Raw genomic sequence first — 114927 nt, forward strand, 5'->3', positions numbered from 1 at the left:
TCGGTGAACATGCGCATGGAGTGCTTGGAGGGGACCTGGGCGACGTAGACGATCTCGTCCCCGTCGAGCAGCGCCATGTTCGCGGTCTCGCCGGTCTCCTCGACCAGCCGGGCGAGGTACGGACGGGCCCAGGTGCCCAGCAGGCGCGACGCGGACTCGCCGAGGCGGATCAGCCGGGGGCCGAGGGAGTACCGTCGGTTGGGCTGCTGGCGGACGTAACCGCAGGCCACGAGGGTGCGCATCAGCCGGTGGATGGTCGGCAGGGGCAGGCCGCTGGCGGCGGAGAGCTCACTGAGGCCGACTTCGCCCCCGGCATCGGCCATGCGTTCGAGCAGATCGAAGGCGCGCTCAAGGGACTGGACGCCACCGCTGGCGGCGGTGGGCTTGGCGGAAGCGTCGGTGGTGCTGGCGCTGGACGTCGGCACGGCGCGGTCCTTTCGGTACTGGCAGGCAAGGGAGCAGCCTACCGGTCGGCCGGCATCGGCCCTAGGGCCGGGCGATGCCGTCCTCGCCGGTCAGAGGCGGTTTGTCCGGGTGGCGGACCTCTCCGGGACGTTACCTTCCCGTTCCCGGTGGCGATAGCTACATTCTGGATAGTGAAATTCTAATTCCATCCTGTGGAAACATCCAATTGCGGTGCGCGGCGATCAGTGGTCCGTCCGGATGCTCTTGACTGGCCCCGGATCGCCGGGAAGACTCCGTCAACAGAACGTTGAATTTCGCTCTGTGGAAGTAGATGGGGAGGTTCCGGTGGCCGACGTGGCTGTGGAACTGGTACTGCGCTCGACGCGCGTCATCACCCCCGGGGGGACGCGCGCCGCCTCGGTGGCCGTCGCCGGCGGGAAGATCACGGCGGTGCTCGCCCACGACGCCGAGGTGCCGGCCGGAGCGCGGCTGGAGGACTTCGGCGACGACGTCCTGCTCCCCGGCCTGGTCGACACCCACGTCCACGTGAACGACCCGGGCCGCACCGAGTGGGAGGGCTTCTGGACGGCCACCCGCGCCGCCGCGGCCGGAGGCATCACCACGATCCTCGACATGCCCCTCAACTCCCTGCCGCCGACCACCACGGTCGACCACCTCCGGGTCAAGCAGGAGGTCGCCCGCACCAAGGCGCACGTGGACGTCGGCTTCTGGGGCGGTGCGCTGCCGGACAACGTCAAGGACCTGCGCCCCCTGCACGACGCCGGCGTCTACGGCTTCAAGTGCTTCCTGTCGCCGTCCGGCGTGGAGGAGTTCCCGCAGCTCGACCAGGAGCGGCTGGCCACCTCCCTCGCCGAGATCACCGGCTTCGGCGGCCTGCTGATCGTGCACGCCGAGGACCCGCACCACCTGGAGTCCGCGCCGCAGAACCCGGGCCCCAAGTACGCCGACTTCCTGGCCTCCCGCCCCAAGGACGCCGAGAACACCGCGATCCAGAACCTGATCGACCAGGCCCGGCGGCTGAACGCCCGCGTCCACGTCCTGCACCTGTCGTCCTCCGACGCGCTGCCGCTGATCGCCGCCGCCAAGGCCGAGGGCGTGCGGATCACCGTCGAGTCCTGCCCGCACTTCCTCACCCTGACCGCCGAGGAAGTCCCGGACGGCGCCACCGAGTTCAAGTGCTGCCCGCCCATCCGCGAGGCCGCGAACCAGGACCTCCTGTGGGACGCGCTCGCCGACGGCACCATCGACTGCGTCGTCTCCGACCACTCGCCCTCCACCGCGGACCTCAAGACCGGCGACTTCGCCACCGCGTGGGGCGGCATCTCCTCCCTCCAGCTGGGGCTCCCCGCGATCTGGACCGAGGCCAGGCGGCGCGGCCGCACCCTCGAAGACGTCGTCCGCTGGATGTCCGCCGCACCGGCCGCGCTGGCCGGACTGGGCGCCAAGGGCGCGATCGAGGCCGGCCGCGATGCCGACTTCGCCGTCCTCGCCCCCGATGAGACCTTCACCGTGGACCCCGCCGAGCTGCACCACCGCAACCAGGTCACGGCGTACGCGGGCAAGACCCTGTACGGCGTCGTGAAGTCCACCTGGCTGCGCGGTACCCGGATCGCCGACCACGGCACCCCGACCGAGCCCACCGGCCGACTCCTTGAAAGGCAGAACTGACAGTGGCGATCGAATCCTTCACCGGCAACGCGAACCCGTACGGAGGCGGCGACCCGTACGCCGACTACCGCACCGCCGAGTTCCCGTTCACCCAGTACGCGAACCTCGCCGACCGTCAGCTCGGAGCCGGTGTCATCGCCGCCAACGACGAGTTCTTCGCCCAGCGCGAGAACCTGCTGATCTCCGAGGCCGCGCACTTCGACCCCGAGGACTTCGGCCACAAGGGCAAGGTCATGGACGGCTGGGAGACCCGCCGCCGGCGCGGCGTCAGCGCCACGCAGCCCTGGCCGACCGCCGATGACCACGACTGGGCCCTCGTGCGCCTGGGCGCCCCCGGCGTCATCCGCGGCATCGTCGTCGACACCGCCCACTTCCGCGGCAACATGCCGCAGGCCGTCTCCATCGAGGGCGCCTCGGTCGAGGGCGCCCCGACTCCCGGGGAACTCCTCGGCGACGACGTGAAGTGGACGACCCTCGTCCAGCGCACCCCCGTCGGCGGCCACGCGGCCAACGGCTTCGAGGTCACCGCCGAGCAGCGGTTCACGCACCTGCGGGTCAACCAGCACCCCGACGGCGGCATCGCCCGCCTGCGGGTCTACGGCGAGGTGCTGCCCGACCCGAAGTGGCTCGCCGCGCTCGGCTCGTTCGACGTGGTCGCGCTGGAGAACGGCGGCGCCGTCCAGGACGCGTCCAACCGCTTCTACTCCCCGCCGACCAACACCATCAACCCGGGCCGCTCCCGCAAGATGGACGACGGCTGGGAGACCGCGCGCCGCCGCGACAACGGCAACGACTGGATCCGCTACCAGCTCGTCGCCGAGTCGGCGGTCCGCGCCGTCGAGATCGACACCGCGTACCTCAAGGGCAACTCGGCCGGCTGGGCCTCGCTGTCCGTCAAGACCGGCGAGGACGGCGAGTGGCGGGAGTTCCTGCCGCGGACCCGCCTGCAGCCCGACACCAACCACCGCTTCGTACTGGACGCCCCGGCGGTCGGCACGCACGTACGGATCGACATCTTCCCGGACGGCGGCTTCTCCCGCCTGCGGCTGTTCGGCTCGCTGACGGAGACCGGCGCGGCCGCGCTCGCCGCCCGCCACCAGGAGCTGGGCGGCTGACGCCACCCCTCCCGCCGAGTGCCCCGGGGGCCGACACCCCCGGGGCACTCGCGCGTCCGGGGCCGCCGGCCCCGCCGGCACCGCCGGTCCGGCCGCCCGCCGCTCCGGTCGTCCCGCCGGCCCCGCCGCCCCGCCGCTCCGGTCGTCCCGCCGGCCCCGCCGCCCCGTTACGCGGCGTGGCCGCCGTCCACCGAGAACTCGGCGCCGGTGACGTAGCCGGCCTCCGCCCCCGCGAGGAACGACACCATCGCCGCCACCTCCTCCGGGCGGCCGAAGCGGCCGAGCGCCGTCAGCGCGCTCTGCGGGCCCGCGTAGGGGCCGTCGGCCGGGTTCATGTCGGTGTCCACCGGGCCCGGGTGGACCAGGTTGGCGGTGATCCCGCGCTCGCCGAGCTCCCGGGCGAGGGCCTTGGTCAGGCCGCTCAGCGCGGCCTTGCTCATCGCGTACAGCGTGCCGCCGGGGCCGGGGACCCGCTGGGTCATACAGCTGCCGACGGTGATGATCCGCCCGCCCGGGCCCATCCGGCCGGCGGCGGCTTGGGCGGCGAGGAACGCGCCGCGGACGTTGACCGCCAGCACCCGGTCCACGTCGTGCAGTTCGAGCCCGTCCAGGGGGCCGAGCACGCCGGTTCCGGCGTTGTTGACCAGGACGTCGAGGCGGCCGAGCCCGCGTACGGTCCCCTCCACCGCCGCGACGGCGTCCGCCGGGACGCCCGCGTCGGCCCGTACGGCCAGGGCGCGGCGGCCGAGGGCCTCGACCTCGCCGACGACTTCGGCCGCTGCCCGGGCGTCGCTGACGTAGGTGATCGCGACGTCCGCCCCGTCCCGCGCGAGGCGAAGGGCCGTCGCGGCCCCGATGCCGCGGCTGCCGCCGGTGATGAGTGCCACGTTGTTCATGGTGTTTCCTCCCCTTGTCGACTCATTTATCGTTGCGAGTTCAATGAAAGCGGGGCGGGGAAGGAGGCGCTGGCCGGAATCCGACATGGCGTTCGCGCGCCTCACCGATGAGTTCCGGGCAGGCGGGGAGTCTGAACCGGTGCAGGACGACACGGAGCGACTTGGATCGAGGAGCGCAGAGCCATGGGCAAGCTGACCGTCACCACCTTCGTCACGCTCGACGGAGTGATGCAGGCCCCCGGCGGGCCCGAGGAGGACCCCAGCGGCGGCTTCGAGTACGGCGGCTGGCAGGCGCCGTACGGGGACGAGGAGACGGGCGAGTTCATCGTCGAGGTCTTCGGCCGGGCGGAGGCGTTCCTGCTGGGGCGCCGGACGTACGAGATCTTCGCGGGGTACTGGCCGCAGCACGACGACCCGGCCAACCCGGTCGCGAGCAGGCTGAACCGGCTGCCGAAGTACGTGGCGACGGCGTCCCTGAAGGAACCGGCCGCGTGGGAGGCGACGACGTTCGTCGACGGGGAGCAGCTACAGGCGGAGATCGTCCGGATCAAGGACGCGATGGCGGGGGAGCTCCAGGTCTGGGGCAGCGGCGCGCTGGCGCAGTGGCTGCTGGCGCGGGACCTGGTGGAGGAGCTGAACCTGCTGGTGTACCCGGTGTTCCTGGGGGCGGGACGCAAGCTCTTCCCGACCGGCGGCCTGCCCACGGCCTGCGAGGTACTGACCTCGCGCACCACGGCGTCGGGCACCTCGATCCACACCTACCGCCCGTCGGGCCGCGCCACGTTCGGCACGGTCACCGACTAGCGGCGGGGCCGGAAGGCCCGGCCCCCGCCCGGCGTCCGGCGCCGGAAAGGGGTCGTCCGGGCAAGATCGGGTCCGGTAGCTTGGCCGCGCACGCGTGCGAGCCGCCGGAGTCTCCACTGCCGCCCCGCACCGATGGAGATCCCCGTGAGCTCAGCCGCCCTCGCCGTGCCCACCGCTGCGCCCCGCAGGGCGTGGGCCGCGGATCTGCCCGTCCTCGCCGTCGCCGTCGTCTGGGGCGGCAGCTACCTCGCCGCCAAGGGCATCACGACCGCCCACACCGTCATCGCCGTGCTCGTACTGCGGTTCGGGGTCGTGCTGCCGGTGCTGGCCGGCGCCGGGTGGCGGCGGCTGCGGGCGCTGAGCCCCCGGCAGCTGCGCGGCGGCGCCCTGCTCGGCCTGGTCCTCGGCGCGATCTTCATCCTGGAGACGTACGGCGTCGTCCACACCTCCGCCACCAACGCCGGGCTGATCATCAGCCTGACCATGATCTTCACCCCCCTCGCCGAGGCGGCCCTCCGCCGCACCCGGCCCTCCGCCGCCTTCCTCGGAGCCGCCGCCGTCTCCGTCGCCGGAGTCGTGCTCCTCACCCAGGGCGGCGGGTTCACCGCCCCCGGCGCCGGCGACCTGCTCATCCTCGGCGCCGCCCTCGCCCGTACCCTCAACGTGCTGCTGACCGCGCGGATCGAGGCCGTCCAGGACGCCGACTCCCTCTCCCTCACCACCGTCCAGCTCGGCGGCGCGCTCGCGGTGTTCGCCGTACTGGCCGCCCTGCCCGGCACCGGCGAGAACCCCTGGTCCGTCGCGGTCGGGTTCGGCCCCGCCGAATGGGCCGGGCTCGCCTTCCTCGCCGTCTTCTGCACCCTCTTCGCCTTCTTCGTGCAGATGTGGGCCGTCCGCCGCACCTCGCCCTCCCGCGTCAGCCTCCTCCTCGGCACCGAACCCCTCTGGGCGGCCGCCGCCGGCATCGCGATCGGCGGCGAACACCTCGGCCCCGCGGGCCTCGCGGGCGCCGCCCTGGTGCTCGCCGGAACGGCCTGGGGCCGCCGCGCGGCCACCCCCTCCTGACAGTCCGGCCCCTCGCGACTGTCCGGCCCCTCCTGACAGTCCGGCCCCTCCTGATTGTCCGGAAGTGGCCGCGTGCCGGTGTGAACCCCGGTCGTACTGTGGGCCAATGCCTGTAGTGGACATCAGCACGAACGCCGAGGACTTCCACGCCGACCCGTACTCCTTCTACGCGCGCCTGCGCGCCGCGGGCCCCGTCCACCTCATCGCCGCCCCGTCCCCGGAGTACGAGCCGAGCTGGCTCGTCGTCGGCCACGAGGAGGCCCGCGCCGCCCTGAACCACCCCGGCCTGTCGAAGGACTGGCGCAACTCGGACTGGTTCCTGTCCGCCCTCGCCACCCCCGCCAACGCGAACATGCTGGAGTCCGACCCGCCCCAGCACACCCGGCTGCGCCGCCTGGTCGCCCGCGAGTTCACCGCCCGCCGCGTCGAGTCGCTGCGCCCCCGCGTCGAGCAGATCACCCACGAGCTGCTCGACGCGATGGCCGCCCGCCCGGAGCGCACCGCCGACCTGATCGAGGCCCTCGCGTTCCCGCTGCCGATGACCGTCATCTGCGAGCTCCTCGGCGTCCCCGACCTCGACCGCGAGCGCTTCCGGCATTGGTCGAGCGAGGTGGTGGCGCCGACCGGCTCGGCCCCCGACAACACCCCGCACCGCGAGCTCGGCGCCTACCTCGGCGAGCTCGTCGAGGCCAAGGCCAAGAGCCCGGGCGAGGACCTCCTCAGCGCCCTGATCCGTACCCGCGACGAGGACGGCGACTCGCTCTCGCCCGACGAGCTGATCGGGATGGCCTTCCTGCTGCTGATCGCGGGCCACGAGACCACCGTCAACCTCATCTCCAACGGCGTCCGCGCCCTGCTCGCGCACCCGGAACAGCTCGCCGACCTGCGCGCCGACTACGACGGTCTGCTCGGCGGGGCCGTCGAGGAGATGCTCCGCTACGACGGCCCGGTGCAGAACGCGACCTTCCGCTACGCCCGCGTGGACGTGGAGATCGGCGGCGCCGCCATCCCGGCCGGCGCCACCGTCCTGGTCTCCCTGGCCGCCGCCGACCGCGACCCCGCACGGTTCGCGGAGCCCGACCGGTTCGACATCCGGCGCGCCGCGCAGGGCCACCTCGCCTTCGGGCACGGCCTGCACTTCTGCATCGGCGCCCCGCTGGCCCGGATGGAGGGCCACATCGCGGTCCGGGCCCTGCTGGAACGTTTCCCCGACCTGGCCGAGAACCCCGACGGCCCGCCGCTCTGGCTCCCGGGCAGTCTGATGCGGGGCGTGAGCCGCCTCCCGGTGCGCTGGTAGCCCACCCGGATGCCACCCCGAGCAGCGACGGGACCAACGCCCGGACCGACCGGATCAGCGCCCGGACCGACCGGATCAGCCGCCCGGCAGGTCCGGCAGGTCCGGGAGCTCCGTCAGCCGCACCCGGCGCCCCTCCCGCCGCGACAGCTCGCACGCCTCGGCCACGCGCAGCGCCGCCAGGGCCTCCCGGCCGTCGCACGGGTTGACGCCCTCGCCGCGCACCAGCCGTACGAAGGCCGCCAGCTCCGCCTCGTAGGCGGGGGCGAACCTCTCCAGGAACCCCGTCCACGGCTTGCTCGCCGGGGGCGGGCCCTGCGGCTCCGTCGAGGCGATCGGCGTACGGTCGTCCAGCCCGGCGGAGACCTGGTCCAGCTCCCCGGCCAGCTCCATCCGTACGTCGTACCCGGCGCCATTGCACCGCGTACCGGTACTGGTCACCAGCGTTCCGTCGTCCAGCAGCAGCAAGGCCGCGCCGGTGTCGATGTCGCCCGTCTCCCGGAACCGCACCGCACCGGCGTCCGACCCGGCCGCGTACACCTCGGTCACCTCGTGCCCGGTCACCCAGCGGACCATGTCGAAGTCGTGCACCAGGCAGTCCCGGAACAGCCCCCCGGACGTCCTCAGGTACTCGGCCGGCGGCGGCGCCGGATCGGCCGTCATCGTCCGTACGGTGTGCAGCCGCCCCAGCGCACCCGAGCGGACCAGCTCCCGCGCCGTCCGGTAGCCCGCGTCGAAGCGCCGCATGAAGCCCACCTGGAGCACCCCGCCGCGGGCGCTCACCTCGCGCAGCACGGCCAGGCTCCGGCCCAGGTCCGTGGCCAGCGGCTTCTCGCAGAACACCGGCAGCCCGCCCCGTACCGCCCGGACGACCAGCTCGGCGTGCCCCTCGGTGGCGCAGGAGACGACCACCGCGTCCACGCCCCAGGTGAAGACCTGCTCCACGGACGGCGCGGCCGTGGCCCCGAGCCGGTCCGCGAGCCGCGCCGCCCGCGCCGGGTCGGCGTCGGCGAGCAGCAGCGAGCCGGCGTCCTGATTGCGGGCCAGTGCCGCCGTGTGGAACGAGCCGATCCGGCCGGTTCCGATGAGCCCGATGCGCATGCACTCAACCTGGCCCCGTCCGGGGGGCCTGTCAATCGGCCCGGCCGCGCCGCGCCCGCCGCGTCGCCCCCGATGAGCTCCTACGGTCCCCTGTGGCGGATACTGGGCGGCTGGAACCGGAATGACCGCTTTGACATCAGTGACACGTACAACGAGGGAAGGGCACGGCGACGTGGCTAGGGTTCGGACAGGGGTGCGCGTCGTCGGCGTCGTGCTCGCGGCGGTACTGGGAGCCTCCCTCGCGGGATGCAGCAGTACGGGCGGCAAGCGTGCCGAGGAGCGGGCGAAGGCCGCCGAGGCGGGCCGGCCCGCCGTGTCCACCCCACGCTGGACCTTCGCGATGGTCACGCACGCGGGTGACGGGGACACCTTCTGGGACATCGTGCAGAAGGGCGCCAAGGAAGCCGCGGCGAAGGACAACATCAACTTCGTCTACGCCCACGACGACCAGGCGCAGCAGCAGGCCCAGTTCGTCCAGAACGCCATCGACCAGAAGGTCGACGGCATCATCGTGAGCCTCGCCAAGCCCGAGGCCCTCAAGGACGTCATCGCCAAGGCCGTCAAGGCCGGCATCCCGGTGGTCACCGTCAACTCCGGATCCGCCCAGTCCGCCGAGTACGGCGCGCTCACCCACATCGGCCAGGACGAGGAGATCGCCGGCGAGGCGGTCGGCACCGAGCTGACCAAGCGGGGCAAGAAGAGGGCCGTCTGCGTCCTGCACGAGCAGGGCAACGTCGGGCACGAGCAGCGCTGCGCCGGGGCGAAGAAGACCTTCGGCGGAACCATGGAGAACCTGTACGTCGAGGGCACCAACATGCCCTCGGTCCAGGCGGCCATCCAGGCGAAGCTCCAGGCCGACCCCTCCGTCGACTCGATCGTCACCCTCGGCGCCCCGTTCGCCCCCACCGCCGTCAAGGCGAAGGACGCGGCGGGCAGCAAGGCCGAGGTGGACACCTTCGACCTCAACGAGTCCGTGGCCCGCGACCTGAAGTCCGGCGCCCTCGGTTTCGCCGTCGACCAGCAGCCGTACCTCCAGGGCTACGAGGCGATCGACCTGCTCTGGCTCTACCGCTACAACCTGAACTCCCTCGGCGGCGGCCGCCCGGTGCTCACCGGACCGCAGATCGTCACGGCCGCCGAGGCCGCCAAGCTGGAGGAGTTCATCAAGCGGGGCAGCCGATGAGCAAGTCCGCCCCCGCCCCCGCGGACGAGCGGCTCGCCCCGACCTCGCTGACGCGCCGCCTGCTCGGCCGCCCCGAGCTGGGCGCCGTCGTCGGCGCGGCCGCCGTGTTCGTCTTCTTCTCCTTCGCCGCGCCCAGCTTCCTGCAAGCCTCCAGCCTCAGCACGATCCTCTACTCGGCCTCCACCATCGGGATCATGGCGGTCCCGGTCGCGCTGCTGATGATCGGCGGCGAGTTCGACCTCTCCGCCGGTGTCATGGTCACCACCTCGGCGCTGATCAGCTCGATGTTCAGCTACCAGATGACCGCCAACGTCTGGGTCGGCGTCCTGGTGTCTCTGCTGGTCACCCTGGCCATCGGGTTCTTCAACGGGTTCATGCTGACCCGCACCAAGCTGCCCAGCTTCATCATCACGCTCGGCACCTTCCTGATGCTGACCGGCCTGAACCTCGGCTTCACCAAGCTGATCAGCGGCTCGGTCTCCACCAAGACCATCGCCGACATGGAGGGCTTCGCCTCCGCGCGGGCCCTGTTCGCCTCGCAGTGGAACATCGGCTCGGTCACCCTCAAGGTGACCATCCTGTGGTGGTTCGCCCTGGTCGCCGTCGCCACCTGGATCCTGCTGCGCACCCGCGCCGGCAACTGGATCTTCGCCGTGGGCGGCGGCGCGGACGCGGCCCGCGCGACCGGCGTCCCGGTCGTGAAGACCCGTATCGGCCTCTACATGGGCGTCGCCCTGTGCGCCTGGATCTCCGGGCAGCACATCCTGTTCTCGTTCGACGTCGTCCAGTCCGGCGAGGGCGTCGGCAACGAGTTCCTCTACATCATCGCGGCCGTCATCGGCGGCTGCCTGATGACCGGCGGCTACGGCTCCGCCATCGGCTCGGCCGTGGGCGCCTTCATCTTCGGCATGACCAGCAACGGCATCGTCTACGCCCAGTGGAACCCGGACTGGTTCAAATTCTTCCTCGGCGCGATGCTGCTGCTCGCCACGCTGCTCAACGCCTGGGTACGCAAGCGGGCGGAGGCCAAGTGAGCGCTCTCGTGAAGCTGACCGACGTCAGCAAGTACTACGGCAACATCCGCGCCCTCCAGGGCGTCTCCCTGGAGGTCTCGGCGGGCGAGATCACCTGCGTCCTCGGCGACAACGGCGCCGGCAAGTCCACCCTCATCAAGATCATCGCGGGTCTGCACCGGCACGACGCCGGAACCTTCGAGATCGAGGGCGAGGAGACCGTGCTCGCCAACCCGCGGGCCGCCCTCGACCACGGCATCGCCACCGTCTACCAGGACCTCGCGGTCGTCCCGCTGATGCCGGTCTGGCGCAACTTCTTCCTCGGCTCCGAGCCCACCAAGGGCCGCGGCCCCCTGCGCCGCCTCGACACCGCGTTCATGCGCGAGACCACCCGCACCGAGCTGCTCCGCATGGGCATCGACCTGCGCGACGTGGACCAGCCCATCGGCACCCTGTCCGGCGGCGAGCGGCAGTGCGTGGCCATCGCCCGCGCGGTCTACTTCGGCGCGAAGGTCCTCGTCCTCGACGAGCCCACCGCCGCCCTCGGCGTCAAGCAGTCCGGCGTCGTCCTCAAGTACGTCGCCGCCGCGCGCGACGCCGGCCTCGGGGTGGTCCTGATCACCCACAACCCGCACCACGCCTACCTGGTCGGGGACCGCTTCGTGCTGCTCAAACGGGGCACGATGGCGGGCAGCCACACCCGCGACTCGATCACGCTGGACGAGCTGACCCGCCAGATGGCGGGCGGCTCCGAGCTGGACGAACTGAGCCACGAACTGGAGCGAGTGGCAGAATCAGGTCCTGACAGCCCTTCCGGCTCCGCCTCCGACACCACCGCACCCTGAGGGACGACACGACTCGATGAGCACGTACCGGGACTTCACGCTCGCCCACCGGGGGGCGGCGCGGGGCACCGTCCTGCGGACCATCGGGACCCGTGAGCGCCGGTCGCACCTGACCGCCCCGCGCGTCCCGACCGTCGGCATCGACATCGGCGGCACCAAGGTGATGGCCGGCGTCGTCGACGCCGACGGCATCATCCTGGAGAAGATCCGCGCGGAGACCCCCGACAAGTCGAAGAGCGCCAAGGTGGTCGAGGACACCATCGTGGAGCTGGTGCTGGACCTCTCCGACCGGCACGACGTCCACGCCGTGGGCATCGGCGCCGCCGGCTGGGTCGACGCCGACCGCTCCCGGGTGCTGTTCGCCCCGCACCTGGCCTGGCGCGACGAGCCGCTGCGCGACGCCCTCCAGTCCCGGCTCGCCGTCCCGGTCATGGTGGACAACGATGCCAACACGGCCGCCTGGGCCGAGTGGCGCTTCGGCGCCGGGCGCGGCGAGGACCACCTCGTCATGATCACGCTGGGCACCGGCATCGGCGGGGCCATCCTCGAAGGCGGCCAGGTCAAGCGCGGCCGCTACGGGGTGGCCGGCGAGTTCGGCCACATGCAGGTCGTCCCCGGCGGGCACCGCTGCCCCTGCGGCAACCGCGGCTGCTGGGAGCAGTACAGCTCCGGCAACGCCCTGGTCCGCGAGGCCCGCGAGCTCGCCGCCGCCGACTCCCCGGTCGCGTACAACATCATCGCCCGGGTTGGCGGCAACGTCGCGGAGATCACCGGGCCGCTCATCACCGAGCTGGCCCGCGAGGGCGACGCGATGTGCGTCGAGCTCCTCCAGGACATCGGGCAGTGGCTCGGCGTGGGCATCGCCAACCTCGCCGCCGCCCTCGACCCCTCCTGCTTCGTCATCGGCGGCGGCGTCAGCGCCGCCGACGACCTGCTGATCGGCCCCGCCCGGGACGCCTTCCGGCGCCACCTGACCGGCCGCGGCTACCGTCCCGAGGCCCGGATCGCCAAGGCCCAGCTCGGCCCCGAGGCCGGTATGGTCGGCGCCGCGGACCTCGCCAGGCTCGTCGCCCGCCGGTTCCGGCGCGCCACGCGCCGGCGCGTCGAGCGGTACGAGAGGTACGAGCGCTACGCGCGGCTGGGCCGGCGCGACCCCGGCGCCGCGGACTCCAAGGCGGCGGATCCGAAGGCCGTCGACCCCATGGCCGTGGAGCCGAGGGCCGTGGAGCCGAGCGACGGGGACACGCCGTGAACCCGCCCCTGCTGCCCCGCCAGGCCGCCGCCCCCGACGAGGGCGGCGGGGGCGGGGGCGGCGGTGGCGCGCCGCAGCCCCCCGCCGAGGACCGCGGGCACGTGGTCCGGCGCCGCTGGATAACCGCGATCATCATCCTGCTGCTCGTCGGGGTCCCGGCGGGCTACCTCCTGGTCTCCGCGCAGCAGAGCCGCGAGAGCGGCCGCGACAAGGCCGCCAAGGTCGGCGCGGTGCACGTGCGCCCGGCCTGGCCGTCCACGGTGCAGCGCAGCATCTACGAGGTCCCGATCCCGGACAAGGCCTGGCGGGTCGGGTACCTGGAGACCAACAACTGGCACACCAGCCGGCTGTACACCGAGTTCACGGTCACCGCGCGGGACCTGGAGGCGTTCCTCGCCGAGGTCGGCACCAGCCGCGACGCCCTGACGCCCGGCCCCCCGGGCGACACGATCTCCGGGCACGACGCGAGGGCCGCGGGCTGGACGTGGAAACCGGGCACCACCCTGTCCGGGGTCACCCTCGAACAGCCCGACCCGCGCCCCACCCGGGACATCGCGGTCGACTTCAGCGGGCCCAACCCCAGGGTGTACGTGGTCTCCACCGCGACCCCGTAGCTCCGGTGGGTCCGGCGGGTCCGGCGGGTCCGGCGGGCGGGGTGGGCCCGGCGGCTCGGTGGGTGTCCCGCGGGGTGCGGGGGGTGCCGTAGGCGCTGGGGCCCCGCGGCGGCCCCGCCGCCCATTAGCCTGGGATCATGAAGCTCACCAAGCGGCTGCACTCCTGCGTCCAGCTGGAGAAGGACGGGCGCGTGCTCGTCATCGACCCGGGCGCCTTCAGCGAATCCGACGCGGGCCTGGGGGCGGACGCCCTGCTCGTCACGCACGAGCACCCCGACCACTACGACGAGGGCCGGCTGCGCGCCGCCCTCGACGCGAACCCGGCCGCCGCCCTGTGGACCCTGCGCAGCGTCGCCGAGAAGCTGGCCCCGGCCTACCCCGGCCGCGTCCACACCGTCGGACACGGCGACGCCTTCACCGCCGCCGGGTTCGAGGTCCAGGTGCACGGCGAGCTGCACGCCGTGATCCACCCGGACATCCCCCGCGTCACCAACGTCGGCTACCTCGTGGAGGGTTCGCTCTTCCACCCGGGCGACGCGCTGACCGTGCCCGAGGCCCCCGTGGACACCCTGATGGTCCCGGTGCACGCGCCCTGGAACAAGGTCGCCGAGGTGATCGACTACCTGCGCGAGGTCAAGCCGCGCCGGGCGATCGACATCCACGACGCCTACCTCTCGGAGATCGCCCGGCCGATCTACGACAACGTCCTCGGCGCCCTGGGCGGCACCGACCACGGGCGGCTCGCCGCGGGGGGCACCGCCGACCTGTGACGGGCGGCGCCGGGCGGTACCGGCCGGCTGTCAGTGCCGGGCGGTAGGTTGGTGGACATGCGTATCGCCACGTTCAACGTCAACTCGATCACCGCCCGGCTGCCGCGCCTGCTGGCCTGGCTGGAGAGCTCCGGCACGGATGTCGTGTGCATCCAGGAGACCAAGTGCTCGGCGGAGCAGTTCCCGCACGAGCAGCTGCGCGAGCTGGGCTACGAGGCGGCCGTCAACGCCACCGGGCGGTGGAACGGCGTGGCGCTGATCTCCAAGGTCGGCTTGGAGGACGTGGTGACGGGCCTGCCCGGCGGGCCCGACTACGAGGGCGTCCAGGAGCCCCGCGCGATCTCCGCCACCTGCGGCGGGGTGCGCCTGTGGTCGGTGTACGTACCGAACGGCCGCGAGGTCGAGCACGACCACTACGGGTACAAGCTGGAGTGGTTCCGCGCGCTGGCCGTCGCCGTCGCGGAAGACGCGGCGGGTCCGCGCCCGTTCGCGGTGCTCGGCGACTACAACGTGGCCCCGACCGACGAGGACGTCTTCGATCCGGCCGTCTTCGAGGGCCTGACGCACGTCACCCCCGCCGAGCGCGCCGCCCTGGAGGCGCTGCGGGCCGCCGGCCTCTCGGATGTGGTGCCGCGCCCGCTCAAGTACGACCGCCCGTACACGTACTGGGACTACCGCCAGCTCGCCTTCCCCAAGAACCGGGGCATGCGCATCGACCTGGTGTACGGGAACGACGCCTTCGCCAAGGCCGTCTCCGACGCCTATGTGGACCGTGAGGAGCGCAAGGGCAAGGGCGCCTCGGACCACGCGCCGGTCGTCGTGGACCTCAACCTGGAGCGGTAGGGCCGTCGCGGCGCACCAGGAGAGCGCTCGTGGCGCACCCGCCGCAGCCGCGCCCGACCCCCGCCGCGCACCGGGATCGGGCCCGGCCGGTTTCAGGCGCGTCCTGTGGCCAGCGGCGGATCCTGGTGCGAGGCTGGGCGGTATGAACATCCCCTTCCTGGACCACTGGCTGAACCGGCGCCAACCGGAACGGGGTGCGGGGCTCGCCGCAGCCCTCGTCGTTGATCCCGAGGGCATCAACGAGTTGTTCTCGGAGTGCGAGCTGCTGCGCTCGCAAGCGCGTGCGGCCGGGCTCGAACTCGACGGGAGCCCGGACTCGTTGGAAGCCCTGGACCAGCTGATGCCGCGCTGGCGGCGGGACCCCGAGGCCGTGCCCTGGCTGGGCAACGACGCCGGCTTCTATCTCGGGACGGTGATCATCCGGACCATCCCGGGCACCGCCTGGCAGGTGTGGCCGAACGGCCAGCCGGTGATCCGGCTGGCCTCGGGGCGCGAGCTGAACGTCGTCGAATCGGGGCTGTCCTGGGCGATGACCGGCTCCCCGGAGCTGTCCCAGGCCTATGCGGAGGCTTCCGAGGGATAGGTCCCTCCCCAGACCCATGTGCTCTTTATGTGGCATTTAGGCGTGTCGCCGCGAAGTCCCGTTCCGCGGCTGGATAGTTTGCGCTGACCTCGGCACTCCGACACGTGGACAGGGCAGCGCATGGCCGTCGATCCTTTGATCGAGCTGCGGGACGTCAACAAGCACTACGGGACGTTGCACGTCCTCCAGGACATCAACCTCACCGTCGGCCGCGGGGAGGTGGTGGTGATCATCGGCCCCTCCGGCTCCGGGAAATCCACCCTCTGCCGGACCATCAACCGCCTGGAGACCGTCGAGTCGGGCACGATCCTCCTCGACGGCAAACCGCTGCCCGACGAGGGCAAGGACCTGGCCGGGCTGCGCGCCGAGGTCGGCATGGTCTTCCAGTCCTTCAACCTCTTCGCGCACAAGACCGTCCTCGCCAACGTCTCCCTCGCCCAGATCAAGGTCCGGAAACGCAAGAAGGACGAGGCCGACAAGCGCTCCCGGCAGCTGCTGGAGCGCGTGGGCCTCGCCGACCAGGCCGACAAGTACCCCGCCCAGCTCTCCGGCGGCCAGCAGCAGCGCGTCGCCATCGCCCGGGCCCTGGCCATGAGCCCCAAGGCGCTGCTCTTCGACGAGCCCACCTCCGCGCTCGACCCCGAGATGATCAACGAGGTGCTGGAGGTCATGCAGCAGCTCGCCCAGGAGGGCATGACCATGGTGGTGGTCACCCACGAGATGGGCTTCGCCCGGTCCGCCGCCAACCGCGTCGTGTTCATGGCCGACGGGAAGATCGTCGAGGACCGCACCCCGGAGGCCTTCTTCACCGCCCCCGAGAGCGAGCGGGCCAAGGACTTCCTCTCCAAGATCCTCAAGCACTGAGGGACGGCCCGATGAAGCGCTTCCTCCGCCTCTGCCTCATCACCCTCCTCGCCCTCGTGCTGCTCGGCGCCGCCGCCGGCTGCGGCCGCTCCGGCAGCCCCCCGGTCAAGGGGCCACAGCCCGAGGACCTGCCCGTGTACAAGGTGGCCACCGGCTTCAGCCTGCCCGGGTCCCCGACCTGGGAGCGGGCCAAGCGGCGCGGCCACCTCGTGGTCGGCGTCAAGGAGGACCAGCCGTACATGGGGGAGAAGGACCCCGCGAGCGGCCGCTACTCCGGGTTCGACATCGAGATCGCCAAGATGATGTCGGCCTCGCTCGGCTTCGACCCCAAGACGATCGAGTTCAAGACGATCGCCTCCGCCAACCGCGAGACCGCCCTCCAGAACGGCCAGATCGACTACTACGTCGGCACCTACACGATCAACGACAACCGCAAGAAGCAGGTCGGCTTCGCCGGCCCCTACTTCATGGCCGGCCAGTCGCTCCTGGTGCGCAAGGACGAGAAGGACATCAAGGGCCCCGAGGACCTCGCCGGCAAGAAGGTCTGCTCGGCCGCCGGCTCCACCCCGTACCAGCGCCTCCAGAAGGAGTACCCCCAGGCCGTCCTCGTCGCCTACGACACGTACTCGGCCTGCGTCGACAACCTGCTGACCTACCAGGTCGACGCCGTCTCCACCGACGACTCCATCCTCCTCGGCTACGCCGCCAAGGTCCCCGACGAGCTCAAGGTCGTCGGCAAGCCCTTCTCCGAGGAGCCCTACGGCATCGGCGTACCGCGCTCCGACAACGCCCTGCGCCTCGCCCTCGACGACGCCCTGGAGGCCAACGAGAAGAACGGCAACTGGAAGAAGGCCTACGAGGCCACCCTCGGCCTGTCCGGCCAGCCCGCCCCGCCGCCGCCCGCCATCGACCGCTACCCGGCGGGCTGAGGGGAGACCGCAGCACCATGAAAGTGCTCACCGACAACTTCGCGCTCTACGGGGAGGGCTTCCTCGGAACCGTGCAGCTCACCGTCTACGCCTCGCTGCTCGCCCTGGTCCTCGGCTTCCTGATGGCCTCGTTCCGGGTCGCGCCCGTCGGCTCCTTCCGCGTCTTCGGCACGGTCTGGGTCACCGTGCTGCGCAACACCCCGCTGACCCTGCTCTTCTTCGCCGTCCTGCTGGGCCTGCCGCGCTTCGGCCTGGTCCTGCCCTTCCAGGTGTTCGCCGTCCTCGCGCTCGGCTGCTACACCTCCGCCTTCATCTGCGAGGTGCTGCGCTCGGGCATCAACACCGTCCCCACGGGCCAGGGCGAGGCGGCCCGCAGCCTCGGCATGAGCTTCGGACAGACCCTCGGCGGCGTCGTCCTCCCGCAGGCCTTCCGCTCGGTGATCCCGCCGATCGGCTCCACCCTGATCGCGCTCGCCAAGAACTCGGCGATCGCCGGGGCCTTCAGCGTGAACGAGCTGCTGGGCACCTACAAGACCCTGAACGAGCTGGGCTACAGCATCGTCTGGACCTTCGTCTGGATCGCCGTCGGCTACCTGATCATCACCCTGTCCATCAGCCTGCTCTTCCATGTGCTGGAGAAGCGCTACGGAGTCGCCCGATGACCGCGCACGCGCTGCACGGGGACACCCGGTCCACCGCCCTCTACGACTACCCCGGCCCCAAGACCCGGCGCCGGCACTTCTACTACGGGATCCTGTCGACGGCGCTGATCCTGCTGCTGCTCGGCTGGCTCCTCTACCTTCTGTTCGACACCGAGCAGTTCACCGCCGCCAAGTGGAGCCCCTTCACGTACGAGGGCATCCAGAAGCTGCTGCTGCGGGGGCTGGGCAACACCCTCAAGGCCTTCGCGTACGCCTCGGTGTTCTCGCTGCTGCTCGGCGCGATCCTCGCCGCCGGCAGGCTGTCGGTGCACCGGCCGCTGCGCTGGCTGGCCACGCTGTGCGTGGAGTTCTTCCGGGCCATGCCGGTACTGGTGATGATCTTCTTCATCTTCGTCGCGCTGAAGGTCCAGCCCCTGCCCGCGCTGGTCGCCGGGCTGACCCTCTACAACGGCTCGGTGCTCGCGGAGGTCTTCCGTACGGGGATCAACGCCGTGGACCGCGGGCAGCGCGAGGCGGCGTACGCGCTCGGCATGCGCAAGACCCAGGTGACGACGTACGTCCTCGCGCCCCAGGCACTGCGGGCGATGCTGCCCACGATCATCAGCCAGCTGGTGGTGGCGCTGAAGGACACCTCGCTCGGCTACCTGATCACCTACGAGGAGTTCCTGCACGCGGGGAAGCTGATCGCCTCGAACCTCGACTACGACCTGCCCTTCATCCCCGTCGTGATGATCATCTCGCCGATCTACATCGGGATGTGCATGCTGCTGTCCTGGTTCGCCAACTGGGTGGCGAGGTACGAGCGGCACAGCCTGAAGACCGAGGCGGTCACGGTCGCCCCGGCGGGAGAGGAGACCGTGCTGCCCGGCCGATAGCGGGCCGGCTCCACGGAGCCGACCCGCCCCGGCGAGCGGCCGCGGATCACTGCTCGCGCAGCGGCACCGAGACGTACGAGGGATCGGTGCGCGGCGAGGAGAAGGTCAGCTGCGCGCCGGTGGGGTTGTGCTCGATGTAGAGGGGATCGACGGTGTCGACGACGAGGGCGAGGCGGTGGCCGGCGGGTACGTCGTAGGCGGTGGAGACGAGGTCGAGGTCCACGCCGAAGGCCTGCCCCGGGGCCTTGCCGTGGAAGGTGTACGGGGCGTTGCTGACGAGCTTGCCGAGGCCGAGCGGGCCGACGTCGTAGAGGTACGCGACGAAGGTGCCGTCCCCCTTGGTGGGCGTGACGGTGGTGTGCAGCCGTACCGTGCCCCGGACCCGGCGGGGTACGTCGTAGCGCTCCGACTGCCAGACGGCGGCGAAGGCGCGGGGGAGGAGCGGCACGGAGGCGATCGGCGGGGCCTTGGCGAACTGGTCCAGGATGCTGGAGAGGAAGACGACGCCGCCGTCGGCGCCCGAGTCGACGTTCGCGAACAGGTGCTCGCTGTCGGAGAGCGGGATCCGCTCGGTGCCTCCCGCGCCGACGGACTTCCAGTCGGCGTACCCTTCGTAGCCGCCCGTGCTGCGGGACTTGATCTGCACCGGGGACTCGGAGTCGACGCCGTTGCGCTCGCCCTTGAGGTAGCGGTCGAACCAGCGGTGGGCGTTGGTCCAGGTGTCGTTGGGCAGGCCGAACAGCCCGGTGGCCTCGGCGGTGGCGTGGTCGCCGGGGCGGAACTCCAGGCGCTTGGGGCCGGTCAGCTCCTCGAAGAACGCCGCGTACTGGTTGGGCGGGAAGACGGTGTCCCCCCAGGCGTTGCCCAGCATCAGCGCGGCGCCGTTGGCGTTGATCCGGTCCACCTGCTCGGCGGCCGAGCGCTTCTTCCCCCACTCGATCATCTGCTGCTCACGGTCGAGGCGGGAGCCGAGGAAGTCGCCGAGGATCGACCGGAGCTCCGGGCCGGGCCGGCCGGTGAGGTACCCGGTGGCGCCGAGCACCCCGGCGGCCTGGCGGTGCTGGGTGCGGCCGGAGTAGATGGACTCGATGAGGTCGGCCCAGCCGCTGAGCGCGACGACGGCCTTGATGCGGGGATCGTGCGCGGAGGCCAGCAGGCTGATCCCGGCGCCGTACGACACCCCGCCGACGCCGATCCGGGCGGCGTCGGCGGGGGTGGTGGCGAGGGCCCAGTCGATGACGGCGGACACGTCGGCGACGTCCGGCGGCCCGGCGACCTCGATCTCGCCGCCGGAGAGCCAGAAGCCCCGGGAGGTGTAACTGACCACGACGTAGCCGGAGTCGGCGAGCTTCTTCGCCTGGGCGACGTACTCGACCTGCGGCAGCCCCCAGCTGGTGGGGAGCACGATCAGCGGATACGTCACCCCGGCCCGCGCACCGGCCGGCGTGAAGACGTTGCCCTTGAGCGTGACCCCGCCGGACCCCGGAATGTCATAGAACCGGACCCCGGAAGCCGAGGCGCCCCCTTCCACCACTCCCGCCACTCCCACCGCGGTCGCCGCCTGGGCCTGATGGGGGGCCAGCCCCAGACCGGCAACCGCGAACACGACCGCCAAGGCAGCCGCGGCTCTGGTGTTACGGACCATCAATCGCTCCCCACGTGCACCGACGCCAAAGTTCCCCGACGGTAACGGGAGTGCCTTACCGCAGGTAACCCATCGCGAAGTTACGTGCTGGTAACAATTGGCCGAGAGTGACGCTCCTCCCGGGGCGAAGGGCGAAGGGGAAAGTGAAGCGGCGGGCCGCCTTCCCTGGGTGGGGGAGGCGGCCCGCCGTCGTGTGGGTGGGGCGGTCAGCCGTTCTGGGGGGTGGCGGAGAGGGCGCTCTTGGCCTTCCATTCGTCCCAGGACAGGTTCCACTCGCCGTAGCCGTTGCCGATGTCGGCCTTGCCCTTCGAGCCGTTGCCGGTGACCTCGACCACGTCACCGACCTGGGCCGAGGCGAAGAGGGCCTTCGCGTCGGCGTCGCTCATCCCGACGCAGCCGGAGCTGGTGTTGGCGTTGCCGAAGTGGTCGGTGTTCCACGGCGCGGCGTGGATGTACATGCCCGACCAGGTGAGCCGCATCGAGTAGTCGACCATCTTGTCGTAGGAGTCGCCCAGGCCCACCGTCTGGGAGTCCATCCGGATGGTGCCCTCCTTGGTCATCAGGACCATCTTCCCGGACCAGGAGGCCTTCTTGCCGCCGGGCGTGCCCGCCGAGACCGGGATGGACTTCACGGCCTGTCCGTCCTCGGTCACCGTCAGCTTGTGCGCGTCCAGGTCGACCGTGAGCCGGCGGTCCTTGCCGATCTTGAACTCGGTGTTGTAGTCCTTGACGAAGTAGCCGCCGCCCTGGCCCGAGTCCACGCCGTTGAGGTTCATCGCGACCTTCACCTCGGTGCCGGACTTCCAGTACTCCTTCGGCCGCCAGTCCACGCGGTCGTTGCCCGTGTAGTCCTTGAACCAGCCCCAGGAGCCCTCGGTGTTGTTCGAGGTGGTCACCTTCAGGTGCTTCTCCACCTCGGCCTTGTTCTTCACCGGGTTGTCGAACACGATCGAGACCGGCTGGGCTATGCCCACCACCGCGGTGGCCTTGCCCGGGTTGATCGTGACCTTGTTCACCTTGTCCGCGGCCGCCGTCTTGAACTGGGCGTTCGCGCTCTGGCTGTCGGTGTTCTGCGCCTCGACCTTGTAGTCCGTGCCCGGAGCGGCATTGCGCTCGGAGGTCCACGACGTGCCGTCGTCGGACATCTTGCCCGGCAGTTCGCCGCCCTTGCCGTCCGTCACCTTCACCAGCGCCAGCTTGCCCTCGCCGAGGGAGACCTTGACCGGCTCGCCGGGCTTGGCCTGGTCGCCCGTGAGGTTCACGGAGATCGCCATGTCCTGCTTCTTCTTCGACCCCGGCTTGCCGTCACTGCCCGAGGCTCCCGACCCGGAGCCGCCGCATGCGGTCAGCGCGGCGGCCAGGAGTGCGGTCCCCGCCAGCATGGCGTGGCGACTGCGTGCGTAACGGCGTGTGCGGCTCAACGAAACCCCTCCAAGTAATGATCGCTCGCAAGAGGAGATGCGAACGGCATGACTGTAGGTTGCCCAATCTGCCGAGAAGATCTGATTTTCGGTTGTGACGTGGACCGCAGCGAAACGGTCATCGTCCGGTCACAATCGCCGCCGCGGCGCCGTCACGGACCGCCGCGAAAGTCCCTGTACGTCCCCGCCCGGACGTACGGGAGAGGCCGCCCGCCCTGCGTGCGCACCGCTCGTCACCGCCCCCACCTGCACCAGGAGCGGGCGCGGGCGGTGCGCTCCCGCTCCGTCCCCGAATACCGGGCATTCCCGTCCCGGCAGGGCCGGGTGAGTTTTCTCCCGTACCCCTCGCGGGCCGAGGTAAAGGACTTCTGGCGCTCGGAAAGGGCCGGATGGCACTACCCGGCACTACCCGGCACTAACCCGGCGGCGAGATATCGGGTGCCGCCCTCGCCTTCTGCCGTCATTTCCCGGCACCCGCAAATATCTCGTCCACCTCCCCGAGGGGCCCGTCGCCGACTGGTCCGACGCGTACGACCTGCGCGGGGTAACCTCCACCCTCGACCCCGATGATCGGCCGTTCGGCTGCTGCGCTGGAAGCCCGGCACCGGCGGGCAGGTCCTCGAAACGCTCGGTGAATGGGAGATCCCGGTGGACGGCTGCACCAACACGGCGCTGTACAAGGCCTTCCAGGCCTTCCCGGGCCGCCGGTGAAACCGCACGCCGACACCCGTACGCCCGGCCCCGCCCCCGAAACCGGCGCGCCGCCCACGGTGCCCGGCCAGACCGCCGCGCCGCGGGAGCGGGCCGCCGCCGCGTCCGGGCAGGGCTCGGTGCTGCGCAGCGGCGCGCTCATGGCGGCCGGCTCGATCGTCTCCCGCGCCACCGGCTTCGTCCGCTCCGCCGTCGTCGTCGCCGCCCTCGGCACCGGGCTGACGGGCGACGGCTACGCCGTCGCCAACACCGTCCCCAACATCCTGTACATGCTCCTCATAGGCGGCGCGCTCAACGCCGTCTTCGTGCCCGAGCTGGTCCGGGCCGCCAAGGAGCACAAGGACGGCGGCGCCGCGTACACCGACCGGCTGCTGACCGCCTGCACCGCCGCGCTCCTGCTGCTCACCGCCGTCGCCGTCGTCGCGGCGCCGCTGATCGTCTCCGCGTACACCGGCTACACCGGGGCGCAGGCGAGCACCACCGTCGCCCTGGCCCGGTTCTGCCTCCCGCAGATCCTCTTCTACGGGCTGTTCACCCTGCTCGGGCAGGTGCTGAACGCCCGCGGCCGGTTCGGCGCGATGATGTGGACCCCGATCCTCAACAACCTCGTGATCATCGGCGTCTTCGGGCTGTTCCTGTACGTGTCGCACGGCTCCGAGGGCGGCCTCACCGCCGACGAGACCCGCCTCCTCGGCCTCGGCACCACCGCCGGGATCGTCCTCCAGGCCCTCGCCCTGATCCCCTCGCTGCGCGCCGCCGGCTTCCGCTGGCGCCCCCGCCTCGACTGGCGCGGCAGCGGCCTGGCCCGCCCGCTGCGCAACGCGGGCTGGCTGGTCATGCTCGTCCTCACCAACCAGATCGGCTACTGGGTGGTGACCCGGCTCTCCACCACCGTCGGCCGGCACGCCGAGGCGGCGGGTCTGGCCGGGGGCGCCGGATACACCGCCTACAGCAACGCCTACCAGCTGTGGATCGTCCCCCAGGGCATCATCACCGTCTCCCTGGTGACCGCCCTGACGCCCCGGATGAGCTCCGCCGCCACCGACGGCGACCTCGGCGCCGTCCGCCGCGACGTGTCGTACGCGCTGCGCTCCAGCGCCGCCCTCGTGGTCCCGGCCACGGTGGTCCTCGCGGCCCTCGCCCCCTGGGTGATGGGCGCGGTCTTCGGGTACGGGCGCACCACCGCCGCCGACATCGAGGTGATGGCCGGCATGCTGATGGCCTTCGCCCCCGGCCTGATCGCCTTCTCCGGCCAGTACGTCCTCTCGCGCGGCTTCTACGCGCTCTCCGACACCCGGACCCCGTTCTTCCTGAACCTGGTCATCGCCGGCCTGTGGTCCGCGCTCTCGGTCGCCGCGTACCTCCTGCTCCCGCTGCGCTGGGCGGTCACCGGGATGGCCGGCGCGTACTCCGTCGCGCTCTTCGCGGGCCTGGCCGTCACCGCGCACACCCTCTCCCGGCGGCTCGGCCCGCGCGCGGGCAGCCGTACCGGACGGCGGGCCACGGCCGTCCGCACCCACCTGCGGCTGCTGCTCGCCTGCCTCCCGGCGGGCGCCGCCGGATATGCGGCCGCCCGCGCCGCCGACCGGTTCGGGGACTTCGCCGCCGTCGGAGCGGGAACCGCGGCGATCGCCGCGGTCGTCGTCCTTCTCGCCGGACCGCTGCGCCTGGCCGAGATCACCGACCTGCTGGACTCCCTGCGGCGCAAAACCGGCCGTTGACCCGATGCACATCACCGAATCACCTTGGATACCGACCGGATGTCACGCGTACTGCTGATCGAGGACGACCCTTCCATCCGCGAGGGGGTAGGGCTCGGCCTGCGCCGCCGCGGCCACGAGGTCAGCGCCGCCGAGACCGGGGAGAGCGGCCTCGCCCTGATGGCGAGCTTCCGCCCCGAGCTGGTGCTGCTCGACCTCATGCTGCCCGGGATCAACGGCGTGCAGGTCTGCCGCCGCATCCGCGAGACCAGCCAGGTCCCGATCATCATGCTGACCGCGCGCGGCGACGACTTCGACATCGTCGTCGGCCTGGAGGCGGGCGCCGACGACTACATCGTCAAACCCGCCCGCACCGAGGTCATCGAGGCCCGCGTCAAGGCGGTGCTGCGCCGCCTGAGCACCCCGGCGGGCAGCCGGCCCGAGGTGGAGTTCCACGGCGAGCTCGCCATCGACCGCGCCGGGCTGACCGTCGCCAAGAGGGGCGAGCGCGTCCCCCTCGCCCCCAGCGAGATCAAGCTGCTGCTGCACCTGTCCGCCTCGCCCGAGCACGTCTTCTCCCGCCAGCAGCTCCTGGAGTACGTCTGGGACCACAGCTACCACGCCGACGCCCGGCTCGTGGACGCCTGCGTACGCCGCCTGCGCACCAAGATCGAGAACCCCGCAGGCAGTCCCCGCTACATACAGACCGTGCGGGGCTTCGGCTACCGCTTCGGCCCGCTGTGAGGCGGATCGCGCCGCTCGGGCTGCGCACCCGGCTGATCGCGGCGTTCCTGCTGGTCGCCGCGATCAGCGCGGCGACCAGCGCCGCCCTGACCTACCGCGAGGCCCGTACCGCGATCCTCAAGCAGAGCCAGGACACCGCCGTCTCCTCCATGCGCGACCTGGTCGGCCGGCTGTCCCTGCCGCTGCCGCCGCAGCCCGACCAGCTCAAGAGCGCCTGCGCCGACCTCGCCCGCAGCAGCCAGCCGCACTCCTGGATGGTCTACGCCGAGTACGCCGGCAACACCGTCTCCTCGGCCGAGTCCCCGAACTCCACCGTCATCACCGACGAACTGCGCGCCGAGGCCCGGATCCGGCCGGGCGGCGCCGTCCAGCGGGTCCGCAAGGGCAAGGAGGTCTACCTGACCTTCGCCATGCCGGCCACCTTCAAACACAACGACCGCACCCAGTCGAGCGGCCTCGTCTTCTACGGCGTCATGCCCCTGGCCACCGAGCAGACCACCGTCCAGGCCATGGTCGTCGCCGCCCGCGACGGCGCCCTCCCGGCCCTCGGCATCGCCGTCATCCCCGCCCTGCTCGCCGCCCGCAGCGTCCTCAAGCCCGTCCGCCGGCTGCGCCACGCCGCGCTCAGCCTCGGCCGCGGCAAGCTGGACACCCGGATCGAGGTCAAGGGCTCCGACGAACTCGCCGACCTCGCACGCACCTTCAACGGGACCGCCTCGGCGCTGGAGGGCTCGGTCGAGGAGCTGCGCCAGGCCGAGGCCCGGGCCCGCCGCTTCGCCGCGGACGTCTCCCACGAACTGCGCACCCCGCTCGCCGGCATGCTCGCCGTCACCGAGGTGCTCGACGAGGAGGCCGTCCACCTCGACTCCGACACCGCCGCCGCGCTGCGCCTGATCACCGCCGAGACCGGCAAGCTCGCCGCCCTCGTCGAGGACCTGATGGAGATATCCCGCTTCGACGCCCGCGCCGCCGAACTCCACGCCGACGAGGTCGACGTCGCCGAGTTCGTCCGCAAGACCCTGGAACGCCGGCACTGGCAGGACCGGGTCGCCACCGAACTGCCCGCCGGGCTGCGGGCCCGGCTCGACCCGCGCCGCTTCGACGTGGTCCTCGCCAACCTGGTCGGCAACGCCCTGCGGCACGGCGGCGCGGACGTGCACGTCAGCGCCGCCGAGGAGCAGCGGCCGGACGGCGCCCGGCTCGTGGTGCGGGTGGCCGACAACGGCCCCGGCATCGAGCCCGAGGTGCTCCCGCACATCTTCGACCGCTTCTACAAGGCCGACGCCGCCCGTACCCGCTCCGCGGGCAGCGGTCTCGGCCTCGCCATCACCCTGGAGAACGTCCGGCTGCACGGAGGCGCCGTCCGGGCGGCCAACCGGGACGGCGGCGGCGCCCTGTTCACCGTCGAGATGCCCCTGGAGGCCGCCGTATGACCGCCACGGACCGGCGCCGGCGGCGCCGCCGGGCGAGCGCCGCCCCGGCCGCCCTGCTGGCGGGCTTCCTGCTCGCCGGGTGCGCGGACGCCACCGGCATCCCCGGCACCGACGTGTTCGAGGTCGGGGCCCCCGCGCGGATCAAGGGCGAGGGCGGGACCATGCTGCTCTACCTCGTCGACCGGGAGGGGCGGCTGACCCCCGTCCTGCGGCCCGGCCCGTTCCCGGCCGATTCCGGTTCCGGCCCGGGCTCCGGCTCCAAGCAGCCCCTCTACGACACCCCGACCGGGTTCGTGCTGAGGGCGCTCCTGCAAGGGCCGAACGGCGCGGAGCTCGCTGCCTCGCTCCACACCGAACTGCCCCTGGCCTTCGTCCCGGTGCGCGACCCCGAGCGCAAGGACGGCCTCCTGACCGTCACGCTGCCCTTCCCGGTCACGGCGCTCAGCGAGGCCGCCCGCGGCCAGATCGTGTGCACCGTCGCGCACGCCGAACCGCTCGACGTGGACGCGCGGGTCGTCCTCGCGGGCCAGAGCAACAGCATCGTGCCCGCGCAGGAGTGCCCGGTCCCCGCCGGCTGACACGCTCTTGTGCGGCGCCGCCCCACCCGACACGGTGGACCCGTGGACGTCTTCGACCCCCGGATCTACGCCGCCGGCATCCCGTACGACACCTACCGGCTGCTGCGCGAGCGGCGCCCCGTCGCCTGGCAGGAGGAGCCGGAGGTCCTCGGCTGGCCCGCCGGGCCCGGCTTCTGGGCCGTCACCCGGCACGCCGACGTCGTCCGGGTGCTGCGCGACCACACCACGTACTCCTCCTGGCTCGGCGCCACCCAGATCCGCGACCCCGACCCGGCCGACCTGCCCTTCCTGCGCCGCACCATGCTCAACCAGGACCCCCCGGGCCACGGGCGGCTGCGCCGGCTGATCTCCCGCGCCTTCACCCCGGCCCGCGTCGACGCCTTCGCCGGCCGGGTGCGCGAGCGGGCCCGTACGCTCCTCGCCGACGCCCGCGCCAAGGCCGAGGACGGCGCCACCGACCTGGTCGCCGCCGTCACCGACGAGTACGCGCTGCTCAACCTGACCGACCTGCTGGGCGTCCCGGCCGCCGACCGGGGCCTGCTGCTGGAGTGGACCGTACGGGTCATCGGCTACCAGGACCCCGAGGACGCGCCCGCGCCCCCGCTCGGCCCCGACGGCACACCGCTGAACCCGCGCTCCCCGGCGCTGCTGGGCGAGATGTTCTCGTACGCCCGGGAACTGGCCGCCCACAAGCGGACCCACCCCGGCGACGACGTGATGACCGCCCTCGCCGAGGCCGGACTGGACCCGGCCGAGCTGGAGATGTTCTTCTTCCTGCTCACCGTCGCGGGCAACGACACCGTACGCGGCGCCGCCCCGGGCGGCCTGCTCGCGCTGGCCCGGGACCCGGACGCCTACCGGCTGCTCGCCGGGGGCCGGGCGGCGATGCACACCGCCGTGGACGAACTCCTGCGCGTCCACCCGCCGGTGCTGAGCTTCCGCCGTACCGCCGCCGTCGACACCGAACTCGCCGGGCAGCCGGTCCGCGCCGGGGACAAGGTGGTGGTCTTCCACGCCTCCGCCAACCACGACGAGCGCGCCTTCACCGACCCCGGCCGCCTCGACCTCCGCCGCGCGCCCAACCCGCACGTCTCCTTCGGCGACGGCCCGCACGTCTGCCTCGGGGCCCACTTCGCCCGGCTCCAGCTGCGCGTGCTCTACGAGGAGTGGCGCGCGGCCATGCCCGCCCCCGAACTCGCAGGTCCGCCCAGGCGGTTGGTGTCGAACTTCATCAACGGGATCACGCGGCTGCCGCTACGGGTGTCCGGGCCTGCCGGGTGACGTCCGCCAGCAGGTCGACCACGTCCGGGCCGTAGGCGTCGGAGTTGTTCACCTTCAGCACCACGCAGAAGGAGCCCTTGCCGTAGCGGCGCGCCAACTCCTCGTGGTGGCGCGCCAGATAGCGGGCGCCCGCCTGGTTGCTGATCGCGGTCTGCCCCGAGATCAGGAACACCGGCCGGGTCCCGGGCGCCGTCGTCAGCCGGGCCAGCAGCACGTGGTCCACCTGGCCCTTGTGCCAGCGGTACGCCTCGCCGCCGACCTGGATCGACCCCCGGTCCCGGCCGGCCTCGGTGGTCAGGTCGACGCGGACCCCCGGCAGCATGGAGGCCAGGTGGGCGGCCGTCCGCGCGTTGGACGCCGGGCCGCCGACGCAGAACTCGGCGCGCTCGCCGAAACCCTGGCGGACCCCGTCGTGCGAGACGATCTGCAGGTTCGCCCCGCAGTCCTTGATCAGGGCCGATATCTCCAGCAGCGCGAACGCGTCGTTGCGGTGCACCGACCCCTCCGTACCGCCCATTTGCCGGTTGACCACGAACAGGCAGTCCGAGCCCGTCGGCAGTCCGAAGAACGCCTGCTTGCGGCGCAGAGTACGGCGCCACAGGAAGGTCCGGGCGAACCAGCCGAACCCGCCGCTGATGGCGGTGGCCACCACCCCGAGCACGATGTTGCGCACGTCGTCGTTCATGCGGCGGATGGTAGCCGTCCCCGTGTGTTCCTGACGTGGGGGGTGCGGTGAAGTTACAGTGCGGGACCTGGCTCTGACCGGCCGTCGACTGGGAGGTTCGGGATGCGTCGTCCCGCCGTACGTCCATTAGCGCTCGTCGCCCTCGCGGGAGCGCTCGTCTCCACCGGGGCCGCCGCCTCGCCCACCACCGCCGCCGCGCCGCCCAAGGTGCCCGTCGCCGCCGGGTACGGCGGGGCCGTCGCCAGCGTCGACGCCGACGCCTCGGCCGTGGGCATCGCCGTCCTGCGCTCCGGCGGCAACGCGGTGGACGCGGCCGTCGCCACCGCCGCGGCCCTCGGGGTCACCGAGCCCTACTCGGCGGGCGTCGGCGGGGGCGGCTACCTCGTCTACTACGACGCCAAGTCCCGCCGGGTGCACACCATCGACGGGCGCGAGACCGCCCCGGCCTCGGCCACCGCCACCCTGTTCCAGGAGAACGGCGTCCCCATCCCCTTCGAGGAGGGCCAGACCAGCGGCCGCTCCGTCGGCGTACCCGGCACCCCCGCCACCTGGACCAGCGCCCTCGACGCCTGGGGCAGCCGGCCGCTGCGCCAACTGCTGAAGCCCGCCGAGGAACTGGCGCGCGACGGGTTCACGGTGGACGCCACCTTCCGGTCCCAGACCGAGCTCAACCAGGCCCGCTTCAAGGACTTCCCGGACACCGCGAAGCTGTTCCTGCCCGGCGGGGCCCTGCCGGTGGTGGGGTCCACCTTCAAGAACCCCGACCTGGCCGCCACGTACGCCGAACTCGGCCGCAAGGGCACCGGCGCGCTCTACCGGGGCCCGATCGCCGAGGACATCGTCCGCGCCGTCCGCAGGCCCCCGGTGGACCCGGCCTCGCCGCGCAAGGTGCGCTCCGGCGACCTGACCACCCGCGACCTGCGCGCGTACGAGACCAAGCGGCAGGCCCCGACGCAGGTGAGCTACCGCGGCCTGGACGTCTACAGCATGGCGCCCTCGTCCTCCGGCGGCACCACCGTCGGGGAGGCACTGAACATCCTGGAGGGCACCGACCTCGGCTCGCTCTCCGAGGCGCAGTACCTGCACCGCTTCATCGAGGCCTCGCGGATCTCCTTCGCCGACCGCGGCCGCTGGGTCGGGGACCCGGCCGCCGTGGACGTGCCGACCCGCCAGCTCCTCTCCCAGCGGTACGCCGACTCGCGCGCCTGCCTCATCTCGCCCGACCGGGCGCTGACCAGCCCGCTGGCCCCCGGAGACCCGCGCCGGCCGCAGCCCTGCGCCACCACCGGCCGGGCCGCCCCGACCACGTACGAGGGGGAGAACACCACCCACCTGACGGTCGCCGACCGCTGGGGCAACGTGGTCTCCTACACCCTGACCATCGAGTCCACCGGCGGCAGCGCGATCACCGTGCCGGGGCGCGGTTTCCTGCTGAACAACGAGCTGACCGACTTCTCCTTCGCGCCGGCCGTCCCCGGGGTCCCGGACCCGAACCTGCCCGGCCCCGGCAAGCGGCCGCGCTCGTCCATGTCCCCGACGATCGTGCTGGACGACGGGCGCCCGGTGCTCGCGGTGGGCTCCCCGGGCGGTGCCACCATCATCACCACCGTGCTCCAGACCCTGATCGGGCACCTGGACCGGGGGCTGCCGCTCGTCGACGCCATCGCGGCGCCGCGCGCCAGCCAGCGCAACCAGACCACCACCGAGCTGGAGCCGGGCCTGTGGAACAGCCCGGTCCGGGCCGAGCTGGAGGCGCTCGGGCAGGGCTTCCGGCAGAACCCGGAGATCGGCGCCGCGACCGGCGTCCAGCGGCTGCCGGACGGCCGCTGGCTGGCCGCGGCGGAGACCAGCCGGCGGGGCGGCGGCTCCGCGATGGTGGTCCACCCGTACGGCAAGCCGTAGGGATCAGAGCGCGGTCAGGATCCTCGGGCCGTCGGCGGTGATCGCCACCGTGTGCTCCGCGTGGGCGGCGCGGCTGCCGTCGACGGTGCGCAGGGTCCAGCCGTCCTCGTCGCAGCGGTAGTCGTCCGTACCGCCCGCGATCACCATCGGCTCGATCGCGAGGACCATGCCGGGGCGCAGCTTCATGCCGCGCCCCGGCGGGCCCTCGTTGGGCACGCCCGGGTCCTCGTGCATGCTGCGGCCGATGCCGTGGCCGCCGAAGCCGTCCGGAATGCCGTAGCCGGCGGCGCGGCAGACGGTGCCGACGGCGTGGGCGATGTCCCCGATCCGGTTGCCGGGCACGGCGGCGGCGATCCCGGCCGCGAGGGCCGCCTCAGCGGTCTCGATGAGCCGCAGGTCGGCGGGGCGGGCCCGGCCGACGGTGAAGCTGACGGCCGCGTCACCGACCCAGCCGTTCAGCTCGGCCCCGAAGTCGGCGCTGACGAGGTCGCCGTCGCGCAGCCGGTAGGGGGTCGGGACGCCGTGCACGATCGCGTCGTTGACGGAGACGCAGAGGACGGCGGGGAAGGGCACGGGCGCGAACCGCGGCCGGTACCCGAGGAAGGGCGAGGTCGCGCCGGCCTCGCGGAGCACCGCGTGGGCCGCCTCGTCAAGCTCCTGGAGGGAGGTCCCGACCCGGGCGGCCTCCCGGACCGCCGCCAGTGCGTGGGCCACCACCCGGCCGGGGGCGCGCATCTCGTCGATTGCCTGATCGGTCTTGAGTTTCACCATGCCAATAACTATACCGGTATAACTTTAACGGGATAGTTATTGGGGGTGGGGTAGGGTGGGGACATGGTCCGTACCCCCCTCACCCCCGAAGAGCGCGAGCGCGGCGAGCGGCTCGGCGCGCTGCTGCGCGAGGCGCGTGCCGGCCGCAGCATGGTCGAGGTCGCGGCGAGCGCCGGGCTGTCCTCCGAGACCCTGCGCAAGATCGAGACGGGCCGCGCGCCCACCCCCGCCTTCTTCACCGTCGCCGCCCTCGCGGAGGCGCTCGGCCTCTCGCTCGATGACGTGATGCGGCGCTGCGCCTTCGTGCCCGTCTGAGCGCGGGCGGCGGGCGGCGGGCGCGGGGCGGGTGCGCGCGGGGCGCGGGGCCATGCCCGCCGGGGGAGGCCGGGCGGCGCGGCACCCCCTAGGGTCGGGGGATGACGCTTGAGGAGCTCGGCAAGGCGCGGTACGTCAGTCTCACCACCTTCCGCAAGGACGGCACGCCGGTGGCCACCCCGGTGTGGGCGGTGACGGACGGCGAGGAGCTGTACGTGTGGACGCGCAGCGATTCGTGGAAGGTGAAGCGGATCCGCAACAACGGGCGGGTCACCGTCACCGCGTGCGACGTGCGGGGGCGGGTGGTGGAAGGCGCGCCGGTGCTGGAGGGTGCGGCGCGACTGCTGGACGAGGACGGGCTGGGGCGGGTGCGCCGGCTGCTCTCCCGCAAGTACCGCTGGCAGTTCTGGTTGGTGGACGTGCCCGCCGCGGTCTTCCGGCGGGGCGCCCGGCCGCACACCGGGATCGCCGTCAAGCTTTGAGACTCCCGTAGCCCGCCCGTAACACGAATGCGATGCAATGCGGTCATGGAGACCGCGACTTCGCTGGCGATCGCTCAACTCTCTCAGTACCTGCGGGCGTTGACGGGGAGACTGGATCCCGGGGCGGGCTGGTACGGGGAGTTCCTGCGGCGGGACCCGGCCGGGATGCGGGCCTGCCTCGACGGGACGGCGATGCCGCCGTGGGACGTCGTGGAGTCGCTGCTCGGGGACGCGGGCGCGGACGACCGGGAGGCGCGGTACGCGGCCCTGCTGCGGGCGGCGGCCGTCACCGCGTGGGACGCGCGGCCGGGCGGGGCGCGGGAGCTGCGGACCCTGCTCGCGGCGGCGGTCGCCGAGCGGGCGAGGTCCGAGGCCGCCCTGCGGGACCTGACGGCCCGCCTCGCGGCGGCGCCGGGGCCGCCGGAGGCGGAGTCCCTCGGCCGGGAGCTCGCCTGGATCCACGACGACGCCGCCAGGGCCGCTGCCCGCTGCGAAGACCTCACCCACCGCCTCACGGAAGCCCCCTTACGGGCCCCGGCCCCCGCCGCCCCTCCCGCACCGGCCCCCACGGCCCCCGCCGCCCCGGCGCCGGGCAACCCGACCCCCGCGGGCCCTCGGGTACCGGGCCCCAGGCGCCCCGCCGGTGCGGTGCCGGTGCCAGGGCGCCCCAATCCCGGCCGTCAGCGGCGCGCCGGGTCGGAATCCACCGCCGGTGCGGACGCCGCGTGGCCGGAGGCCGAGGTGCAGGGCGACGGGGCGCCGCCCCAGCCGGTGGGCGACGAGGTCGCGGCGCCGGTGGGGCGGGCCGAGGGACGGTGGCTGCGGGGTGGCCGGCGGGCCGGGGGCGCCCGGTACGCCGGGGCGGCGGTTCCGCAGACCCGGGCGTTCACCCCGCCGCCGGGCTCCGCGCCGCGGCCCCCGCGCGGCGCCCGCTTCGCCCCGCCCGAGGACACGGCGCCGGAACCAACCCTCCCCGCCCCGCGCGGCGCCCGCTTCGGCCCCCCGGCGCCTTCGCCCTCCTACGTCACCCCTGCCCCGAGCCCCCGCCCCGCGCCCCCGGCCGAAAACGGCCCCGGGGCCGGGGAGTTCGCGGCTCACGGTGGGCCGGTCCAGGCGGGTTCCGGGGGCGTCGGGGGCGCCGATGGTGGCGGGGTTCGGGGGCTGGTGGCCGGGTTGGTGGGGTTGCGGGCGGAAGGGCGCAGCGGGGAGGCGCACGCGGTGTTGTGCGAGGCCGCCGCCGGGCCCGCCGGGTCGTTGCCCGGGCTCGCCGTCGAGCTGGGGCGGGCCGGGCTCGCGGCCGACTGGGCCACGCTGCTGTGGGAGGCGGCCTCGCTGCCGCCCGAGCGGCTCGCCGCCGCGGCCGCGGCCCTCGGTGACGCCGGCCGGCACGCCGACTGCGACGCGCTCCTGCGCCAGGGCGCCGCCCGCCCCACCGCCGACATCGCCGACGCCGCCCAGGCCCTCGCCACCGCCGGCCGCACCCGCGAGGCCGACACCCTGCTCGGTGCCTTCGTCCGCGTGCGCACCGCGGAGGAGGCCGCCGTGCTGGCCCGCCGCGCCCCGCAGTGGTTCGCCCCTCGCCTGCTGCGCGCCGCCCGCGCGGTCTCCGCCTCCCGCCACCGCGATCTCGCGCACGCCCTCCGCGCGGCCGGAATCGCCACGGCGTAAACCGCCCGCCTCGTGATCGCAAACGATCGCTGGGCGACGTAACGTGATCGACTACTCCAACCGCGCACGGCGCTCTTGCCCCACGGGATGACGAGGCCTACGTTCTACTCCCTACGCACTCCGTCTACGTGCGTAGAACCGGCGTTCCCGTCGCGAGGAGCAGCTCATGGCCCAAGTCGTCCGCGCCGCACTGGTCCAGGCCACCTGGACCGGAGACACCGAGTCGATGATCGCCAAACACGAGGAACACGCCCGCCGGGCCGCCGCCCAGGGCGCGAAGATCATCGGGTTCCAGGAGGTGTTCAACGCCCCCTACTTCTGCCAGGTCCAGGAACCCGAGCACTACCGCTGGGCCGAGCCCGTCCCCGACGGCCCCACCGTCCAGCGCATGCGGGACCTCGCCCGCGAGACCGGCATGGTGATCGTCGTACCGGTCTTCGAGCGGGAGTCCGAGGGCTTCTACTACAACACCGCCGCCGTCATCGACGCCGACGGCAGCTACCTCGGCAAGTACCGCAAGCACCACATCCCGCAGGTCAAGGGCTTCTGGGAGAAGTACTACTTCCGCCCGGGCAACCTCGGCTGGCCCGTCTTCGACACCGCCGTCGGCCGGATCGGCGTCTACATCTGCTACGACCGCCACTTCCCCGAGGGCTGGCGCCAACTGGGCCTTGCCGGAGCGCAGTTGGTCTTCAACCCCTCCGCCACCCACCGCGGCCTCTCCGCGCACCTGTGGCAGCTGGAACAGCCAGCCTCCGCCGTCGCCAACGAGTACTTCGTCGCCGCGATCAACCGGGTCGGCCAGGAGGAGTACGGAGACAACGACTTCTACGGCACCAGCTACTTCGTCGACCCGCGCGGCAAGTTCGTCGGGGAGGTCGCGAGCGACAAGGAGGAGGAACTCCTCGTCCGCGACCTCGACTTCGACCTGATCAGGGAGGTCCGCGAGCAGTGGGCCTTCTACCGCGACCGCCGTCCCGACGCCTACGGAGGACTCGTACAGCCGTGACCAACCCGATCCCCCTGCACAGCCGGCACCGCTCCGTCATGCCCGACTGGCTCGCGCTGTACTACGACAGCCCGCTCGAACTCACCCACGGCGAGGGCCGCCACGTCTGGGACGCCGAGGGCAACCGCTACCTCGACTTCTTCGGCGGCATCCTCACCACGATGACCGCCCACGCCCTCCCCGAGGTCACCAAGGCCGTCGCCGAGCAGGCCGGGCGGCTCATCCACTCCTCCACCCTGTACCTCAACCGCCCGATGATCGAACTGGCCGAGCGGGTCGCCGCCCTCTCCGGCATCCCCGACGCCCGGGTCTTCTTCACCACCTCCGGCACCGAGGCCAACGACACCGCCCTGCTGCTCGCGACGACGTACCGCCGCTCCAACCAGATCCTGGCGATGCGCAACAGCTACCACGGCCGGTCCTTCTCCACCGTCTCGATCACCGGCAACCGCGGCTGGTCCCCGACGAGCCTCTCGCCGCTCCAGACCTACTACGTCCACGGCGCCGTCCGCACCCGCGGCCCCTTCGCGGAACTCGGTGACGCCGCGTTCACCGCGGCCGCCGTCGCCGACCTCGAAGACGTACTGGGCCAGGCCCGCGGCGGAGTCGCCGCCCTCATCGCCGAGCCGGTCCAGGGCGTCGGCGGCTTCACCTCCCCGCCCGACGGCCTCTACGGGGCGTTCCGCGAGGTCCTGGACCGCCACGGCATCCTCTGGATCAGCGACGAGGTGCAGACCGGCTGGGGCCGTACCGGAGAACACTTCTGGGGCTGGCAGGCCCACGCCCAGAACGGCCCGCCGGACATCCTCACCTTCGCCAAGGGCATCGGCAACGGCATGTCCATCGGCGGTGTCGTGGCCCGCGCCGAGGTGATGAACTGCGTCGACTCCAACTCCATCTCCACCTTCGGCGGCTCCCCGGTCACCATGGCCGCCGGCGTCGCCAACCTCGGGTACCTGCTGGAACACGACCTCCAGGGCAACGCCCGCCGCGTCGGCGGCCTCCTCCTGGAACGGCTGCGCGCCATCGCCGCCACCGTGCCCGCCGTACGGGAGGTCCGCGGCCGGGGCCTGATGGCCGGGCTGGAGCTGACCCGGCCCGGCACCGACCAGGCCGACCCGGACGCGGCCGCCGCCGTCCTGGAGGCCGCCCGCGCCGGCGGCCTGCTGCTCGGCAAGGGCGGCGGGTACAACACCAGCGTGCTGCGCATCGCGCCGCCGCTCTCCCTCACCGTCGCCGAGGCGGAAGAGGGCGCCGAGATCCTCGCCGAGGCCCTGCACAGCCTCAACTAGCCACGGGGAGACGCACATGACCCATCGCACCCTCATCCGCGGCGGCCTCGTCATCACGGCCGCCGACGAGCTCCACGCCGACGTACTGATCGAGGACGGCCGCGTCGCCGCCCTCGCGGCCCACGGCTCGGCGGCCGCCGAGGCCTGGACGGCCGACCGTACGATCGACGCGAGCGGGAAGTACGTCATCCCCGGCGGGGTCGACGCGCACACCCACATGGAGCTGCCCTTCGGCGGTACCGCCGCCTCCGACACCTTCGAGACCGGCACCCGGGCCGCCGCCTGGGGCGGCACCACCACCATCGTCGACTTCGCGGTGCAGAGCAGGGGCCAGGCCCTGCGCCAGGGACTCGACACCTGGTACGAGAAGGCCGACGGCAACTGCGCCGTCGACTACGCCTTCCACATGATCCTCTCGGACGTCAACGAGGGGACCCTGAAGGAGATGGACCACCTGGTGGGGGAGGGGGTCACCTCCTTCAAGCTGTTCATGGCCTACCCGGGCGTCTTCTACAGCGACGACGGGCAGATCCTGCGCGCCATGCAGCGGGCCTCCGGAAACGGCGGGCTGATCATGATGCACGCCGAGAACGGCATCGCGATCGACGTCCTCGTCGAACAGGCCCTGGCCCGCGGCGAGACCGACCCCCGCCACCACGGCGAGGTCCGCAAGGTCCTCCTCGAAGCCGAGGCCACCCACCGGGCGATCCAGCTCGCCCGGGTGGCCGGCTCCCCGCTCTACGTCGTCCACGTCTCGGCGGAGGAGGCCCTCGCCGAGCTGGCCGCCGCCCGCGACAAGGGCCTGCCGGTCTTCGGCGAGACCTGTCCGCAGTACCTGTTCCTGTCCACCGACAACCTCGCCGAACCCGACTTCCAGGGCGCCAAGTACGTCTGCTCCACCCCGCTGCGCCCGCGCGAGCACCAGGCGGCCCTGTGGCGGGGCCTGCGGACCAACGACCTCCAGGTGGTCTCCACCGACCACTGCCCGTTCTGCTTCAGCGGCCAGAAGGAGCTCGGCCGCGGCGACTTCTCGAAGATCCCCAACGGCCTGCCCGGGGTGGAGAACCGGATGGACCTCCTCCACCAGGCCGTCCTGGACGGGCACATCAGCCGCCGCCGCTGGATCGAGATCGCCTGCGCGAGCCCGGCCCGGATGTTCGGCCTCTACCCCCAGAAGGGCACCATCGCGCCGGGCGCCGACGCCGACATCGTCCTCTACGATCCGCACGCCGAGCAGGTCATCTCCGCCGAGACCCACCACATGAACGTGGACTACTCGGCGTACGAGGGCAAGCGGATCACCGGACGCGTCGACACGGTCCTCTCGCGCGGCGAAATCGTCATCGACGGGCGCGAGTACACCGGCCGAGCCGGTCACGGCGTCTTCGTCCCCCGCTCCACCTGCCAGTACCTGTAAGCCGCAAGCCCGCACGCAGCAGCAAGGAGCCATGCATGGACTTCGGCCTCGTCCTGCAAACCGACCCGCCCGCGTCCCAGGTCGTCAGCCTCATGAAGCGCGGCGAGCGCAACGGCTTCCGCTACGGCTGGACATTCGACTCGGCGGTCCTGTGGCAGGAGCCGTTCGTCATCTACAGCCAGATCCTGGCCAACACCGAGCGCATGCACATCGGTCCGATGGTCACCAACCCGGGCACCCGCACCTGGGAGGTCACCGCCTCCACCTTCGCCACCCTCAACGACATGTACGGCAACCGCACCGTCTGCGGGATCGGCCGCGGCGACTCGGCGATGCGGGTCGCCGGGCGCGCGCCGAATACGCTTGCCCGCCTCGGCGAGGCCATCGACGTCATCCGCGACCTCGCGGAGGGACGCGAGGCCGAGGTCGACGGCAAACCGCTGCGGATTCCGTGGATCCGTGACGGGAAGCTGCCCGTCTGGATGGCGGCGTACGGCCCCAAGGCCCTCGCGCTCGCCGGACGGAAGGCCGACGGGTTCATCCTGCAACTCGCCGACCCGTACCTCACCGAGTGGATGATCAAGTCGGTCCGCCAGGCCGCCGTGGACGCCGGCCGCGACCCGGACGCGATCACCATCTGCGTGGCGGCCCCCGCGTACGTGAGCGAGGATGTGGCCCACGCCCGCGACCAGTGCCGCTGGTTCGGCGGGATGGTCGGCAACCACGTGGCCGACCTCGTCTCCCGCTACGGCGAGCACTCCGGCATGGTCCCCGAGGAGCTCACCGAGTACGTCAAGGCCCGCCAGGGCTACGACTACAGCCACCACGGCCGCACCGGGAACCCCTCCGCCGACTTCGTCCCCGACGAGATCGTCGACCGCTTCTGCCTCCTGGGCCCGGCCGAGGCACACATCGAGAAGCTCCGCGCCCTGCGGGATCTCGGCGTCGACCAGTTCGCGGTGTACGACATGCACGACGCCCGGGAAGCGACCATCGACGCGTACGGCGCCGACGTCATCCCGTCGTTCAGCTGACTCTCGCGAGTGGTGCGGGGCCCACCAGCAGGTCGACCCCGCACTCCGTGGCCGACGACTTCCGCCAGGTCCGAATCCCGCTCCCGCGGCCGACGAATGCCGCTGGCGGTCCGGGCGGCGGGCCGGGGCTGGATGACGCCGTCTAGGCTTGGGGGGTTCGCAGTCGTTATCGGGGGAGGCAGCACGCATGGGTGACGGCACCGACAGCGGCAAGGTCTTGGACATCAAGACGGCCGACATCAAGTTGACGGCGCCGGTCTTCCATACGCAGGGCAAGAACCTGAGCACGGCGCTCACCACGCTCGTCACCACGCTGGACGGGCTGGGATCACCCTGGGGTGATGACGAGCAGGGCAAGGCCTTCGGTGACGCCTACCGCCCCCAGCAGAAGGCCATCGAGAAGGCAGCCGGCATCCTCGTTCTCGGTCTGGTCAGCATCCACGAGGCGATGGCCGACATGGCGGACGGGCACGTCGACAACGACGACTTGATCGCCGGGATGTTCACGAAGGTTCGGGCCGAGTCCGGCGAAGGCCACGACAAGGGCGCCAAGTGAGCATCGAGGACGAGGCCAAGGATCTGCTGCTCACGCTGGGCCTGTGGTGGCCGGATGCCAATTCCGGCACCCTGCGGCACGCCGCCGATGCCTGGCGGACCTTCGCCGACGCCGTGGACGATGTACGTACGCCCGTCAACAACGCGGCCTCCTCGCTGATCACCAACAACTCGGGTGAGGCGATCGAGGCGTTCGGGACCTTCTGGGGACGGTACGCCAAGGGCAACGACGCGGGCTGGCTCAGCGACCTCGCCAAGGCGTCCCGCAAGATGGCCGAGGCGCTGGACAAGTTCGCCAGGGCCGTCGACGACGCCATCAACAAGCTCTGGACGCAGATCGGCATCGATGCCGCGATCATCGTGGGTGGCATCGCGCTGGCCTTCGTGACCGCGGGTGCTGCCGCGGGTGCTGCCGCGCTGGCCACCGAGGCCCTCATCGAATTCGGCGCCACGATGGGCATCGCCGTCACCACCGCGGTCGCCGAAATCGCGGCCGGCACGCTGGTCGCGGCTGCCTTCGGCAGCATGGAAGCGGTCACCATCGACCTCGCGGTCGCCCAGCCCTTGAAGATCGCCACGGGCGTGCAGACGGGCTTCAGCCTCGACGAGATCAATGCCGCGGCCAAGGACGGCATGCTCTACGGCGGGGCGTTCGGTGCCGCCGGTGGTGTGGCGAAGGCAGGCATCGAGGGGAGCCTGTTCAGGACCGAAGTGCCGCTGATGCTGCGGCCGCCGTCGCTCCGCCCCGACCTGGTCGAACTCGGTCCGGCGGCCCGGCAGTGCAAGAGCACTCCGTGCGTCGGCGAGCCGATCGACGTGGCGACCGGCGCCATGCTGATGACGCAGACCGACCTGACCCTTCCCGCCGGCCTCCCCCTGATCTTCGAACGCACCCATCTCTCCTCGTACCGCGGGGGAGTGTGCTTCGGTCCCACCTGGGTCTCCACCCTGGACGAGTGCCTCCAGATCGACGGGGAAGGGGTGGTGTTCGCCGCCTCCGACGGCATGCGCCTCGTCTACCCCGTGCCACGGCCCGGCGAGTCCGTCCTGCCCGCGAAGGGGGCCGCTTGGCCCCTCGAATGGGACGGCAAGCCCGAGGGCGTCATGACCATCACCGACCCCGTCTCCGGGGTCGTCCGCACCTTCAGCACCCCCCTGTCCTCCGGCACCTCCGGTGTCTTCCACCTCCCCCTGGACAGCTGGCACGACCGCAACGGCGCCCGCATCGACATCGAGCGCACGGTCGACGGCATACCGGCCGCGCTACGCCACTCCGGCGGCTACTACCTGGCCGTGGACACCGCAGGCCCGCGCATCACCGCCCTGCGCCTGCTCGACCAGGCACCTTCGCGGTACGAGCCGTCGCAGCCCGACGACGCCGGTGCCGGTACGGTCGTCATGAGGTACGGATACGACGAGGCGGGCAACCTCACCGAGGTCGTCAACTCCAGCGGCGAGCCCCTGCGCTTCACCTACGACGCCGAGGGGCGGGTCACCTCCTGGACCGACCGCAACGGCACCTCGTTCACTTACTTCTACGACACCCGCGGCCGTGTCGAGCGCACCGAAGGCAGCGACGGCTTCCTCTCCGGCAGCCTCGCCTACGACGACCAGGCACGCACCACCACCTACACCGACTCCCTCGGCCGACGGTCCACACACCAGTACAACGCCGAGGGCATGGTCGTCGAGGAGACCGACCCGCTCGGCCACACCACCCGGACACAGTGGACTGCGAGGGGCGACAGGCCCGTCTCGGTCACCGACCCGCTGGGCCGCACCACGCGCTACACCTACGACGAGGCCGAGCACCTCACCGCGGTCACCCTGCCGGACCAGTCCATCGCCCGGGCCACGTACAACACGCTCGGCCGGCCGACCGAGGTCATCGAGCCGGGCGGGGCCACCTGGCGGCACACCTATGACGAGCGCGGCAATTCGCTCACCACAACGGATCCCCTCGGGGCCGAAACGCGCTACACATACGACGAGTCGGGCCATCTCGTCACTGTCACCGACGCCCTGGGCCATAGCCGCAGGGTCACGTCGGACGCAGCCGGTCTGCCGGTCGCCGTCACGGACGAACTCGGACACACCACGGCGGCGCGCCGCGACACCTTCGGCCGGGTCGTCGAAATGACCGACCCCCTGGGTCAGACCACCCGCATGGGCTGGACAATCGAAGGCAAGCCGAAGTGGCGTACGTATGCGGACGGCAGCCGCGAGTCCTGGACCTGGGACGGAGAGGGCAACCCGCTCACCCACACCGACCCCGCCGGCAACATCACCCGTCATACCGCCACGCACTTCGGCGTCCCCGCCACCCGCACAGACCCTGACGGCACGACGTACGCCTTCTCCTACGACACCGAACTCCGGCTGACCGGAGTTACCAACCCGCAGGGACTAATCTGGTCGTACACCTACGACGAGGCGGGCCGACTGGTCACGGAAACCGACTTCAACGGTCGGACACTGGCGTACGCGCACGACGTGTCGGACGGCCTGACGTCCCGCACCAACGGCGCGGGCGAAACCCTGCGCTTCACCAGGGACGCACTCGGCCGCGTCATCGAGCAGCGCACCGACACGGGCGACACCACTACGTACGCCTATGGCGCATCAGGCGATCTGACCCACACGGCCAATGCGGACGCGGAAGTCGCCATCGAGCGGGACGCGCTGGGCCGTACGCTCACGGAGACCGTCAACGGACGCACGACCACCTACGCGTACGACCCCCTGGGCCGAGTCATCCGGCGCACCACCCCGTCCGGGCTGAGCTCGACCTGGAGCTACGACGCGGCAGGCCGTCCTGCCGGACTCGGAGCCGATGCGGGCTCACTGACCTTCGCGTACGACGCCTCGGGCCGCGAGGTCGAGCGGCGTCTCGGCGACGGCGCCAGGCTCACCCAGTCCTGGGACATCAATCACCGCCTCACCGAGCAAACGCTTTCGGGCCGTTCGAGCGACTCGGACAGTCTCCTCCAACACCGCACCTATGCCTACCGCGAGGACGGCTATCTCACAGAGATCCGTGAACTGAATTCGGGGACCAGGCGGTTCGAACTCGACCAGGCCGGCCGTGTGACGAGCATCCGAGCGCACGGCTGGACCGAGAGCTACGCCTACGACACCGCGGGCAACCTCACCTCAGCCAGTGCCCCGGCGCACGAAGCACCCGGCGACCGCGAATTCACCGGCACGCTCATCCACAGTGCCGACCGCACGGCGTATGAACACGATGCACAGGGCCGTCTGATCCGCAAGACCCGCAAACTCCTCAACGGCCGGCGGCTGGTCTGGACGTATGTCTGGAACGCGGAAGACCGCCTGGCCGAGGCCGTGACATCGGACGGCGACCACTGGCATTACGCGTACGACCCGCTGGGCCGCCGAATATCCAAGCACCGTCTGGCGGCGGACGGTTCTGTGGTCGACCGCACGGAATTCAGCTGGGACGATGTCCGACTGGCGGAACGCCGGGCGCCCGATGGCCAGGTCACCACCTGGGACTACGCCCCCGGTACCCATCGCCCGCTCACGCAGACCGACCACAAGCCGCTGGTCCGGGAGCAAGGCACATCGCTGCTGGCCAATCTGGCCCAGGACACGACGACCGACTACAGCACCCGCTTCTACGCGGTCATCACGGACGCCCTCGGCACGCCGACCGAGCTGGTCGCGTCCGGCGGGGAACTGGCCTGGCAGCGTCGCACCACCCTGTGGGGCACCGACTTCCCCGCTCCGACGGACACGACGTCAGCGGACTGCCCCATCCGTTTTCCCGGCCAGTACGCAGACTCGGAAACCGGCCTGCACTACAACTTCTTCCGCTACTACGACCCGGAATCGGCCCGATACATCAGTGCGGACCCACTCGGGCTGGAGCCGGCGCCCAACCACCACGCCTACGTTGTCAACGCCTTGGGCTGGACGGACCCGCTGGGGCTCGCGGCCCGCGGGCCGAAGGACCCGCTGGACCTCGGCCAGGGGTATCGAGGGCGATTGGATACGTGGAAGGAAGGGACGAAGGGCACCGATTTCGAGATCCATGTCTATGACAAGTCCGGCCGCGAGGTGGGCATTTTCGGCAGTGACGGCTGGTTCAACAAGCACAACACCATCGGCGCGGACGTGGAAGTGCCGCCAAGCGTCGAGAATGCTCTGAAGGGGCGAGCCGTCGATACCATGCGGCGGGCCGGAAGGATCGGCCCCAGGGGGACCGAGGACATCTCCGGAGACAAATGGCAGCGCCCTCGACTTGCAGCGGAAGGTTGTAAATGAAATTTGTCAAAGCGGACTGGGATGCGGAGATGCACGGGTTCGACCTGGATCCGAGCGTCTATCTCGCCGAGCTTCAGAAGATGCGAGACGAGTTGCCGGCCGGGGCCTGGGCCTTCGCGTCCGACGCGGAGCACTACAGCATGCGCAGTAGCCGTTGCGTAAAGGATCTCGAACTGGCGGCGATCTCCGTTCCGACGGACAAGCGCGGGGTCCTGACTCTCGAATTTTCCGCCAATCAGTGGAAGCATGAATCAGGTCTTCTGATCCGGTACTCCGGGGTCTCGCACTTCTCGATCGACTACGATCAGTCGATTGACTGGATGCAGGCCGATACGGTGCTGCTCGACGAGATCCTTCCGCGCCAGGATGGTTGTCTCCATGAAATCGCTCTGACGGATGCATCGATCACTGTGCATTGCCGGGATCTTGAAGCCGTGTGGGGCGGCGCGTGAACGGTCCTGCCTCGGAGTTTCAAGCGTCGGTGTAGTCGCGGATCTCCGTGTCGCGCGCTGACGCGTTCACCGGCGGTCCACCCCGCGTGCGGCGGGCCGTCGGGCATCGGCGGTGGGGTTTGTCAGACGGGCGTGCTTTGCTGGGGGCATGATCGATGAATTTCTGGCCCGTGACCTGTCCGCCGTGGAAGAAGCCGTGCGCAAGGCGGCCGCGGTCGAGATCATGCCGAGATTCCGCCAGCTCGCCGACCACGAGGTGGACGAGAAGAGCGGCCCGCACGACCTGGTGACCGTCGCCGACCGCAAGGCCGAGGAACACCTCACCGCCGCGCTCACCCGGCTGCTGCCCGGCTCGGCGGTGGTCGGCGAGGAAGCCGTGCACGCGGACCCGGCCGTGTACGGGGCGCTGCGCGGAGACGCCCCGGTGTGGATCGTCGACCCGGTCGACGGCACCCGCCAGTTCGTCGCGGGCGACCCGAACTTCTGCACCCTGGTGGCGCTGGCCCAGCGGGGCGAGATCCTCGCCTCCTGGACCTTCGCCCCCGCGCTGGAGGAGCTGGCGACCGCCGTGCGCGGGCAGGGCGCGTACGTCAACGGCGAGCGGATACGCAGCGGTTCGCCGGAGCCGGGCGCCGCGCTGCGCGTGGCGATCGCCCACCCGCTGTACACCAGCGAGGCGGACAAGCGGACCCTGTCCCGCCTGGACGTTCCCGGGGTCGCTCCCCGCCCCTGCGGCTCGGCCGGCCTGGAGTACCTGAAGGTGGCGCGCGGCGAGATGGACGGCCTCGCCTTCACCTGGCCCTCGGCGTGGGACCACGCGGCCGGACTGCTCCTGGTCGGCGAGGCGGGCGGCGCGCAGAGCACCGTCGGCGGAGTGCCGTTCCGCGTGGACCGGGACAACGAGCTGCCGTTCGCGGTGGGCCGGGACGAGGCGACGGCGGTGCGGATCCGCGAACTGCTGCGCGGCGCGTAGCCGGACGTGGGCGCCGGGCCCCGGGCCCCGGGCCCATATCCTGGACACGATGCCGCTGCCGGACGAAGGAGTCGCAAGGTGCCGTCGATTCTCGATGCGGTCGTGGTGGGGGCGGGGCCCAATGGGCTGACGGCCGCGGTCGAACTGGCCCGACGGGGCTTCTCGGTGGCCGTGTTCGAGGCGGCCGACACCGTCGGCGGCGGGGCACGGACCGAGGAACTCACCCTCCCCGGCTTCCGGCACGACCCCTGCTCCGCGGTGCACCCGCTGGGCGCCGGCTCCCCGGTCTTCGCCACCATGCCGCTGGGGCGGTACGGGCTGGAGTGGCTGCACGCGCCGCTGCCCATGGCCCATCCCTTCGACGACGGCACCGCCGCCGTGCTCTCCCGCTCCGTCGCCGAGACGGCCGCCTCGTTCGGGCCGCGCGACGCGGGGGCCTACCGGCGGCTGGTGGCCCCGTACCTCGGCAAGTGGGACACCCTGGCCCGGGATTTCATGTCGCTGCCGTCCACCGCGCTGCCCCGGGACCCCGTCACGCTCGCCCGCTTCGGGCTCACCGGACTGCCGCCCTCCACCTGGCTGCTGCGCCGCTTCCACGAGGACCGGGCGAGGGCGCTGTTCGCCGGGCTCGTCGCGCACGTCATCGCCCCGCTCGGCGGCATCGCCACCGGCGCGGTCGGCCTGGTCTTCGCGCTCGCCGCGCACGCGAACGGCTGGCCCATGCCGCGCGGCGGCTCCCAGTCCATCTCCGACGCCCTCACCGGCTACCTGCGCGACCTCGGCGGGAGCGTCCACACCGGCTTCGAGGTCAAACGCCTCGACGACCTCCCGCCGGCCCGGGCGTACGTCTTCGACACCTCGCCGACCGCGCTGGCCCGGATCGCCCGGCTGGGGCGCGCCTACGACGGATACCGGTACGGGGCCGGAGTATTCAAGATCGACTACGCCCTGTCGGGCCCCGTCCCGTGGACCGCCGAGGCACCGCGCCGCGCCGGCACCGTCCAGATCGGGCCGCGCTCCGCCGACATCGACGCCGCCCTGCAACTGGCCTCCGGCGGGCGGGCCCCCCGCAACCCCTTCCTGATCACCGCGCAGCCCAGCCTGGTCGACCCCAGCCGGGCGCCCGAGGGCAAGCACGTGTTCTGGGCCTACGGGCACGTCCCGGCCGGCTGGGACGGCGACCTCACCGACGCCGTCGAGCGGCAGCTGGAGCGCTTCGCCCCCGGCTTCCGCGACCTGGTGCTCGCCCGCGCCACGGCCGGACCGCCGCAGCTGGCCGCCCGCAACCCCAACTACATCGGCGGGGACATCGCCTGCGGCGCCGCCTCGGGCCTCCAACTGCTGCTGAGGCCCAAGATCAGCCTGTTCCCGTACGCGACGGCCCACCCGGCGGTGTTCCTCTGCTCCTCGGCCACCCCGCCCGGCCCGGGCGTGCACGGCATGTCGGGCCACAACGCCGCGAAGGCCGTGTGGCGGCACCTGCGCGAGCGGTAGCCGCTTGCCCCGGACGGGCGATGCGCGCTCCCGGCATCGGGGAGACGATGGGGAGAGGGGCAACGGAAGGCGGTCACCATGCTGGGAGCGAGCAGGGCGTTCGGCAGCTACTCGGTGGACAGCATCGGGGCGGCGAAGGAGTTCTACGGGCAGACGCTCGGGCTGGACGTCGCCGTCGACGAGACGATGGGCATCCTGGCGGTGCACCTCGCCGGGGGCCATGACGTGATGCTCTATCCCAAGGACGACCACCAACCCGCGGGGTTCACCGTCCTCAACTTCACCGTCGACGACATCGACGAGGCCGTCGACGCCCTCGCCGCGCGCGGCGTGTCGTTCGAGGTCTACGACGGCTTCGACCAGGACGCGAAGGGCATCGCCCGCGACGCCCGGACCGGCCCTTCCATCGCCTGGTTCAAGGACCCGGCGGGCAACATCCTGTCCGTACTCCACGACGGCCCGGCGTAGCGGCGGGCCCGCGCGGCCGGAGCGGCCCGCGCGGCCGTCGGGACGCCCTACAGGTTCACGCGCTCCGCGAAGGCCTCGTACGCCGCCTCGTCGAAGAGGACGAAGCGGACCTCCTCCACGGCCGTGGCCGCCGCGCGGACCGTCTCGACCGCGATCCGGGCGCCGTCGTCCATCGGCCAGCCGTAGACGCCCGTGGAGATCGCCGGGAAGGCCACCGTACGGGCGCCCAGCTCGTCCGCCACCCGCAGCGACTCGCGGTAGCAGGAGGCGAGGAGCGCCGAGCGGTCCTCCTCGCGGGACCAGACGGGGCCCACCGTGTGGATGACCCACCGCGCCGGGAGCAGGCCCGCCGTGGTGGCGACCGCCCGGCCCGTCGCCAGGCCCTTGCCGTAGTGGGAGGCGCGCAGCGCCCGACAGGCCTGGAGGATCTCCGGCCCGCCGCGCCGGTGGATGGCGCCGTCCACACCGCCGCCCCCGAGCAGGGAGGAGTTCGCCGCGTTGACGACCGCGTCGGCCTCCTCGCCGGTGATGTCGCCCAGGACGAGTGCGATGCGGGTCATCGGGGGGTTCCCTTCGGGAGCGGTCAGGCACAGCGGGCCTCGCCCACGCTACTGCGCACGCCCCGCCGCCCCAAGGGCCGCCGCCGGACGCAGCGCCGTGCGCGGACGCCTCGGTTAGGGTGAATCGGAAGGAAGTCGGGCCCCCCGGGGTGAGGTCGGTGCGTTGGACACTTACCAGTCGACGAGCGAGGTGCCGGACCAGCCGGCGGCGGCTGTCGGGTACGCGGGCGTGCTCCGCGAACTGCTCCCGATCGCCCTGTGGCGGGAGGACGCAGACGGCCGCGTCGTCGAGTGGTCGCTGGCCGCCCAGGACCTCCTCGGGTACCGCCCCGAGGACATCATCGGCCGCCTCGGCGCCGCCGTACTCGTCCCCGACCCCAACCGCGAGCTCGCCCAGGACCTGACCCGGCGCGTCCAGGCGGGGGAGACCGTCGTCGGCACCCTCCCGGTCCGCCACCGCGACGGGCACCGGGTGGCGATGGAGATGTGGATCGTCCCCGCCGTCGACCCGCGGGGGCGCACGGGAGCCATGCTCATCGCCGTGGAGACCTCCGAGGTCCTCCACATGCGCGACTCCCTCGCCGCCCTCCAGAGCCTGTTCACCCAGTCGCCCATCGGCCTCGCCACCCTCGGCCCGGACCTGCGCTTCCTGCGGGTCAACGACGCCCTCGCCCGGATGAACGGCGTCTCCGCCGCCGACCACCTCGGCAAACGCCTCACCGAGGTGGTGCCCGGCGTCAACGCCGACGCGCTGGAGGCCACGATGCGCCAGGTCCTGGACCGGGGCACCGCCGTCGTCGACGTCCGCCGCACCGGCCGCACCCCCGCCGACCCCGACCACGACCGGACCTGGTCCTGCTCGTACGCCCCGCTGCTCGACGGGGCGGGCCGCCGGCTCGGCCTGATCGCCTCCCTCATCGACATCACCGAGGGCCAGCGGGCGCAGGCCGAGGCCGACCGGGCCCAGCGCCGCTTCGCGCTGCTGGCCGAGGCGGGCACCCGGATCGGGACCACCCTGGACCTGCGCCAGACCGCCGAGGAGATCGTGCACGTACTGGTGCCGCAGCTCGCGGACTCGGCCGACGTCCAGCTGCTGGAGGCGGTGCTCGATCCCGACGACAGCCTCGGGGCCGCCGCGGGCTCCGGCCGGGGCGTGCTGCGCCGGCTCGCCGCGGTGTTCCCCGACCCGTACGCGCCCACCGCGAGGCTGGTCCCCGGACAGACCTTCCAGATCCCGCTGGGCACCGTCTACGAGCGGGTCATCGCCGACGGGCACCCCATGAACCTGTACGTCGCCGACATCCCGGCGCTGATCACCGACCCGCGGGCCGAGGCCCTGCGCGGCTACCTCGCCACCCTCGGATCGGCCCGGATGGTGCCGCTCGTGGCGCGCGGCCGGGTGCTCGGCGCGGTCGCCGTGACCCGGCTGCGCGAGCGGGAGCCCTTCGACGGGCAGGACTGCGTCCTCATCGACGAGCTGGTGGCCCGCGCCGCCCTCAACATCGACAACGCCCGCCTCTACACCACCCAGCGGGCGGCGGCCCTCACCCTCCAGCGCAGCCTCACCAACAACGCCCTGCCGCAGGTCACCGGGCTCGAACTGACCGGCCGCTACCTGCCCGCCAGCGACCACGACGTCGGTGGCGACTGGTTCGACGTGATCCGGCTGCCCAGCGGCCGGACCGGCCTGGTCATCGGCGACGTCATGGGCCACGGCGTGCACGCGGCGGCCGTCATGGGCCAGCTCCGCACGGCGGTACGGACCCTCGCCCGCCAGGACGTGCCGCCCGCGCGGATGCTGAGCTCCCTCGACGCCGTGGTCGCGGACCTCGGCGAGGACGAGATGGCGACCTGCGTGTACGCCGTCCACGACCCGGAGTCCGGCGGCTGCGTGATCGCCCGGGCCGGCCATCCGCCGCCCGCCGTGGTCACGGCCGACGGGGAGGTCAGCTTCCTCGACGGCCCCCAGGGGACCCCGCTCGGCACGGGCGGCCACGACTTCCGCACCGAGGAGGTGCGGCTGCCGCCCGGAAGCCTGCTCGTCCTCTACACCGACGGGCTGATCGAGACCCGCCACCGGGACCTCGACGAGGGCATGGAGCAGCTCGCGGCGGCCCTGGTGGACGCCCGACAGCCCCTGGAGGCCCTGTGCGACGGGATCCTGGAGCTGCTGCTGCCGGGCGCCCCGCAGGACGACGTGGCCGTGCTGCTGGCCCGTACGGTGGCCCCGGCGCCGACGGCCGCCCCGTGAGCCGCGCCGCCGCCCCGTGAGCCGCGCCGCTGCCCGGTGAGCCGGGCCGCCGCCTCGTGAGCCCGCCGCAGCCCCCGTGAGCCCGCTGCCGGGCCGGGCGTACGGGCCCGCGGTCACCAGGCCAGGTCCTCCAGCGCGTCCAGGTCCAGCGCCGCCGACGCGGGGTCCGCGCCCCCGGTCAGCGGGACCTCGGCCCAGATGACCTTGCCGCGCTCCGTGTACCGGGTGCCCCACCGGTCCGCGTACTGCGCGACGAGGAACAGCCCGCGCCCGCCCTCGTCGGTGGTGGCCGCGTACCGCAGGTGCGGGGAGGTGCTGCTGCCGTCGGAGACCTCGCAGATCAGGCTGCGGTCGCGCAGCAGGCGCACCCGCACCGGCTGGTTCCCGTACCGGATCGCGTTGGTGACGAGCTCGCTGAGGATGAGCTCGGTGGTGAAGGCGATCTCCTCCAGCCCCCACGCGACGAGCTGCGCCGAGCCCGCGTTGCGCACCCGCGAGACCGCCGAGGGATCGCCCGGTACCTCCCACTCCGCGATCCGGTCGGGCTCCAGCCGCCGGGTGTCGGCGACCAGCAGGGCGATGTCGTCGCTCGGCGCGGGGAACAGCAGCGCGGCCAGGACGTCCGCGCACGCCTGCTCGGGGCTGCGGCCGGGCTGCGCCAGCGCCTCCCGCAGCAGCGCCTGACCGGTGTCGAAGTCCCGGTCGCGGTCCTCCAGCAGGCCGTCCGTGAACAGCGCGAGCCGGCTCCCCTCCGCCAGCCACAGCTCGGCCGTCTCGAACGGCATGCCGCCCACCCCCAGCGGCAGCCCGGCGGGCAGCTCCGGGAAGTCGACCCGCCCGTCGGGGTGGACCACGGCGGGCCCCGGATGCCCGGCGCTGGCCAGGGTGCAGCGCCCGGAGACCGGGTCGTAGACCGCGTACAGGCAGGTGGCGCCGGTGACACCGGAGCGTTCCCCGCCGCCCTCCTGGCCGCCGGAGCCGGTCTCGATCTGGTCGATCCGGTCGATCAGCTCGTCCAGGTGGCCCAGCAGCTCGTCCGGCGGCAGGTCCAGCGTGGAGAAGTTGTGCACCGCCGTGCGCAGCCGGCCCATCGTGGCCGCCGCGTGCACCCCGTGGCCCACGACGTCCCCGACGACCAGCGCCACCCGGGCTCCCGGCAGCGGGATCACGTCGAACCAGTCCCCGCCCACCCCGGCCTTCGCCGGCAGGTACCGGAACGCCACGTCCACGGCGCTCAGGTCGGGCAGCACCCGCGGCAGCAGGCTCCGCTGGAGCGCGACGGCCGTGGCGTGCTCGCGCGTGTAGCGCCGGGCGTTGTCGATGGAGACGGCGGCGCGGGCCCCCAGCTCCTCGGCGAAGGACAGGTCCTCCTCGTCGAAGGCCTCCGGGGTGTCCGCCCGCCAGAAGTTCGCCATCCCGAGGACCACCCCGCGCGCCTGGAGCGGTACGGAGATCAGCGAGTGCAGCCCGTACTCCAGGGCGATCCGGGTGCCCTCGTGGTCCTGGGCCCGCCAGCCGAAGGCCCCGTTCAGATCGGCCGCGAGCACCGCCCGCCCGGCGTCCAGCGCCGCCGCCATCGGCGCGGTCGGCACCACGAACCGGATGATGTCGCCGACCGGCTGGAGCGGCTGGTCGGTGCGGATCCCGCTCATCGCGGCCCGGCGCATCTGCGTGTACGCGCCGCCCGCGGCCGAGGGTTCCTCGCCGTGCAGCACCGGCTCCAGCAGCTCCACGGTCACGAAGTCCGCGAACCGCGGCACCGCCACCTCCGACAGCTCCTCGGCGGTGCGCACCACGTCCAGGGTCGTCCCGATGCTCACCCCGGCCTCGTACAGCAGCTGGAGCCGGCCCCGGGCCACCTCGGCGCGGCCGGAGAGCGAGGCGAGTTCGGTGGTGTCGCGCAGGGTCATCACGGTGCCCGGGGGCATGCCCGCGTACGGCTTGGTGGGGCGTACGTTCACGGCCAGCAGCCGGTCACCCGCCAGGTGCACCTCGTCCGTCGCGACCCGCCCGGACCCCAGCAGCGCGGTCGTGCGCGGGTCGAGACCCAGGTCGCCCACGCTCCGTCCCTCGGCGTCGGGCGGCAGGGCCAGCAGCCGCCGCGCCTCGTCGTTGGCCAGGATGAGCCGGCGGTCGGAGTCGATGATGAGCACGCCCTCGCGCACGGCGTGCAGAACCGCCTCGTGGTGCTCGTTCCTCCGGGTCATCTCGGCCTCGCCCAGACCCCGGGTCTGGCGCCGCAGCCGCCGGCTGACGAGCGCGGCGCCCCCGGTGCCGAGCACCAGCGCGCCTGCGGCGGCCCCGAGCAGCAGCGGGAGCTGCTTGCCGACCACGGTGGAGACGTTCTCGATCTCGATGCCCGTGCCGACCAGACCGACGACGGCGCCGCTCGCGTTGCGCACGGGGGCCACGGCGCGGACCGCGTCGCTCGGCGTGCCCTTGAAGACCTCGGTGAAGGTCTGCCCGTGCACGGCCCGGGACAGGTCGCCGGTGGCGCGCCGGCCGATCAGCTGGGGCCTGGAGTCGGTGTAGCGGATCCCGTCGGTGCTCATGACGGAGATGAAGTCCACGCCGGAGGCCCGGCGGGCGGAGTCGGCGAGCGGCTGGAGCTCGGTGGTGGGATTCGGCGCCTTCAGCGCCTGCGGGAGACCGGGCGCGTGCGCGAAGGCCTCGGCGGCGGCGAGCGAGCGGTCGCGGGCGTCGCGCTCGCTGTCGTACCGCGCCTGGTAGACGAGGGCCAGGGTGGCCGCGGCGATCAGCAGGACCACGATGACGGCCTGAAGGACGAACACCTGACCGGCGACGCTGCGCAGCGCGCGTGACAGGCGCGCGGGCAGGACCGCCGCCGGGTGCCCGGCCGACTGCGGGGGCGGTGTCACCGGTGATCCCCTGGGTCGGCCAAAACGTCCTGTCATGAGCCATTTCTAACACTGTCGGGGAAGTGAGGGGACGGCGTGCCGATCAGGCAGGGTTCGCCCTGGTGGCAGACGCCGGGGTGGCGGTGGCCGCCGCGCGGTACGCGCGCGGGCCGAGGCCGACGTACGCGGTGAAATGCTGGCGGAAGGTTACCTCGCTCGCGAACCCGGCCCGCCGGGCCACCTCCGGGACCGGGTGGTCGGTGCGCTCCAGGAGCCGGCGGGCCGCGTCGAGGCGGTGGTTCAGCAGCCACCGGTGCGGGGTGGTGCCGGTGGCCGCCGCGAAGTGCCGGGCGAAGCTGCGCGGGGACATCCCGGCCCAGCCGGCCAGGGTGGCCACGTCCAGCGGCTCGTGCAGCCGCAGCAGCGCCCGCTCCCGGACCGCGGCCAGCGCCTCCGCGGTCCGGTCGGCCGCCGGGGTGGGCCGGTCCAGGTACTGGGCGTGGTCGCCGGTGCGGAAGGGGCCCGTCACCATCGAGCGGGCGATCGCGGCGGCGGCCTCCGCGCCGTGGGCCTCGCGGACCAGGTGCAGGCAGAGGTCGATCCCGGACGCCACCCCGGCGGAGGTCCACAGCCCGTCGTCCGCCACGTACAGCGGGGCGTCCTCCACCAGCACCCCCGGGTGGCGGGCGGCCAGCAGCGGGGCCAGCGACCAGTGCGTCACCGCCCGGCGGCCCTCCAGCAGCCCGGCCTCGGCCAGGATGAACGCGCCCGCGCACAGCGCGGCCACCGGCACGCCCCGGGCGTGCGCCTCCCGCAGCGCGGCGAGGACCGGCTCCGGCGTCGGCGCCGAGGGCTCGGCCAGCGCCGGTACGACGACCAGGTCGGCCCCGGCGAGCCAGTCGAGCCCCCGGTCCGGCGCCAGCGTCAGCCCGCCGGGCAGCTCGATCGGCCCGGCGTCCAGGGCGCAGCGGCGCAGCTCGAAGGGCGGGACCCCGAGTCCGCGGCGGTCGGACCCCCACACCTCGGTGATGACGGCCAGGTCGAAGCTGCGGATCCCGGGCTGGACGACGATCGCGACGCGGTGCATGAGCCCAGTGTGCGCGCTCCGCCGCCGATCCTGCCAGCCTGGCAGGATCCCATCGATCCGGGACCGCAGGGCCGCTGTCGCGTGCACCCTCCCGCCGGACAGCATGGAGCCATGAACGACACCGAGTTCCACCTCGCCGACAACGCCGCCCTGCTGGTCATCGACGTCCAGAAGGGCTTCGACGACGCCCCGTTCTGGGGGCCCCGCAACAACCCCGCTGCCGAGGCCAACATCGCCGCCCTGATGGACGCGTGGGAGGCGACGGGCCGCCCGCTGGTCCTCGTACGGCACACCTCCGTGAGCCCCGGCTCCGTACTGGCGGCCGGCCACCCCGGCCACGCGTTCAAGGACTTCGTCGAGGAGCGGGGCGGGCGGGCGGCCCTGCGGGTCGACAAGACCGTGAACTCCTCCTTCTACGGGACGCCCGACCTCGCCGAATGGCTCACCGCCCAGGGCGTGGGCCAGCTGGTGGTGGCCGGGATCCAGACCAACATGTGCGTCGAGACCACCGCCCGGATGGCCGGGAACCTGGGCTACGACGTCCTCGTCCCGCTCGACGCCACGCACACCTTCGACCTGAGCGCCGGCCCCCAGGGCCCGGCCCTCACCGCGGAGCAGCTGGCCACCGCCACGGCCGTCAACCTCCAGGGCGGCGGCTTCGCCCGCGTGACCACCACGGAGGCCCTGCTGGCCGCGGCCCCCGCCCCCGCGACCGCCTGACCCCCTCCGGGCGCTCCCGGCCGGCGCTAGACTTGATGTCGGAAAACCGCCAGCCTCCACGCCGGCCGGCCGGGATCCTGGAGCCATGTACACCGACACCGACCGTTGCGTACGGGCCGTGCGGTCGAAGGACGCCCGCTTCGACGGATGGTTCTTCACCGCCGTGCGGACCACCGGGATCTACTGCCGGCCCAGCTGCCCCGCGGTGCCGCCCAAGGTCGAGAACATGACCTTCCTCCCCAGCGCCGCCGCCTGCCAGCAGGCCGGGTTCCGCGCCTGCAAGCGGTGCCGGCCCGACACCTCCCCGGGATCCCCCGAGTGGAACGCCCGGGCCGACGCCGTCGCCCGCGCCATGCGGCTCATCCAGGACGGCGTCGTGGACCGCGAGGGCGTCCCCGGCCTCGCGGCCCGCCTCGGCTACTCCGCCCGCCAGGTGGAACGGCAGCTGGGCGCCGAGCTCGGGGCCGGGCCCCTCGCCCTGGCCCGGGCGCAGCGCGCGCAGACCGCCCGGCTGCTCATCGAGACCTCCGCGCTCCCCATGGGCGACATCGCCTTCGCCGCCGGGTTCTCCTCCATCCGCACCTTCAACGACACCGTCCGCGAGGTGTTCGCCCTGGCGCCCGGCGAGCTGCGCCGGCGCGCCGAGAAGGCGCACCCCCACCAGCGGCCCCAGGTGCCCGGGACCATCGCGCTGCGGCTGCCCTACCGGGCCCCGCTCAACCCCGACAACCTCTTCGGGCACCTCGCCGCGACCGCCGTCCCCGGCGTCGAGGAGTGGCGGGCCGGGGCGTACCGCCGGACCCTGCGGCTCCCGTACGGCACCGGCGTCGTCGCGCTCACCCCGCGGCCCGACCACATCGGCTGCCAGCTGGCCCTGACCGACCTGCGCGACCTGACGATCGCCATCAGCCGCTGCCGCTGGATGCTCGACCTCGACGCCGACCCGGAGGCCGTGGACGACCAGCTGCGCTCCGACCCGCTGCTCGCCCCGCTCGTCGACAAGGCCCCCGGCCGCCGGGTTCCCCGTACGGTCGACGCGGCGGAGTTCGCCGTACGCGCCGTCCTCGGCCAGCAGGTGTCCACCGCCGCCGCGCGGACCCACGCCGCCAGGCTGGTCACCGCGTACGGCGAGCCGGTGACCGACCCCGACCCCGAGGGCGGGCTGACCCACCTGTTCCCCTCGTCGCAGGCGCTCGCCGCGCTGGACCCGCAGTCCCTGGCCCTGCCGCGCAGCCGCCGCACCACGCTCACCACCCTGGTCTCGGCGCTCGCCGACGGATCGCTGCCGCTGGGCATCGACAGCGACTGGGAGGACGCCCGCGCCCGGCTGAACGCCCTGCCCGGGTTCGGGCCGTGGACCACCGAGGTCATCGCGATGCGCGCGCTCGGCGACCCGGACGCGTTCCTCGCGTCCGACCTGGGCGTCCGCAAGGCCGCGAAGGAGCTCGGACTGCCCTCCACCCCGGCCGCGCTGACGGCCCGGGCGGCGCACTGGCGGCCCTGGCGCGCCTACGCCGTGCAGTACCTGTGGGCCACCGACGGCCACCCCATCAACCGCCTGCCCGTCTGAGGAGTACGACCCGTCATGAACAGCAAGCAGCACACCGTCGTCGACAGCCCCTACGGCCCGCTCACCCTGGTCGCCTCGGACGGCGTCCTCAGCGGCCTCTACATGACCGGCCAGCGCCACCGTCCCGCCGAGGAGTCCTTCGGCGAGCGCGTCGCGGCCGGCGAGGAGCCGTTCCCGGCCGTGGTGGCGCAGCTGACCGCGTACTTCGCCGGCGAACTCACCGAGTTCACCGTCCCCGTCCGGCTGGAGGGCACGGAGTTCCAGCGCAGCGTGTGGGAGCAGCTGGTGCGCATCCCGTACGGCGAGACCTGGTCGTACGGGGAACTCGCCGCCCGGCTCGGCAAGCCGAACGCCTCGCGCGCGGTGGGCCTGGCCAACGGGAAGAACCCGGTCGGCATCATCGTCCCCTGCCACCGCGTGATCGGCGCCTCGGGCGGCATGACCGGCTACGGCGGCGGGGTCGACCGCAAGGTCCGGCTGCTGGACTTCGAGGCCGGGAGCCGCGCGTAACGGAGGCCGGCCCGGCCTGGACCGGGTCTGGGCCCGGCCTGGACCGGCCTCAGACCACCATCAGCGGGACCAGCAGGGCGAACGCCGCGCCGGCCTCCACCGCGTACCCGTAGAGCGAGGGGTGCTGGACCGGCGCGGCGAGCAGGACCAGGCTCTGCTGTGCGGTGGCGGCCTTCACCCACTCCTCGTCGGCGCCGAGGTTGCCCTCGTACCAGCCCTCGCAGGAGCCGGGGCCGGTGACGGCCAGGAAGTCGTCCTCGCGGCGGTAGAGGGCCCGCCAGCCGGGGGCCGGGACCGACCAGCCGTCGAAGTCGGTGAACTGGGCCCAGCCGCCGTCGCGGATGGCGGTGTCGAAGAGCCAGACCGGCATGCCCTCCGGGGTGACTTCACCGCCGGCCTGTTCCTCGGTGGTGAAGTGGACCATGGGCAGGGCGTCGGGCCCGTCGGCGGTGCTCGGCCAGGCGTACATGGTGATCATGTGCTGATTCTGTCCTGCTCTCGATGGGTGCCGTACGGCCGGTGGCCCCAGGGCCTGTCTTTCGGATCAGGCCCTACGTGGCCGCCGGACGCCGGCCGTTCTCCAGTTCCGCGGTTCCCTCGCCGGAGGTGAGGACCCGGTACGCCTCTTCGGCGCGCAGACCGAGCGCCCCCGGGAGGTAGGCGGTGAGCTCGGCGGGCTCGACCATCCGCCAGGAGAGCAGCTCCTCGTCCTGGAGCGTGATCGCGGCGAGCCGCGCCTCGTCCAGTACGCCCCCGTCGTAGACGTAGGCGACCAGCGGCGGGCGGGCGCTGCCGAGCACCCAGTCGACGGCGAGGAGCCGCCCGAGCGGCAGGTCGAGGCCGATCTCCTCGGCGCTCTCGCGGCGGGCCGCCGCACGCGGGGACTCGCCCAGGTCGGACTCGATCGTGCCGCCCGGCAGGGCCCAGCCCTCGCGGTAGTTGGGCTCGACCAGCAGGACCCGGCCGGCGGCGTCGAGGTAGAGCGCGGCGGCGCCGGCCAGTACCCGGGGCAGGCTCGCGATGTACGTGGCGTAGTCATCCGTGGTGGTCACCCGGCAACCCTACCCAGGCGCCCGCACCGCAAGGACTACGGCTCCGGGGTACCCGCGTCGTCGTCCCCCCGGCCCGCCCGGCCCGGTCCGGCGACGCGGCGCAGCCGGTGGTGGCGGGCCGGGCCCTGCTCGGTGAGGGCGTCGCCGACCATCGCCCTGACCGCGTCGCGCATGCCGTGCAGGGGGTGGTGGCGGGCGGGGCCCGCGCCGGGGTCCTGGCGCAGCTCTGTGACCAGGGCCCAGCACAGCAGCAGCATGACGAGGACGAAGGGCAGCGCGACCAGGATGGTGGCGGTCTGCAGGGACTTCAGGCCGCCCGCGACGAGGAGGACGGCGGCGACCGCCGCCATCAGGATGCCCCAGGTGACGACGAGCCAGGTGGGCGGGTTCAGGGAGCCGCGGCTGGTGAGCGAGCCCATCACCAGCGAGGCCGAGTCGGCGCTGGTGACGAAGTAGGTCATGACCAGGACCATCGCGACGTACGAGGTGAGCGTGCCCAGCGGGAGCGCGTCGAGCATCGCGAAGAGGGAGGCCTCGGCCCCGTCCTTGACCTTCACGGCGAGGTCCGCGGCGCCGGTGGAGTCGAGGCGGATCGCGGTGCCGCCCATGACGCAGAACCAGACGGCGGTGGCACCGCTGGGGACCAGCAGGACGCCGATCAGGAACTCGCGGATGGTGCGGCCGCGGGAGATGCGGGCGATGAAGGTGCCGACGAAGGGGGCCCAGGAGAGCCACCAGGCCCAGTAGAAGATCGTCCACGCGCCGAGCCAGGCGCTGTCGGTGAACGCCCCGGTACGGGTGGCCATGGGCAGCAGTTCGTGGAGGTAGCTGCCGACGCTCGCGGGGATCACGTCGAGGACGTAGACGGTCGGGCCGAGGACGAACACGAAGAGCATCAGCGCGGCGGCGAGCACGAGGTTGATGGTGCTGAGCCATTTGACGCCCTTGTGGAGGCCGGAGAAGGCCGAGACCACGAAGGCGGCGGACAGCGAGGCGATGATGACGAGCTGGACCGCGGTGGAGTTCTGGGTCCCGGCGGTGAGGCTGAGCCCCTCGGCGACCTGGAGCGCGCCGAGGCCGAGGCTGGTGGCGGTGCCGAAGACGGTGGCGAAGACGGCGAGCAGGTCCACGGCCCTGCCGGGCCAGCCGTCGGCCCGCTCCTGGCCCATCAGCGGGACGAAGGCGGAGCTGAGCCGGTTGCCGCGGCCCTTGCGGAAGGTCGCGTAGGCGAGGGCGAGGCCGGCGATGCCGTAGATCGCCCAGGGGGTGAGGGTCCAGTGGAAGAAGGAGTAGTCGAGGGCCGCCTGGGCGGCGGCCCCGGTGCCGGGGGCGGCGCCCGAGGAGGGCGGCGGGTTCAGGTAGTGGGTCAGGGGCTCGCCGACCCCGTAGAACATCAGGCCGATGCCCATGCCGGCGCTGAACATCATCGCGATCCACGCGAGGTTGGTGAACTCCGGCTCGGAGTCGTCGGCGCCGAGCCGGATGCGGCCGAAGCGGCTGATGGCGAGGACGACGCACATGACGAGGAACACGTCGGCGGCGATCACGAACAGCCAGGCGAAATTGGCGAGCACCCACGCGAGGGCGGCGGCGGACGCGGTGTCGAAGGAGTCCTTGCCGAGCGCCGCCCAGGCGACGACGGCGAGCACGGCGATCACTCCGATGGCGACGAGGCTGAGGTCGGGGGTGCCGTCCGCGCCGCCCGGGCTGCTCCCACCTGGGGGTTCCGGAGGTGACTGGGCCAGTGATTCCGTACTCATGCGGCCACACTATGCAGGCGTATATCCGTATTTAGGGATATGGCGCGCCGGGTGTGGCCCAGGCCACGCATGGGCATAGGAGGATCCTCCGGATACGCTCATGGGGGCGCGACTGCACTGTTCGATAGCAAGGGATCAGCAAGGTGACGAACGGAGCAGTAACTGAGACCGCGCGCGTGCTCATCGCCGCGGACAAATTCAAGGGCTCGCTCACGGCCGTTCAGGTCGCGGAGCGGGTGACGGCCGGGCTCCGCCGGGCCGTACCGGGCGTGGAGGTCGAGACCCTCCCCGTCGCGGACGGCGGGGACGGTACGGTCGCGGCCGCCGTCGCGGCCGGCTTCGAACGCCGGGAGGTACGGGTCACCGGGCCGCTCGGCGACGAGGTGACGGCGGCGTTCGCGCTGCGCGACGGCACCGCGGTGGTCGAGATGGCGGAGGCCTCCGGGCTCCAGCTGCTGCCGGCGGGTGTCTTCGCCCCGCTGACGGCGACCACGTACGGCTCCGGCGAGGTGCTGAAGGCCGCGCTGGACGCGGGCGCCCGCTCGATCGTGTTCGGCGTGGGCGGCAGCGCCACCACCGACGGCGGCGCGGGCATGCTGGCCGCGCTGGGAGCGGTGTTCCTGGACGGGAACGGCGAGCCGGTCGGTCCGGGCGGCGGCGCGCTGGCCGAGCTGGCCTCGGCGGACCTCTCCGGGGTCGACCCGCGCTTCGCGGAGGTCGAGTTCGTCCTGGCGAGCGACGTGGACAACCCGCTGACCGGCCCGAAGGGCGCCCCGGCGGTCTACGGACCGCAGAAGGGGGCCTCGCCGCAGGACGTGGCGACGCTGGACGCGGCGCTGGCGCACTTCGCGGTGGTCCTGGCGAAGGCGATCGGCCCGAAGGCCGCCGAGCTGGCGGCCTCCCCGGGCGCGGGCGGCGCGGGCGGCATCGGCTACGGTGCGCTGCTGCTCGGCGCGTCGTTCCGCCCCGGCATCGAGCTGATGCTGGACGTACTGGGCTTCGCGCCGGCCCTGGAGCGGGCCACGCTGGTGATCACCGGTGAGGGCTCGCTGGACGAGCAGACCCTGCACGGCAAGGCCCCGGCGGGCGTCGCGGCCGCGGCCCGCGCGGCGGGCAAGGAGGTCGTGGCGGTCTGCGGCCGCCTCCTGCTGGAGCCCGAGGCGCTCCGGGCGGCCGGGATCCGGCGGGCGTACCCGCTGACGGAGATCGAGCCGGACCCGGCGAAGTGCATCGCCAACGCGGGCCCGCTGCTGGAGCGGGTCGCGGCCGCCATCGCCGCCGACACCCTCTGACCCTCCCGGCCCGGAGGCCCGGCACCCACCAGGGCGCCGGGCCTCCGCCGTCTCCCGGCCCTGCCGGGCTTCCCGGGCCTTGCCGTACCCAGGCCCTGCCGGGCTCGCCGGGCCTTGCCGTCCCACGGTCCTGCCGGGCTCGCCGGGCCTTGCCGTCCCACGGTCCTGCCGGGCTCGCCGGGTCCTGCCGCCCCCGGTCCTGCCGGGCTTCCCGGGCCCTGCCGTCCCACGGCCCTGCCGGTCTCCCCGGGCCCTGCCGTCCCCCGGTCCTGCCGGGCTCGCCGGGTCCTGCCGTCCCCGGGCCCTGCTGGGCTTCCCGGGCTCCGCGGGCGCCCGCGGGCCCCACGAACGCGGAGGGGCCCGCGCGGTACGCGTAAGGGGCCCCGGTTTGCGGAAGGCCCCGGTAGGCGGACGGGACCGCGCGGCACGCGGAAGCCCCCGGTTTGCGGAAGCCCCGATTCGCGTAGGGGGCCGCGGTACGCGGAAGGGCCCCCGGTGCCTTGGCGGCATCGGGGGCCCTTCGTGGTGCGCGTGGCCCCGGCTAGGGGATCTGCGTCGCGCGCGCCTCGCGGCGGTTGTGACGGAACGTGTTCGCCCGACGGGTCGTCGCGAACAGCGGGATCGTCGCCGCCAGAGCGATCTGCAGCGCGCAGCCCGTCTGGAGCAACAGCTGGCCGCCCGGCGCGTCGAACGCCCAGGCCGCGAGCAGGCCCATGGCACCCACGATCCAGCTCAGCATCGCCACCGCGAGGACACCCCGCGGCTTCGGGTACTCGACCCGGCTCACCATGAGCCACGCCACACCGATGATCGCCAGCAGCGTCGGGATGAACTTCAGCTCCAGCAGCACGATCGAGACGACCGTCAGCGCGCCGAAGGGGCTCGGCATGCCCTGGAACATGCCGTCCTTCATCGTCACGCAGCTGAATCTGGCGAGGCGCAGGACGACCGCCAGCAGCACCACGATGGCCGCCAGCGCGGACATCTTCTGGTGCGCGTCATCGGCGACCATGCCGTAGACCAGCACGAAGTACGCCGGCGCCAGCCCGAAGCTGATCAGGTCGGACAGGTTGTCCAGCTCCGCGCCCATCGGCGAGCTGCGCAGCTTCCGGGCGACGATGCCGTCGAAGAGGTCGAAGACCGCCGCGAGGAGCATCAGTATCACCGCGGTCGCCGCGCTGTGCCGGGCCATGCCCGACTCGCCGCTGCCGGTGAGGTGCGGAATGAGGATTCCGGTGGTGGTGAAGTACACCGCCATGAATCCGCACGTGGCGTTACCGAGGGTGAGCGTGTCCGCTATCGACAGCCGCAGGGACAGCGGCATGTCGTCCTCGGGGGACTCCTCCTCGGCGGGCTCGGGAACCCAGCCCTGCGACGGGGTCGAGGGCGTCGAGGGGGTTTCAGGGTCAGTCACGGTCAATTCGGGTCACCCCCGCGGTGGTGGCCTGTCCGACCTCGACCGCGACTTCGACGCCCTCGGGGAGGTAGATGTCGACGCGGGAGCCGAAGCGGATCAGACCGATGCGTTCGCCCTGCTCCACCTTGGTGCCGGCCGGCAGGTACGGGACGATGCGTCGCGCGACGGCGCCGGCGATCTGCACCATCTCGATGTCGCCGAGCTCGGTGTCGAAGTGCCAGACGACGCGCTCGTTGTTCTCGCTCTCCTTGTTGAACGCCGGGACGAACCCGCCGGGGATGTGCTCCACGGACGTCACCGTGCCGGCCAGCGGCGCGCGGTTGACGTGGACGTTCAGAGGGCTCATGAAGATCGCGACGCGGGTACGCCCGTCCTTCCACGGCATGATGCTCTGCACCACACCGTCGGCGGGCGAGATGACACGGCCCTGGGTGATCTCACGCTCGGGGTCGCGGAAGAACCACAGCATGCCCGCCGCGAGAGCGGTGGCGGGCACGGCCGCGGCGGCCCAGCGTCCGGACTTGCGGGCCCGGGTGAGGCTGAGCGCCGCGGTGGCGACGGTCGGCAGGAGCCACGGCGATGCTCCGCGTGCGAGACGTCCGTTCAGGAAGCCGACGCGAGGTGCAGAGGTTTGGCTGTGGGGCATGGATGACCTTCGTAGCGGGTGATTGCCGCGCCGCAAACGGGGGGACGGGACGGCGGCTTTCCTGGAATGCTATCGGTTGCGCGCAACAACTGGGCAAGCCAGAAGCCGAGTCGATGGCCGTCGGCCAGTGACTGGCAGTGACTCTTTTGCGACGAACCCCAGAAGGATTCGCCGCAAAAGGTACATTCAGCCCTGGAGTCGGTACTCCTCGAGCAGGCGTCGCCCGATGATCATTTTCTGGATCTCGGCGGTACCTTCACCGATCAGGAGCATGGGGGCTTCCCGGTAGAGGCGCTCGATCTCGTACTCCTTCGAGAAGCCGTAGCCACCGTGGATACGGAAGGCGTCCTCCACCACCTCCTTGCAGTACTCGGAGGCGAGGTACTTCGCCATCCCTGCTTCGAGGTCGTTTCGTTCCCCAGAGTCCTTTTTGCGTGCTGCATTGACCATCATCGCATGGGCGGCTTCGACCTTGGTAGCCATCTCGGCCAGCTTGAACTGGATTGCCTGGTGCTCGGCGATCGCCTTGCCGAAAGTGTGACGTTGCTGGGCATAAGAGACACCCAGCTCGAAAGCACGCTGAGCGACGCCACAGCCACGCGCGGCCACGTTCACGCGGCCGACCTCGACCCCGTCCATCATTTGGTAAAACCCTCGGCCCGTCTGGCCTCCGAGCACGCGATTGGCCGGAATGCGCAGTCCGTCCATGATGAGCTCGGTCGTGTCGACGCCCTTGTAGCCCATCTTGTCGATCTTGCCCGGAATGGTCAGGCCCGGACGGACCTCACCGAAGCCCGGCTCCTTCTCGATGAGGAAGGTCGTCATCGACTTGTGGGGCGCCGTGCCCTCGGGGTGTCCTTCGTCACTCCGGACCAGAACGGCCACCAGGGTCGACGATCCGCCGTTCGTGAGCCACATCTTCTGGCCGTTCAGGACGTACTCGTCGCCGTCCTTCACCGCCTTGGACGTGATGGCCGACACGTCCGAGCCCAGCGCCGGCTCGGACATCGAGAACGCGCCGCGCACCTCGCCCAGCGCCATCCGGGGGAGGAAGTGGTCCTTCTGCTCCTGCGTGCCGTGCTGCTTGAGCATGTACGCCACGATGAAGTGGGTGTTGATGATGCCCGAGACGGACATCCAGCCACGCGCTATCTCCTCGACACACAGCGCGTAGGTGAGCAACGACTCACCCAGGCCGCCGTACTCCTCGGGAATCATCAGCCCGAACAGGCCGAGTTCCTTGAGGCCGTCGACGATCTGCTGCGGGTACTCGTCACGGTGTTCGAGTTCCGTCGCGACCGGGATGATCTCCTTGTCGACGAACTCCCGGACGGTCTTCAGGATCTCCCGCTGGACGTCGGTGAGCCCGGCGGTCTGGGCGAGTCGGGCCATGGCTACTTCCCCTGTTCCTTCAGCTGCGGGCGGCCGGGCTGTTCGCCGCCGCGCTCCTTGATGTACGTCTCGGTCGGGACCATCACCTTGCGCCGGAAGACGCAGACGAGGGTGCCGTCCTGCTTGTAGCCCTTGGTCTCCACGTAGACGATGCCGCGGTCGTTCTTCGACTTCGACGGGGTCTTGTCGAGGACCGTGGTCTCGCCGTAGATCGTGTCGCCGTGGAAGGTGGGCGCCACGTGCCGCAGGGACTCGATCTCCAGGTTGGCGATGGCCTTCCCGGAGACGTCCGGCACCGACATGCCGAGCAGCAGGGAATAGATGTAATTGCCCACGACCACGTTCTTGCCGAAGTCGGTCGTGTTCTCGGCGTAGTTGCTGTCCATGTGGAGCGGGTGGTGGTTCATGGTCAGCAGACAGAAGAGGTGGTCGTCGTACTCCGTGACCGTCTTCCCGGGCCAGTGCTTGTAGACCGCGCCGACCTCGAACTCTTCGTACGTGCGTCCGAACTGCATGGTCCTAGGCCTCCGGGATCTCGAACTTGGTGGTGCGCCGCATCCCGGCCGCGCGGCCCTTGCCCGCGATGACCAGGGCCATCTTGCGGCTGGCCTCGTCGATCATCTCGTCGCCGAGCATCGCCGAGCCCTTCTTGCCGCCGGCCTCGGAGGTGCACCAGTCGTAGGCGTCGAGGATCAGCTCGGCGTGGTCGTAGTCCTCCTGGGAGGGCGAGAAGACCTCGTTCGCCGCGTCGACCTGGCCCGGGTGCAGCACCCACTTGCCGTCGAAGCCCAGCGCCGCCGCCCGGCCGGCCACCTCGCGGTACGCGTCCACGTCGCGGATCTGCAGGAAGGGGCCGTCGATCGCCTGGAGGTCGTGCGTGCGGGCCGCCATCAGGATCCGCATCAGGATGTAGTGGTAGGCGTCCGCCGGGTAGCCGGGCGGCTGCATGCCCACGACCAGGGACTTCATGTTGATGGAGGCCATGAAGTCGGCCGGCCCGAAGATGATGGTCTCCAGCCGCGGCGAGGCGGCGGCGATCGCGTCGACGTTGACCAGGCCCTTGGCGTTCTCGATCTGCGCCTCGATGCCGATCTTGCCGACCTCGAAGCCCATGGTCTTCTCGATCTGGGTCAGCAGCAGGTCCAGCGCCACGACCTGCTGGGCGTCCTGGACCTTCGGCAGCATGATGCAGTCGAGGTTCTGGCCGGCGCCCTCGACGACCGTGATGACGTCCCGGTACGTCCAGTGCGTGGTCCAGTCGTTGACGCGCACGACCCGGGTCTTGCCCGTCCAGTCGCCGTTGTTCAGCGCGTCCACGATCGTGTGGCGGGCGCCTTCCTTGGCGAGCGGGGCGCAGGCGTCCTCCAGGTCGAGGAAGACCTGGTCGGCCGGCAGGCCCTGGGCCTTCTCCAGGAACCGCGGGTTCGAGCCGGGAACCGCGAGGCAGGAGCGGCGCGGCCGCAGCCGGTTGACCGGGGACGAGGGCGTGGTCATGCGGGGACCTCCAGAGGGTCGAGCTTGTTCGCTTTCCGGATCTCGTCGACGATACGGCCGATGATCTCCGTGATACCGAAGTCCTTGGGTGTGAAGACGGCCGCGACTCCGGCCGCCTTGAGCGCGATGGCGTCGGCATTCGGAATGATGCCGCCGAGGACGACGGGTATGTCACCCGCCCCCGCCGCGCGGAGGCGTTCCAGCACGTCCGGGACGAGCGCGCTGTGCGACCCGGACAGGATGGACAGTCCCACGCAGTGGACGTCCTCGGCCAGCGCCGCCGTCGAGATCTCCTCGGGCGTCAGCCGGATGCCCTGGTAGACCACCTCGAAGCCGGCGTCACGGGCCCGCACGGCGATCTGTTCGGCGCCGTTGGAATGCCCGTCCAGGCCGGGCTTGCCGACCAGCAGCCGCAGCCGCCCGGAGCCCAGGTCCTCGGCGGTACGGGAGACCTTCGCGCGGACCAGGGCCATCGGCGTGCCCTCCTCGGCGGTGACGGCCACCGGGGCGGAGGAGACCCCGGTCGGGGCGCGGAACTCGCCGAACACCTCGCGCAGGGCGCTCGACCACTCGCCGGTGGTGACACCGGCCCGGGCGCACTCCAGGGTGGCCTCCATCAGGTTCTCGGTCCCGGCCGCGGCCTCCTTCAGCCGGTCCAGGGCCTGCATCACCGTCGGGAAGACGAACGGGTCCCCGTCCCCCTGCCGGTCCGAGGACTCCTGGCGCTCGGCGCGCCAGCGGCCGATGCGCTCCACGGTCAGCGCCTCGACGGCCGCGTCGACCGTCATGATGGCGCCGTCCAGGTCGGCGGTGAGGGGGTTCTCCTCGGTCTGCTGGTAGCAGTTGACGCCGACGATCTTGTCCTCGCCGGCCTCGATCCGGGCGCGCCGCTCGGCGTGCGAGGAGACCAGCTGGGACTTGAGGTACCCGGACTCGACGGCGGCCATCGCGCCGCCCATCTCCTGGATCCGGTCGATCTCGGCCAGGCAGTCGGCGACCAGGGAGTCGACTTTGGCCTCGATGACGTGGGATCCGGCGAAGATGTCCTCGTACTCCAGCAGGTCGCTCTCGTGCGCCAGGACCTGCTGGATGCGCAGCGACCACTGCTGGTCCCAGGGCCGGGGCAGGCCCAGCGCCTCGTTCCAGGCCGGCAGCTGAACGGCGCGGGCGCGGGCGTCCTTGGAGAGGGTGACCGCCAGCATCTCCAGGACGATGCGCTGGACGTTGTTCTCCGGCTGCGCCTCGGTCAGGCCGAGCGAGTTGACCTGGACGCCGTACCGGAAGCGGCGCTGCTTGTCGTTCTCGATGCCGTAGCGCTCGCGGGTGACCTTGTCCCAGATGCGGCCGAAGGCGCGCATCTTGCACATCTCCTCGATGAAGCGGACGCCCGCGTTCACGAAGAACGAGATGCGGGCGACCACTTCGCCGAAGCGCTCCTCGGGCACCTGCCCCGAGTCGCGCACCGAGTCGAGCACGGCGATCGCGGTCGACATCGCGTACGAGATCTCCTGGACCGGGGTGGCCCCGGCCTCCTGGAGGTGGTACGAGCAGATGTTGATCGGGTTCCACTTCGGGATGTGGTTGACCGTGTACGCGATCATGTCCGTCGTCAGGCGGAGCGAGGGCCCGGGCGGGAAGACGTGCGTCCCGCGCGAGAGGTACTCCTTGACGATGTCGTTCTGCGTGGTGCCCTGGAGCTGGGCGATGTCCGCGCCCTGCTCCTCGGCTGCCACCTGGTAGAGCGCCAGCAGCCACATGGCGGTGGCGTTGATCGTCATCGAGGTGTTCATCTGCTCCAGGGGGATGTCCTGGAACAGCCGCCGCATGTCGCCCAGATGGGAGACCGGGACCCCGACCCGGCCGACCTCGCCGCGGGCGAGGATGTGGTCGGGGTCGTAGCCGGTCTGCGTCGGCAGGTCGAACGCGACCGACAGGCCGGTCTGGCCCTTGGCGAGGTTGCGGCGGTACAGCTCGTTGGACGCCTCGGCCGTGGAGTGGCCGGCGTACGTCCGCATGAGCCACGGACGGTCTTTCTGGCGCTCTGTCATCTCAGGCTGTCCCTTTGGCCCTTGAACGATCTCAGACGTTGCGGAAGCGGTTGATCGCGTCGAGGTGCGTCGCGCGCATCTCGTGGTCGCGCACGCCCAGGCCCTCCTCGGGCGCCAGCGCCAGGACGCCGACCTTGCCCTGGTGGAGGTTGCGGTGGACGTCGTACGCGGCCTGGCCGGTCTCCTCCAGGGAGTAGACCTTCGAGAGGGTGGGGTGGATCTTGCCCTTCGAGATCAGGCGGTTGGCCTCCCAGGCCTCGCGGTAGTTCGCGAAGTGCGAGCCGATGATCCGCTTGAGCGACATCCACAGGTAGCGGTTGTCGTACTCGTGCATGTAGCCCGAGGTCGAGGCGCAGGTGGTGATGGTGCCGCCCTTGCGGGTGACGTAGACGCTCGCGCCGAAGGTCTCGCGGCCGGGGTGCTCGAAGACGATGTCGATGTCCTCGCCGCCGGTCAGCTCGCGGATGCGCTTGCCGAAGCGCTTCCACTCCTTGGGGTCCTGGGTGTGTTCGTCCTTCCAGAACGTGTAGCCCTCGGCATTGCGGTCGATGATCGAGGTCGCGCCCATCTTCCGGCAGATCTCCGCCTTCTGCTCGCTGGAGACGACACAGATCGGGTTGGCGCCGCCGGCCAGGGCGAACTGGGTGGCGTACGAGCCGAGGCCGCCGCTGGCGCCCCAGATCAGGACGTTGTCGCCCTGCTTCATGCCGGCGCCGTTGCGGGAGACCAGCTGGCGGTAGGCGGTGGAGTTGACCAGGCCGGGGGAGGCGGCCTCCTCCCAGCTGAGGTGGTCGGGCTTGGGCATCAGCTGGTTCGACTTGACGAGGGCGATCTCCGCCAGGCCGCCGAAGTTGGTCTCGAAGCCCCAGATGCGCTGCTCGGGGTCGAGCATCGTGTCGTTGTGGCCGTCGGAGGACTCCAGCTCGACCGAGAGGCAGTGGGCGACGACCTCGTCGCCCGGCTTCCAGGAGTTGACGCCGGGGCCGGTGCGCAGCACGACGCCCGCGAGGTCGGAGCCGATGACGTGGTACGGGAGGTCGTGGCGCTTGCTGAGGTCGCTCAGCTTGCCGTAACGCTCCAGGAAGCTGAAGGTCGACACCGGCTCGAAGATCGACGTCCAGACCGAGTTGTAGTTGACCGAGGAGGCCATGACGGCCACCAGGGCCTCGCCCGGGCCGAGTTCGGGGACCGGGACCTGGTCGAGGTGCAGGGACTTGCGGGGGTCCTTCTCGCGGGTGGTGAGCCCCGCGAACATCTCCGCCTCGTCCTTGTGCACGGTGATCGCGCGGTAGGAGTCGGGGAGCGGCAGGGCCGCGAAGTCGTCGGTGGTGGCGGCCTGCGACTGGATCGCGTCCAGGATGTCCTTCACGGTGTGCCTCCGGCGAGCGCTGAGGGTGCGCTGAGGGATACGCGAGTGCGTTCGGATCTGGTGTGGTGCTGCGAGGTGCCGTCGGATCGGCGGAGCGTGGAGCGGGCGACGCCTGTGGTGGGGCGCGTGCCCAGGCCTGGTGACGCAGGCATCCGGGGCGCGTCCCACCACCGGGTAGGGCGGGGGTCGCGGGGACGTCCGGACACATTCAACGTATGGCACCCCGTGTCACTCAGCAAGGCACCGCGTGCCAAAACTTTCTCTCATTTGCCGATTGACCTGCGCAGATGAGCGATGATCGATCAGAGTTACCGATGAGTAGGGGCAAGTCGGACAAACGAAAGCGGCCGCCCCCTGGACGGGAGCGGCCGCTGTGACGTGCGTGACTACTGCTTGTTCCTCAGTGCTTCCTCGATGGTCCGCATGACCTCGTCCAGCGGGGCGTCCGTACGGGCCACCGCCACCAGTACCTCGCCCCGCGTACGGACCTCCGCCGGCGCGGCCGGGGCCGCCGCCGCGTTCTGGGTGCGGCCCGCGCCGATCCCCGAGCCGAAGGTCTTGCGCACGATCGAGAAGGCGTGGTCCAGCTCCGCCTCCACGTCCCCCTGGCCGCCCGCCCGCAGCCAGCGCCGCAGCACGTGGTTGTGCGCCGTGACGACCGCGGAGGCGGCCACCTCGGCCAGCAGCGGATCGTCGTTGCCGTCGTGGTGGTCCTGCTCGTCGAAGTGGGCCAGCAGGTAGCGGGTGAACAGCCGCTCGTACCGGGCCACCGAGGCGATCTCCCGCTCCCGCAGCGCCGGCACCTCGCGGGTGAGCCGGTAGCGCTCCACCGACACCGCCGGCGAGGCGGCGTACATCTTCATGACTTCCTTGATCCCGCGGCACACCGTGTCGAGCGGGTGCTCGTGCGCCGGGGCCACGTCCAGCACCGCCTCGGCGCGGGTCAGGGTGTCGTCGTGATCGGGGAAGATCGCCTCTTCCTTGGAGCGGAAGTGCCGGAAGAAGGTCCGGCGGGCGACCCCGGCGGTCGCGGCGATCTCGTCGACCGTCGTCGCCTCGTACCCCTTGGTCGCGAACAGCTCCATCGCGGCCGCGGCGAGCTCGCGGCGCATCTTGAGCCGCTGTGCGGCCGCCTTGGTGCCGGCCGGGCTCTCCTGGGAGTCGGAAGCCGTGGCGGCGCGGGGCGAGGACTTGGCGGGCTGGGACATAGAGCGAAAGTACTTCATTCGCGCCGGGGAGCGCGCCTGAGGGGGGCGGGACAGGGGTGGATGCGGGGGAGGGCCGGCACTGGGCACACAGTGCTCGTCGGGAGGGCCCGTCCGCCGTGAGGGTCCGGCGGACCCGAGCAGCCCTCCCCACGCATCCGGCTCGGTCGCCTCTGGGGCGGGGCGCGGCTTACCGGCGGGCGTACTCACGGAATCCGCGGCCGGTCTTCCGGCCCAGGCAGCCCGCCGCCACCAGGTGCTCCAGCAGCGCCGACGGGGCCAGGCCCGGGTCGCGGAACTCCTGGTGCAGGACCTTCTCGATGGCCAGCGACACGTCCAGGCCGACCACGTCGAGGAGCTCGAAGGGACCCATCGGGTAGCCGCCGCCCAGCTTCATCGCGGCGTCGATCTCGTCGATCCCCGCGTAGTGCTGCTCGACCATCTTGATCGCGTTGTTCAGGTACGGGAACAGCAGCGCGTTCACGATGAAGCCCGCCCGGTCCCCGCAGTCCACCGGGTGCTTGCGCACCTTCACACAGACCTCGCGGACCGTGGCGTGCACGTCGTCGGCCGTCAGGACCGTACGGACCACCTCGACCAGCTTCATGGCCGGCGCCGGGTTGAAGAAGTGCATGCCGATCACGTCGTGCGGGCGCGAGGTCGCCCGGGCGACGGCGATCACCGGCAGCGAGGAGGTGGTCGTGGCCAGCACCGCGCCCGGCTTGCAGACCTTGTCCAGGCCCGCGAACAGCTCCTGCTTGACCGCCAGGTCCTCGGCGACGGCCTCCACGGCCAGGTCCACGTCGGCGAACGCGTCGAGCGAGCCCGCCGGGGTGATCAGGCCGAGGGTGTGTGCCGCGGCCTCCTCGGTCAGCCGGCCCTTGGACACCGCACGGCCCAAGGACTTGCCGATCGCGGCCTTCGCGGCATCGGCCTTCTCCTGGCTGCGGGCAGCCAGCACGACCGGGTAGCCGGCCTGCGCGAAGACCTGGGCGATACCGCTCGCCATCGTGCCGGAGCCGGCGACGCCGACCGAGGAGACCGGGCGGCTCGCGCCCAGCAGGGTCCCGTCCAGCGGGGTCTGGAGGTCGCGGACGACCACCGTGCTGCCCGGGGCCTCGTACGTGTAGAACCCGCGCCCGGACTTCTGCCCGGTCAGGCCGGCCTCGGCGAGGTGGCCGAGGATCGGGGCCGGGGCGTGCAGCCGGTCGCCGGAGGAGGCGTACATGGCCTCCAGGACGGTACGGGCCGTGTCCACGCCGATCAGGTCGAGCAGCGCGAGCGGGCCCATCGGCAGACCGCAGCCGAGCCGCATCGCCGCGTCGATGTCCTCGCGGGAGGCGTACTTCGACTCGTACATCGCGGCGGCCTGGTTCAGGTAGCCGAAGAGCAGGCCGTCGGCGACGAAACCGGGCCGGTCGCCGACCGCGACGGGCTCCTTGCCGAGCTCGCGGGCCAGCTCGGTGACCGCCTCGACGGCCGGCGGCGCGGTCAGGACGCTGGAGACGATCTCGACCAGCTTCATCGCCGGGGCCGGGTTGAAGAAGTGCAGGCCCAGCACCCGCTCGGGGTGCTGCGACTCGGCGGCCATACGGGTCACCGAGAGGGCGTTGGTACCGGTGGCCAGGATGGTGTCGGGCCGGACGATCGCGTCGAGTTCGCGGAACAGCCGCTGCTTGATCTCGTAGTTCTCCGGGACGACCTCGATCACGAGGTCGGCGTCGGCCGCGGCGCTCAGCTCGGTGAAGGTGCGGAAGCGGGCGAGCACGCCCTCCCGCTCCTGCTCGGTCAGGCGCTCCCTGGTGACGGAGCGGGCCGTGGCGGCCGCGAGGGCGGCGGTGGCGCGGCGGGTGGCGGTGTCGCTGATGTCGATGCCGATGACCTCGCGGCCGGCTCGGGCGAGGACCTCGGCGATGCCGGTGCCCATCGTGCCGAGGCCGACGACGGCGATGGTCTGGAGGGTGGACTGACTGGACGGACGGTCCATCGCGGGACTCCAGTGAATGAGGGTGACGACTGGGGGAGGCGCGCGGCTGCACGGCACGCGGCCTGAGATTCCGCACAAAATGCCCGAAAAAAGGGGGCGGAGAACGGCGGACCCTGTCCCGGGGATCGCGCCGAGCGCATGAAGACCGGTACCTGGATGGATCGCTGGTACCGAACCGAACCGACTGGTACGGGGTGGCTGCGTCACCAGGCCGGCCCCGTACGTGTTGAAGCGAGCGTAACCCGCGGGTAACTGGCGCGCCAGGGCGCGGAGATGTGACCTGTACCGCCCAAATGTACCGATCATCGATCATCGATCATCAGCCCTCGGATCGTCAACGGGAGCGCGTCACCCATCTCGGAGAATCCGGCGTGGCGCCGGCGCCGTCGCCCTAGGGTGGCCGCGTGAACGACGTGCTGGAGCGCCTGCGGACCGAATCCGGACAGTCGACGGAGTACGAGGAACTGCTCACGGCGGACCCGGACGCCCTGGCCGCCTCGCTGACCTCGGCCGGGCGGCCGCTGTGGGCCCGCGAACTCGCCGCGTACCGGCTGGGGCTGGCCGGGGACCGGCGGGCCTTCGAGCCGCTGGTGCTGCTGCTGAACCACCGGGACGCGCCGCGCTGCGCCGCCGCCGCGGCGGCCCTGGCCGTGCTCGACGACCCCCGCACCGCCCGCGCGGCGGCCGCCCTCGCGACGAACGGCCTGCGCACCGCCTACGCCCTGCACCCGGTCCGGCTGCTCAGCGCCCTGCGCGCACCGGAGTCGGCGCCGGCCCTCATCGCCACCCTGTCGCGGCTGCTGGCCCCGAACGACCCGTACTGGCGCGTCGCCCTGGCCTGCGTCGAGGGCCTCGGCGCCCTCGCCGACCCCCGCGCCCGCGAGGTCCTCGTCCGCGCCCAGTCCCACCCCCGGCTGGCGGTGGCGGCGACGGACGCCCTGCGCGGGCTGTCCCGGCCTCAGGCCTGATCCGGCCCCGGCGCCGAACCCGGCCCCGGCTCCGGCCGCGCCGGGACGATCGCGAAGGCCTCGACCTCCACCTGCCGGGCCTGGGCGGCGGCGTCGCCCGCGCCCGCCACCTCACCCTTCTCGTCGAGGGCGCACTGCCCCGATCCTCGCCCGGAGTCCGTCAGCCGCGGAACCCCAGCAGGCCGTGGAGGGCCGCGCCGCCCGCCGAGGCCGGGACCGCCCGGGTCAGCGCCGCCGGCTTCGGGGCCGGCTGGGCGGCGCAGGTGGCGTCCGCGGCCTTCCCGGTGCGCAGGTACGCCGACACCTTCTCGTCCAGGCACTTGTTGCCCGCCAGCGAGATCCCGTGGTTGCCGCCGCCCTCCTCGACCACCAGCGCCGCGCCCTTCAGCTTCTCCTTCATCGTCAGCGCGCCCCCGAACGGCGTCGCCGCGTCCTGCGTCGCCTGGAGCAGCAGGGCGGGCGGGAGGTCGGCGTTGGTCACGTCCGGCGCCGCCAGCGGCTCCGTCGGCCAGAACGCGCACGGCGCGTTGTACCAGGCGTTGTTCCAGGTCATGAAGGGCGCCTTGGCGTGCGTCGCCCACATGTCCGCGCGCCAGGTGTTCCAGTCCTTCGGCCAGGCCGAGTCCCGGCACTGCACCGCCGAGTACACGCTGTAGCTGTTGCCCGCCGAGGGCTCCACCGCCCCGAACCGCTCGTACGCCGCCACCAGCGGCTTCGGGTCGTTCTCCACCGCGTACGCCGAGAAGGCCTCCGCCAGGTTCGGCCAGTAGCCGTTGTAGTAGCCGCCCGGCATGTACGTGTCCTCCAGCTCGGACGGGCCCACCTTGCCCCCGGCCGGGCTCTCGCGCAGCGCCTCGCGCATCGCGTACCAGAGGTTCTCCACCCGCGCCGGGTCGGTGCCGAGGCGGTACTTCTCGTCGTACTGGGCCACCCAGGCCAGGAACGCCTTGTGGCGGGCGTCGAAGGCCTGGTCCTGGGCGAGGTTGTCCTCGTACCAGACCCCGCTCGGGTCCACCACGGAGTCCAGGACGAGCCGGTGCACCCGGGCCGGGTGGAGCCGGGCGTACACGGCGCCCAGATAGGTCCCGTACGAGTAGCCGAAGTAGCTGATCTTCGGCGCGCCCAGCGCGGTGCGCAGCGCCTCCAGGTCCCGGGCGGCGGAGACCGTGCCGATGTACGGGAGGACGTCCGCGTGCTTGCTCCGGCAGGACTCGGTGAAGGCCTTGACCCGGTCCAGGTTGGCCTCCTCGGTCCGCGGGTCACGCGGCACGGAATCCGGCCGTACGGGGGCGAAGTGGTTCGCGCCGCAGTTCAGGACGGGCTCGCTCTTGCCGACGCCCCGCGGGTCGAAGCCGATCACGTCGAACTGGGCGGCGACGTCCTTCGGCAGCGTCGCGGCGACGTACCCGGCGAGGCCGCGCCCGCTGCCGCCGGGGCCGCCGGGGTTGACCAGCAGTGGCCCTTGCGAGGTGGCGGCGGTGTGCGGGACGCGGGTCAGGGCGAGGGTGATCTGCCGCCCGCCCGGCCGGTCGTGGTCGAGCGGGACCTTGAGGGAGGCGCACTGGAGGGTGGGGTAGCGGGGCGTCGAGCAGCCCGTCCAGCTGACCGAGGCGGCCTTCGCGCCCGGCGGGGCGGCGGCGGCCGTGACGCTGGCGGGGCTCGCCAGGGTCGCGGCGACGGTGGCGACGGAGACCGACACGAGGACGGCGGCGCGCTTGGTGACGGGGCGGTTCGTGGAGCGGAGCATGAGGGCCTCCCAGCCGAGGGTTCTGGGCGGAATCGTCCCGGAACCGGCGCCGCGAAGGCGGGATTGTGCCTCCTATTGGCCCGATGTGATGACCCGTCTCCCGCCGGCCGCGCTCACAGGAGGGTGAGCTGGGTCGGTCCGGCGGGCGCGGCCCCGGCCGGGCGCTCGGGGACGAGGGCCCGGCGGGAGGCGCCGCGCCGGGACGGCCCGATGCCGAATTCGGCCGCGAGTTCGTGGACTTGGCGGGTGATCTGCCGCTGGTACCAGGTGGGCGCGTAGGAGCCGCCCGCGTACATCCGCTCGTACCGCTCCACCAGGTGCGGGTGGTGGCTGCCCAGCCAGGCCGTGAACCACTCCCGCGCCCCGGGCCGCAGATGGAGTACCAGGGGTGTCACGGAGGTCGCGCCGGACTCCGCGACCGCCCGGACGGTGGTCCGCAGCTGCTCCGGCGCGTCCCCGAGGAAGGGGATGACGGGGGCCATCAGCACCCCGCACTCGATCCCGGCGTCGGTGAGGGTCCGTACCGCGTTCAGCCGGCTCGCGGGGGAGGGCGCACCGGGCTCCACGGTCCGCCACAGGGCGGTGTCGGTGAAGCCGACGGAGACCGAGACGCCGATGTCGGTGACCTCGGCGGCCTGCCGCAGGAGGGGGAGGTCGCGCAGGATCAGCGTGCCCTTGGTGAGGATGGAGAAGGGGTTGGCGCGGTCGCGCAGCGCCTCGATGATCCCGGGCATCAGCCGGTAGCGGCCCTCGGCGCGCTGGTAGCAGTCGACGTTGGTGCCCATGGCGATGTGCGCGCCGCTCCAGCGGGGCGCGCCGAGCTCCTTGCGCAGCAGCTCGGGGGCGTTGGTCTTGACGACGATCTGGGAGTCGAAGCCGATGCCGGTGTCGAGGTCGAGGTAGCCGTGCGTCTTGCGGGCGAAGCAGTACACGCAGGCGTGGCTGCACCCCCGGTACGGGTTCACCGTCCATTCGAACGGCATCCGCGAGGCGCCGGGCACCCGGTTCAAGGCGGAGCGGGCCCGGACCTCGTGGAAGGTGATGCCGCGGAACTCGGGAGTGTCGAAGGTGCGGGTGACGACGGACCCGGCCCCGAAGAGCGCTCCCGTCCTCTCCTCGGTCCCGTCGGTCAGATTGTCCCAGCGCATGAGCGCCTCCCTCGGTAGCTCCGACCGAGAATAGAACAAACGTTCCCATGATCGTGCGGCGGTCGTCGCACGCCGCGTCAGGTCCCGCGCGTGACCCGGATTTGGGCGCCCGCCCCGGAGGTGGTTGGCTTGCGGCCGACGAGCGAGAACAACTGCTGGAGGAACAGCCATGGCGCAGGTCGAGGCCACCACGGAGCGGATCATCGCGGCCGACGCGGAGACGGTGTTCGACGCGCTCGCGGACTACGCCGGGACCCGGGGGAAGCTGCTCCCCGAGCACTTCAGCGAGTACGAGGTGCGCGAGGGCGGCGACGGCGAGGGCACCCTCGTCCACTGGAAGCTCCAGGCCACCAGCAAGCGCGTCCGCGACTGCCTTCTGGAGGTCACCGAGCCCACCGACGGCCAGCTGGTGGAGAAGGACCGCAACTCCTCGATGGTCACCACCTGGGTCGTCACCCCGGCCGGCGAGGGCAAGTCCAAGGCCGTGGTCACCACCGTGTGGAACGGCGCCGGCGGCATCGGAGGCTTCTTCGAGCGCACCTTCGCGCCCAAGGGCCTCGGCCGGATCTACGACACGCTGCTGGCCAACCTGGCCACCGAAGTCGAGGCCTGACCGAGCCCGCCCCGGCCCCGCCCGGCGGCCGCCCCGGCGCCGGGCGGTGACGGTACGGGGCCGGCTCACCGGATCGGGTGGACTTCCCGGCCGGGCCGCCGGGCCGCCGGGCCGTCGGACGGCGTGGGCCCGCGACGTCCGCCCGGGCAGGACCTAGGGTGGGGATCTGCGTGGACGGCACCCGTCCGTGTCGTCCGCGCCGCGCGCAGCCGACCGCCTGGGGGCCCGATGAAGATCCTCATCTCCGCCGACATGGAAGGCGCCACGGGCGTCACCTGGCCCGAGGACGTGATCCCCGGAGCCTCCCAGTGGGAGCGCTGCCGGGGCCTGTTCACCTCCGACGTGAACGCCGCCGTCCTCGGCTTCTTCGACGGCGGCGCCGACGAGGTCCTCATCAACGAAGCGCACTGGACCATGCGCAACCTGCTGCTGGAGAAGCTGGACGCGCGGGCGGAACTGCTCACCGGCCGCCACAAGACCCTCTCCATGGTCGAGGGCGTCCAGCACGGTGACGTCGACGGCGTCGCCTTCGTCGGCTACCACACCGGCGCCGGCGCCGAGGGAGTCCTCGCCCACACCTACCTCGCCAATTCCATCACCGGGGTCTGGGTCAACGGGGTCCGGGCGAGCGAGGGCCTGCTCAACGCCCATGTCGTCGCCGAGTACGGCGTCCCGGTCGTCCTGGTCACCGGCGACGACCTGACCTGCATGGACGCCGCCGGCTACGCCCCGGACGCGGTGACCGTCGCCGTCAAGGACCACGTCTCGCGCTACGCGGCCGTCTGCCGCACCCCCGCCCGTACGGCCGCCGACATCCGGGCCGCCGCCCAGCAGGCAACCGCGCTGGCGGTCCGTCACGAACCCCTGTACGCGGGCCCGTTCACCGTCGAGGTCGAGTTCGACGCCGAGCACCTGACGCTGGCCGCGACCGTGGTCCCCGGCGTCGAACGCAGCGGGGAGCGCCGGGTCGCGTACACCAGCGAGACGATGTACGAGGGGATCCGGGCCTTCAAGGCGGTCACGACGGTCGTCTCGAACGCCGTGGAGGAGCAATATGGATGACATGCACCCAACGGATGGCTCCGCCGGCGCGGCACTCGACGCGGCGGCGTTCGACGAGGCGGTCGAGTTCACCTCCGGGCTGATCCGGATCGACACGACCAACCGGGGCGGCGGCGACTGCCGGGAGCGGCCCGCCGCCGAGTACGTCGCCGAGCGGCTCGCCGGCGCCGGGCTGGAACCGGTCCTGCTGGAGCGCACCCCGGGCCGCACCAACGTGGTGGCCCGCATCGAGGGCACCGACCCCGCCGCCGAGGCCCTCCTCGTCCACGGCCACCTCGACGTCGTGCCCGCCGAGGCCGCCGAATGGAGCGTGCACCCCTTCTCCGGGGAGGTCCGGGACGGGGTGGTCTGGGGCCGCGGGGCCGTGGACATGAAGAACATGGACGCGATGGTGCTGGCCGTCGTCCGGGCCTGGGCCCGCCGGGGCGTACGGCCGCGCCGGGACGTCGTGATCGCCTACACCGCCGACGAGGAGGACAGCGCGGTCGACGGCTCGGGCTTCCTCGCCGACCGGCACCCGCACCTCTTCGAGGGCTGTACGGAGGGCCTCGGCGAATCCGGCGCCTTCACCCTGCACCCCGCCCCGGGCCGGGCGCTCTACCCCATCGCCGCCGGTGAACGCGGCACCGCCTGGCTGAAGCTGACCGCGCGCGGCACCGTCGGGCACGGCTCCAAGCCCAACCGGGCCAACGCGGTCACCCGGCTCGCGGCCGCCGTGTCCCGGATCGGCGCGTACGAATGGCCGGTGCGGCTCACCGGCACCGTCGCCGCCTGCCTCACCGAACTCGCCGCCCAGCAGGGCCTGTCGGTCGACCCGCGCGCACGGGACTTCGACCTCGACGGGTTCCTCGACAAGCTCGGACCGGCCGCCGTCCTCGTCGAGGCGACGGTACGCAACAGCGCCAACCCGACGATGCTCAGCGCCGGTTACAAGCTCAACGTGATCCCCGGGGAGGCCACCGCCCACGTGGACGGCCGGATGCTGCCGGGCGGCGAGGCCGAGTTCATCGCCACCCTCGACGAGCTCACCGGCCCCGACGTGCGCTGGGAGTTCCACCACCGGGAGGTGGCCCTCGAAGCCCCGGTGGACGGGCGGACGTACGCCGTCCTGCGCGAGTCGGTGGAGCGCTTCGACCCCGGGGCGCGCGTGGTGCCGTTCTGCATGGCGGGCGGCACCGACGCCAAGCAGTTCTCCCGCCTCGGGATCACCGGCTACGGCTTCTCGCCGCTCAGGCTGCCGCCCGGCTTCGACTACTGGTCCCTCTTCCACGGCGTGGACGAGCGGGTCCCGGTGGACGCCCTGCACTTCGGCGTCCGCGTCCTCGACCACGCGCTGCGGACCCTGTGATGGCCCTGCCGGCCGGCGCCGCGGCGACCACGCGGCCCTACGGGACCTGGCCCTCGCCCATCGACGCCGGACTCGCCGCCTCCCTCGACGGACGCCCCGAGTACCTCGGCGCGGTCGGCCCCGAGCTGTGGTGGACCGAGCCCCGCCCGCAGGAGTCCGGGCGCCGCACCCTGGTGCGCCGGCCGGCCGGCGGCGGCCCCGGGGCCTCGGTGCTGCCCGCGCCGTGGAACGTGCGCAGCCGGGTCACCGAGTACGGCGGCCTGCCCTGGGCCGGGGCCCCGCGGGCCGAAGGCGGCCCGCTGCTGGTCTTCGTGCACTTCGCCGACCAGCGGCTGTACGCGTACGAGCCGGACGCCCCCGAGGGCGCCGGGCCGCGCCCGCTGACCCCGCTCTCCGCCGTCGGCGGCGGGCTGCGCTGGGCCGACCCGGTGCTGCGGGGCGAGGAGGTCTGGTGCGTGCTGGAAGAGTTCACCGGGCCCGCGCCGACCGATGTGCGCCGGGTGCTCGCCGCCGTGCCGCTGGACGGGTCGGCGGCCGAAGCGCGGTCCCTCGTACGGGAGCTGACGGACGACCGGCACCGGTTCAGCACCGGTCCCCGGCTGTCCCCGGACGGCCGGTACGCGGCCCGGCTGGTGTGGGACCACCCCCGGATGCCGTGGGAGGGCACCGAACTGCTGCTCGCCGAGGTCAGCGCGGCCGGGGAGCTCGGCCCGGCCCGTACCGTGCTCGGCGGCCCCGACGAGGCGGTGGCCCAGGTGGAGTGGGCGCCCGACGGGACCCTCCTCGCGGTGAGCGACCGCGGCGGCTGGTGGAACCCGTACCGGGTGGACCCGGCGACCGGCGGGGCGGTCAACCTGTGCCCCCGGGAAGAGGAGTTCGGCGGCGCGCTGTGGAAGCCGGGGCTCCGCTGGCTGGCGCCGCTGCCCGACGGGCTGATCGCCGTCCTGCACGGGCAGGGCTCCGCGGTGCTCGGCGTGCTCGACCCGGAGAGCGGCGACCTGGTGGACGCCGCCGGGCCGTGGACGGCCTGGCAGCCCACCCTGGCCGTCAGCGGGCCGCGGGTGTACGGGGTGGCAGCCAGCCCGCGCAGCGGCTACGAGGTGGTGGAGCTGGACACCGGGACGGGCCACGCCCGGGTCGTCGGCGCCCCGGCCGCCGACCCCGTGGACCCGGCCCACTACCCGGAGCCGCAGAGCCGCACCTTCCTCGGTCCGGGCGGCCGGGAGGTGCACGCCCACGTCTACCCGCCGCACCACCCCGCGGTACGGGCCCCGGCGGACGAACTGCCCCCGTACGTGGTGTGGGCGCACGGCGGTCCCACCGACCACGTACCGCCCGTACTGGACCTGCACATCGCCTACTTCACCTCGCGCGGCATCGGCGTGGTCGAGGTGAACTACGGCGGCTCGACGGGCTACGGGCGCGCCTACCGCGAGCGGCTGCGCGAGCAGTGGGGCGTCGTGGACGTGGAGGACTGCGCGGCCGTCGCCCGCGCGCTGGCCGCCGAGGGGACGGCCGACCCGGCCCGGCTCGCGATCCGCGGCGGCAGCGCGGGCGGCTGGACGGCCGCGGCCTCGCTGGCCGCCACCGACGTGTACGCCTGCGGGACGATCAGCTATCCGGTGCTGGACCTGATCGCCTTCGCCGAGGAGACCCACGACCTGGAGTCCCGCTACATCGACAGCCTGGCCGGTCCGCCGCAGACCCTGGCCGTGCGCGGCCGCGAGCGCTCCCCGGTGGCCCGCGCCGACCGGATCACCGCGCCGTTCGTCCTGCTCCAGGGGCTGGACGACCCGATCTGCCCGCCGGCCCAGGCGGAGCGGCTGCTCGCGGCGCTGCGCGGCCGCTCGGTCCCGCACGCGTACCTCACCTTCGAGGGCGAGGGCCACGGCTTCCGGCGCGCGGAGACCATGGTCCGGGCGCTGGAGGCGGAACTGTCGCTGTACGCGCAGGTGTTCGGGATCGAGCGGCCCGACGTGCCGAAGCTGGGGCTGTCCCTGGAGCCGTGACCCGAGGGAGCCGCCGCGGGCCGCCGCGCGCGAGCTGCCGCGAGCCGTTGCGCTACGCCCCGTGCAGCCACACCCGGAGCGGGCCGATCGGGGCGAAGCCGTGGCGGGTGGCGGTGGCCAGGTCGTCGCCGGACTCGTAGCCGACGAGCGGCAGGCCGGGCCAGAGGGCGGCGAGGGTTGCGACGGCGCCCGTCCAGGCCTCGTCGGGCGGGGTGCCGGGGGCGGAGAACACGTTGGAGATCCCGACGACCGGGCCGGTACGGTTCGCGGCGGCCCCGGCCAGGATGCGGCCGTCGGCGTCCCGGCCGGCGAGGAAGGCGAACTCCGGTGCCAGCAGGCCGGGGTGGAAGAGCCCGGTGCTCTCCTCGCCGTCCCAGGCCCGCTCCCACGCGACCAGCTCCTCGGCGGTGGCGACACGGGTCCAGCGCAGGGACGGCGCCGCGGCCGGCGGCGGGACGGGGGCGCGGTGGATCCACCGCGCCTCGAACAGGACCCCGAACCCCGCGGGGCCGAGGTCGAGCGCGGCGAAGCTGTCCTTGACGGAGCAGCCGGGCGCGGCGGTGTCCACCGCGGCGAGCAGGGCCGCGGCCGGGGCGTCGCGCGTGAGGGTGACGGCGTCCGGGTAGTACGGCGGGGTGCGGCGCGCGCTGGCCCAGGCGGTCTCGGTGAATCCGCCTTCGCGGGTGACCGCCGCGCACCATTCGGCGTTGTTGCGTGCCGCCGATCGCAGCAGTTCTTCGGTGTCCGGGGTGATGATCACATGGGGGAGCCTGCCATACGCCCTAGCCTGGGGCGATGTCATATGTCAGCTACCTCACGGAAGGCGAGCGGGTCGGGCTGCGCCCCTTCCGGCTCGCCGACGGCCCCGAGTTCACCACGCACGCGCACGAGAGCCGGCACCTGCACCGGCCGTGGCTGTTCCCGCCCACCACCGCCCGGGAGTACGAGCCCTACGCGGCGCGGCTGATCGAGGACGGGACCCGGGCCGGGTTCCTGGTCTGCGAGCGGGCCACCGGCGCCATCGCCGGGTTCGTCAACGTCAACAACATCGTGCACGGGGCGTTCCGGTGCGGGGCGCTCGGCTACGGTGCCTTCGCGCACGCGGCGGGCCGCGGACTGTTCCGCGAGGCGCTGGGGCTGGTGATCGGCCACGCGTTCGCCCCGGCGGCCGACGGCGGCCTCGGGCTGCACCGCCTGGAGGCGAACGTCCAGCCGGGCAACACGGCGTCCATCGCCCTGGTCCGCGGCCGGGGCTTCCGGCTGGAAGGGCTCTCGCCGGACTTCCTGTACATCGACGGGGCCTGGCGCGACCACGAACGATGGGCGATCACCGCCGAAATGTCCGGCGGTCCCGAAGGCGCCGATCACGCGGGATGAGGCGGACGCGAAGCCCGGTGCTCCTAGGCCGCCCGCCCGGCCTGGTGGCGGCGGCGTTCGCGCAGGGCTCGGCCGGGGCCAGGGCTTTGCGTAATCCTGACCGGTGATGATCCGCGGAACCCCTGTGCAGCGACCGGTACGGCGTGTTCCATTCCTTTATGGCCACCACCGTCCGCCGCGCCGTACTCTCCCTGCCCGCCGCCCCGTTGGGCCCGGACAACCCGCTGCCCGCCCTCCGCGCGCCCGACGGCGTCCACGTCCTGGACGAGCGCTCCCAGGGCGGCCTGCCCCGCGACATGGCACGCCAGATCGGGTACGGGCCGCTGCGCTCGCTGCTCCCCGTCCAGGTCCGGGACGGCTACGGGCGGGAGCGCGCCGAGCGCGACTTCGAGGCGGTCGTCATGGAGAACGCGCACCTGCGGGTCACCGTGCTGCCCGGCCTCGGCGGCCGCGTGCACTCCCTCGTCCACCTCCCGACCGGTCGCGAACTGCTCTACCGCAACCCGGTGTTCCAGCCCGCCAACTTCGCGCTCAACGGCGCCTGGTTCTCCGGCGGCATCGAGTGGAACATCGGTGCCACCGGCCACACCACCCTCTCCTGCGCCCCCCTGCACGCCGCGCTCGTCCCCGCGCCCGACGGGGGCGTGCTGGTGCGGCTGTGGGAGTGGGAGCGGCTGCGCGACCTGCCCTTCCAGGTGGACCTGTGGCTGCCCGAGGACTCCGAGTTCCTCTACGTCGGCGTCCGCGTCCGCAACCCGCACGAGCGGCCCGCGCCCGTGTACTGGTGGTCCAACACCGCCGTCCCCGAGGACCCCGGCACCCGGGTGCTCGCCCCGGCCGACGAGGCCTGGCACTTCGGGTACGAGCGCGCGCTGCGGCGGATCCCCGTACCCGACCGGGAGGGCGCCGACCGCACGTACCCGGGGCGCAGCGCGTACCCGGCCGACTTCTTCTACGAGGTGCGCGAGGGGGAGCGGCCCTGGATCGCCTCCCTCGACGCCGACGGGGCGGGGCTGGCGCAGACCTCGACGGCGCGGCTGCGCGGCCGCAAGCTCTTCGTGTGGGGCGCGGGCGAGGGGGGCCGGCGCTGGCAGGAGTGGCTGACCGAGCCCGGCTCCGGCGGCTACGCGGAGATCCAGGCCGGCCTCGCCCGGACCCAGCTGGAACACGTACGGCTGGAGGGCGGGGCGGAGTTCAGCTGGCTGGAGGCGTACGGGCCGCTGGCCGCCGACCCGGCGGCGGTGCACGGCGCCGACTGGCCCGCGGCGCGCGGCGCGGCCTCGGCGGCCCTGGACGCCGCCCTGCCGCGGGAGCGGGTGGACGCGGCGTACGAGGCGTGGCGCGGCTGCGCCGACACCGAGCCGGGGGAGCGGCTGGCGACGGGCTCGGGCTGGGGGGCGCTGGAGGTGCTGTGCGGCGGGCACGAGCTGCCGGGCACGCCGTTCGAGACGGCCGCGCTGGGCGCGGACCAGGCCCCCTGGCTGGAACTGTGGCGGACGGGCGTCTTCCCGGCGCCCCGGCGGGTCGTACCGCCGGGGCCGACCCTGGTGGCCGCGCACTGGCGGGACATGCTGGAGACCGCTCCGGCGGATCCGCTGACCGAGTACCACCTGGGCGTGGCGCAGTGGCACGCCGGGGACGTGGCGCAGGCGGTGCGCAGCTGGGAGCGCGGGCTGGCGCTGGCGCCCTCGCGGTGGCCGCTGCTGCGGTGCCTGGCGATGGCGGAGGCGCTGGCCGGGGACCCGGAGCGGGCGGCCGACGGCTATGCGGAGGCGTTCGCGGACCTGGCCGAGGAGAGCCGCGGGGGCGAGGCCTGGACGGCCGCCGAGTCCGCGCTGGGGCGGGAGGCGATGACGGCCCTGCTGGCGGCGGGGCGCCCGCCGCAGGCCCGCGCGGTGTGGGACCGCCTGCGGCCGGCCCTGCGCGAACAGGGCCGGTTCCGGCTGCTGGCCGCCCGGCTGCTGGCGGCGGAGGGCCACGCGGGCGCGGCCCGGCGGGTCTTCGAGGAGGGCTTCGAACTGCCGGACCTCCGCGAGGGCGAGGAGGTCCTCGCCGAGGTCTGGTCCTCCCTCACGAACCGCCCCCTCCCGAGGGCCTACGACTTCCGCATGAGCCCCAAGTCCTAGCCAGGGCCTGTCACGCGCGGCACAGGACCTCGCCGTTCAGCACCGAGAACCAGGCATCGGGCCGGGCGCCCCAGGCGCGCCAGGCATCGGCGACGGCCTCCAGGCCGGACGGCGTGGCGTGGCCGCCGGACGTGGCGATGGCGGCGTAGGAGGAGAGCGTCGTGCGGTCCGCCCACAGCGCGGACCACCAGGCGGTCTCCTCCGGCGTGGCATAGCACCAGGACGTCGCCGAGCAGTCGATCCGGGTGAAACCGGCCGCCTGCGCCCAGGACCGCAGGCGGCGGCCGGCGTCCGGCTCGCCGCCGCCCGCGCGGGCCACCCGGCGGTACAGGTCCAGCCACTCCTCCAGCCCGGGCTCGGCCGGGAACCAGGTCATCGCCGCGTAGTCCGCGTCCCGCGCCGCCACGATGCCGCCCGGGCGGCACACCCGGCGCATCTCCCGCAGCGCCCGTACCGGGTCGCCGACGTGTTGCAGCACCTGGTGGGCGTGGACCACGTCGAAGGAGTCGTCCGGGAAGTCCAGGGCGTGGACGTCCGCCACCGCGAACTCCACGTTGGTCACGCCGCGCTCCGCCGCGTGGGCGCGGGCCCGCACCAGTACCTCCTCGGCCGCGTCGACCGCCGTCACCCGCCCGCCCGGGGACACCAGTTCCGCCAGGTCCGCCGTGATGGTGCCGGGGCCGCAGCCCACGTCCAGGACCGCCATGCCCGGCCGCAGCTCGCCGATCAGGTACGCGGCCGAGTTCCGCGCGGTGCGCCAGCGGTGCGAGCGCAGGACCGACTCGTGGTGGCCGTGGGTGTAGACGGCGGTCTCGTGAGCGGGGTTCATGGCGTGCCTCCATCTCCTCTTCTCGTCTTCTCGTCGAAGCGTGGTGATCACGGTAGGGGATCTGATCGACATGCGAGATAGGCGTTTTGACATGTGGACACCAGCCATGTGCGGCAAGGGGACCGGCCGGGCCGGTGGCCGGCCGAGCCCCGGACGCGTGTGGGGCCGTGCGGGGCCGGTCCGAGGCCGGTGTCTCAGGACGGGCGATAACGGTCATCGTGCGGTAAAAAATCATATAAGGGGCGGGGCTGGCGGTGTCCGACGAGCGCGGAAGGCGGGAAGGCCGTGGAGGGGATGCAGCGCACGGTGGCGGAGGGCCGGGGCCCGGTCCGGTACGGCCCGCCCGCGCCCGAACCGGGCCTGCCCGTGCTGCCCGAACTCACCGCCGTCCTCGCCGAGGCCGCCCGCCGGGCCGCCCCCGAATCCCCGGGCGGCGGGGAGCCCCTGCGGGAGGCCGCCTGCCGGCACTGGGCGCGACGCGGGCTCGCCACCGCCCCGGAGAACGTGGCCGCCGGGCCCGGCGCGCCCGCCCTGCTGCTCGCGCTGCTCGGCGCGCACGGGGGAGACGTCATGCTGCCCCGGCCGTGTCCCGCCTGGTGGACGCCGCAGGTCCGGCTGCTGGGACGGCGGGCGTACCACGTGCCGACCCCGGCCGAGTGCGGCGGCGTACCCGACCCGTACGCCCTGCTGGAGACCGTCCGCCGGGTGCGCGCCGAGGGCGGCGACCCGCGCGTGCTGCTGCTCTCCGTCGCCGACGACCCGACCGCGACCGTGCCGCCGCCCGAGCTGCTGCGCGAGGCGTGCGAGGCCGCCGCCGACGCCGGGCTGTTCGTCGTCAGCGACGAGACCTGGCGCGACACCGTGCACCGGCCGCACGACACCCTCGTCCTCAGCCCCGCCGAGATGCTCCCCGACCGGGCCGCCGTACTCGTCGACCTGTCCGGCGCGCTGCTGCCCGCCGGGTGGCCCGCGGCCGTGCTCCGCTTCCCCGGCACACCGCGCGGGACCTGGCTGCGGGCCCGCACCCTCGACGTGCTCACCGCGACGGGTGCGCTGGTCGCCGGCCCCGTCGCCGCGGCCGCCGCGCACGCCCTCGACGAACCCGACGCCGTCGCCGGACGCGCCTACGCGGTGGCGGCCCTGCACGGCGCGGTGGCCGGCGCCGTCCACCGCGAGCTGCTGGCCGTCGGCGCGTTCGCGCGGCCCCCGCAGGCCGGCCGCCACCTGTACGCCGACCTCGGCCCGCTGCGCGCCGGGCTGGCCCGGCACGGCGTGGGCGACGCGATGGAACTGGAGGACTGGCTCGGCGGCCGGCTCGGCGTGCCGACGCCGGGCGGGCAGCGGTTCGCGGACGAACCGGTCGCGCTGCGGGTCCGGCTGTCGACGGGACCGTTCCTCGGCGCCACCCCGGAGCGGCGGATGGCCGCGCTGACGGCGCGCGACCCGCTGCGACTCCCGCACGTACGCGGTTCGCTGGAGCACCTCGGGTCGGTCCTGGCCGGGCTGTCCTGATGACGGAGCGAACGCGAACCCCACCCGCCGCCGAGGCCCGGGCCGCCGAGGTGCGGGCCGTCGAACCCGGTGCCGGGGTGACGCCTCGGGCCCAGGTCCGGCCGGTGGGGGAGGTCCGGGTGTGGCCGCGGTCGTTCGCCGACCGGCTGACCACGCCGCTGCCCGGTGTCCGGGCCTTCGCGCGGCTCGCCCGCGAGGGCGCCTTCCGGCCCGGCCCCGAGGGGCTGCGCGGGATCCCCGACCTGCCGTACGAGCCGGCCCCGCTGCCGCCGGCGGTCCCCGGCACGGTGTCCGTGACCTGGGCGGGGCACGCCAGCTGGGTGCTCCGGATCGGCGGCCTGACGGTGCTGACCGACCCGGTCTGGTCCCGGCGGATCCTCGGGACCCCGGCGCGGATGACGCCGGTCGGGGTGCGGTGGGAGGACCTGCCGCCGGTCGACGCGGTGGTGATCAGCCACAACCACTACGACCACCTCGACGCGCCGACGCTGCGGCGGCTGCCGCGGGACACGGCCCTGTTCGTCCCGGCCGGGCTCGGGCGCTGGTGCCGGCGGCGGGGGTTCACCCGGGTGACGGAGCTGGACTGGTGGGAGTCCGCCGAACTGGACGGCGTACGGTTCGGCTTCGTGCCGGCGCACCACTGGTCGAAGCGGTCGCTGCTCGACGCCTGCCGGACGCTGTGGGGCGGGTGGGTCCTGACGGACGCCCGCGGGTCGGGCCGGCAGGTCTACTTCGCGGGCGACACGGGGTACGGGCACTGGTTCGGGGAGATCGGGCGCCGCCACCCGGGGATCGACCTGGCGCTGCTGCCGATCGGGGCGTACGCGCCGAGGTGGTGGCTGCGGGACGTGCACGCGGATCCGGAGGAGGCGGTACGGGCCTGCCTGGACCTGGGGGCGCGGCGGATGGCGCCGATGCACTGGGCGACGTTCGTACTGTCCGCGGAGCCGGTGATGGAGCCGCTGCGGCGGGTCCGCGACGCCTGGGCCCGCGCGGCCCTGCCCCGCGAGCACCTCTGGGACCTCCCCATCGGCGCCTCCCGCGCCTTCTGACGGCCGTCGCCCCGGGGCGACGGCCGGTCAAGGAGCCGGTCGGGTCAGGAGCGCAGGCGGCGCCAGAGCGCGGGAGCGGTGCTCAGGAGCAGGGTGATGCCGACGGCCAGGGCCACGCCCTTCCAGGGCTCCGAGAAGAGGGACCCGCCCACGATGCCGATCAGGCCGTACGTCGCCGCCCAGGCCAGGCACGCCGGCGCGTCGCCCCGCGCGAAGCGGCGCAGCGGCATCCCCGACAGCAGGCACGCCAGCATCACCGGGATCCGCCCCGCCGGGACCAGCCGGGACAGCACCAGCACCAGCACCCCGTGCTCGTCCAGCTTCGTCCGCGCCTGCGCGAGCCGCTCCGGCGCGGCCCGCGCCCGCAGCCGCTCCAGCCACCGCGAGCCGCCCCGCGAGCGCATCCCGCGCTCGCCCAGCCAGTACAGCGCGATGTCCCCCGTGAACGCCGCCAGGGCGCAGACCCCGAACACCAGCAGCAGCCCGAACGGCATGGAGTCCTGGTGGAAGGCCACCACCGCGGCCGTACTCACCAGCGCCCCCGTCGGGATCACCGGCACCAGCGCGCCCAGCGCCACCAGCACGAACAGCGCCGGATAGCCCACCACCTGCCGCGTGGTCCCCGGCGGCACCGCCGTCACCGCGTCCTCCACCGCCCGCAGCGGCGTCACGGCAGCCTCACCCGCTCGCCGTGCCCCGGCACCCGCACCGCCACCTCCGGCGCCAGCTGCCCGGCCCGGCGGGCGAACTCCTCGCCCGGCGCGTGGAACTCGTGCGGCCGCACCGCGTCCATGCCGATCGGCCAGAACGTCCCGTAGTGCACCGGCACCGCCACCGACGGGGCCAGCGCGGCCAGCGCCCGCGCCGCCCGCCCCGCGTCCAGGTGCCCGGGCCCCAGGTACGGCCCCCAGCCGCCCACCGGCAGCAGCGCCACGTCCACCGGCCCGACCTCCTCGGCCATCGTGGCGAACAGCCCGGTGTCCCCGGCGAAGTACGTCCGCGCCGCGCCCTGGACCACGTACCCGAGGGCCGGCGCCCGCTGCGGCCCGAACGGCAGCCGCCGCCCGTCGTGCCGCGCGCCGACCGCCCGCACCCGTACGCCGCCGCGCACCGCGACCTCCTCGCCCGGCGCCACCTCCGTCAGCGTCAGCCCCCGCGCCCGCGCCACCCGCGCCAGCCCCGGCACCGCCCGCGGGGCGCCGCGCGGCACCACCAGCAGGGTTCCGGCCGCCAGCCGCGCCAGCGAGGGCAGGTGCAGATGGTCGGCGTGCAGGTGCGATACGAGCGCCACGTCCGCCTCGGCCGCCTCCGGCGGCGGCGCCGCCCCGCGCCGCCGGCGCAGGTGCGCGAGCCGCACGGCGAACAGCGGGTCCGTCAGCACCCGTACCCCGGAGTCCTCCACCGTGCACGTCGCATGCCCCCACCAGGTGATCTCCACCGGCACCCGCCCTCCCGTCCTCGCACGACCCCGGACCTCCCGAGCTTAGGCGGTCCGCCGCGCCGGGGCCCCCGATCCGAAGGCGTCGGATCCCTCCTCCCGGGCCGCGGATCGGAGTAGGGTCGGGCGGCATGGATGAGCTGCGGGTGGCCGCGATCGCCAGCCTGACCCCGCTTGAGGAACTGGACGCCGACCCCTTCGCCGTGGACACCCGGGGCCAGCACGCCATGTGCGCCCGCTGGGCGGCGGAACACGGCTGCGTCGTGGCCCGGGAGCTGGTCTCCTGCGGGCTGCGCGCCGACCACCACGCGCTCTGGTCCGATGTCGACGCCGGGCACGTGGACCTCTTCGTCGCCGCCAACGAGCGGGTGCTCGCGCGGGCCCTGGGCTCCGTCGAGGAGTTCGCCGCCGAGTGCGCGCGGCGCGGCGTACGCCTGGAGACCACCGGGCTCGCCGAACCCCTCTACACCTCCGCGATGAAGGCCGAGGTGCACCGCAGGCTGTCCATGCCCACCGCCGGTTACGACGGTACGTGACCTCCGCCCTGTGCGACGCTGGCACGGGGGACCGCGCGGCGGCGCGTGGACCCGGAGCCGAGGCGGGTGCGGCGTGTTGCGCGGACGATGGCGGACCACGGGCGGCGCCCTGCTGCGGCTGACCGTCGTCTGGGCCGTCTCCACCCTCACCATGCTCGTCCTCGCCGGAGTGCTGCCGGACTTCCGCCTCCAGTCCGGCGACGACGACAGCATCACCCAGATCGGCCTGGCCGCCGCCTGGGGCGCCGGCGCCTTCGGCCTGCTCGGCGCGCTGGTGTGGCCGCTCCTGGTACGGGCCCTGCTGCTGGTGCCCGCCCTGGTGCTCGGCCTGCTCGTCTTCTTCCTCAACGGCTCGCTGCTGCTGCTCGCGCTGCGGCTGGTCCCCGACGGGCGCGGCGAGGTGGCTCCCGAGACCGCGGTGGTCGTCGCCGCGGTGATGTCGGCCGTCGCGTCGGCGACCTCCACGGCGCTCGCCGTCCGCGACGACGAGGCGTACCGCCGCAGGCTCTACCGGCTCGCCGACCGGCGCCGCCGCAGGCAGCGCCGCGCGGCCGGGCCCGGCGGGGCGGGGACCGCGCCCGGGATGCTCTTCCTCCAGCTCGACGGGGTCGGGTACGAGGTGCTGCGGGCGGCCGCGGCGGACGGGCTGATGCCGACGGTGGCCGGCTGGCTCGACCACGGTTACCGCCTGACGTCCTGGCGCACCGACTGGTCCAGCCAGACCGGCGCCAGCCAGCTCGGCATCCTGCACGGCTCGAACTTCGACGTGCCCGCCTTCCGCTGGTACGAGAAGGAGACCGGCGAGGTGATGGTCTGCAACCGGCCCGCCAGCGCCGCGGAACTCCAGCTCCGGGCCATCGAGCGCACCCGGGACGGGGGGCTGCTCACCCTCGACGGGGCCAGCCGCGGCAACCTCTTCAGCGGCGGCGCCGACCAGCTGGCCCTGGTGCTGTCGGTGTCGGCGCGGCGGGGCCGGGCGAACCGCTCCCGCGCGGGCTACTTCGCGTACTTCCGCGATCCGGCGAACGCCGTCCGCACCGCCCTGTCCTTCGTTGCCGAGGTGTGCCGGGAGATCGGCCAGTCGGTGCGGGCACGGCTGCGCGGGGACCTGCCGAGGGTGGCGCGCGCCGGGCTGTACCCGCTGATCCGGGCGTTCGCGACCGTGGTGGAACGCGACGTGGTCGTGGCGGCGGTGATCGGTGACATGCTGGCCGGCCGCGCCGCGGTCTACGCCGACCTGGTCGCCTACGACGAGGTCGCCCACCACTCGGGCCCGAGCGGCCGGGACACCCGACAGGTCCTGGCCCGCCTCGACCGCAGCCTCGCCCTGCTGTCCCGGGTCGCCGAGCACGCGCCCCGGAGGTACCGGATCGTGCTGCTCTCGGACCACGGCCAGAGCCCCGGCGAGACCTTCCTCGGCGCGTACGGGCTGACCCTCAAGGACCTGGTCCGCGCGGCCTGCGGGCTGCCGGTCTCCCGCCGGGCCGGCCGTACGCACAGCGGGGCGGAGGCCCGTGCGGCCGTGCTGGCCGCCCTCCACCGGCCGGTGGAGGAGGACGACGAGGAGACCCGCCCCGGCCCGGACCCGGTAGTGCTGCCCTCCGGGAACCTCGGGCTGATCTCCTTCCCGGCCATGGCGGGCCGGGCCACCCGGGAGCGGATCGAGCGCGCGCACCCGGCCCTGCTCGCGACCCTCGCGAGCCACCCGGGGATCGGCTTCCTGCTGGTGGACGGGGAGGTGCTGGGGCCGGGCGGCGCGGTGGCGCGGCTGGCGGTGCCGGGGGAGGCGGAGGAGCTGCTGGCCCCCTTCGGGCCGGGCGCGGCGGAGGCGGTGCGGCGCAGCGACGCCTTCCCGCACGTGGCCGACATCATGGTGAACTCCGCCTACGACCCGGCCACCGGGGCGGTGCACGCCTTCGAGGAGCAGATCGGCTCGCACGGCGGCCTGGGCGGGGAGCAGGGGCGGCCGTTCCTGATGTGGCCGACGGCGCTCTCGGACCCGGCCCCCGATCTGGTGGGCGCGGAGGCGGTGCACGACGTGCTGCGGCGCTGGCTGCGCGAGGCGGACGGCCCCCAGGTCCCGCTGCAGGATCCCCGGCCGGAGGCCGTCACAGGCGGAAGCCTTCCTTCCGCAGGGGCCCCCGTACAGGACGAAAACCATTGATTTGGTGCGGGATTGACCGTGCACGACCATGTGGCGACCTGTCCAGCATGTGAAATACCGAAGGCGCGACCCCCGTGAGCACCACCCTGCGAGACCCCGCCCCGACCACAGAACCGGCAGCGGCGGCGGCGAGCCCGCACGCCCGCCGCTTCGGCCTCCCCATCGCGACCTGCCTGGTCATGGGCAACGTCATCGGCGGCGGAATCTTCCTGCTGCCCGCCTCGGTCGCGCCGTTCGGCACGATCAGCCTCGTCGCCTTCGGGGTGCTCACCGCCGGTGCGATCGCCCTCGCCCTGGTCTTCGGCCGGCTCGCCGAACGCCACCCGCAGACCGGCGGACCGTACGTCTACGCCCGCGCCGCGTTCGGGGACTTCGCCGGCTTCCTCGCCGCCTGGAGCTACTGGATCACCGCCTGGGTCTCGAACGCGGCCCTCGCCGTCGCGGCCGTCGGCTACCTCACCGTGCTCTTCCCCGCCGCGGGCGCGCACAAGTGGTCCATGTGCCTGGCCGCGCTCGCCGTCCAGTGGCTCCCCGCCCTCGCCAACCTCGCGGGCACCCGCTACGTCGGCGCGGTCCAAGTCATCGCCACCGTACTGAAGTTCGCCCCGCTGCTCCTGGTGGCCGTGGGCGGCCTGTTCTTCTTCGACCCCGCCAACCTCGGCCCCTTCCGGGCCACCGACCAGAGCGCGGCCGGCGCCGTCTCCGCCGCCGCGGCGATCCTGCTCTTCAGCTACCTCGGCGTCGAGTCGGCCACCGTCAGCGCGGGCGAGGTCCGCGACCCGGCCCGCAACGTCGGCCGGGCGACGATCCTCGGCACCGCCGGCGCGGCCGTCGTCTACCTGCTCGGCACCCTCGCCGTCTTCGGCCTGGTCGCCCACGAGAAGCTGGTCTCCTCCACCGCCCCCTTCACCGACGCCGTCAACGCCATGTTCGGCGGCACCTGGGGCGGCACCGTGGTCGCCTGCGCCGCCGTGATCTCGATGCTCGGCGCCCTCAACGGCTGGACGCTGCTCAGCGCGCAGACCCCGTACGCCGCCGCCAAGGACGGGCTCTTCCCGAAGGCCTTCGAGACGAAGAAGCGCGGCGTCCCCGTCGTCGGCGTCGTCGTCACCGTGGCGCTGGCCTCCGCCCTCACCGTCTACAACTACACGCTGGGCGCCGACGGGGTCTTCGAGAGCCTGGTCCTGATCACCACCTTCACCGCGACCGTCCCCTACCTGCTCGCCACCGCCGCGCAGATCTACTTCCTGCTCTCCGGGCAGCGCGAGCGCGTCCACCCCGGCCGCCTGGCCCGCGACGGCGTCCTCGCCGCCCTCGCCTTCGGCTTCTCCATGTGGCTGGTCGCCGGCTCCGGCTACGCGGCCGTCTACCAGGGCGTGCTGTTCCTCTTCGCCGGCGTTCTCTTCTACGCCGCGATGTCCGCCCGCAAGACCCGCGCCACCGCCTGACCTGCGGAGTAGCGTAGGACGAGAGGACCGCGCCGTGCAGGGGGCAGCGAAGGGGTCGCCATGGACGCGATCAGAGCGAGCGTCGACATCGCCCGCAGCCCCGCGGACGTCTACAGCTATCTGACGGACCCCGCGCACCTGCCGGAATGGCAGCACAGCGCGGTCTCCGCCCGCCCGCTGGACGGCGCCCCCCTCCACCTCGGCTCGAAGCTGGCCGTCACCCGCCGGATCGGCCGGCGCCGGTTCCCGATGACCATGCAGGTCACCGAGTTCGACCCGCCCCGGAGCTGGCGCCTGCACGGGCTCGACGGCCCGGTCCGCGGCGACGTCCGGGGCACCGTCGAACCCCTCGACGAGGGCAGACGCTCGCGCGTCACCCTGAACCTCGACTTCGAGGCCCACGGCATCGGCAGGGCCCTGGTCCCGCTGGTGCTCAGGCCGTACGCCCGCAAGGAGATCCCGAGGAACGAGGAGAAGCTCAGGCACCTGCTGGAGCACTGAAAAAACACCGGCCCCCGGGTGGACCGGCAGGGCGTCCGCCCTGCCGACCGCGCCCCGGGGGCCGGTGTCGCGACCGGTTTAGTCGAGGTAGTCGCGCAGCACCTGCGAACGCGACGGGTGGCGCAGCTTCGACATGGTCTTCGACTCGATCTGGCGGATGCGCTCGCGGGTGACCCCGTACACGCGGCCGATCTCGTCCAGGGTCTTCGGCTGGCCGTCGTTGAGGCCGTACCGCATGGAGACCACGCCCGCCTCGCGCTCGGAGAGCGTGCCCAGGATCGACTGCAGCTGCTCCTGGAGGAACGTGAACGACACCGCGTCGGCCGGGACGACCGCCTCGGAGTCCTCGATCAGGTCACCGAACTCGCTGTCGCCCTCCTCACCCAGGGGGGTGTGCAGGGAGATCGGCTCGCGGCCGTACTTCTGGACCTCGATGACCTTCTCGGGGGTCATGTCGAGTTCCTTGCCCAGCTCCTCCGGAGTGGGCTCCCGGCCGAGGTCCTGGAGCATCTGGCGCTGGACACGGGCCAGCTTGTTGATGATCTCGACCATGTGGACGGGGATGCGGATGGTGCGGGACTGGTCGGCCATGGCACGCGTGATCGCCTGCCGGATCCACCAGGTCGCGTACGTGGAGAACTTGAAGCCCTTGGTGTAGTCGAACTTCTCCACCGCGCGGATCAGACCGACGTTGCCCTCCTGGATCAGGTCCAGGAAGAGCATGCCGCGGCCGGTGTAGCGCTTGGCGAGGGAGACCACGAGGCGGAGGTTGGCCTCCAGCAGGTGGTTCTTGGCGCGGCGGCCGTCCTCGACGAGGATCTCCAGCTCACGCTTGAACGTGGCCTTGTGGTCCTCCTCCTCTTCGAGCTTGTACTCGGAGAACAGGCCCGCCTCGATGCGCTTGGCGAGCTCGACCTCCTGCTCGGCGTTGAGGAGCGGCACCTTGCCGATCAGCTTCAGGTAGTCCTTGACCGGGTCGGCGGTGGCGCCGGCCACCATGACCGTCTGCGCCGGGGCGTCGTCCTCGTCGTCGTCGGACAGGACGAAGCCCTGCGTGCCGCCGACCTTGGGGGCCTCTTCCTCGGCCTCGTCGGCCAGGTCCTCGGCCGCCCAGTCCTCGCCCTCGGCGGCGGGCGTCTCGCCCTCGTCGGCGTCCTTGCCGGTCTTCTTGGTCGCCGCGGTCTTCTTCACGGCGGTCTTCTTCGCGGCGGTCTTCTTGACCACGCGCTTCTTCGGAGCGGCGTCCGTGTCCTCGGACACATCGGCGCCGGCGGTGTCGGCAGATATCGCCGCGGCGGCGGCGACCGGTGCGGCCGCGGCGGCGGTCTTGCGGGCGCCGATCGGGCGCGGCGCGGCGGCGGCCTTCTTGGTCACGGTGCGGGCAGGCGCGGCGGCAGCCTTGCGGGGCTTCTTGGCGGCAGCCTTCGTGGCGGGGGCGGCGCTGACGTGGAGGGCGACGCCCTCCTCGTCCAGGACCTGGTTCAGGCTGCGCAGGACCCGCTTCCACTGGTCCACCGGGATGCGGCCGGCCTCGAAGGCCTGGCGCACGTCGTCACCGTTGATGTGACCCTGCTCGCGGCCGCGCTCGACGAGCGCGACGAGGGCCTCCGATTCGGCGATCTCCGGAGGGAACGTACGGGACGGGCTGAGCGACACAAGGAGCCTCTCGTTGCGAACAGATATGGGGTGGGCGGGACATCATCGCGCGAACTCGGGAAACAGACCCGAGGGGGGTCTGTATTCCGGGGCCGCGCGAGGACACCTGTCGGTTCATCGCATGCCCGAGTAGATTCGTTACGCGCTGAATTGAGTGACCTGCGCCACGCTGTGGCGACGCAACCGATCCGGCGCGGATCCGTCCGCCCCGCGCTCAGCCGTTTTTGCGGGCCTCGATGAGGAAGCGGGCGGTGTGCGCGACGAACGGACCTTCGCGTTCGATCTGTTCGTGCAGCTCGCGCAACCGGTCCCGGTACTGCCCGACCGTGAAGCCGGGCACCATCCAGATCACCTTCCTCAGAAAGTAGATCACGGCTCCGATGTCGTGGAACTCCGTCCGCAGCCGCTCGGAGCGCAGATCGACCACGTCGAGACCCGCCCCGGCGGCGTCCGCGGCCGCGTCGTCGGGGTGCCGGGTACGGCGGACCTCCTCGGGCTGCGGACCCAGGAAGTACTCCACGAGCTCGAAGACGCTCGCCGGACCGACCTGCTGCGAGAGGTAGGTGCCGCCCGGCCTGAGCACCCGGGCGATCTCGTCCCACCAGATGGTCACCGGGTGCCGGCTGGTCACCAGATCGAAGGACTCGTCGCCGAACGGCAGCGGCGGCTCGTCGGAGTCCGCGACCACCACCGCGCCCAGCGGGTGCAGCAGCCGGGTCGCCCTCGCGATGTTCGGCGGCCAGGACTCGGTGGCGACCGTCAGCCGGGGCAGGGTCCCCGCACCCGCGAGCACCTCGCCGCCGCCGGTCTGGACGTCGAGGGCGCTGTGGACCCGCGCGAGGCGCGCCGCCATCAGCTGCTGGTAGCCCCACGAGGGACGCTGCTCGGTGGCGCGGCCGTCGAGCCAGGAGAAGTCCCAGCCGTCGACGGACACGGACTCGGCTTCGGCGACGAGATGGTCGAAAGTGCGCGTCATGTCTCGATCGTCCCAGGTCGGGCCCCGGTCATCCACCGGATATGGTGGAGGCGGGCCGTGACTGGCGTTCGGGTGGATCACCACCGGGGAGCGGCCCGGCGTACCTGTGGACCTCTGGTACGCCGACTGCCGCGCGCCTGGGCGAACCGCGATCCGCAGCGACGTTCAGGAGACCCCGTGACGACTGCCCAGACTGCCACCGCCCAGCTGATGGACGGCACCGCCCTCGCCCGCCGCATCTCGGAGCAGACCGCCCTGCACGCGGCGAAGATCACCGAGCGCACCGGTACGGCCCCGTGCCTGGCGACCGTGCTGGTCGGCGAGGACCCGGCGTCCGTCACGTACGTGCGCATGAAGCAGAACCGCTGCGCCAAGGCCGGGATCACCTCGCGCCACGTGGAGCTGCCCGCCGAGACCACGACCGAGGAGCTCGTCGCCGCGCTCACCGCCCTCTCCGAGGACCCGGAGATCAGCGGCATCCTGCTCCAGCACCCCGTCCCGCACCACATCGACGAGCGCGCGGCCTTCGAGGCGATCGCCCCCGGCAAGGACGTCGACGGGGTCACCATGCACTCGTTCGCCGCGATGGGCTTCGGGCTCCCCGGCTTCGTGTCCTGCACCCCCGGCGGCATCATGCGCCTGCTGGAGGCCTACGACGTGGACCTGACCGGCAAGCACGCCGTCGTCGTCGGGCGCAGCGCGATCCTCGGCAAGCCGGCCGGGATGCTGCTGCTGGAGCGCAACGCCACGGTCACCTACTGCCACTCCCGCACCGTGGACCTGCCCTCCATCGTCCGCCAGGCGGACGTGCTGGTCGCCGCCGTCGGCAAGGCCGAATTCATCCGGGGCGAGGACATCAAGCCGGGCGCGGTGGTCCTGGACGCCGGGTACAACGAGGGCAACGTCGGCGACGTCCACTTCGAGTCGGCCGCCGCCCGCGCCTCGCTGATCACCCCGGTCCCGGGCGGTGTCGGCCCGATGACGATCGCGGTGCTCCTGGAGCAGACGGTGCACGCCGCCGCCGCCCAGGCAGGCCTGGACCTCGCCGCCCTCTGACCCCCCTGAGCCCCTCCGAGCCGTTTCGAGCCCCTTCGAGCACACCGACGCGACCGCCGGGGTCCGGGAGACCGGCCCCGGACCCGGCGAGCGCGTCAGCGGGGATGCGTGGGCGCGGTGAGGCCCGCCGCGGCGCGTTCGACGGCCGTGAGGGTCGGGGCCCGGAGGGCGCCCCGGTCGGTCGCCCGCAGGACGTGCCAGACCACCGCCGGGCTGAACCAGTGCGTGGGCGCGCTGTTCATGGTCATCACCCGCAGCAGCGCCGTCGTCAGCGCCCGCTGCGTCGTCGCCCCCGTCATCAGCCGGGTGACGTACGCGCCCATCACCCCCGCCCCCGGCTTCGGCCGCACCCCCGTCGCCCCCGGGTACAGGATGTCCTGCGAGGTCGCGAGCTCCCAGGCCGTCGCCACCTGCGGAGCCACCGCGCGCTGCGCCTCGCGTCCGATGCCCGGGTGTGAGAGCCCCTTCGCGCGCAGCAGGTCCCGTACGGCCAGCAGGCCCTGCGCCGCGACCGTCATGCCCTGCCCGTACAGCGGGTTGAAGGTGGCCACGGAATCCCCGACCGCGAAGAACCCGTCCGGCAGGTCCGCCTTCTCGAAGTACAGCCGGCGGTTGGCGGTGCCCTGGGTGACGGCCACGTCCGTGAGCGGTTTGCGGCCCTCCAGCAGCTCGCCCACGATCGGCGAGCGGACCCCCTTGGCGAACGGGACGAACGCCTCCGGGTCCGCCGTCGGCTGCCCGCCCCGGGTGCCCGACAGGGTGGCCTGCCACTGCCCGTTCTCGATCGGCACGATCGTCGCCGTCTGCCCCGGCACCGGAACCCGCGCGTCGGACTGCACGTTGACGATGGGGAACCCCGCCGCGTGCGCCCCGGCGGGCGCCTCGAAGATCCGGGTCGCGTACACGAGCCCGGAGTCGACCTCCGCCCGCCTGATCCCGCCCACGCCGAGCTCCTGGAGCCAGGTCCGGGCCCGGGAGCCGCGCCCGCTCGCGTCGACGACGAGGTCCGCGCCGATCAGCCGCCCCTCCTCGCCGGGGGTGTCGACCCGTACCCCGGTGACCCGGGCGGCCGTGCCCTCCAGGGACCGCACCCGGCTCCGCTGGAGCGTGCTGACGCCGGCCAGGCCGGTCACCCGGGCCCGGACCACCGAGTCCAGCAGGTCCCGGCTGCAGGAGACGGTGAACTGCATCTCCTCGTAGCGCGGCAGCCAGCCCTGCGCGGTCAGGGTGACCAGGTCGGTCGGCAGGCTCCGGCGCAGGGCGCCCGCCGCCTGCCAGTCCCCGGTGATCCCCGGCAGGATCTCCTCGATGGCGCGCGCACCGCCCGACCAGAGCAGGTGGACGTGCCGGGCCTGGGGGAGCCCGCGCCGCGCCGCCGGGCCCTGCGGGAGGGCGTCGGCGTCGATGACCGTGACCGTCATGTGCTCGGCCAGGACCGCGGCCGCGAGCAGGCCGGACAGGCTGGCGCCGATGACGACGGCGTGACGGGGCGGGGAGGACTGGGTCATCGTGGGTGCTCTCTGTCAGGGCCGTGCGGGGCATCGGCGGTGTCGGCTTCTGCGGCGGGTACGGCTTCTGCTGCGGGTGCGGCTTCTGCGGCGTCCGCCGCGGGCGGCGGGAGCCGCGCGAGCTGCCCCTCGCGGGCGAGCAGGTCCTCCAGGTGGTCGGCCAGGGACTTCCATCCCCTCGGGGAGAGCCGCCCGGCCCGCGTCACGATGCCGCGTACGTCGTGGGCCCGCATCACGGCGAGCACCGGGTTCTCCCCGCCCTGCCCGGCGGACCCCAGCTCCCGCTCGATGCCGGCGAGGGCGGTCCCGAGCGCCTCGGCGAGCAGGAACCCGGGGTGGACCCCGAAGAACCGCTGCACGCCCGCCGCGTGCCCCAGCCGGGGCAGCCCGGTGCCCGCGTTGAGGGGGCCGAGGGAGGCGCCGGGCGCGCCGAAGCCCTCGGCTATGGCGGCGAGCGGCCACTCCCGGCCGTGCTTGTCGCGCCGGGTCGCCCGCAGCAGTAGGAACCGGCGGTGCACCCGCCGCTCCAGCGGCACTTCGGGGGCCGTGCCCGCCACCACCGCGGCGACGCGGGCCGGTTCGACCCCGGACAGGTGGCTCAGCCGCTCCGCGGACAGCACCGCGGCGGGGTCCGGTCCCCGCCCGCGCGCGGCCTCGGCGACGCGGCCCCAGCGCGCGGCGAGATCGGGTCGGAGGGCGTCGCGCAACGGGCGGTTCTCCGTACCTCGACAGGGCGTTCGAGCGGCTGGGCTGACGTGCAGCCTAGTCCCCGGCCCCCCGCCGAACCAGCGGAATCCCCACCTTTCCTGCGCCCGGACTCAAGAAACGCTGGCTCCTCCGGCACCCGTACGCACCACGGCGCGGAAGCTCCCCAGGGCCCCGCGCTGTGGGAACCTTGACACCACGTCAGTCGCGGGACGGGCGAGGAGCACCGGGAAGGAGCGCGCGGATGTCGGACGAGCCGCTTTCGCAGAAGGAGATCGAGGACCGGTTGCGGGAACTCCCCGGCTGGGCCTACGAGAACGACCGCATCACCCGCACCTACCGGCTGGACGGCCACTTCGCGGCGAGCGCGCTCGTCGCCCACATCGCCGCCCTCCAGCAGGAGTTGAACCACCACTCGGACCTCACCCTCGGCTACGACACGGTCCGGCTCGCCGTGAACACCCACAGCGCGGGCGACGCCGTCACCGCGACCGACTTCGCCCTCGCCGAACGCGTCGAGAGCATCGCCCCCGCCCACGGCGCGGCCTGACGCCCCCACCGGGGTGAGGGCAGCGGCGGTCTCAGAGGGGTTCCAGGCGCCACCACTGCGAGGGCGCGTCGCTGTCCTCGCACTGGCGGGCCCGGCCCTCCTCGTCCGCCTCCAGCGGCAGCCCGCTGATCGCGGCGATCAGCGAGACCACACCGGGCGCGTCGAGGTGCTCCTCGACGATCCACTCCTGCGCGCCGAACGCGTTCGCCTTCCACACCTGCACCCGGGTCCCGCTGTCCGTCGACGCGTTCGCGACGTCCAGCCGCTTGCCGTTGTGCGCGCTCACCAGGTGGAACAGGCCGCCACCGCTGTGCACCGGCGAGATCCGCCACTGCTGGGCGGCCGGCGGCACGGGCGGCCCCGCGGGCCCGACGCCCACCCGGTTCCCGGCCTCCACCTGGAGCAGCAGACCGCTGGCGACGTTGCGGACCCGGTAGGGACCGTCCGGGGGATTCACGCGCGACCCACTCCTCAGATGTCGAACTCGGCCGGGTCCGGCCCGAGCCGGCGGCCCTCGGGCCCGGAGCCCAGCGCGTCCAGCGCGGCCAGGTCCCCCGCGTCCAGCTCGAAGCCGAACACGTCGAGGTTCTCCCGGATCCGCTCCGGGGTCACCGACTTCGGGATCACGACCGTGCCGTGGTGCAGGTGCCAGCGCAGCACCACCTGCGCGGCCGACCGGCCGTGCTTCGCGGCGACCGCCGTGACGGCCGGCAGTGAGAGCAGCTCCTTGCCCTGGCCCAGCGGGGACCAGGCCTCGGTGGTGATGCCCAGCCGCGCGTGCAGCGCGCGCAGCTCCGCCTGCGGGAACAGCGGGTGCAGCTCGATCTGGTTCACGGCGGGCACCAGCGCACTCACCTCGGCGAGCCGCTCCAGGTCCACCGGGCGGAAGTTCGACACCCCGACGGCCCGGGCCCGGCCGCTCGCCGCGATCTCCTCGAAGGTCCGCCAGATGGTGAGGAAGTCGTCGCGCATCGGACGCGGCCAGTGGATCAGGTACAGGTCCAGCCGGTCGAGCCCCAGCCGGTCGAGGGAGCCGTCGAAGGCGCGCAGCACCCCGTCCCGGTCCCAGGACCGCGTCTTGACGTTCCACAGCTTGGTGGTGACGAACAGCTCCGCGCGCGGCACGCCGGAGCGGGCGATGGCCCGCCCGGTGCCCTCCTCGTTGCCGTACGCGGCGGCGGTGTCCACGCTGCGGTAGCCGGCCTCCAGCGCGGCCTCGACGACCCGCTCCGCCTCGTCGTCCGGGACCTGCCAGACGCCGAAGCCGAGCTGGGGCATGAGCGTGCCGTTGTTGAGCTTGACGGTGGGGGCCTGGTTCACGTCTGTTCGCTCTCTCGCTTCTGTTCGCCTCGGTTCGCCTCTGTTCGCCGCGCCGAGCCGGGACGTTACTGCGCCGCCGGGCCCGAGGGAAGGAACGCCCCGGAGCGGCGCGGTCCGCGCCGCTCCACCCCGTACTTCGTGCTCAGCCTCGCGATGAGCAGGCAGTACGCCGGGGAGATGAGCAGTTCGAGTACGAGGGCCTGCCAGGGGGCGTCCGCCGCCGTCTCGGTGTCCGCGAGCTGACCCAGTACGAGGGAGAGGCAGAAGGCCACCAGGTTGTTGGCGGTGTGCGCCGCGATCACGGCCTCCAGCCCGCCGGTCCGGACGACCAGCCAGCCCCACCACATGGCCGAGTAGAACAGGAGGGCGAACCCCGACCACGCGCCGAACCCGTGGGCCAGCGCGAACAGCAGCGAGGCCACCACGATGCCGGGCCAGGGCGAGCGGAGGAACCCCCCGAAGTACTGGGCCAGCCAGCCCCGGAAGACGAACTCCTCGGCCGCCGCCTGGAAGGGCACCACCAGCAAGAGCGCCACCAGGCCGAGCAGCAGCGTCCCCCAGCCGGGGAACTCGACGACGCCGAGACCCGCGTCGCCCTCCTCCAGCCAGCCCCACAGCATCAGCAGACCCGTCTGGAGGGCCAGGACGGGGAACGCGACCGCGGCGCAGACGCCGAGCCAGCGCCACCGCAGCCGGCCCGTGACCGAGGCCACGCTCCCGGCGAACCGGTGGCCGCCCAGGCGGACCGTCAGCAGCACGGCGGGTATGCCGATCGCGATCCCCGCGAGCGCCATGACGGTGTCCGCGAGGGGATCGCTCAGGAACCGCTCGCTGTCCCCGGGAGCGAAGTCCAGCCCCAGGGCGTACGCGGCGCTCGCGCCGACGGCCAGCACGGCGATCGTGCCCGCGACCAGGAAGCCGACCAGCAGCAGCAGTTCGCCCAGCCGCCCGAGCACGCCCTGGCGGCCGTTGCGCGCCTGCTGGTGGTAGAGCGAGTCCTCGGGAGCGGCACTGGGCCCGCTGCTCCGCACCGGGTAGTCCCACCGGGGCTGCGCCCCCGCCGCCCCCCAGCCGCCGTCCCCGGCGGGCCAGGCCCGGGGGGCGCCCCCGCCCTGGGGGCCGATCCCGGGCCCGGGGCGGGGTTCGTCCCGGGGCGCCGGGCCGGCCGGGACGTCGGGTGCGGGCGGGGCCTGTTCGGCCGCGGGCCCGGGCAGGGTGTGTTCGGCCGTGGGCACGGGCCGGTCCGTGCGATCGGGGGTCTCTGACACGGGTCGTCCGCCTTCTTCCAGCTCCGCCGTCCTTGGCCCCCCATTCGATCACGCGCTCGACCCCGTCCGGCCCCGGGCCCGGGACTTGGTCACCCGGCGCCCAGATACGCCTTCCGCACCAGCGGGTCCGCCCGGACCTCCGCCGCCGTCCCCTCGGCGAGGACCGCGCCGAGGTCCAGTACGACCACGCGCGCGCAGAGCCCCATCACGAAGGCCACGTCGTGCTCGACCAGCAGCACCGCGCACCCCTCCCCGGCCAGTTCCCGCACCACACCGGCCAGTTGCTCCCGCTCGGGCGCCGACATGCCCGACGCGGGCTCGTCCAGCAGCAGCACCCGCGGCGGATCGGCCACCGCGCGCGCCAGCTCCACCATCCGGGCCCGGCCCACCGGCAGCCCGCCCGCGTACGAGGCCCCGAGCGGCCCGATCCCGCAGTCGTCCAGCACCCGCGCCCCCCGCTCCCGGCGCTCCCGTTCCCGGCGGCGCCGGGCCGGCGAGGCGAGCAGGTCGGCGGCGAGACCGCCTCCGCCGCCCCGCCACTCCTGCGCGACGAGCACGTTGTCCGCCACGCTGAGCTGCCCGAACAGCTGCTGCCGCTGGAACGTCCGGCGCATCCCGTGCCGGGCCCGCCACACCGGGGAGCGGCGGGTGATGTCGGTCCCGTCCAGCAGGATCCGCCCCCGGTCCGGGCGGCGGATCCCGGACAGCACGTCGAACAGGGTGGTCTTCCCCGCCCCGTTCGGCCCGATCAGCCCGCACACCTCCCCGGCCCGGAGCCCGAGCCCCACCCCGGTCAGCGCCCTGACCCCGCCGAAGCGGACGCCGACGCCGCTCGCCTCCAGTACGTACGGCTCGCTCATGTCGCCCTCCCCAGGTAGGCCTCGGTCAGCCGGTCCTCCTCCACCTCGGCCCGCGGGCCGCACCAGGACACCCGGCCCCGCGACAGGTACGCGACGGTGTCGGCGACCCCGAGGATCCCGGCCGCCTTCTCCTCCACCAGCAGCAGCGCGGTCCCGGCGGCGCGGAGCTCGGTGAGCAGCGCGTACACCTCCGCCACCACGCGCGGGGCCAGCCCGAGCGAAGGCTCGTCCGCGATCAGCACCTCTGGCGGCCGCCGGAGCAGCGGCGCGAGGGCCAGCATCTGCTGCTCCCCGCCCGACAGCGCCCCCGCGGCCACCCCGCGCCGCTCCCGCAGGTGCGGGAACCGCTCGTAGACGGCGTCCCGGGCCCGCGCGTCCGGCAGGCAGAGCGCCAGGTTCTCCTCGACGGTGAGGGAGGGGAAGACGCCCCGTCCCTCGGGCGCGAGCACCAACCCGCCCCGCGCACGCCGTACCGCGCCGTCCCCGGTCACCACCCGTCCCCGTACGAGGACCTCGCCCCCGGTGACGGGCACCAGCCCGGCGGCGACCCGGCACGCGGTGCTCTTCCCGGCCCCGTTGGGCCCGAGCACGGCCAGGATCTCCCCGCGCCGCACGCTCAGGTCCACCCCGCGCAGTACGAGCCCCCCGTCGTACCCGGCCCACACCCCCCGCAGCTCCAGGGCGGGAACCCCCGGCCCCGAGGACCCCGGGCCGGCCCCCCGCGAACCGGGAAGGGCCGCTCCGCCCGAGCCCGCTCCGCCCGAGCCGGCTCCGCCCGAGCCGCCCCCAGCCGAGCCGGCCCCGGCCGGGCTGGCTCCGGTCGAGCCGGCTCCGCCCGAGCCGGCCCCGGTCGGGCCGGGCCCGGCCTCCGCGGCTCCGGCGCGCCGCTTGGCCGCCCGCACCGCGAGGGCGGCGCAGTACCCGTCCGGATCGTTGGCCAGCGCCAGCCCCGCCAGCCCGAACAGAATCACCGGCAGGTGCGCCGAAGCCGTCACGTAGTCCGCCATCAGCCGCGGCGCGACGGCGAACACCAGCCCCGCCACCACCGCGTACTGCGGCCGCCGCACCCCCGCCGCCACCACCACCGCCAGCCACACCAGCCCCGTCATCGCCGTGAAGTCCGTCGCGGTGACACGGGTGTTGTACGACGCGTACAACACGCCCCCGAACCCGGCCAGCCCCGCCGACAGCGTGAACAGCAGCAGCTTCGTCCGCAGCACGGACACCCCCGACGCCATCGCCGCCGCCGGCGCCGACCGGACGGCCAGCATCGCCCGCCCCGACGGGGAGCCCCGCAGCACGCTCAGCCCGGCGGCCACCAGAGCGACGAGGAGCACCAGGGCCACTCCGAGCGCCCGGTCGTCGGAGAGGTCCACCGGGCCGATCACCGGCCGCGGCACCGGCCACCCCGCGTCCCCGTTGCGCAGCCACCGCAGCTGGAACAGGACCTGGTCGGCGAGGAAGGCCAGCGCCAGCGTCGCCAGGGCGAGCGAGCGCCCGCCCAGCCGCAGCGCCGGCAGGGCGACCAGCGCCCCCAGCACGGCGGCCGCGCAGGTCCCGACCACCAGCGCCGCCACGAACGGCCAGCCCCGGCTCATCAGCAGCCCCGCCACCAGCGCGGCCCCCGTCACGAAGGTGGCCTGCGCCAGCGAGACCATCGCCCCGAGCCCGGTCACCACCGTGAAGGACATGAACACCAGTCCGATCGCCAGCCCCTGCGCCAGCAGCCCGCTCCAGAACGGCGTGGTGACGGTGTAGAACGCGACGCACAGCGCCCCCGCGAGCACCGCCCACACCCCCCACCGCCGCGCCCACGACGCCCCCGCCAGATGATCGACCGGCGGTGCGTCGGCCGCCGCCGTCCCCGCCGTCCGGGCCCTGCGCGTCAGCACCAGCAGCCCGCCGAACAGGATCAGGAACGGCACCGCTGTCCGGAATCCGGTGATCCGCTCGGCGAAGGAGGCGTACCCGGCGACGAGGTTCTGCAGCACGCCCAGCCCCAGCCCGCCCGCGAACGCGAGCGGCACCGACGCGAAGCGCCCGATGACCGCCGCCGTCGCCGACACGAACAGGAACAGGGTGAAGTCGTGCGCCGACAGCCCCAGCAGCGGGGTCGCCAGCACCCCCGCCAGCCCGGCCAGGCCCGACGCGATCATCCAGGCCACCGATGACAGCCGGTCGGCGCTGATCCCGCGCAGCTCGGTCAGCGAGCGGTCGTCGACGGCCGCCCGCAGCCGCAGCCCCAGCCGGGTGTGCCGCAGCAGCACCCACAGGGCCACGGCCACCAGCGCCGTCGCCACCCAGGTGATCAGCTGGTCGGAGTCGACGCCGACCCCCTCCGTGAGCTGCCAGGACCGCGCGGGGCTCGGCCCCACGCCCGGCAGCCCGAACTGGTTCTCCGCCGGTTTCACGGGCGCGCCCGCGTCCGCCAGGAGCTCCACCGCCCACAGTCCGGCCGCCGGCAGCGCCACCAGCAGCCCGATGGTGGCGACGATCTGGGCGCTCTCCCCGACCCGGGCCAGCCGGCGGAACATCAGCCGGTCCAGGGCCCAGCCGAGGCCGGGCGCAAGTACCAGGACGACCAGCAGCGCCGCCGGGACGGCGGGCCAGCCCAGCCCTGAGTGCACCTCGTAGAAGACCAGCGCACACAGGTAGGCCGTGGCCCCGTGGGCGAAGTTGAACAGCCCGGAGGCCGAGTACGAGAGTACGAGCCCGGTGGCGAGCAGTGCGTACAGGGCGCCGGAGACCAGGCCGCTCAGGGCGATGACGAGCAGATCCTCCATGCCGCTCCCCTTACCCGGGCTACTTGAAGGGGACGGGTTCGTAGCACTTGAAGGGGACGGAGACCTCGTATGCCCCGTCCTTCAGCCGGACCAGCGCTCCGCAGCCGAAGCTCTCCTTCTGGCCCTTGGGCTCCGCGCGGTCGCCGACGAGCGTGCCGGTGTCGGAGAAGCTCTGGGCGGCGTTCTGGAAGTGGGCGACGGTGAGGTCCTTGCCCGCCTTCAGGGCGATCGACACGAACAGGTCCGCCGACATGTACCCGGTCAGCATGTGCATGTTCAGGGGGACTTCGCGGCCGCCCGAGGCCGCCTTGATGTCCGCCTTGAACTGGTCCATCCGCGGGTTCGCGGACTCGAAGGGCTCGAACTGGAGCAGGACGTGCACCCCGTCGAGGGCTTGCCTGGTGGTGTCCTTGGCGAGCAGGGCCGGGTCGTAGTCGGTCGGGTCGGAGAGCAGCCCCCGGTACCCAGCGCGCTTGAGGGCGGTGAACAGCCCGATGTTGTTGGGGGTCTGCATAACCGAGACGACGGCGTCCGGGGCCTTGCCCCCGTCGCCGGCGAGGATGTCCTTCACGTACGCGGACCAGTCGCTCGGCACGGCCGTGGCGGGAACGGAGGCCTTGGCGTAGGCGACCTCGAAGCCGGCGCCGGCGAAGCCCTGCTGGAAGGTGCGGATCCCGAACTTCCCGGCGTCGCTGTCGTTGGCGATGATCGCGACCGACTTGCCCTTCGCACCGCCGAGGACCTGGCCGATGCCCTCGGGCCAGGTCTGGTTGAGGGTGCCGCCGGGGGAGGGGACCAGGCAGCCGTTGAAACCGTAGACGTACCGGGGCCCGCAGAAGGAGGGCAGGGTGCCCCAGCCGAAGGTGGGCACCTTCTCCTGCTCCAGGAAGTCGGCGCCGGAGAAGGTGACCGAGCTCATCGGGGCGACCGCGAAGACCTTGTCCTGCTGGACGAGCTTGCGGGCGGCCGCCAGGTTCTTGCCGGGGTCCTGGCCGTCGTCCTCGGCGCCGACGTAGTCGATCGTGCGGCCGTTGATCCCGCCCTCGGCGTTGGCCCTCAGGTACCGGGCCCGCGCCCCGAGGTCGGTGTCCTTCTTGCTGTAGCCGCTCGCGCTGGTCATGGAGACGATGCCGCCGACCTTGATCGAGCGGGCGCTCACCCCTCGGGTGGCCGCCGCCGCGTCGCCGGGCTTGCCCGGCAGGGAGCCGCCGGAGGCGGAGTTGCAGGCGCAGACGAGGGCGAGCGCCGCCGCGGCGGCGGCCAGGGCGCGGATCGGTCGCAACATGGGTGGGATCCCCTCCGGTCGGAATCCCCGCATTCTGTGCGTGAGCTGACGCACCGTCAATATTCCTGACACGGCGATTTGACGATCCGTCAGGAATGGCGAGTGGTGGCCCGGAGGGGCGCGTCAGGACTGGTAGAGGGCGGCGACCTCCTTCGCGTACGCCTTCTCGATCGCCCCGCGCTTCAGCTTCAACGAGGGCGTCAGCAGCCCCCGTTCCTCCGAGAACTGCTCGGCCAGCACCCGGAACGTACGGATCGCCTCGGCCTGCGAGACCAGCGTGTTCGCCGCCACCACCGCCCGGCGCACCTCCGCCGTCAGATCCGGGTCGTGCACCAGGTCCGCCGCCGCCAGCTGCTGCCGCCCCCGCATCGACAGCCAGTGCGCGACCCCCTCCATGTCCAGGGTCACCAGCGCCGCTATGTACGGCCGGTCGTTGCCCACCAGCACGCACTGCGCCACCAGCGGATGCGACCGCACCCGCTCCTCCAGGGCCGCCGGCGCCACGCTCTTGCCGTTGGAGGTCACCAGGATCTCCTTCTTGCGCCCGGTGATCGTGAGGTACCCGTCCTCGTCCAGCCGCCCCAGGTCCCCCGTCGCCAGCCAGCCGCCGCGCAGCACCACCTCCGAGGAACGCGGGTCGTTGAGGTACCCCGAGAAGATGTGACCGCCGTGCAGCCAGACCTCCCCGTCATCGGCGATGTGCACCGTGCTGCCCGGGATCGGCCGCCCGACCGTGCCGTACTTCGTCGCCCCCGGCGGATTCGCCGTCGCCGCCGCGCAGGACTCCGTCAGCCCGTACCCCTCGAACACCGTGATCCCCGCGCCGTCGAAGAACAGCCCGAGCCGGCGCGCCATCGCGGACCCGCCCGACATCGCGTGCCGCACCCGGCCGCCCATCGCCTCGCGGACCTTCCCGTACACCAGCTTCTCGAACAGCTGGTGCTCCATCCGCAACGCCGCCGAGGGCCCCGGCCCGGTACCGAACGCCTTCTGCTCCCGCGCCTCGGCGTACCGAACCGCCGTCTCCACCGCCCGGTCGAAGGCACCCGTACGCCCCTCCACCTCGGCCTTGCGCCGCGCCGCCGCGAACACCTTCTCGAAGACGTACGGCACCCCGAGCACGAACGTCGGCCGGAACGCCGCCAGATCCGGCAGCAGCTCGGCCGCCGCCAGCACCGGCTGGTGCCCCAGCTTGACCCGCGCCCGGACCGCCGCCACCTCCACCATCCGGCCGAAGACGTGCGCGAGGGGGAGGAAGAGCAGCGTGGACGGCTGCTCGCCGGGCCCGGCCTGGAACACCGACTCCCAGCAGTTCACCAGCGTGTCCGCCTCGAACATGAAATTGCCGTGCGAGAGCACACAGCCCTTGGGGCGGCCCGTGGTGCCGGAGGTGTAGATGACGGTGGCCGTCGAATCCGGGGTCACCGCACTGCGATGGCGGTGCACCACCCCCTCCGCGACCCCGCGCCCCGACTCGACCAGGTCCGCCACCGCCCCGGCGTCGAGCTGCCAGAGCCGGCGCAGCTGGGGGAGCCGCTCGATGACCGAGCCGACGGTCATCGCCTGGTCCTCGTCCTCGACGACGCAGCCGACGCAGGACGAGTCGTAGAGGATCCAGTGGACCTGCTCGACCGACGACGTCGGATACACGGGGACCGGCTGGGCGCCGACGGCCCACAGCGCGAAGTCGAAGAGCGTCCACTCGTACCGGGTACGGGACATCACCGCCACCCGGTCCCCGAACCGCACGCCCTGGGCCAGCAGGCCCTTCGCCAGCGCCAGCACCTCGGCGGCCAGCTCGCCGGAGGTGACGTCCAGCCAGCGGCCGTCCGTCTTGCGGCCGAGGACCACCCGGTCCGGATCCTGCGCGGCGTGGTCGAACACGACGTCGGCCAGCCCTCCGACCGGCGCGGCCGTGATCACGGGTGGCACGGTTACCTCGCGCAACATCCCGCTCCTCTCCGTGTCGGCGCCGCGACGCTACCCCACGCGCAGGGCCGGCCGGGACCGCTTCGGAAACCTCCACAGGATCCCCTCGGATTTCACCGCCCGGGACGGCTCGGACCGCAGGTCAGGCGGGCCGGCTGAGGCGATCGCCGCCCGAGAGGACCGCGGCCGCCAGGGCCTCGGAGGCCGGGGTCGGGCGGCCGCCCTGGAGGAGGGCGAACTCCACCGGCCCCAGCTCCGGCAGCCCGCCCACCCGGACCAGCCCCGGCGGGATCAGCCCCCGGGTGTGCGCCATCACGCCCAGACCGGCGCGGGCCGCCGCGATCAGGCCGCTCAGGCTGCCGCTCGTACAGGCGATCCGCCAGGCCCGGCCCTCCCGCTCCAGGACCTCCAGCGCGCGGGCCCGGGTGATCCCCGGCGGCGGGAACACGATCAGCGGGACCGGCCGCTCCGGATCCACCCGCAGCCCCTGCGCCCCGATCCACACCATCCGGTCCCGCCACACCAGCCGGCCCCGCTCGTCGCCCGGGCCGCGCCGCTTGGCCAGCACCAGGTCCAGACGGCCCGCGTCCAGCCGCTCGTGCAGGACCCCCGACAGCTCGACCGACAGCTCCAGGTCCACCTCGGGGTGCTCGTGCCGGAAGCCCTCCAGGACCTCCGGGAGCCGGGTCAGGACGAAGTCCTCCGACGCGCCGAACCGGAGGCGGCCGCGCAGCCGGGTCCCGGTGAAGAAGGCGGCGGCCCGCTCGTGCGCCTCCAGAATGGTCCGCGCGAAGCCGAGCAGCGCCTCGCCGTCCTCCGTCAGCTCCACGGAATGCGTGTCGCGGAGGAACAGCGGCCGCCCGGTCGCCTCCTCCAGCCGGCGCACGTGCTGGCTGACGGTGGACTGCCGCACCCCGAGCCGCCCGGCGGCCTGCGTGAAGCTGAGCGTCTGGGCGACGGTGAGGAACGTGCGCAGCTGAACGGGGTCGTACATGGCGCCATGCTAGGGCAATTGTTATCGCGAATGCCGATGGCAGTGAGCACGGCATGCGTCTTTCCCGATCACCACGCCCCGGGCACGATGAAGCGACACCGCACGAGAAGGCACCCGCACATGCGCCGCACCCGCCCGACCCGAACCGTCCCGCCGGGCCCGCCGGCCGCCCCGCGGGGCACCGGCTCCGCCTCGCGGGGCACCGGCTCCGCCCCGTCGGGCCCGCCGGCCGCCCCGTCGGGCACCGGCTCCGCCCCGCGGGGCACCGGCTCCGCCCCGCCGGGCGGCTGGCGGGGGGTGGTGGACCCGTACGTGATGGCGCTGCTCGGGACCGTCGGCGTCGCCGCGCTGCTGCCCGCCCGCGGGGCCGGCGCGGACGTGGCCGACGCGGGGGCGACCGGCGCCGTGGCCCTGCTGTTCTTCCTCTACGGCGCCCGGCTCTCCGCCCGCGAGGCCCTCGACGGACTGCGCCACTGGCGGCTGCACCTCACCGTGCTCGGCTGTACCTTCCTGCTCTTCCCCCTCCTCGGCCTCGCCGCCCGCGGCCTCGTCCCCACCCTCCTCACGCCCCCGCTCTACGCCGGCCTGCTCTTCCTCTGCCTGGTCCCCTCGACCGTCCAGTCCTCGATCGCCTTCACCTCGATCGCCCGCGGCAACGTGCCCGCCGCGATCTGTGCCGGCTCCTTCTCCTCCCTCGCCGGCATCGTCCTCACCCCGCTCCTCGCCGCCGCACTGCTCGGCGCCGACGCGGGTGGCTTCTCGCCCGGATCCCTGGCCGAGATCGTCCTCCAGCTCCTGCTGCCGTTCCTCCTCGGCCAGGTCCTGCGCCGCTGGATCGCGGCCTTCCTGGCCCGCCACAAGAAGGTGCTCGGCCTCGTCGACCGCGGCTCGATCCTGCTCGTCGTCTACACCGCCTTCAGCGCGGGCATGGCCGCCGGCATCTGGCACCAGGTCAGCCTCCCGCGCCTGGGCGCCCTGCTGCTGGTGGAGGCCGTACTCCTCGCTGTCATGCTCCTGGCCAGCTGGTACGGGGCCGGCCGCCTCGGATTCGACCGCGCCGACCGGATCGCCATCCAGTTCGCGGGGTCGAAGAAGAGCCTCGCCGCCGGACTTCCCATGGCGAGCGTGCTGTTCGGGGCGCAGGCGAGCCTGGCCGTGCTCCCGCTGATGCTGTTCCACCAGATGCAGCTGATGGTCTGCGCGGCCCTGGCCCGCCACCGGGCACGCGACGCGGACCGGGACCGCGACCGCGACGCGGACCGGGACCGCGACCGGGGCTCCGCGCCCGCGCCCGCCGTGCCTCAACGCGCCCCCGGTCATGTGGCGGAGGTCTCGCCCGCGCCCCAACACCCCGCCGCCCGGGCCCGGTAACGTGCGTCGGTGACCTGGATACGCCCGCTCGCCGCGCACGCCGAACGCCCCTGCACCCTGGTGGTGTGCAGGGGCTGCTGCTGTGGCGACCCCCGCAAGAACCCCGGCACCGACCACGCCGGGCAACTGGCCCGGCTGCGCGAGGCCGCGGCCGCGTCCGGGGGCCGGCTGGCCGTCCGTACGAGCGACTGCCTCGGCCCCTGCTCCCAGGCCAACGTCATCGTGGTCCAGCCCACCTCCGAGGCCCGGCGCCGCGGCGCCCGCGCGGCCTGGTTCGGCTGGGCCCTCGACGACACCGCGACCGACGAGATCATCGCCTGGGCGGAATCCGGCGGCCCCGGCTCCAGCCCGCTCCCCGACACCCTCGGCCTGCACCGCATCGACCCGCCGGAGCCCAAGCCGAGGGCGGACACCCCGCGCCGCGCCCGCCGGGGGCGCTGAGCCGGGCGGTGTTGATCCGGGCGGTGTTGATCCGGCGGCCGCGCCGAGCCGGGCGGCTCGGCGCGGCGCCCCGCGTCAGAGGGTGACGCGCTCCTCGCCCGCGTAGATGTTCATGTCGGGCCCGCGCAGGAACCCGATCAGCGTCAGCCCCGTCTCCAGCGCCAGGTCCACCGCCAGCGACGACGGCGCGGAAACGGCCGCCAGTACCGGGATCCCGGCCATCACGGCCTTCTGTGCCAGCTCGAAGGACGCCCGCCCCGACACCAGCAGCACACCGCCGGCCAGCGGCAGCCGCCCGGCCTGGAGCGCCCGCCCCACGATCTTGTCCACCGCGTTGTGCCGCCCCACGTCCTCCCGTACGTCGAGCAGCTCGCCCTCCGCCGTGAACAGCCCGGCGGCGTGCAGCCCGCCGGTCCGGTCGAACACCTTCTGGGCCGCGCGCAGCCGGTCCGGCAGCTGACCGAGGAGCGCCGCGGAGACCCGTACCGGATCGGCGGCGATCCCCGCGAACCGGGTCGCCGTACGCACCGCGTCCAGGCTCGCCTTTCCGCACAGCCCGCAGGAGGAGGTGGTGTAGACGTTCCGCTCCAGCGAGATGTCCGGGACGGGCACACCGGGCGCGAGCTGTACGTTGACGACGTTGTACGTGTTCGAGCCGTCCTCGGCGGCGCCCTCGCAGTACGTCACGGCCCGGACCTCCGCGGCCGAGGCGAGCACGCCCTCGCTCACCAGGAAGCCCACGGCGAGCGCGAAGTCGTCACCCGGGGTTCGCATCGTGATCGCCAGCGGTTTGCCGTTCAGCCGGATCTCCAGCGGCTCCTCGGCGACCAGGGTGTCCGGCCGGGTCCCGGCCACGCCGCCCCGGATCCTCACGACACGCCGGCGTTCGGTGACCCGTCCCATGGCGATCAGCCCACCCGTTCTCTGCTCGTCGCGCACCTCGTCGTGCACCTGACGAGCACATTCTCCCGGATGGGCGCGCGTAGATGCCCCCGGCAGCGAGTTGCTCGGAATTCTCCAAATTCCGGGGCAGGAATCCTGTCGGGTCACTCACACCCGTACCCACCGGTAGCAGGCCAAGCTGGTTAGTCCTGACCACCGACAAAGGGGGACCCTGCCCATGACCGGTTCACGCGTGGTGGCGCTCGGGCACTACCAGCCCGCCAAAGTGCTGACCAACGAGGACCTCGCGGCCATGGTCGACACCAACGACGAGTGGATCCGGTCCCGCGTCGGCATCAAGACGCGCCACATCGCGGGGCCCGAGGAGCCGGTCGACGAGCTGGCCTTCCAGGCCGCCGGCAAGGCACTCGCGAACGCCGGTCTGAGCCCCGACGACATCGACCTCGTGCTGGTGGCCACCTCCACCGCCATCGACCGCTCCCCGAACATGGCCGCCCGAGTCGCCGCCAAGCTCGGCATGAGCAGCGCCCCCGCGCTCATGGACATCAACGTCGTCTGCTCGGGCTTCACGCACGCCCTCGCCACCGCCGACCACGCGATCCGGTCCGGCTCCGCCACCCGCGCGCTGGTCATCGGCTCCGACAAGATGACCGAGATCACCGACTGGACCGACCGCACCACCTGCGTCCTCACCGGCGACGGGGCGGGCGCCGCCGTGGTCGAGGCCAGCGAAGAGCCCGGCATCGGCCCGGTCCTGTGGGGCTCCGTGCCCGAGATGGGCCACGTGGTCCGCATCGAGGGCACACCGCCGGTCTTCGCGCAGGAGGGCCAGTCCGTCTACCGCTGGACCACCAGCCAGCTCCCGGCGCTCGCCCGCAAGGCCTGCGAGAAGGCCGGGATCACCCCGGAGGAACTGGCCGGGGTGATCCTCCACCAGGCGAACCTCCGGATCATCGAGCCGCTCGCGAACAAGATCGGCGCCGTCAACGCGGTCGTCGCCCGCGATGTCGTCGACTCCGGCAACACCTCGGCCGGCAGCATCCCGATGGCCCTGTCCAAGCTGGTCGAGCGCGGCGAGATCCCCTCCGGCGCCCCGGTCCTGCTCTT

The 114927-nt window shown here is 73.1% G+C and carries 100 protein-coding genes, 1 pseudogene and 1 riboswitch (2 of these 102 cut by a window edge); of the genes and pseudogenes, 60 read left to right on the top strand and 41 right to left on the bottom strand.

What is annotated here, in order from left to right; all coding sequences use genetic code 11:
• A protein-coding gene (locus EES41_RS28485; protein ID WP_008738030.1) for an IclR family transcriptional regulator crosses the window boundary here: on the bottom strand, nucleotides 1-425 show its 5' portion. Its footprint begins 379 nt before the window's first position; only the first 425 of its 804 coding nucleotides appear in the window; it begins with the start codon at nucleotides 423-425; its stop codon lies beyond the left edge, outside the window.
• Between the two features lie 325 nt (nucleotides 426-750).
• Between EES41_RS28485 and allB the strand changes: the two genes are divergently transcribed.
• On the top strand, nucleotides 751-2094 hold the full coding sequence (gene allB, locus EES41_RS28490) for an allantoinase AllB (RefSeq protein ID WP_123080894.1): 1344 nt from the start codon (nucleotides 751-753) through the stop codon (nucleotides 2092-2094).
• A 2-nt stretch (nucleotides 2095-2096) separates the two neighbouring features.
• Entirely contained in the window at nucleotides 2097-3209 is a 1113-nt protein-coding gene (gene alc / locus EES41_RS28495) for an allantoicase (RefSeq protein ID WP_123080895.1), read from the top strand.
• Nucleotides 3210-3376: 167 nt separating this feature from the next.
• On the opposite strand, the gene EES41_RS28500 is transcribed toward alc, so the two are convergent.
• Nucleotides 3377-4105 (bottom strand): SDR family oxidoreductase, encoded by a 729-nt coding sequence (locus EES41_RS28500; RefSeq protein WP_123080896.1) that lies wholly within the window; start codon nucleotides 4103-4105, stop codon nucleotides 3377-3379.
• Nucleotides 4106-4288: 183 nt separating this feature from the next.
• On the opposite strand from EES41_RS28500, the gene EES41_RS28505 reads away from it, so the two are divergent.
• From EES41_RS28505 to EES41_RS28515, 3 genes are all read left to right on the top strand, one after another.
• On the top strand, nucleotides 4289-4909 hold the full coding sequence (locus tag EES41_RS28505; protein WP_123080897.1) for a dihydrofolate reductase family protein: 621 nt from the start codon (nucleotides 4289-4291) through the stop codon (nucleotides 4907-4909).
• Between the two features lie 144 nt (nucleotides 4910-5053).
• On the top strand, nucleotides 5054-5974 hold the full coding sequence (locus EES41_RS28510; protein ID WP_123082744.1) for a DMT family transporter: 921 nt from the start codon (nucleotides 5054-5056) through the stop codon (nucleotides 5972-5974).
• Nucleotides 5975-6080: 106 nt separating this feature from the next.
• Entirely contained in the window at nucleotides 6081-7271 is a 1191-nt protein-coding gene (locus EES41_RS28515; RefSeq protein WP_123080898.1) for a cytochrome P450, read from the top strand.
• A 75-nt stretch (nucleotides 7272-7346) separates the two neighbouring features.
• Here the strand turns inward: EES41_RS28515 and EES41_RS28520 are convergent, their stop codons facing one another.
• Nucleotides 7347-8369 carry a Gfo/Idh/MocA family oxidoreductase gene (locus EES41_RS28520; protein WP_123080899.1) on the bottom strand — a complete coding sequence of 341 codons (1023 nt, stop codon included), beginning with the start codon at nucleotides 8367-8369 and terminating at the stop codon, nucleotides 7347-7349.
• Between the two features lie 172 nt (nucleotides 8370-8541).
• Here EES41_RS28520 and EES41_RS28525 point away from each other — a divergent pair, with 172 nt between their 5' ends.
• The 12 genes from EES41_RS28525 (at nucleotide 8542) to EES41_RS28580 (ending at nucleotide 18802) form a co-directional block, all read left to right on the top strand.
• Nucleotides 8542-9552, top strand: a complete 1011-nt coding sequence (locus EES41_RS28525) for a sugar ABC transporter substrate-binding protein (RefSeq protein ID WP_123080900.1) — start codon at nucleotides 8542-8544, stop codon at nucleotides 9550-9552.
• Nucleotides 9549-10586 carry an ABC transporter permease gene (locus EES41_RS28530; protein WP_123080901.1) on the top strand — a complete coding sequence of 346 codons (1038 nt, stop codon included), beginning with the start codon at nucleotides 9549-9551 and terminating at the stop codon, nucleotides 10584-10586. The genes EES41_RS28525 and EES41_RS28530 overlap by 4 nt, the downstream gene beginning before the upstream one ends.
• On the top strand, nucleotides 10583-11410 hold the full coding sequence (locus EES41_RS28535; RefSeq protein WP_123080902.1) for an ATP-binding cassette domain-containing protein: 828 nt from the start codon (nucleotides 10583-10585) through the stop codon (nucleotides 11408-11410). Before EES41_RS28530 ends, EES41_RS28535 begins: the two co-directional genes overlap by 4 nt.
• A 16-nt stretch (nucleotides 11411-11426) precedes the next feature.
• Nucleotides 11427-12662, top strand: a complete 1236-nt coding sequence (locus EES41_RS28540; protein WP_254211591.1) for an ROK family glucokinase — start codon at nucleotides 11427-11429, stop codon at nucleotides 12660-12662.
• Nucleotides 12659-13276 carry a hypothetical protein gene (locus EES41_RS28545; RefSeq protein WP_254211592.1) on the top strand — a complete coding sequence of 206 codons (618 nt, stop codon included), beginning with the start codon at nucleotides 12659-12661 and terminating at the stop codon, nucleotides 13274-13276. The genes EES41_RS28540 and EES41_RS28545 overlap by 4 nt, the downstream gene beginning before the upstream one ends.
• Nucleotides 13277-13413: 137 nt before the next feature.
• Entirely contained in the window at nucleotides 13414-14046 is a 633-nt protein-coding gene (locus EES41_RS28550; protein WP_123080903.1) for an MBL fold metallo-hydrolase, read from the top strand.
• Nucleotides 14047-14103: 57 nt separating this feature from the next.
• Nucleotides 14104-14889 (top strand): exodeoxyribonuclease III, encoded by a 786-nt coding sequence (locus tag EES41_RS28555; RefSeq protein ID WP_123080904.1) that lies wholly within the window; start codon nucleotides 14104-14106, stop codon nucleotides 14887-14889.
• Nucleotides 14890-15031: 142 nt separating this feature from the next.
• Nucleotides 15032-15472 (top strand): DUF6278 family protein, encoded by a 441-nt coding sequence (locus EES41_RS28560; RefSeq protein WP_123080905.1) that lies wholly within the window; start codon nucleotides 15032-15034, stop codon nucleotides 15470-15472.
• Between the two features lie 120 nt (nucleotides 15473-15592).
• On the top strand, nucleotides 15593-16336 hold the full coding sequence (locus EES41_RS28565; protein WP_123080906.1) for an amino acid ABC transporter ATP-binding protein: 744 nt from the start codon (nucleotides 15593-15595) through the stop codon (nucleotides 16334-16336).
• Between the two features lie 11 nt (nucleotides 16337-16347).
• Entirely contained in the window at nucleotides 16348-17265 is a 918-nt protein-coding gene (locus EES41_RS28570) for a glutamate ABC transporter substrate-binding protein (protein WP_123080907.1), read from the top strand.
• 17 nt (nucleotides 17266-17282) lie between these two features.
• On the top strand, nucleotides 17283-17927 hold the full coding sequence (locus tag EES41_RS28575; protein ID WP_123080908.1) for an amino acid ABC transporter permease: 645 nt from the start codon (nucleotides 17283-17285) through the stop codon (nucleotides 17925-17927).
• Entirely contained in the window at nucleotides 17924-18802 is an 879-nt protein-coding gene (locus EES41_RS28580; protein WP_123080909.1) for an amino acid ABC transporter permease, read from the top strand. Before EES41_RS28575 ends, EES41_RS28580 begins: the two co-directional genes overlap by 4 nt.
• A gap of 46 nt (nucleotides 18803-18848) precedes the next feature.
• On the opposite strand, the gene EES41_RS28585 is transcribed toward EES41_RS28580, so the two are convergent.
• Together EES41_RS28585 and EES41_RS28590 are read right to left on the bottom strand one after the other, a co-directional pair.
• Complete coding sequence (locus tag EES41_RS28585; RefSeq protein WP_164495964.1) at nucleotides 18849-20447, bottom strand: CocE/NonD family hydrolase; 1599 nt, start codon at nucleotides 20445-20447, stop codon at nucleotides 18849-18851.
• A gap of 206 nt (nucleotides 20448-20653) precedes the next feature.
• On the bottom strand, nucleotides 20654-21829 hold the full coding sequence (locus EES41_RS28590; RefSeq protein WP_164496137.1) for an Ig-like domain-containing protein: 1176 nt from the start codon (nucleotides 21827-21829) through the stop codon (nucleotides 20654-20656).
• 559 nt (nucleotides 21830-22388) lie between these two features.
• Between EES41_RS28590 and EES41_RS43190 the strand changes: the two are divergent.
• The 6 genes and pseudogenes from EES41_RS43190 to EES41_RS28620 form a co-directional block, all read left to right on the top strand.
• A pseudogene (locus EES41_RS43190) lies at nucleotides 22389-22579 on the top strand (peptidoglycan bridge formation protein FemAB); the annotation flags it as partial.
• Nucleotides 22504-24300, top strand: coding sequence for a murein biosynthesis integral membrane protein MurJ (murJ, locus tag EES41_RS28600; RefSeq protein WP_254211593.1), 1797 nt, complete (start codon nucleotides 22504-22506; stop codon nucleotides 24298-24300). The pseudogene EES41_RS43190 and the gene murJ, both read left to right, overlap by 76 nt.
• 39 nt (nucleotides 24301-24339) lie before the next feature.
• Complete coding sequence (locus tag EES41_RS28605) at nucleotides 24340-25023, top strand: response regulator transcription factor (protein ID WP_123080912.1); 684 nt, start codon at nucleotides 24340-24342, stop codon at nucleotides 25021-25023.
• Nucleotides 25020-26456 carry an ATP-binding protein gene (locus EES41_RS28610; protein WP_123080913.1) on the top strand — a complete coding sequence of 479 codons (1437 nt, stop codon included), beginning with the start codon at nucleotides 25020-25022 and terminating at the stop codon, nucleotides 26454-26456. The genes EES41_RS28605 and EES41_RS28610 overlap by 4 nt, the downstream gene beginning before the upstream one ends.
• Nucleotides 26453-27034 (top strand): hypothetical protein, encoded by a 582-nt coding sequence (locus EES41_RS28615; RefSeq protein WP_123080914.1) that lies wholly within the window; start codon nucleotides 26453-26455, stop codon nucleotides 27032-27034. Before EES41_RS28610 ends, EES41_RS28615 begins: the two co-directional genes overlap by 4 nt.
• 42 nt (nucleotides 27035-27076) lie before the next feature.
• Nucleotides 27077-28315, top strand: a complete 1239-nt coding sequence (locus EES41_RS28620; RefSeq protein WP_123080915.1) for a cytochrome P450 — start codon at nucleotides 27077-27079, stop codon at nucleotides 28313-28315.
• Here the strand turns inward: EES41_RS28620 and EES41_RS28625 are convergent.
• Complete coding sequence (locus tag EES41_RS28625) at nucleotides 28275-29000, bottom strand: hypothetical protein (RefSeq protein ID WP_123080916.1); 726 nt, start codon at nucleotides 28998-29000, stop codon at nucleotides 28275-28277. The two genes, EES41_RS28620 and EES41_RS28625, sit on opposite strands and share 41 nt — an antisense overlap.
• Before the next feature lie 102 nt (nucleotides 29001-29102).
• Between EES41_RS28625 and ggt the strand changes: the two genes are divergently transcribed.
• Nucleotides 29103-30902: a gamma-glutamyltransferase gene (gene ggt, locus EES41_RS28630; protein WP_123080917.1), complete on the top strand. Its 1800-nt coding sequence runs from the start codon at nucleotides 29103-29105 to the stop codon at nucleotides 30900-30902.
• A 3-nt stretch (nucleotides 30903-30905) separates the two neighbouring features.
• Here ggt and map read toward each other — a convergent pair whose 3' ends face one another.
• Complete coding sequence (gene map / locus EES41_RS28635; RefSeq protein WP_123080918.1) at nucleotides 30906-31673, bottom strand: type I methionyl aminopeptidase; 768 nt, start codon at nucleotides 31671-31673, stop codon at nucleotides 30906-30908.
• Nucleotides 31674-31736: 63 nt separating this feature from the next.
• On the opposite strand from map, the gene EES41_RS28640 reads away from it, so the two are divergent.
• The 13 genes from EES41_RS28640 (at nucleotide 31737) to EES41_RS28700 (ending at nucleotide 47119) form a co-directional block, all read left to right on the top strand.
• Nucleotides 31737-31988 (top strand): helix-turn-helix domain-containing protein, encoded by a 252-nt coding sequence (locus EES41_RS28640; RefSeq protein ID WP_123080919.1) that lies wholly within the window; start codon nucleotides 31737-31739, stop codon nucleotides 31986-31988.
• Nucleotides 31989-32089: 101 nt separating this feature from the next.
• A complete protein-coding gene (locus tag EES41_RS28645; RefSeq protein WP_008737966.1) occupies nucleotides 32090-32470 on the top strand; it encodes a PPOX class F420-dependent oxidoreductase in 381 nt (126 codons plus the stop codon).
• A 45-nt stretch (nucleotides 32471-32515) separates the two neighbouring features.
• Nucleotides 32516-34138 (top strand): hypothetical protein, encoded by a 1623-nt coding sequence (locus tag EES41_RS28650; RefSeq protein ID WP_123080920.1) that lies wholly within the window; start codon nucleotides 32516-32518, stop codon nucleotides 34136-34138.
• Between the two features lie 166 nt (nucleotides 34139-34304).
• Nucleotides 34305-35147, top strand: a complete 843-nt coding sequence (locus EES41_RS28655; protein WP_123080921.1) for a nitrilase-related carbon-nitrogen hydrolase — start codon at nucleotides 34305-34307, stop codon at nucleotides 35145-35147.
• Nucleotides 35148-35185: 38 nt separating this feature from the next.
• Complete coding sequence (locus tag EES41_RS28660) at nucleotides 35186-36439, top strand: aspartate aminotransferase family protein (RefSeq protein ID WP_123082746.1); 1254 nt, start codon at nucleotides 35186-35188, stop codon at nucleotides 36437-36439.
• A gap of 16 nt (nucleotides 36440-36455) precedes the next feature.
• On the top strand, nucleotides 36456-37856 hold the full coding sequence (gene hydA / locus EES41_RS28665) for a dihydropyrimidinase (RefSeq protein ID WP_123080922.1): 1401 nt from the start codon (nucleotides 36456-36458) through the stop codon (nucleotides 37854-37856).
• Between the two features lie 35 nt (nucleotides 37857-37891).
• The gene (locus tag EES41_RS28670; RefSeq protein WP_123080923.1) at nucleotides 37892-38890 is read left to right on the top strand and encodes a TIGR03842 family LLM class F420-dependent oxidoreductase; all 999 of its coding nucleotides are present in this window, start codon (nucleotides 37892-37894) and stop codon (nucleotides 38888-38890) included.
• A 187-nt stretch (nucleotides 38891-39077) separates the two neighbouring features.
• Nucleotides 39078-39446, top strand: coding sequence for a hypothetical protein (locus EES41_RS28675; protein WP_123080924.1), 369 nt, complete (start codon nucleotides 39078-39080; stop codon nucleotides 39444-39446).
• Nucleotides 39443-43732, top strand: coding sequence for a DUF6531 domain-containing protein (locus EES41_RS28680; RefSeq protein ID WP_302186169.1), 4290 nt, complete (start codon nucleotides 39443-39445; stop codon nucleotides 43730-43732). Before EES41_RS28675 ends, EES41_RS28680 begins: the two co-directional genes overlap by 4 nt.
• Nucleotides 43729-44184 carry a hypothetical protein gene (locus EES41_RS28685; RefSeq protein WP_123080925.1) on the top strand — a complete coding sequence of 152 codons (456 nt, stop codon included), beginning with the start codon at nucleotides 43729-43731 and terminating at the stop codon, nucleotides 44182-44184. The genes EES41_RS28680 and EES41_RS28685 overlap by 4 nt, the downstream gene beginning before the upstream one ends.
• A 148-nt stretch (nucleotides 44185-44332) precedes the next feature.
• Nucleotides 44333-45157: an inositol monophosphatase gene (locus EES41_RS28690; protein WP_123080926.1), complete on the top strand. Its 825-nt coding sequence runs from the start codon at nucleotides 44333-44335 to the stop codon at nucleotides 45155-45157.
• A gap of 78 nt (nucleotides 45158-45235) precedes the next feature.
• A complete protein-coding gene (locus tag EES41_RS28695; protein ID WP_123080927.1) occupies nucleotides 45236-46651 on the top strand; it encodes an NAD(P)/FAD-dependent oxidoreductase in 1416 nt (471 codons plus the stop codon).
• A 78-nt stretch (nucleotides 46652-46729) separates the two neighbouring features.
• The gene (locus EES41_RS28700; protein ID WP_123080928.1) at nucleotides 46730-47119 is read left to right on the top strand and encodes a VOC family protein; all 390 of its coding nucleotides are present in this window, start codon (nucleotides 46730-46732) and stop codon (nucleotides 47117-47119) included.
• A gap of 47 nt (nucleotides 47120-47166) precedes the next feature.
• On the opposite strand, the gene EES41_RS28705 is transcribed toward EES41_RS28700, so the two are convergent.
• Nucleotides 47167-47679, bottom strand: a complete 513-nt coding sequence (locus EES41_RS28705) for an O-acetyl-ADP-ribose deacetylase (protein ID WP_123080929.1) — start codon at nucleotides 47677-47679, stop codon at nucleotides 47167-47169.
• Between the two features lie 163 nt (nucleotides 47680-47842).
• Here EES41_RS28705 and EES41_RS28710 point away from each other — a divergent pair, with 163 nt between their 5' ends.
• Nucleotides 47843-49930 (top strand): SpoIIE family protein phosphatase, encoded by a 2088-nt coding sequence (locus EES41_RS28710; protein WP_123080930.1) that lies wholly within the window; start codon nucleotides 47843-47845, stop codon nucleotides 49928-49930.
• A 113-nt stretch (nucleotides 49931-50043) separates the two neighbouring features.
• Here EES41_RS28710 and EES41_RS28715 read toward each other — a convergent pair whose 3' ends face one another.
• Together EES41_RS28715 and EES41_RS28720 are read right to left on the bottom strand one after the other, a co-directional pair.
• Nucleotides 50044-52845 carry a SpoIIE family protein phosphatase gene (locus tag EES41_RS28715; protein ID WP_164495965.1) on the bottom strand — a complete coding sequence of 934 codons (2802 nt, stop codon included), beginning with the start codon at nucleotides 52843-52845 and terminating at the stop codon, nucleotides 50044-50046.
• A gap of 46 nt (nucleotides 52846-52891) precedes the next feature.
• Entirely contained in the window at nucleotides 52892-53875 is a 984-nt protein-coding gene (locus tag EES41_RS28720; protein ID WP_123080931.1) for a GlxA family transcriptional regulator, read from the bottom strand.
• 111 nt (nucleotides 53876-53986) lie between these two features.
• Here EES41_RS28720 and EES41_RS28725 point away from each other — a divergent pair, with 111 nt between their 5' ends.
• From EES41_RS28725 to EES41_RS28735, 3 genes are all read left to right on the top strand, one after another.
• Nucleotides 53987-54595: a cysteine hydrolase family protein gene (locus tag EES41_RS28725; protein ID WP_123080932.1), complete on the top strand. Its 609-nt coding sequence runs from the start codon at nucleotides 53987-53989 to the stop codon at nucleotides 54593-54595.
• 85 nt (nucleotides 54596-54680) lie between these two features.
• Nucleotides 54681-56165: an AlkA N-terminal domain-containing protein gene (locus tag EES41_RS28730; protein WP_123080933.1), complete on the top strand. Its 1485-nt coding sequence runs from the start codon at nucleotides 54681-54683 to the stop codon at nucleotides 56163-56165.
• 15 nt (nucleotides 56166-56180) lie between these two features.
• The gene (locus EES41_RS28735) at nucleotides 56181-56675 is read left to right on the top strand and encodes a methylated-DNA--[protein]-cysteine S-methyltransferase (RefSeq protein ID WP_123080934.1); all 495 of its coding nucleotides are present in this window, start codon (nucleotides 56181-56183) and stop codon (nucleotides 56673-56675) included.
• A gap of 49 nt (nucleotides 56676-56724) precedes the next feature.
• On the opposite strand, the gene EES41_RS28740 is transcribed toward EES41_RS28735, so the two are convergent.
• From EES41_RS28740 to EES41_RS28750, 3 genes are all read right to left on the bottom strand, one after another.
• Complete coding sequence (locus EES41_RS28740) at nucleotides 56725-57153, bottom strand: hypothetical protein (RefSeq protein ID WP_123080935.1); 429 nt, start codon at nucleotides 57151-57153, stop codon at nucleotides 56725-56727.
• 73 nt (nucleotides 57154-57226) lie between these two features.
• Nucleotides 57227-57727: an NUDIX hydrolase gene (locus EES41_RS28745; protein ID WP_123080936.1), complete on the bottom strand. Its 501-nt coding sequence runs from the start codon at nucleotides 57725-57727 to the stop codon at nucleotides 57227-57229.
• Between the two features lie 35 nt (nucleotides 57728-57762).
• Nucleotides 57763-59487: a BCCT family transporter gene (locus EES41_RS28750; protein ID WP_123080937.1), complete on the bottom strand. Its 1725-nt coding sequence runs from the start codon at nucleotides 59485-59487 to the stop codon at nucleotides 57763-57765.
• A gap of 143 nt (nucleotides 59488-59630) precedes the next feature.
• Here EES41_RS28750 and EES41_RS28755 point away from each other — a divergent pair, with 143 nt between their 5' ends.
• Nucleotides 59631-60779: a glycerate kinase gene (locus EES41_RS28755; RefSeq protein ID WP_123080938.1), complete on the top strand. Its 1149-nt coding sequence runs from the start codon at nucleotides 59631-59633 to the stop codon at nucleotides 60777-60779.
• Nucleotides 60780-61320: 541 nt separating this feature from the next.
• On the opposite strand, the gene pssA is transcribed toward EES41_RS28755, so the two are convergent.
• From pssA to EES41_RS28800, 9 genes are all read right to left on the bottom strand, one after another.
• On the bottom strand, nucleotides 61321-62103 hold the full coding sequence (gene pssA / locus EES41_RS28760) for a CDP-diacylglycerol--serine O-phosphatidyltransferase (RefSeq protein WP_174261850.1): 783 nt from the start codon (nucleotides 62101-62103) through the stop codon (nucleotides 61321-61323).
• An 82-nt stretch (nucleotides 62104-62185) separates the two neighbouring features.
• Nucleotides 62186-62842, bottom strand: a complete 657-nt coding sequence (locus EES41_RS28765; protein ID WP_008737909.1) for a phosphatidylserine decarboxylase — start codon at nucleotides 62840-62842, stop codon at nucleotides 62186-62188.
• Between the two features lie 186 nt (nucleotides 62843-63028).
• On the bottom strand, nucleotides 63029-64234 hold the full coding sequence (locus tag EES41_RS28770) for an acyl-CoA dehydrogenase family protein (RefSeq protein ID WP_123080939.1): 1206 nt from the start codon (nucleotides 64232-64234) through the stop codon (nucleotides 63029-63031).
• A gap of 2 nt (nucleotides 64235-64236) precedes the next feature.
• Nucleotides 64237-64749 carry a MaoC family dehydratase gene (locus EES41_RS28775; protein ID WP_030155134.1) on the bottom strand — a complete coding sequence of 171 codons (513 nt, stop codon included), beginning with the start codon at nucleotides 64747-64749 and terminating at the stop codon, nucleotides 64237-64239.
• A gap of 4 nt (nucleotides 64750-64753) precedes the next feature.
• Nucleotides 64754-65728, bottom strand: a complete 975-nt coding sequence (locus tag EES41_RS28780; protein ID WP_073772476.1) for a CoA ester lyase — start codon at nucleotides 65726-65728, stop codon at nucleotides 64754-64756.
• Nucleotides 65725-67776 (bottom strand): protein meaA, encoded by a 2052-nt coding sequence (locus EES41_RS28785; protein WP_123080940.1) that lies wholly within the window; start codon nucleotides 67774-67776, stop codon nucleotides 65725-65727. Before EES41_RS28785 ends, EES41_RS28780 begins: the two co-directional genes overlap by 4 nt.
• A gap of 31 nt (nucleotides 67777-67807) precedes the next feature.
• Nucleotides 67808-69145, bottom strand: a complete 1338-nt coding sequence (gene ccrA, locus EES41_RS28790; protein ID WP_123080941.1) for a crotonyl-CoA carboxylase/reductase — start codon at nucleotides 69143-69145, stop codon at nucleotides 67808-67810.
• A gap of 386 nt (nucleotides 69146-69531) precedes the next feature.
• Entirely contained in the window at nucleotides 69532-70353 is an 822-nt protein-coding gene (locus tag EES41_RS28795; RefSeq protein WP_123080942.1) for a TetR family transcriptional regulator, read from the bottom strand.
• A gap of 187 nt (nucleotides 70354-70540) precedes the next feature.
• Nucleotides 70541-72337, bottom strand: coding sequence for a 3-hydroxyacyl-CoA dehydrogenase family protein (locus EES41_RS28800; protein ID WP_123080943.1), 1797 nt, complete (start codon nucleotides 72335-72337; stop codon nucleotides 70541-70543).
• 404 nt (nucleotides 72338-72741) lie between these two features.
• Here EES41_RS28800 and EES41_RS28805 point away from each other — a divergent pair, with 404 nt between their 5' ends.
• Nucleotides 72742-73305, top strand: coding sequence for an adenylosuccinate lyase (locus EES41_RS28805; protein ID WP_123080944.1), 564 nt, complete (start codon nucleotides 72742-72744; stop codon nucleotides 73303-73305).
• A gap of 160 nt (nucleotides 73306-73465) precedes the next feature.
• On the opposite strand, the gene EES41_RS28810 is transcribed toward EES41_RS28805, so the two are convergent.
• Nucleotides 73466-75052, bottom strand: a complete 1587-nt coding sequence (locus EES41_RS28810) for an alpha/beta hydrolase (protein WP_123080945.1) — start codon at nucleotides 75050-75052, stop codon at nucleotides 73466-73468.
• 113 nt (nucleotides 75053-75165) lie between these two features.
• Nucleotides 75166-76200 carry an Rv2578c family radical SAM protein gene (locus tag EES41_RS28815; protein ID WP_123080946.1) on the bottom strand — a complete coding sequence of 345 codons (1035 nt, stop codon included), beginning with the start codon at nucleotides 76198-76200 and terminating at the stop codon, nucleotides 75166-75168.
• Nucleotides 76201-76369: 169 nt separating this feature from the next.
• On the opposite strand from EES41_RS28815, the gene EES41_RS28820 reads away from it, so the two are divergent.
• The 4 genes from EES41_RS28820 to EES41_RS28835 all read left to right on the top strand — a co-directional run bounded on the left by EES41_RS28820 (nucleotide 76370) and on the right by EES41_RS28835 (nucleotide 81232).
• Nucleotides 76370-76813: an SRPBCC family protein gene (locus EES41_RS28820; protein ID WP_008737888.1), complete on the top strand. Its 444-nt coding sequence runs from the start codon at nucleotides 76370-76372 to the stop codon at nucleotides 76811-76813.
• Nucleotides 76814-77041: 228 nt separating this feature from the next.
• Nucleotides 77042-77875, top strand: coding sequence for a M55 family metallopeptidase (locus tag EES41_RS28825; RefSeq protein ID WP_123080947.1), 834 nt, complete (start codon nucleotides 77042-77044; stop codon nucleotides 77873-77875).
• A 1-nt stretch (nucleotide 77876) separates the two neighbouring features.
• Nucleotides 77877-79223: a M20/M25/M40 family metallo-hydrolase gene (locus EES41_RS28830; protein ID WP_254211594.1), complete on the top strand. Its 1347-nt coding sequence runs from the start codon at nucleotides 77877-77879 to the stop codon at nucleotides 79221-79223.
• On the top strand, nucleotides 79223-81232 hold the full coding sequence (locus tag EES41_RS28835) for a prolyl oligopeptidase family serine peptidase (RefSeq protein WP_123080949.1): 2010 nt from the start codon (nucleotides 79223-79225) through the stop codon (nucleotides 81230-81232). Before EES41_RS28830 ends, EES41_RS28835 begins: the two co-directional genes overlap by 1 nt.
• 52 nt (nucleotides 81233-81284) lie before the next feature.
• On the opposite strand, the gene EES41_RS28840 is transcribed toward EES41_RS28835, so the two are convergent.
• Nucleotides 81285-82034, bottom strand: a complete 750-nt coding sequence (locus tag EES41_RS28840; protein WP_174261758.1) for a hypothetical protein — start codon at nucleotides 82032-82034, stop codon at nucleotides 81285-81287.
• Here EES41_RS28840 and EES41_RS28845 point away from each other — a divergent pair.
• Both EES41_RS28845 and EES41_RS28850 read left to right on the top strand, forming a co-directional pair.
• A complete protein-coding gene (locus EES41_RS28845; RefSeq protein ID WP_123080950.1) occupies nucleotides 82028-82609 on the top strand; it encodes a GNAT family N-acetyltransferase in 582 nt (193 codons plus the stop codon). The two genes, EES41_RS28840 and EES41_RS28845, sit on opposite strands and share 7 nt — an antisense overlap.
• A 158-nt stretch (nucleotides 82610-82767) precedes the next feature.
• Nucleotides 82768-84735, top strand: coding sequence for a DUF5107 domain-containing protein (locus EES41_RS28850; RefSeq protein ID WP_123080951.1), 1968 nt, complete (start codon nucleotides 82768-82770; stop codon nucleotides 84733-84735).
• A gap of 10 nt (nucleotides 84736-84745) precedes the next feature.
• Here EES41_RS28850 and EES41_RS28855 read toward each other — a convergent pair whose 3' ends face one another.
• Complete coding sequence (locus EES41_RS28855; RefSeq protein ID WP_123080952.1) at nucleotides 84746-85564, bottom strand: class I SAM-dependent methyltransferase; 819 nt, start codon at nucleotides 85562-85564, stop codon at nucleotides 84746-84748.
• A gap of 294 nt (nucleotides 85565-85858) precedes the next feature.
• On the opposite strand from EES41_RS28855, the gene EES41_RS28860 reads away from it, so the two are divergent.
• Together EES41_RS28860 and EES41_RS28865 are read left to right on the top strand one after the other, a co-directional pair.
• On the top strand, nucleotides 85859-87076 hold the full coding sequence (locus EES41_RS28860) for an aminotransferase class I/II-fold pyridoxal phosphate-dependent enzyme (protein ID WP_123080953.1): 1218 nt from the start codon (nucleotides 85859-85861) through the stop codon (nucleotides 87074-87076).
• On the top strand, nucleotides 87076-88128 hold the full coding sequence (locus EES41_RS28865; protein WP_123080954.1) for an MBL fold metallo-hydrolase: 1053 nt from the start codon (nucleotides 87076-87078) through the stop codon (nucleotides 88126-88128). The genes EES41_RS28860 and EES41_RS28865 overlap by 1 nt, the downstream gene beginning before the upstream one ends.
• A 44-nt stretch (nucleotides 88129-88172) precedes the next feature.
• Here the strand turns inward: EES41_RS28865 and EES41_RS28870 are convergent, their stop codons facing one another.
• Together EES41_RS28870 and EES41_RS28875 are read right to left on the bottom strand one after the other, a co-directional pair.
• Nucleotides 88173-88790 carry a DedA family protein gene (locus tag EES41_RS28870; protein ID WP_123082750.1) on the bottom strand — a complete coding sequence of 206 codons (618 nt, stop codon included), beginning with the start codon at nucleotides 88788-88790 and terminating at the stop codon, nucleotides 88173-88175.
• A gap of 5 nt (nucleotides 88791-88795) precedes the next feature.
• Nucleotides 88796-89572, bottom strand: a complete 777-nt coding sequence (locus EES41_RS28875) for an MBL fold metallo-hydrolase (protein ID WP_123080955.1) — start codon at nucleotides 89570-89572, stop codon at nucleotides 88796-88798.
• Between the two features lie 125 nt (nucleotides 89573-89697).
• On the opposite strand from EES41_RS28875, the gene EES41_RS28880 reads away from it, so the two are divergent.
• From EES41_RS28880 to EES41_RS28895, 4 genes are all read left to right on the top strand, one after another.
• Nucleotides 89698-90102, top strand: a complete 405-nt coding sequence (locus EES41_RS28880) for a hypothetical protein (RefSeq protein ID WP_123080956.1) — start codon at nucleotides 89698-89700, stop codon at nucleotides 90100-90102.
• Between the two features lie 73 nt (nucleotides 90103-90175).
• Nucleotides 90176-92266 (top strand): phage holin family protein, encoded by a 2091-nt coding sequence (locus EES41_RS28885; protein WP_123080957.1) that lies wholly within the window; start codon nucleotides 90176-90178, stop codon nucleotides 92264-92266.
• 86 nt (nucleotides 92267-92352) lie between these two features.
• Complete coding sequence (locus EES41_RS28890; RefSeq protein ID WP_254211798.1) at nucleotides 92353-93714, top strand: amino acid permease; 1362 nt, start codon at nucleotides 92353-92355, stop codon at nucleotides 93712-93714.
• Between the two features lie 60 nt (nucleotides 93715-93774).
• Nucleotides 93775-94215 carry an SRPBCC family protein gene (locus EES41_RS28895; RefSeq protein ID WP_123080959.1) on the top strand — a complete coding sequence of 147 codons (441 nt, stop codon included), beginning with the start codon at nucleotides 93775-93777 and terminating at the stop codon, nucleotides 94213-94215.
• A 78-nt stretch (nucleotides 94216-94293) separates the two neighbouring features.
• Here EES41_RS28895 and EES41_RS28900 read toward each other — a convergent pair whose 3' ends face one another.
• A complete protein-coding gene (locus tag EES41_RS28900) occupies nucleotides 94294-95871 on the bottom strand; it encodes an RNA polymerase sigma factor (protein WP_123080960.1) in 1578 nt (525 codons plus the stop codon).
• A gap of 214 nt (nucleotides 95872-96085) precedes the next feature.
• Nucleotides 96086-96847 carry a class I SAM-dependent methyltransferase gene (locus tag EES41_RS28905; protein ID WP_123080961.1) on the bottom strand — a complete coding sequence of 254 codons (762 nt, stop codon included), beginning with the start codon at nucleotides 96845-96847 and terminating at the stop codon, nucleotides 96086-96088.
• 47 nt (nucleotides 96848-96894) lie between these two features.
• Nucleotides 96895-96997: riboswitch (ZMP/ZTP riboswitch) on the top strand.
• Between the two features lie 60 nt (nucleotides 96998-97057).
• On the opposite strand from EES41_RS28905, the gene EES41_RS28910 reads away from it, so the two are divergent.
• Nucleotides 97058-97903, top strand: coding sequence for a bifunctional 5,10-methylenetetrahydrofolate dehydrogenase/5,10-methenyltetrahydrofolate cyclohydrolase (locus EES41_RS28910; protein ID WP_123082751.1), 846 nt, complete (start codon nucleotides 97058-97060; stop codon nucleotides 97901-97903).
• A 95-nt stretch (nucleotides 97904-97998) separates the two neighbouring features.
• On the opposite strand, the gene EES41_RS28915 is transcribed toward EES41_RS28910, so the two are convergent.
• Together EES41_RS28915 and EES41_RS42385 are read right to left on the bottom strand one after the other, a co-directional pair.
• Nucleotides 97999-99411 carry an NAD(P)/FAD-dependent oxidoreductase gene (locus EES41_RS28915; protein ID WP_123080962.1) on the bottom strand — a complete coding sequence of 471 codons (1413 nt, stop codon included), beginning with the start codon at nucleotides 99409-99411 and terminating at the stop codon, nucleotides 97999-98001.
• The gene (locus EES41_RS42385) at nucleotides 99408-100118 is read right to left on the bottom strand and encodes a hypothetical protein (protein ID WP_216827270.1); all 711 of its coding nucleotides are present in this window, start codon (nucleotides 100116-100118) and stop codon (nucleotides 99408-99410) included. The genes EES41_RS28915 and EES41_RS42385 overlap by 4 nt, the downstream gene beginning before the upstream one ends.
• Before the next feature lie 242 nt (nucleotides 100119-100360).
• Between EES41_RS42385 and EES41_RS28925 the strand changes: the two genes are divergently transcribed.
• On the top strand, nucleotides 100361-100666 hold the full coding sequence (locus tag EES41_RS28925) for a 4a-hydroxytetrahydrobiopterin dehydratase (protein WP_123080963.1): 306 nt from the start codon (nucleotides 100361-100363) through the stop codon (nucleotides 100664-100666).
• Nucleotides 100667-100697: 31 nt separating this feature from the next.
• Here EES41_RS28925 and EES41_RS28930 read toward each other — a convergent pair whose 3' ends face one another.
• From EES41_RS28930 to EES41_RS28970, 8 genes are all read right to left on the bottom strand, one after another.
• Nucleotides 100698-101123 (bottom strand): RICIN domain-containing protein, encoded by a 426-nt coding sequence (locus EES41_RS28930; RefSeq protein WP_123080964.1) that lies wholly within the window; start codon nucleotides 101121-101123, stop codon nucleotides 100698-100700.
• A 14-nt stretch (nucleotides 101124-101137) separates the two neighbouring features.
• Entirely contained in the window at nucleotides 101138-101986 is an 849-nt protein-coding gene (locus tag EES41_RS28935) for an aldo/keto reductase (RefSeq protein ID WP_123080965.1), read from the bottom strand.
• Nucleotides 101987-102051: 65 nt separating this feature from the next.
• Entirely contained in the window at nucleotides 102052-103221 is a 1170-nt protein-coding gene (locus EES41_RS28940; protein WP_254211595.1) for a CPBP family intramembrane glutamic endopeptidase, read from the bottom strand.
• A 122-nt stretch (nucleotides 103222-103343) separates the two neighbouring features.
• On the bottom strand, nucleotides 103344-104114 hold the full coding sequence (locus tag EES41_RS28950) for an ABC transporter ATP-binding protein (RefSeq protein ID WP_123080966.1): 771 nt from the start codon (nucleotides 104112-104114) through the stop codon (nucleotides 103344-103346).
• Complete coding sequence (locus EES41_RS28955; protein WP_123080967.1) at nucleotides 104111-106897, bottom strand: ATP-binding cassette domain-containing protein; 2787 nt, start codon at nucleotides 106895-106897, stop codon at nucleotides 104111-104113. The genes EES41_RS28950 and EES41_RS28955 overlap by 4 nt, the downstream gene beginning before the upstream one ends.
• A gap of 19 nt (nucleotides 106898-106916) precedes the next feature.
• A complete protein-coding gene (locus EES41_RS28960; protein WP_123080968.1) occupies nucleotides 106917-108182 on the bottom strand; it encodes an ABC transporter substrate-binding protein in 1266 nt (421 codons plus the stop codon).
• Nucleotides 108183-108305: 123 nt separating this feature from the next.
• On the bottom strand, nucleotides 108306-110132 hold the full coding sequence (locus tag EES41_RS28965) for a long-chain fatty acid--CoA ligase (protein ID WP_250569764.1): 1827 nt from the start codon (nucleotides 110130-110132) through the stop codon (nucleotides 108306-108308).
• A 121-nt stretch (nucleotides 110133-110253) separates the two neighbouring features.
• Nucleotides 110254-111105: a LysR substrate-binding domain-containing protein gene (locus tag EES41_RS28970; protein WP_123080969.1), complete on the bottom strand. Its 852-nt coding sequence runs from the start codon at nucleotides 111103-111105 to the stop codon at nucleotides 110254-110256.
• A gap of 315 nt (nucleotides 111106-111420) precedes the next feature.
• Here EES41_RS28970 and EES41_RS28975 point away from each other — a divergent pair, with 315 nt between their 5' ends.
• Together EES41_RS28975 and EES41_RS28980 are read left to right on the top strand one after the other, a co-directional pair.
• Complete coding sequence (locus EES41_RS28975; RefSeq protein ID WP_123082754.1) at nucleotides 111421-112476, top strand: bile acid:sodium symporter family protein; 1056 nt, start codon at nucleotides 111421-111423, stop codon at nucleotides 112474-112476.
• 9 nt (nucleotides 112477-112485) lie between these two features.
• Entirely contained in the window at nucleotides 112486-112917 is a 432-nt protein-coding gene (locus tag EES41_RS28980; RefSeq protein WP_107082531.1) for a hypothetical protein, read from the top strand.
• Nucleotides 112918-112992: 75 nt separating this feature from the next.
• Here EES41_RS28980 and fdhD read toward each other — a convergent pair whose 3' ends face one another.
• Nucleotides 112993-113820 (bottom strand): formate dehydrogenase accessory sulfurtransferase FdhD, encoded by an 828-nt coding sequence (fdhD, locus tag EES41_RS28985; RefSeq protein ID WP_123082755.1) that lies wholly within the window; start codon nucleotides 113818-113820, stop codon nucleotides 112993-112995.
• Nucleotides 113821-114037: 217 nt separating this feature from the next.
• Between fdhD and EES41_RS28990 the strand changes: the two genes are divergently transcribed.
• Nucleotides 114038-114927: the 5' portion of a beta-ketoacyl-ACP synthase III gene (locus tag EES41_RS28990; RefSeq protein WP_123080970.1), read on the top strand. 52 nt of this gene lie beyond the right edge of the window; only the first 890 of its 942 coding nucleotides appear in the window; it begins with the start codon at nucleotides 114038-114040; the stop codon falls past the right edge of the window.

This window comes from Streptomyces sp. ADI95-16 (genome assembly GCF_003721495.1).
Lineage (GTDB): Bacteria > Actinomycetota > Actinomycetes > Streptomycetales > Streptomycetaceae > Streptomyces > Streptomyces goshikiensis.

Coding starts and splice junctions, on each gene's coding strand:
- EES41_RS28500 (WP_123080896.1), bottom strand. CDS start 4,105: ATGAACAACGTGGCACTCATCACCGGCGGCAGCCGCGGCATCGGGGCC.
- EES41_RS28505 (WP_123080897.1), top strand. CDS start 4,289: ATGGGCAAGCTGACCGTCACCACCTTCGTCACGCTCGACGGAGTGATG.
- EES41_RS28515 (WP_123080898.1), top strand. CDS start 6,081: ATGCCTGTAGTGGACATCAGCACGAACGCCGAGGACTTCCACGCCGAC.
- EES41_RS28520 (WP_123080899.1), bottom strand. CDS start 8,369: ATGCGCATCGGGCTCATCGGAACCGGCCGGATCGGCTCGTTCCACACG.
- EES41_RS28530 (WP_123080901.1), top strand. CDS start 9,549: ATGAGCAAGTCCGCCCCCGCCCCCGCGGACGAGCGGCTCGCCCCGACC.
- EES41_RS28540 (WP_254211591.1), top strand. CDS start 11,427: ATGAGCACGTACCGGGACTTCACGCTCGCCCACCGGGGGGCGGCGCGG.
- EES41_RS28550 (WP_123080903.1), top strand. CDS start 13,414: ATGAAGCTCACCAAGCGGCTGCACTCCTGCGTCCAGCTGGAGAAGGAC.
- EES41_RS28555 (WP_123080904.1), top strand. CDS start 14,104: ATGCGTATCGCCACGTTCAACGTCAACTCGATCACCGCCCGGCTGCCG.
- EES41_RS28560 (WP_123080905.1), top strand. CDS start 15,032: ATGAACATCCCCTTCCTGGACCACTGGCTGAACCGGCGCCAACCGGAA.
- EES41_RS28565 (WP_123080906.1), top strand. CDS start 15,593: ATGGCCGTCGATCCTTTGATCGAGCTGCGGGACGTCAACAAGCACTAC.
- EES41_RS28570 (WP_123080907.1), top strand. CDS start 16,348: ATGAAGCGCTTCCTCCGCCTCTGCCTCATCACCCTCCTCGCCCTCGTG.
- EES41_RS28575 (WP_123080908.1), top strand. CDS start 17,283: ATGAAAGTGCTCACCGACAACTTCGCGCTCTACGGGGAGGGCTTCCTC.
- EES41_RS28580 (WP_123080909.1), top strand. CDS start 17,924: ATGACCGCGCACGCGCTGCACGGGGACACCCGGTCCACCGCCCTCTAC.
- EES41_RS28585 (WP_164495964.1), bottom strand. CDS start 20,447: ATGGTCCGTAACACCAGAGCCGCGGCTGCCTTGGCGGTCGTGTTCGCG.
- EES41_RS28590 (WP_164496137.1), bottom strand. CDS start 21,829: ATGCTGGCGGGGACCGCACTCCTGGCCGCCGCGCTGACCGCATGCGGC.
- murJ (WP_254211593.1), top strand. CDS start 22,504: ATGGGAGATCCCGGTGGACGGCTGCACCAACACGGCGCTGTACAAGGC.
- EES41_RS28605 (WP_123080912.1), top strand. CDS start 24,340: ATGTCACGCGTACTGCTGATCGAGGACGACCCTTCCATCCGCGAGGGG.
- EES41_RS28615 (WP_123080914.1), top strand. CDS start 26,453: ATGACCGCCACGGACCGGCGCCGGCGGCGCCGCCGGGCGAGCGCCGCC.
- EES41_RS28625 (WP_123080916.1), bottom strand. CDS start 29,000: ATGAACGACGACGTGCGCAACATCGTGCTCGGGGTGGTGGCCACCGCC.
- ggt (WP_123080917.1), top strand. CDS start 29,103: ATGCGTCGTCCCGCCGTACGTCCATTAGCGCTCGTCGCCCTCGCGGGA.
- map (WP_123080918.1), bottom strand. CDS start 31,673: ATGGTGAAACTCAAGACCGATCAGGCAATCGACGAGATGCGCGCCCCC.
- EES41_RS28640 (WP_123080919.1), top strand. CDS start 31,737: ATGGTCCGTACCCCCCTCACCCCCGAAGAGCGCGAGCGCGGCGAGCGG.
- EES41_RS28645 (WP_008737966.1), top strand. CDS start 32,090: ATGACGCTTGAGGAGCTCGGCAAGGCGCGGTACGTCAGTCTCACCACC.
- EES41_RS28650 (WP_123080920.1), top strand. CDS start 32,516: ATGGAGACCGCGACTTCGCTGGCGATCGCTCAACTCTCTCAGTACCTG.
- EES41_RS28655 (WP_123080921.1), top strand. CDS start 34,305: ATGGCCCAAGTCGTCCGCGCCGCACTGGTCCAGGCCACCTGGACCGGA.
- EES41_RS28660 (WP_123082746.1), top strand. CDS start 35,186: ATGCCCGACTGGCTCGCGCTGTACTACGACAGCCCGCTCGAACTCACC.
- hydA (WP_123080922.1), top strand. CDS start 36,456: ATGACCCATCGCACCCTCATCCGCGGCGGCCTCGTCATCACGGCCGCC.
- EES41_RS28670 (WP_123080923.1), top strand. CDS start 37,892: ATGGACTTCGGCCTCGTCCTGCAAACCGACCCGCCCGCGTCCCAGGTC.
- EES41_RS28675 (WP_123080924.1), top strand. CDS start 39,078: ATGGGTGACGGCACCGACAGCGGCAAGGTCTTGGACATCAAGACGGCC.
- EES41_RS28685 (WP_123080925.1), top strand. CDS start 43,729: ATGAAATTTGTCAAAGCGGACTGGGATGCGGAGATGCACGGGTTCGAC.
- EES41_RS28690 (WP_123080926.1), top strand. CDS start 44,333: ATGATCGATGAATTTCTGGCCCGTGACCTGTCCGCCGTGGAAGAAGCC.
- EES41_RS28700 (WP_123080928.1), top strand. CDS start 46,730: ATGCTGGGAGCGAGCAGGGCGTTCGGCAGCTACTCGGTGGACAGCATC.
- EES41_RS28705 (WP_123080929.1), bottom strand. CDS start 47,679: ATGACCCGCATCGCACTCGTCCTGGGCGACATCACCGGCGAGGAGGCC.
- EES41_RS28715 (WP_164495965.1), bottom strand. CDS start 52,845: ATGACAGGACGTTTTGGCCGACCCAGGGGATCACCGGTGACACCGCCC.
- EES41_RS28720 (WP_123080931.1), bottom strand. CDS start 53,875: ATGCACCGCGTCGCGATCGTCGTCCAGCCCGGGATCCGCAGCTTCGAC.
- EES41_RS28725 (WP_123080932.1), top strand. CDS start 53,987: ATGAACGACACCGAGTTCCACCTCGCCGACAACGCCGCCCTGCTGGTC.
- EES41_RS28730 (WP_123080933.1), top strand. CDS start 54,681: ATGTACACCGACACCGACCGTTGCGTACGGGCCGTGCGGTCGAAGGAC.
- EES41_RS28735 (WP_123080934.1), top strand. CDS start 56,181: ATGAACAGCAAGCAGCACACCGTCGTCGACAGCCCCTACGGCCCGCTC.
- EES41_RS28740 (WP_123080935.1), bottom strand. CDS start 57,153: ATGATCACCATGTACGCCTGGCCGAGCACCGCCGACGGGCCCGACGCC.
- EES41_RS28750 (WP_123080937.1), bottom strand. CDS start 59,487: ATGAGTACGGAATCACTGGCCCAGTCACCTCCGGAACCCCCAGGTGGG.
- pssA (WP_174261850.1), bottom strand. CDS start 62,103: ATGCCGCTGTCCCTGCGGCTGTCGATAGCGGACACGCTCACCCTCGGT.
- EES41_RS28765 (WP_008737909.1), bottom strand. CDS start 62,842: ATGCCCCACAGCCAAACCTCTGCACCTCGCGTCGGCTTCCTGAACGGA.
- EES41_RS28770 (WP_123080939.1), bottom strand. CDS start 64,234: ATGGCCCGACTCGCCCAGACCGCCGGGCTCACCGACGTCCAGCGGGAG.
- EES41_RS28775 (WP_030155134.1), bottom strand. CDS start 64,749: ATGCAGTTCGGACGCACGTACGAAGAGTTCGAGGTCGGCGCGGTCTAC.
- EES41_RS28780 (WP_073772476.1), bottom strand. CDS start 65,728: ATGACCACGCCCTCGTCCCCGGTCAACCGGCTGCGGCCGCGCCGCTCC.
- EES41_RS28785 (WP_123080940.1), bottom strand. CDS start 67,776: ATGACAGAGCGCCAGAAAGACCGTCCGTGGCTCATGCGGACGTACGCC.
- EES41_RS28795 (WP_123080942.1), bottom strand. CDS start 70,353: ATGTCCCAGCCCGCCAAGTCCTCGCCCCGCGCCGCCACGGCTTCCGAC.
- EES41_RS28800 (WP_123080943.1), bottom strand. CDS start 72,337: ATGGACCGTCCGTCCAGTCAGTCCACCCTCCAGACCATCGCCGTCGTC.
- EES41_RS28810 (WP_123080945.1), bottom strand. CDS start 75,052: ATGCTCCGCTCCACGAACCGCCCCGTCACCAAGCGCGCCGCCGTCCTC.
- EES41_RS28815 (WP_123080946.1), bottom strand. CDS start 76,200: ATGCGCTGGGACAATCTGACCGACGGGACCGAGGAGAGGACGGGAGCG.
- EES41_RS28820 (WP_008737888.1), top strand. CDS start 76,370: ATGGCGCAGGTCGAGGCCACCACGGAGCGGATCATCGCGGCCGACGCG.
- EES41_RS28825 (WP_123080947.1), top strand. CDS start 77,042: ATGAAGATCCTCATCTCCGCCGACATGGAAGGCGCCACGGGCGTCACC.
- EES41_RS28830 (WP_254211594.1), top strand. CDS start 77,877: ATGCACCCAACGGATGGCTCCGCCGGCGCGGCACTCGACGCGGCGGCG.
- EES41_RS28835 (WP_123080949.1), top strand. CDS start 79,223: ATGGCCCTGCCGGCCGGCGCCGCGGCGACCACGCGGCCCTACGGGACC.
- EES41_RS28845 (WP_123080950.1), top strand. CDS start 82,028: ATGTCATATGTCAGCTACCTCACGGAAGGCGAGCGGGTCGGGCTGCGC.
- EES41_RS28840 (WP_174261758.1), bottom strand. CDS start 82,034: ATGACATCGCCCCAGGCTAGGGCGTATGGCAGGCTCCCCCATGTGATC.
- EES41_RS28850 (WP_123080951.1), top strand. CDS start 82,768: ATGGCCACCACCGTCCGCCGCGCCGTACTCTCCCTGCCCGCCGCCCCG.
- EES41_RS28855 (WP_123080952.1), bottom strand. CDS start 85,564: ATGAACCCCGCTCACGAGACCGCCGTCTACACCCACGGCCACCACGAG.
- EES41_RS28860 (WP_123080953.1), top strand. CDS start 85,859: ATGCAGCGCACGGTGGCGGAGGGCCGGGGCCCGGTCCGGTACGGCCCG.
- EES41_RS28865 (WP_123080954.1), top strand. CDS start 87,076: ATGACGGAGCGAACGCGAACCCCACCCGCCGCCGAGGCCCGGGCCGCC.
- EES41_RS28880 (WP_123080956.1), top strand. CDS start 89,698: ATGGATGAGCTGCGGGTGGCCGCGATCGCCAGCCTGACCCCGCTTGAG.
- EES41_RS28895 (WP_123080959.1), top strand. CDS start 93,775: ATGGACGCGATCAGAGCGAGCGTCGACATCGCCCGCAGCCCCGCGGAC.
- EES41_RS28905 (WP_123080961.1), bottom strand. CDS start 96,847: ATGACGCGCACTTTCGACCATCTCGTCGCCGAAGCCGAGTCCGTGTCC.
- EES41_RS28910 (WP_123082751.1), top strand. CDS start 97,058: ATGGACGGCACCGCCCTCGCCCGCCGCATCTCGGAGCAGACCGCCCTG.
- EES41_RS28915 (WP_123080962.1), bottom strand. CDS start 99,411: ATGACCCAGTCCTCCCCGCCCCGTCACGCCGTCGTCATCGGCGCCAGC.
- EES41_RS28925 (WP_123080963.1), top strand. CDS start 100,361: ATGTCGGACGAGCCGCTTTCGCAGAAGGAGATCGAGGACCGGTTGCGG.
- EES41_RS28950 (WP_123080966.1), bottom strand. CDS start 104,114: ATGAGCGAGCCGTACGTACTGGAGGCGAGCGGCGTCGGCGTCCGCTTC.
- EES41_RS28955 (WP_123080967.1), bottom strand. CDS start 106,897: ATGGAGGATCTGCTCGTCATCGCCCTGAGCGGCCTGGTCTCCGGCGCC.
- EES41_RS28960 (WP_123080968.1), bottom strand. CDS start 108,182: ATGTTGCGACCGATCCGCGCCCTGGCCGCCGCCGCGGCGGCGCTCGCC.
- EES41_RS28965 (WP_250569764.1), bottom strand. CDS start 110,132: ATGTTGCGCGAGGTAACCGTGCCACCCGTGATCACGGCCGCGCCGGTC.
- EES41_RS28970 (WP_123080969.1), bottom strand. CDS start 111,105: ATGTACGACCCCGTTCAGCTGCGCACGTTCCTCACCGTCGCCCAGACG.
- EES41_RS28975 (WP_123082754.1), top strand. CDS start 111,421: ATGGCGCTGCTCGGGACCGTCGGCGTCGCCGCGCTGCTGCCCGCCCGC.
- fdhD (WP_123082755.1), bottom strand. CDS start 113,820: ATGGGACGGGTCACCGAACGCCGGCGTGTCGTGAGGATCCGGGGCGGC.